Origin of the sequence: Dolomitihabitans soli (genome assembly GCF_022213955.1) — a bacterium.
Lineage (GTDB): Bacteria > Actinomycetota > Actinomycetes > Streptosporangiales > Streptosporangiaceae > Streptosporangium_A > Streptosporangium_A soli.
The window spans coordinates 337,612-452,954 of record NZ_JAKNTW010000008.1 but is presented as its reverse complement, the minus strand read 5'-3'; the positions used below and the strand labels follow the sequence as shown (position 1 = coordinate 452,954).

Here is a 115,343-nt window from a genome sequence, read left to right as displayed (position 1 = left end):
CCACCCGGTACACCGGCGGCCAGGCCTACGTGGACGCGATCACCGCCTACGACTCCGCCTACCGGCCGACCGCCACCAAGCTGACGATCCCCTCCTCTGAGGGACCGCTGGCCGGTGAGTATGACTTCACCGCACGCTACGACCGAGCCGGCAACCAGGTCGAGTACGGCATGCCCGGCAAGGGCGATCTCCTCGCGGAAAAGCTCACCCTCTCCTACACCGACCTGGGGATGGCCCAGGGGCTGACCTCCGACTACGGCAGCGGCGCCACCTACGTCAAGGACACCGCCTACACCGCCACCGCCCGGCTGGCCGAACGCTCCTACGGTGCGACCGCTCAGATCAAGCGCGCCTACACCTGGAACGAGCAGACCGGATGGCTGGACCGGCTGACCACCACCGCCAAAGCCGACACCACCACCCCACAGATCGCTCAAGACGACCGCCTGTCCTACGACAAAGCCGGCAGCATCAGCCGCATTCTGGATGCCGCCTCGGCCGTCCCGGGCACCACACCGGGCCAGTCGGAATGCTTCGGCTACGACGGACTCAGCCGGCTCACCACCGCGTTCACCACCACCGGCTCGACCTGCACGGCCGGCCCCGACACTCAGGGCATCGACCCCTACAACCAGACCTTCGCCTATGACGCGGTCGGCAACATCACCACGCTGACCGACGGCAGCGGCACGTCCACCTACGCCTACCCCCCCGCCGGCCCTTCGGCGGTGCGACCCAACACGGTCACCGCCATCAACCGGCCCGGTCGCAGCGACACCTACGCCTACGACAACGCGGGCCAGCTCAGCGGACGCACCGTGGACGGCAAGCAAGGCACCTTCACCTGGAACGCATTCGGCCAGCTCGACAAGGCCACGATCGACGGCCAGGACACATCCATGGTCTACGACGCCGGCGGTGAGCGGCTGATCCGCCGCAACCCCGATGGCGCCGCCACGCTCTACCTCGGCTCCATGGAAGTGACCGCCTCCGGCGGCCTGGTCAATACCACCCGGTACTACACCGGCCCAGACGGCACGGTCGTGGCCCTGCGCAACAACACCGGCGTCACCTGGCTGGCCTCCGGCCTGCACGGCTCCGCGCAACTGGCCATCGAGGACTCAACCGGCCAGATCCGCCGGGAACGCTACCTGCCTTACGGCCAGCGCCGCGGCGCCGATGACCTGCCCTTCACCGACCGCGGTTTCCTCGGCAAGACCGAGGACGACTCCACCGGCCTGACCTATCTGTCCGCCCGCTACTACGACCCGTCCATCGCCCGCTTCATCTCCACCGACCCGCTGCTCAACACTGACAAGCCGCAGTGGCTCAACCCCTACAGCTACGCCGGCGACGACCCGATCGGCCTGGCCGACCCTGAAGGCCTCAAACCCGACCCTGGATGCAGCGGCGGCGACCGGTTCACCGCCCCATGCATTGAGGCCAGATGCAAGGGATCGAAAACCGACGAATGCAAGCAATGGCGGGCCGAAATAGCCGAAGGAAAAAGACGAGCCCAGATCATCGTGGACAACATGATGTTTCTGGAGCTGTATAAGGCTAATTGCCAGGGCGCTCCGCCCTCGGGTGTGGACATGGACTACCACCTGGGGAACTGTGCAATGTTCGCTCAAAATGCTGGACTTGTTCTCGACGGCCCTGGCTACCAGGGCGATGTTTGGGAAGAGCAACACGGGATTGTCAAATTCTTCCTTGAGGACGCCAAAGCATGCCTCGACGACAGCAATATCGGCTCATGCGCAATGCTGGCATCCGGAGGCGTGGGAAGAGGAGTCAAGTTCGGGCTTAAACAGGGAATAGAAGGTATCAAGGGAGCATTCAAGAAAGCAGGCGACCTATTAAAGAAGTGTAATAGCTTTGTCCCGGGCACCTTGGTCCTCATGGCGGACGGCACGCGCAAACCCATCGAGGAGGTAGAGGTCGGCGACGAAGTACTCGCCACCGATCCAGATACAGGCGAGACTAAACCTCGTCCCGTTATCGATCTCATCGCTGGCGTCGGCACGAAAACCCTCGTTCAGATCACCGTCGATACGGATGGACTCGATGGCGACGCTACCGGCGTCGTGATAGCAACCGATGAACATCCCTTCTGGAGGGTCGACACCCGCACCTGGATTGCCGCCGCCCAACTAAGCGCCGGAGCCTGGCTGCGAACTGATTCGGGTGCTCAGGTTCAGGTTGCCGCCACTAGAAAGTGGACGTTATATCATCAGAAAGTTCATAACTTTACTGTGGCCCAACTCCACACCTATTATGTGGGTGCCGGGGCCGCTGACATCCTGGTTCATAACGCGAGTCTTGATTGGCGATGCATCAAATTCACCGGGGCGGAGCGTCAGGAGTTTAGCAAGTGGGCTAATGTCAGCTTCAATGCTGACGAGGGTGGAAAAACTGCCGCCATTCAATATCATTTGGGGGAGCACGGCAAAGGGCGCAACCTGGTGGAGTACACGAATAGGGCGGTTGATCTCTGGGACGCCTATGGCCATGAGAAGAAGCCAGTAAAACTAAGAAATGGTAAGATGGGCTGGAAGATCAAGATCGGCAAGCGGTTTGGCATCTATACTCAAAATGGGAAGATTGTAACCTATGCCGACTAGCGCAAGTGCGCGTGAACAGCTACGTGAGGCATTCGACAGCTTTTTGCTACTTCCCTTTCCTCAAATACCTACAGTGGAGATTTTGGACGACTACATTATTGAGCTGGCTTCACTTAGCCCGCATATCGCTGCAAAAGTTATGCGAACCTTAAATGGTAATATGTCAAAGGGAGACTTTTCTGTACTAAGGGAAGCAATTGTAGACACTCAGGCGCTAATTGATGGGCTGGCCAATGTGAAACGCTCCGGGTGTAATGAGCTCGACATTGTGGATGGCATGATGGAGTATGCCACTGCTCTCCGTCATTTAGCTGAAAAATCCCTTAGTTTCGAAGTTTGCTAGTCCAACAAATAGGTCAGCGGGTGAGGCGTCGCCAGATGATGGCGGCGCCGAGGGTCATGAAGGCTTCGTGGATGTCGTCGCGGATCTCCCAGCGGATGCGCAGTCGGCAGAACCAGTGGAGCAGGGCGGATGGGTCGGCCGAGCGGCGAGGTGTCAGCCGGGGTTGGTCCTTTACCGCTCGGCCTCCCGCCGAACCGGACTTGATGGTTTCCCGATCATCCGGCTCTCCAGTGACTGCTGCGTTAGCGGTGGAGCAGGTTGCCCGTGGATTGGTCGTGGCAGGCGGTGCAGACCACGAGGGGTGTGACCAGTGGCTGCCTGCCAGGGCGTTCAAGGCATGCCTCGAAGCAGGTGCGCGGCCCATGTGGTGTGGAGATCAACAGAGCGCCTCGCGGCGCACAGGTTCGTTCGATGGCCCATCGGTGGATGCCCAGGCCGGAGCCGTGCGGGGTGCCGCGGCGGGCGATGATGGGTTTGATGCCGGTGCGCCAGACCAGGCGGCGGTACTTGTCGTGGTCATAGCCGCGGTCGGCGTATAGTCGGTCCGGCCTGCTGCGGGGACGCCTGTGCTGGCCGCGTACCGGCGGGATCGCCTTGATGAGGGGGATCAGCTGGGGTGGCGTCTCGGGGGAGAGGTGTCGCATGGCCTGGGCAAGGTTGGTCGCACCATCGGTCACCCGACCATCCTGCCCCGTCATGGCGGCCTGGTCGGCGAGGGTCATCGTCACTGTCTCGATCGTCCCGTCTCGCCCTGCTTCGCATCAAAAGGGCTCACTGGTGCACCATCCTCTTGTCGGTAGTCGTGAGACTGCTGATGCACCCGAGGTGCCGCCGGGTCACCGCCCTGCTCGCTCGATCAAGTGAGGTCCAGCATGAGTTCTGCGAGATCCGGCGGTTACCCGGGGCGTGCTGACCGTCGACAGGGCTGAGCGCCACCGAGCGCCGAACAGTGAGCTGACTGGCTGCCGCGTCCCGGGACCGACAAAAGGGTGCCTCCCCACTGGGCTTAGCAGCGAGGAGGCTGTCATGCAGGATGCCCCCCACACGTCCCTGCCCGCAACCGCACCGGGCGGCGTCACCGCCGGACTCGACTGGGCCAGCGCCGATCACGTCGCATGCGTGGTCGACACGGCCGGGAAGGTGGTCACCCGGTTCACCATCGAGCACACCGGTCCAGGCCTGAACGATCTGGTCCGCCGTCTGAAGAAGGCCGGAGCCGGTGAGGTCGCCATCGAGCGCGGCGACGGCCCGGTCGTCGAGTCCTTGCTGGCCGGCGGGCTGACCGTCGTGGTGATCAGCCCGAACCAGGTCAAGAACCTGCGCTCGCGCTACGGCTCGGCCGGTAACAAGGACGACCGGTTTGACGCGTTCGTACTGGCCGACACCTTGCGCACCGACCGCGCCCGGCTGCGCCCGCTGATCCCCGACAGCCCGGTCACCGCCACCCTGCGCGCCACCGTACGGGCCCGCCGGGACCTGGTGGCCCACCGTGTCGCGTTGTGCAACCAGCTGCGCGCGCACCTGGCCGGTGCCTTCCCCGCCGCGGTCGGTCTGTTCGCCGACTTGGACAGCCAGATCAGCCTGGCCTTCCTGTCCCGCTTCGACTGCCAAGACCGGGCCGACCGGCTGAGCGAGCGGCGCCTGGCCGCCTGGCTCAAGAGCGTGGGCTACTGCGGCCGCCAGAGCGCCGCCGCACTGCTGGTCCGCCTCAAGAGCGCACCACGCGGCGCCGGCGGCGACGACGGTACGGCGCGGGCGCACGCCACCCGGGCGATGCTCGCCGTCCTGACCACACTGGTCGAGCAGATCAAGACGCTGGAGGCGCAGATCGGCGAGCAACTCGCGTTGCATGCCGACGCGCACGTCTTCACCTCGCTGCCCCGCTCGGGCACCGTCCGAGCCGCCCGGCTGCTGGCAGAGATCGGCGACTGCCGCGACCGCTTTCCCGACCCGTCCTCCCTGGCCTGCCTGGCCGGGGTGGCACCCTCGACCCGCCAGTCCGGCAAGCACAAGAGCGTCGGCTTCCGCTGGGCGGTCAACAAACAGCTGCGCGACGCTGTCTGCGACTTCGCCGCCGACTCCCGCCGGGCCAACCCCTGGGCGGCCAAGCTGTATGCCGACGCCATCGCCCGCGGCAAGGACCACCCGCACGCCACCCGCATCCTCGCACGGGCCTGGCTGTATGTGATCTGGCGCTGCTGGCAGGACGGCCATGCCTACGATCCCGCCAAGCACGGAGCCCTCCAGACCCTGCTCAGACAAGATCAACAGGCGGCGGCTTGACACAGGGCTACTCATGCGTCCCATATGTCACAGCGGTCTGACAGAGAGGGAGCTGATAGCCGCCGGCTGTCGCTGAGAGCGCCCGGATGCTGGCCAGGGGGTCATTGGTGCCGGGCTCAGACCTTGGAGGGCGACGGCGAGCTGATCATTGAGGGCCTTGGTGATGCTGAGCTTGAACTCGCAGCGTGCCGCCCACCATCTGGTCTGCCCTTCTCCTGAAGTCGCCTCAGTGCACTCTAGATCACGCCGCTAAGTGGGATGCGAAATCCGTTCGAAACTATGTGAAGATCACCTTTTCCGCGGTATGGTTTTCTCATGTCTGAACAGCGGGAAGAAGCCATTAAGGATCGCACGGCTGTTGAGCTTTTCGCTGGAGGAGGCGGCTTGGCCATGGCGGTCCAGAACGCGGGCTTCCGACCGCTGTTGTTCAACGAGTTCGCCAAGCGAGCCTGTGAGACTCTCGCGGCGAAAGCTGATCGCGTCCCCGAGGGGGGGCGACCCTGGATTCCCGAGCCGGGTCAGCGTCCACCTTTGGTGGGGGGCGACGTCCAGAACCTTGACATGAGCTACTTGGGCGAGGCGGGCGTGGATGTCCTGGCGGGGGGGCCTCCGTGTCAGCCGTTCAGTCTCGGGGGCATCGCTAAGGGTGATGAAGACAAACGGAACATGTTCCCGCAGATGTTCAGAGCCATTCGGCAGATCCAACCCAAGGCCGTTATCTGTGAGAACGTCCGTGGACTGCTGCGTCAGTCCTTCGCCCCGTACTTCGAGTACATCCTGAGGGAATTGGAGCTTCCCTTCGAGGAACGCGAACCCCGGTCGACCTGGCAAGAGCACGACGCGACGCTTCGAGAACGCATCGGACAGGCCGATGCCGATCCTAAGAAGCGCTACGTGGTGAGATCGATTCCAGTGAACGCTGCGGATTACGGTGTGCCCCAGGTCCGCCATCGGGTGATCATTGTGGCTTTCAGGTCCGACCTGGCGGTTGACATCGACGCGTTCGAAGACTCGGTGAAGAGGACGGAATACTCCGAGTCGGCCCTGATCCGCTCCATGCTGGGTCTTGGTGAGGATGACTACTGGGCACGTCACCCAGGCGTTCCTGATCACGTCAAGCAGAGGGTGCTGGCCCGCTTGCCGAAGACGCCGCCGATGGATGACGGTAAGAAGCCATGGCGAACGCTTCGAGACGCCATCGTCGGCGCATGCGCCGGAGGCGAAGCCCTTCCCGCGATCACCGATGACCTTCTGGATCGAACCGAGCACGGACTCGGGGGGTATACCGATCACATTGGCTGGCCCGATGCAAGGATCTATGACGGCCATACTCCGAATGAACTCGATCGTCCTGCCAAGACGGTGAAGGCCGGCGTCCACGGTGTCCCGGGTGGCGAGTCGGTGGTGTTGCTCGATGAGCGCGTGCCCGACAAATCCGCACCTGACGGCTGGACGTACAAGCATCGCTATATGACCGTGCGCGAGACCGCCCGTGTGATGACCTTCCCTGACAACTGGAAACTGAAGGGACCGCGCGGTGAACAGATGCGCCAGCTTGGCAATGCTGTTCCCGTCTTGCTGGGCGAGGTGTTCGCAAGGTCGGTGGCGGCTGCCCTGGACAAGGCGGAGGGCGCTAAGTGACTAGGACGCCACAGAGCTCGCAGGGGTGGAGGGATAGGCATCCTCCCGATAGGGCATGGAGGGGGCGGCCAGGTAGAAGCAAGGCCGCCGTGGCGGCTGAACAGGATCGAGCTGCGGGCGGTCGGCATCGGCGCGTCGTGAGCTTGGTAGATGGTCGGTTCGCTCGCGCGTCGGTGGAACTGAAGGTCCTCCCCAGTACCCGCCGGATCCGGGCTTACCTGCGGTGGTCGGATCAGGGGAAGTCGCCCGCCAGGTACCTCGGCCAAGTTGACCATGACAGCAGAACTGCCAACCTAGCTGAGGCATGGGAGCGAGCGTGGGCGAAGGGCCTCCTATTTGAGGAGCCGCAGGACGGGTCCTGGGCCTCGTCTCGCGCAGTTCGAGCTGTGATGAAGGGCAACCGTAGCAAGGACACCAGACCTGAGATCAGGTTGCGGACCCTGCTCCATAAGGAAGGGCTTCGCTATCGAGTGGCGACGCGGCCGCTGCCGAGCCTTCGGCGGACCGCGGACATCGTCTTCCCCAAGGCGCATGTCGCGGTATTCGTCGATGGGTGCTATTGGCATGGATGTCCGGAACATCACCGATCGGCGACGATCAACGCAAAGTTCTGGCGCGATAAGATCGAGAAGAATCGAGCACGAGACGCAGAGACTGGCAGGCTTCTCGCGGAGGTGGGATGGACCGTGATCCGTGTCTGGGAGCATGAGGATCCGGCAGAGGCGGCCAGGAGGGTCTCGGCTGCAGTGCGGGGAGTCGGCAGCCGCGCGACTTCGGTTACTCCCGTGTGAAAGTGTGGCGAGGCATTCGGATCACCTTTCCCTGATTCCGGCTTCACGCGAGACGTTTGTCCGCGATGATCGTATCTGATGTGACATCGCGGATGCCGAGGAGTGGGTTGTGCTTACGGGTGAGGAGCCCCCTGGCTCCCCTGAGCGCGGGTTGATCGACGGTTTCGAGGGGTACCTCTCACCCTCCGACGAGGACTTCCGTTCTGTGCTCACTTCCGGCCTCGTTGTCCTCGATACGAATGTGCTGATGAACCTCTACCGCTATGACCCTCGGACGCGAGCGGACCTGTTCAAGGTGCTTGAGAGGTTGGCGGAGAGTCTCTGGATTCCACACCAGGTTAAAGACGAATATTGGCGTGGCAGAGAGCTGACGGTCATTAATCGCCGAAACAGCGCGAACGAGGCTATTTCAGCACTGGAGAAGCCAACCCGACAGGCGGAGGAGATCATCGCTACGTGGGCGCGCAGCGTGGGCCTTCCTGAAGAGCGTCACGCCGAACTCCGCCAGCTCATCGCGAGTGCCTTCGATGATCTGAGAGCGGCCATCAGGGGGCCTGGGGGCAGGGACCCTCTCGCTGACGCGAGGGATACCAACAGGGATCTGGTGTTCGCTGCGCTCGAGCCCTTGCTGGCGGGTCGGGTTGGCATGCCGCTGCCCCCGGACGATCTGACGAAGGTTCTGGCCGAAGCTGATCGACGCGCTAGTGAAGAGATCCCCCCTGGCTATAAGGACCGCGACAAAGCGGATCATCGCGGAGCGGGCGATTACCTGGTCTGGGAGCAGACGCTTCGGGAGGCGGAGCGACGCCATGTCGATGTCTTGTTTGTTACCAGCGACGCCAAGGAGGACTGGTGGCGAAAGATGCGGGGACGGCCATGTGGTCCTCGCCTTGAACTCGTCGCGGAGCTGCGGAAACGAGCGGGGACTCGCCTCTTCATGCTTCAACCACAAGACCTGCTGGGGATCGTCGGACGGCTTCTCCAGGTTACCGTGCAGCCAGAGTCTGAGGCGGAGATCGCCCGCACGGCTCAGGGCTCTGTGGGTGAAGGGGACGGTAGCCGGGATCGCATACGCCTCTACCTTGCCACGGCACTCACGGAGGCGCTTGCGGGGGATGTTCTCTCTGGGGATATCAAGGTCTGTCTCGGGGGTTCGGCTGGAGGATCGCCCTGGGACGTGCTCGTGGAAGCCCACGGTGCCGCACAGGCTGGCGTCTGGATCTATGACCCAGTCAAGCCATTCAACGACCTGGCGACAGACTCGGTGCGGTCGACGGCCATGGTGATGGCGCAGAACCTCCGCGGGGACCATCCTGGCCTTCGCGGCCCATGGATGGCCTGTCTCGTTGATCTCACAAGCCTCACTCGCGGGCTGAGCCAGGAATCCGACCACTGGCAGCGTGGTCGACATGTTGAGAGCCGGTTTCCGGCTCTGGCCGAGGCGACCTTCGCTCCATGTGTTGACCAGGTTATAGCAGCTGGGTTCAGTAGCGTAGTGATGCTGCCTGGCGTCGACCACGCGACCGAGACGGACCTTGGATCCTTCTCCCGGATAGATCAGATCGTTGATCTGATTAGGGAGCATTTCACCAACGCTCGAACAAGCGAAAACTGACGGGGCACGGCAGCTGGCCAGCGCTAGTGTGAGTGGTCTCCACGCAGGAGAGGACGGTAGCGGACACGCCGTTCTGGCTCTAGTACAGAAATTGGAGATCGCGCCAGGGTCGTTTCAGTTGAGCGCGGTCAAACATGGGTGGGGTCGCCTGGAGGGAGTTTCTCTAATCCCGCGCCGCGTAGCTTTCCGGGGATATGACGACGTTCCTCATGAGGGAAACGCCACTCGGCCCTGTCGCTCCGGGCCAATTCTGCCCGCGTCCAAACCAGTGCTATAGACGCATATACGGTCGCTGCGGGCCGCTGACCAGCGGCTATCACGTTCTGCATCTAGATTCTCCTGACTCAGTGTATTACAGTGACTACTCCACGCGTTCATCCCTCCTAGAACTGCGAGAGCGAGTCATGTGGCGACGGTGCGCCCTTGCCGGTTCCCTCGGGACCGTGATGATTGTCGGCCTCGCGGCATGCCAGTCGTCCGACGTGAGCCAGGAGTCCCGCGCCAAATCGGTCGAAGCCCCGCGCTCCACCGGCCCGCTCGATCCCCAGTCCTCAACGAGGCAGGCCGTACTTGCCACCTACCACGGCATGTGGCAGGACTTCCGGCATGCAGGCCGTACCGCCGATTGGGATCATCCCGACCTCGACGACCACGCCACCGGCGACGCCGAGGTGGTCCTCCGGCACGGCCTCTACCTGGCCCACACGAAGGACCAGGTGCTCAAGGGGGAACCCAGGCTTCAGCCGAGCGTCAGTGAGCTCAAGGCCAAGAGCGCGACCATAGTCGACTGCGTCGACGACACCGCGTTCCTGATCTATGGCGGGAACGGCAAGCCAGTGAAGGGTGGCGACCCGACGGGCCGTCACCGCACCACAGCTGGCCTCGTCTTCCACGACGACTCCTGGTACGTCACCACCTTCGTCTTCCGGGAGGCGGGCACGTGCTGATTCAGCTCGTCCTCGCCGGCGCGCTCGCCTGTGCGGCTTACGCCGATCCGGAAGGCGGTGACGGGGGCGGGACGCTCATCCGGTGTGGTCCGGGTGGTGGGCCCGGGTGCGTCACGGAAGCCCGGCGCTGGTGGAAGGACCTGCCGCAAAACGAGGGCGGCGCACCGGAGGCCCGTCCCGCCAGTGGGCCACGGTGCACAGTGGTGCCCGCAGCCCCTCCGGGAGGTGCGTTCGACAGCGGGAGATGGTCCATGATCACCTGCCCCGGGCAACCCGGTTTGCTGGTCAGGGACGGCGGCCCGCGAGAGAACGCTGATGATCCACGGATAACACCCGTGATGGTCGCCATGATGGCTCGCGATCGGCTCAGGCTTCCTCGGCCGGGGATCAACACCTCGCCGAAACAGGAGGATCCGCAACTGGTCCGGCTTCCCGTGTGGCTGGCGGTGTCCAACGGAGTCTGGCATTCATACACGTCATCCGCCACGACTGGCGGGATCACCGCCACGGCGACAGCGACGCCCGCCACTGTCACCTGGACCATGGGCGACGGCAGGTCCGTGACCTGCCACGGCCCTGGCACGAGATTCAAGCCAGGCAGACATGACCCTCGCGAAGCCTCGCCGACCTGCGGTCACACCTACCTGGAATCGAGCGCGACCGCCGCAGGCGGTAGATACCGGGTGACCGCGACGATCAGCTGGGGGATCTCGTGGACCGGAGAGGGGCAGAGCGGCACGCTCCCGCCACTGGCCACCACGTCAAGTGCGAGCTTCCGCGTCGCCGAGAGCCAAGCGATCGTCACTACCTGAACGATCTGAATGACCCGGAACGGGGGAACCGGTGGTCAGGACAGAGATCAGACAAGCGCGCCCGAAGACGGTCGTGCCGAACAAGCGGCGTTCTGTTGGGAGGGTGCTGCTCGGTGGGCTCGTCGTCATGGGCTGCTCGTTCGCGACGACCACAATCACCTTACGATCCCAGGTGCCTGATTCCGCACTGGCTGTACAGACCCACCTACCATCCGGGCACACCCTCGCCAAGAAGGATCTACGTGTGGTCAAGGCGGTCGTAGGACCGGACGTGACCTTCATCCCGGCCGATCGCGCAGAGGAGATCGTCGGCCGGCAACTCACGGTCCCGCTGGTATCCGGCGCTGTGCTGACCGAGGCCAACCTGGGGAAGGCAACCTTTCCACAGCCGGGCCAGGCGCTGATCGGCGTGGCCGTCAAGCCCGGCCAGTACCCGCCAGATGTGGCCCCAGGCGATCGGGTGGCCCTTTCCACCATCCCCGGCAGCGCCGTCGCTGCCGACAGCAGGACCAAGCTCGTGTCCACAGTCGCGGTGGTGACCAAGGTCGACCGGCCCGAGCAACCGCAGGATCCGGCCGTCGTCACGCTGCTGCTCCCGCAGACCGACGCGCAGCTCGTCAGCGGTCCGGCCGCGCAAGGTCTCGTGACCCTGATGCAGGTCTCGCCGGTGGCGCCATGACAGCAATAGGTGTCGCCTCGATAAGTGGATCGCCGGGCGTGACTACATTCGCGTTCGCGCTCGCCGCCGCCTGGCCCGACCCGTCCAAGGTGATCCTGGCCGAGTTGGACGCCTCCGGCGGCGACCTGACCGGTCACTTCCGACTTCAACCCGACCCCGGAACTGCCTCCCTGGCGACGGAACTCCGCCGGGAACGCGATCCTGACGTCCTCGCACGGCACGCCCAGATCCTGCCCAGCGGCCTCAAGGTGATCGCCGCGCCGGCCCGACCCGACCGGGCGCAGGCCGCCCTGGCAGTGCTCGCCACCACATTGCCCGAGGTGTTCAAGAACCTCCCCCAGGAGTCCGCGGTCATCGCCGATCTGGGACGACTCACCGGGCCGAGCGAATTCACCACCTCGGTGGACAGGGTTCTCGTTCTGGTTCGTCCCAGGCTGGCGGATCTGGCCCACCTCGAAGGGCTGGCGGACGCCGTGCCGCATGCCGAGCTGGTCCTCATCGGCCGAGGACCGTATCCACCTGGGGAGGTGGAGGGCACGCTCGGCATGCGGGTTCGTGCCCACGTCCGTCACGATCCGGCGGCGCAGGCGTTTCTGGAGGGGCGGCGGCGCCGTACCCGCCTAGCCAGGGCCGCCAGAGAGATCGCCTCGACCATCATGAAGGTGACCGGATGAACGATCTGATCAGAGTGATCCGCACCGAGGTCGCCGACCGGATCGCCGCTCGCAGCCAGGCCGACGAGGAGAGCGGTCGCCCGCCGATGCCGCCACAGGAGCGGCGTTTGTTCGGCCAGGAGCTGATCACCGAGGCGCTCGACACCTATATTCGCCAGGCGCTCGACAGCGGGCGTCCGCTTCTGGATCTCGGGACCGAGGCGCAGGTCGCCAAGACCGTCGACAACGCGCTGTTCGGTCTCGGCGGCTTCCAGCAGTACCTGGACGATCCAGAGATCGAAAATATCAACGCGAACGCGTTCGACGACGTGCACGTGACCTACGCCGATGGCACGGAACGCGAGGTCGGCCCGGTGGCGGAGTCCGACGAGGACTTGGCGGAAATCGTCCGTACGGCTGCCGCCCTGCTCGGCGTCGGCGAACGGCGCTTCGATCCGGGCTCGCCGATGCTGGAGATGGAGTTGCCGGACGGCTCCCGGCTGGTGGCCACGATGGCGGTCTCCCGGCATCCCGCCGTATCCATCCGCCGGCACCGCTTCCCCACGGCGACCCTGGACGAGTTGCGCAGGATCGGGACCTTGGACAGGCCGACGCAGGGTTTCCTGACCGCGGCCATGCTGGCTCGGAAGAACATCGTGATCGTCGGGGCGACGGGTGGCGGGAAGACCACGCTCGCCAGGGCGATGGCGTCCGCATTGCCACGCGATGAGCGCATCGTCACGGTCGAGGAGCAGTTCGAGCTCGGGCTCGACCGGGACAGGGCCGCGCATTCCAACGTGCTCGCCCTGCAGGTACGCAAGGCCAACATCGAGGGCCTGGGCGCGGTCACCCTCTCCGACCTCGTACGCACGGCGCTCGGCATGTCTCCCAGCAGGGTCGTCGTCGGAGAGGTCAAGGGCGATGAGTGCATCCCCATGCTTAACGCGATGACTCAGGGAAACGACGGCTCGCTGTGCACGCTGCACGCCAGCTCCAGCCAGGGCGCGTTCTCCCGGCTGGCCTCCTTCGCCGCGCAGGCTCCCGAGCGCCTGCCAGCCGAAGCGAGTGCCCTGTTGATCTCAGAAGCCCTGCACTTCGTCGTCTACTTGGCCCTCGCCAAGGACGGCACGCGGGTGATCTCCAGCATTCGCGAGGTCGCCGGGTGCGACGGCATCACCGTGATCTCCAACGAGGTTTACGCGCCAGGGCCGGATCGACGTGCCATACGAGCGCACCCCCTCCGCACCGAGACGCTGGACGACCTGGAAGCCGCCGGGTTGGACGTCGAAGGATGGCTCGCATCGTGATGAGCGAGTTCGGGTTACTGTCCGCGCTGACGGGTGCTGGGCTTGGCCTGGGAATCCTGCTGATCGCCAATGGACTCAGAGCGCGCCTGGTGGAGAAATCCCCGACGCGCAGGTTCGACCCGAAGGCCCTCGTCAGGATCGCTGCCTGCATCGGCGTCGCCGTACTCGTTGGAGCGCTCACGCGCTGGCCTGTCGGGGCAGTGCTGGCGGGCGTAGCGGCCTGGTTCCTGCCAAGGGCGCTCGGTCCGGATCGGGACCACACCAGGCGGGTTCAGAAGATCGAGGCAGTGGCGACCTGGGCGGAGATGCTGCGGGACACCCTCGCCGCCTCGGCCGGCCTGCACCAGGCGGTCATCGCCACCGCTCCGATAGTGCCCGAGCCGATCAGGTCCGAGATCGCGGTGGCGGCCGCCCGCGTGGACCGGGGCGAGCGGCTGCCGCACGCTCTCAAGTTGCTGGCCGATGATCTCGCCGACCCGACCGCGGATCTGGTCTGTTCCGCGCTGATCCTGGCGTCCAGCAGGCAGGCCGGGCAGTTGGGCGAACTACTCGGCCGTCTCGCGGAGGTGGCTCGGGCACACGCCGTCATGCGGTTGCGAGTGGCGGCGGCCCGCGCAAGGACCCGCTCGTCGGTCCGGACGGTCATCGCGGTCACCGTGTCCATGGCGGGCGGGCTGATGCTGTTCAACCGCGGCTTCCTCGCGCCGTACGACACCGCGACAGGGCAGGTAGTGCTTCTTCTGGTGGGGCTGCTGTTCGCCGGCTCGTTCCTGCTCATCTACAGGCTCGGCCAGATCGGCGAGCCTTCGCGCATCCTCACCGGCCTGGAGAGCTGATGGCCCTGTCATTACTGCTCGGCGCGGGGATCGGCGTGGGGCTGGCGTTGATCCTCTCCGGGCTCTGGCCCGCGAGGCTCAGCCTGGCGCAGGAGCTCGTACGGCTACGCCACGGCACCCCGGCTGGCGAAGTCTCCGGGTCCGGATGGACCGTGTGGCTTGGCCGCTCGGTGGCCCATCCGCTCGCTCAGCGTGGCCTGCCAGGCGCCGCCGTACGGCTAGACCTGGCCATATGCGACAAGACCGTGGAGCGGTACTTCGGAGAGAAGGCCATGTCCACGCTGGTGTTCGCGCTGCTTGGGCCGTCCGTGTACGCCGTCCTCGTCATGGCCGGCCTGGCGGTGGCCTGGCAGGTTCCCGTCTGGAGCATGCTGCTGCTCGGTGCGCTGGGCTTCTTCGTGCCCGACCTGTCCCTCAGGTCGGAGGCGGGGAGGCGGCGGACCGAGTTCCGGCACGCACTGTCGGCGTTCCTCGATCTCGTCGTGGTCTCCCTGGCAGGAGGCCGTGGCGTCGACGGTGCTCTGGCCGACGCCTGCCAGGGCGGCAGCGGCTGGGCGCTGGTACGCATCCGGAGCACGCTCGTCGCGGCCACTTCTGCCCGCCGCACGCCCTGGTCGGCGCTCGGGCAGATGGGCGAGGAGTACGGCATTCGCGAGCTGTCGGAGCTTGCCGCCTCCATCGCCCTGGCCGGCGCCGAGGGAGCCAGAGTGCGCGCGTCGCTGGTGGCCAAAGCGACCTCAATGCGTGCCCACCAGTTGGCCGAGATCGAGACGGCAGCCCAGTCGGCCACGGAGCGGATGAGCGTCGTCACCGTCGGCCTGCTCGTCGGCTTCCTGATTTTCACGGGTTACCCGGCCATTTCCGCGGTGCTGACCGGGTTCTGAGTTACAAGGGGGAACCGCATGCCAAATCTGATGATCTTTCTCGTAAGGAGGATGCGCCAGTGCTGGGGCATCGCCAGGCAGCGTCCCGATGGTGGTTACACCACCGAAACCGTGATCGTCGTAGCGATCCTGGTTGCCATCGCGGTCGCCGTCGGCGCGATCCTGATGGCGAAGGTGCTGGCAAAGGCCAACTCGCTCGATCTGGGATGAGTGAGCGCGGTTCGGCGACCGCCGAGTTGGTCGTGGCCTTTCCGTTCGTGATGGTGCTGATCCTGCTCGTGGTGCAGTTCGGCGTCTGGCAGCACGCCGTACATGTCGCCGAGGTGGCCGCAGCGGAGTCCCTCGCCGCGGCCCGTGTGCACGGGGGAAGCGCCGGAGCGGGACAGGCCAAGGCATCCTCGCTGCTGTCCCAGCTCGGGCGTTCTGTGCTGCGCTCGCCGCGCGTCTCGGTTTCCCGTACGGCGGAGGCGGCCCGCGTGGAGATCACTGGCGTGGCCCAGAGCGTCGTCCCGTTCCTGAGGCTTCCGGTGAACTCGATCGCCTCCGGGCCGGTGGAGCGGTTCCGAGGCGATCGTTAGTGGGCGGACCTTGGGTGATGCATCGCACCGGTCAGGCAGGTCGCGGTGAAAGGGGATCGGCGACGGCGGAACTGGTGCTGCTTACGCTGCTGCTGATCCTGCTGGCGCTGTTCTCGGTGGCGGTGGGCAGGCTGGTGACGGCGCGGCTGGAGGTCAACAACGCGGCCCACCAGGCGGCGCGGGCGGCGTCGATCGCTCGTACTCCTGCCGCCGCCGGTTCCGCCGCCCGAGTGGCTGCTACTACTGCGCTCGCCGCCAAGCGGGTCACGTGCGCGCGCAGGAGCGTGAACGTCGGGCTCGGGTCCTTCGAACCCGGAGGGAACGTGAGTGTGACGGTCACCTGCCGCGTGATGTTGTCGGACGTCGCGATGGTCCGTATTCCGGGGAGTACGTCGCTGACCGCGACCTTTGCCGTTCCCATCGACTACTGGAGGTCGCGGTGACGGGCTTCGTCGTGGCGATCATTGGAGCACTGTTCCTCGTCTCTGGGCTCGTCGTGGACGGTGGGCTGGCCCTGGGCGCTCGGGTGCGGGCGGTCAACGAGGCTCAGGAGGCGGCCAGGGCCGGGGCCCAGCAACTGGATCTGGCCGTCTACCGGCGGAACGCCACGGTACGGCTGGACGCGCGCCGTGCCCGCGCTGCCGCACTGGCCTACATCGCCGCGACGCCGGACACGGCGACCGTGCAGGTTTCGGACGGCCGGGTGACGGTGATCGTGCACGCCGAACAGCGAACGCAGATCCTCGGGCTGGCGGGCTTGGGTTCCATCGGGGTATCCGGCCGGGCGACCGCAGTGGCGCAGAGGGGTGTAACAGGGGTGATCCGGTGATCAGGATCTTCACCGTGGCCGGCCGGGCGATCCGGGTTCTCGTCGTCTCCGCTGTGCTGGTGGCGGTCGAGGTCGGCATCCCGGTGATGCTCGGCCGCTTCGCCGGGTGGCCGCTTCCTCGCGAGATCCCCACGTTGCCGGTTCTGCAGCGGGTTCTGCTGAGTCCGATCCCGGATGACGTGCTGCTCAAGGTGCTGGCCTGCCCGTTGTGGTTGTTGTGGGCGGCTTTCACCGCCGCGCTGCTTGTCGAGATCACCGCCACGATACGCGGTGTGGAGATCCACGTTCCGCTGCTCGGGCCGTTTCAGAATGTTGCCGCCGGCCTGGTCGGCTTGCTGGCCATCGCCGTACTCCCCATCGATCTGAGAGCGGCCGCAGTGCCGGCCCCGCACCTCATGCCTGTGGCCGCGACGGCTGTTCAGGAGACCAAGAGTGCGACCCCGATCCGTTCTGACCGCCTGACCGTCGGGGGCCGGCCGGATCGGGTTCACGTGGTCAAGAGCGGTGACAGCCTGTGGAAGATCGCAAAGCACAAGCTTGGAAGTGCGCGTCAGTGGCGGAAGATCTGGAAGCTCAACGCGCATCGTTCTCAGCGGGATGGGCAAATCTTCGCCGATCCCGACCTCATCCAGCCGGGATGGCGGCTTCGCTTGCCTGTCGCGTTCTGGCATCGACCGGCCGTAAGCCAGGTGGAGCCGGTGACATCCGCTCCGAAGGCTCGGCCTACCGCCAGTCCGGAGCAGACGGTACAGCCCTCAGAGAGGGTCCAGCAGGACGTTGCCGATACTTCTGTGATCATCTCGATCGACGTGCCGTCCGGCGGTGCGGTGGCGCTGTCGGCCGCCGCGGGACTGTGCGCCGCCTACGCGCTGTCGCGGTTTCAGCGCCGCCGTCGCCGTATCCCGCCTCCCGCGTCCGAGGGAGTCACGATCAGACCCGAGCCGGAGCCGGCGCCGGTCGTGCGCGCGGCACGCCGGGGATATCTCCAGACCTTTCGCGACCGGGGCGAGGAAGTGCCCTCTGACGCCGATCTGATCCGGGCGGCGTCCGCGATCGATGTTCCGGACTCGATCGTGATAGGTAGCCGCGAGGACGGCTCGGTGGCGACGATCCCGTTGGCCGGACTGAGCCTCGGGCTGACCGGTCCTGGAGCCCGCGACGTTGTTCGCGCCCTGGTGCTCGACCTGTTGCAGCGGGCGGGGAACTTCCGGTTGGAGGTCCTTGCCGGTATGGCCGATGCCGCCGAGCTCACCGGCATGGACCACGACGAGTTGCACGCGCTGGCTTCGGCCGTACCAGGGCTGACGATCCTGGAGACGCCCGATGCCGCGCTCGAACGGTTCGAGCAGACCGGATTCACTCGGCGGCGCGTCCTTATCGAGCGGGATGCCTGTGACGTTGATGAGCTACGCGGGCGTGATCCCGGGGAACTGCTGCCGACCGTAATCTTCGTCGCCACAGTCGAGGGCGACATGCTGGCGCGCCTTGGTGCGTCATCGCTGTCGGGGACGGGATGCGGTATCGGCACCCTGGTGCTCGGTGACTGGCCTGCTGGGACAACATGCAAGGTGGGAGCCGACCACAGCGTGTCCACGGCGGACGGTCCGCTTGCGGGGCGGCTCGCGGGAGCGAGCTTCGTCCATCTCGCCGGACCAGACCTCGCTGATGCCCTGCGGCAGTGCGGCGATGCACAGCCTGTGGATAAGGTGCACGACGACACGGCATCTCCCAGTGAGACAGGCAGTACGTGGGAGCATCCGCCGCCTGTTTGGGTGCAGGTCCTCGGCAAGCCCGCCGTACGGGTAAAAGGTCAAGATCGTCCGCTGCGGATCCGCGGGTTGAAGCTGTCGTTGCTCGCCTACCTTGCCTTGCACGAGGACGGTGCGACGAAGGAGGCCATTGGCGAGGCGCTGTGGCCTGGCAAGCTCCTCGGCCACGAGTTCCACAGCCTTCTGCGGCATCTGCGCGACGCACTGGAGGCCGCTACCGGACTGACCGGCGAGCTGTTTATCCAGGCCATGGACGATGAGACGTATCGGATCGACCCCTCGCGTATCGGATTCGACCTGTGGGCCTTCCAAACTGCGGTTAAGGAGGTTCGCGCTGCTCGGGAGCCCTCCACTCGCCTTGTCGCCCTGGCGAGGGCGGCGGCTCTGTGTGGTGGCGAATTCGGGACGGGGATCAGCGATGACTGGGTCTTTGAGGAGCGGTACCCGTTGACGCTTGCCCAGGTTGACGTTCTCACTCAGCTGGCGGAACTGTGCGAGCAGGACGAGCCGGAGCAGGCTCTGGAGGCGCTCGAACAGGCCCGGCACCTCGACCCCGACGCAGAGGAGACATGGTGCCGGACTATCCGGCTGCAACAGCGTCTCGGGCGCCTCGATCAGGCTCGTCACACCGGGCAGCTTCTCCGCGCCCACCTGCGCAGCCTCGAGGTCGAACCGATGCCGGACACCGACGAACTGCTGGCTTCGCTCGCTGACCGGAGCACCTCACGACGAACGCCGAGGTGACTCCGTAGTGCTGCGACACTGCACTGGTTCAACCTGGCCCCAAAATATGATGGCCAGCCCTCCGAGTACCGGAGCTCGCATCAAGGAAACCTTGACATGCATCCGTTCGCGGGTTTCCCTCAACGCATGAGTGATACCCCTCAGGTTTCCCCTCGGCCCAGGAGTCTCGAAGCAGCGGCGAGCGATCGAGTGGGTACCGATCGGCGGCGTACTCTCAGGTCAGCCTCGCGCGCATGGGCATATCGGAGCTGGCCCGCGATCTAGCCGATGCCGCCCGTAGCCTGGTGCCCACCACATCCGATGCCCACGCCGGCGACGGCGAGTTCGTCAAGGATGGCGCTCACCTGGTTGAGACGGCCCGCCGCCTGCTGGAATCCGCGGTGTTCTACGAGCGCATCAAGGGCACCAGTTGGGAACACATCGGTACAGCCTTGGGCAAGGTCAGCCGCCAGGCTGTCCACGAGCGCTATGCCCACGCCAAGAGGGAGTTTCAGCTGCGGATTCTGCACGCCTGGCTGCGGCCGGAGCACGCTGGCGAGCTGTTCACCGCCGCTGACGACCTCGCCAGGTTCGTCGCGGACCTGAGCGCCTGGGTGGCCGCCCACCGGGAACTCGACGAAATCGATCATGGGGACCAGCCGATCACTGCTGGCCTGGCGCCGATGGGCACCGCTGAGCGCTCCGCCCTGATTACCCGGGCCGACTCTCTGCTCCAAGCCACGGCCATCGACGCTCGGCAGCGCCGCGAACTGGAAATCGGCCTATGCCGCCGCACGATCGAGCTGTATGAGGATCTGGCCGCCCAGACTCCCGGCGACGCCGATATGCTCGCCGCCCTGGCGGATGCCCGCGCCCGTCTGGCCGAACTTCAGGCCGATGAGCTGGGCGGGTCATGACGGACCATCGACGGGGCCTGCGCCTTGTGAAGGTGTGGATGTCTCTTCGATGCTCGTAGGTATGCGAACGCGCCAGCGCACGCCCCGTCGCCTGTTGAACGGGAAGGCCCTGTGGGCGTATATCCCCAGGTGGAGGTCCCTTTAGGTCTCCCGTTGGGAACCCCGACTCGTAGGAGGAGGGAGCCTCACTCTTAAAAGTGCGCCAGGACGCTGCGCTCCATCCTGATAGTTACTGATTAACGTCGATCTATTAAATCTCATTGATGGCGTTTCTTTATTCCGTATCACTTAGTCTATTCCGTTCGCTCTATAAGCACTTCATGGGTGCTCCGATAAGCGTTTGCACCCACTCTGGCCTGCATAAACTCTTTAAAATACAGGCGCTTCTGATTGCTTTGATCTCCATTGTGCGATTCAATTGAATTGACGGAAGAAAGGGGCGACGTGCGGGGCGCGTCGCGGGAGATCGGGGCCAGAATGACGAAAGAAGTTCTCGGCAAGTGCGTACCGGCAAACCTTCCGGGTGCGAGCCTGGAGCCGGAGGACATGGCGCGCGTTACGCCGGATGACTGGGCGGAGATTCAGAAGCTGGCACGCGGCTACTGCCGTACGGTCGACGGTACGCGGTCGCGAAAGCGAATGGATGGAAGCGCGACTATCGTCAAGAGCGGATACGCCCCGTACGGCACGGATGACGTGTCGGATGACGTTACGCAGGATGCTGCTCTCATGTTCGCTCAGCGTCTGCGGGACATTCTCGCGAAGTGTCAGACAGCACCCGAGAGTGAACCGGGCGAGCAAGCGTGGATCTACGTACGCCGCGACGGCGGGCAGGTGGTCATCACTCGGACCACGCTCAAGCGGTGGGCGGTCCGGGATGCTGCTGCGCGGAACGGCTACCGGATCGACGTACCGGCGGAAGAGCTCGACCAGGTGCCGGGTGCTCAGCTCATGCGCCGGTTGCCGCATGCCGAGAATGTCACCCACGCGGCCGTCGCCTTCTGCGTGGCCCAGAACAGCGCGGCCATCTTCAGGACGGGATTCGGCGACGGCGGGGAGTTCCCGATCCTCACGCAGACCTACAACCTGGCCTCCCAGGCTGAAGATCTCGGGCGCGCGGGTGTGCTCGCGTCGGTCGCTCAGAGCGTGCACGGAGGCGCGTACGGCTCGCGCCGGAACGTGATCCGGGTTCGTGACGCCGGTAGGGCGGAGTGGCGTGAACTCTCGGCGCGCCTTGACGACGCCAGAGACGCGATGGTCTACGGCGGTGCCGAAACAACCAGCGGCTGATAAGCAGCCACCGAAGGGCCTCAGAGCGGCGCTCTGAGGCCCTTCGGTTTTGCCAGGAAGAATCGTTGACTCGCTTGCTCAAATCTGAATGTAGTGGACGGTCGGGCCGTCGCTCCCACCGTATTTAAGTGAGAGCGAGATTCGCCGAACCGATCGGCGCAGCATGCTCTCATGCGTTGCTCCACGGCTCGCACCGATGCTGTCAACAGGGCAGCGGAATTGCCTATCGACTTACCTCTCAACACGCGAACAAAATAGAGTCGCGCTGGACGGTCGGGCGGCTTCGGACGCCGTATTTAAGTGAGGGCAAGTTACGAAGTGACGCGCCTGAACAATGGCCTGTCTGGCCGAGTAGATCAGCGGATAAAACGTCCAGTTCTTCGTGTACGGATGCGATTCGGGGCGTGAGCGACATATCCGGCGATTGTCGTCCTCGTGCATGCCGGATCGCGCTGACGGGGCTGGCCAGGTGGCGCGCCGTACGGCTCCATCTCCCGGCCGTACGGCGCGCTCCCTGACCAGCTGCCCCTGAAAGGAGACGATCACAAATGCGCTGGTATGGGCTCTGGCACGGCGGTAACGGCTACAGCCCGCCCGACCCTGGTGATCTGGAGGAGTTCTCCTCGCTGGCCGATGCCCGGACCAAACTGCTCGACAGGTACTCGCACGGCTACTGGCATCGCTCGCACTTCGCGTTCGTGGAGCGTGAGCCGGTGACAGTGCTCACGCCGTGCGTGAGTGCCGACTGCGAGATCGTCCTGTACGGCTCCTACGCCGTGCTCGACCAGCCTGCCCGGCGGATCTTCCTCGGCTCGCGTGGCGGAGCCCGAGCCGAGCACTGCTGAAGCCCACCCGCCCTCGGTGACCCGCCGGGGGCTTTCTCATGCCTGGAGGTTGACCATGACCGCTGTTCCTCAGCCCACCGTACGGCTCTCCGACCCGGCGGACTTCATCGCGATCGTGCCCTACATGCTTGGCTTCCACCCGACGCTGAGCATCGTCGCGATGGTGTTCGACATGGAGGCCGGTTCGCTGCACGGTGTGCTCCGCTTCGACCTGCCAGAGCGTTCGGCGGACGTGTCAGAGACCCTAGATCAGTTCACCGGCATCCTGACCCGCGACGGTGCCCGGCACGCCCTCCTGATCGGGTATGGCCCGGGGGACCGCGTCACGCCCGTGGTGGACGCCATGAGCGCGAGCATGTCCACCGCCGGGATCCAGATCACCGACATGCTGCGGTGCGACAATGGCCGGTATTGGTCATACACGTGCGTCGATCCCGCATGCTGTCCGCCGGACGGCACGCCGTACGACCTGCTGGACAGCAGGACCGCCGCTGAGGCCGTGCTCGCCGGGCTGGTCGCCCTGCCCGACCGGGACGCACTCCGCGCCACCCTCGCGCCGGTCGACGGCCCGGTTCGGGAACAGATGCGCGAGGCGACGCGCGTCGCTCGGTGCCGCGCCAAGACACTGATCGGTACGGCGGGCGGCCACCCCTGGTACCAGGAAGGGCGGGACCGGATCGCCACCGCGCTCGACCGGACCCAGGCCGGCGAGGAACTCGCCCCTGACGAGATCGCTTGGCTCGGCGTACTACTCACCGCGATCTTCGTCCGGGACACGGCGATGACCTTCATCGGTGAGTACTCCGATCACGTCCACTTTCGACTGTGGACCGAGATCACCCGCAAGGTGGAGCCCGGCTACGCCGCCGCTCCGGCCGCCCTCCTGGCCTTCGTCGCGCTACGTACCGGAGATGGGCCACTCGCCCGGATCGCGGTCGATCGGGCGCTTGCCGACGATCCCGGGTACCGGCTCGCCGGAATGATCGGCTTCGCGCTGGATCAAGGGCTCCCGCCGTCCGTGGCCGCCGGGATGGACTGCCCGGCCATGGCCGAGGAGGTCGCCGAACGGGCCGAGCAGAACCCACACGGCGCCCGTCCCGTCCTTCCCGAAGGACGGTGATCGTCATGGTCTACGCCGCCACCCGGTCGGCCGCCGTGGTCGGTATCACCGGTCACCTGCTGGACATCGAAGCGGACATCGCGCCCGGTCTGCCCGGGTTCCAACTCATCGGCCTGCCCGAACCATCGATCTGGCCCACACGCGACCGCGTCCGCGCGGCGATTTTGAACAGCCGACTGAATTGGCCCGACTGCCGGATCACGGTGAACGTGCGGCCGGAGGGCATGTATCCGTACGGCGCGGCACTTGATCTCGCCGTGGCCGTGTCCATCCTCGCCGCCGCCGGGCATATCCCGGCCGAGCGCATCGCGCATGTCCTCTTCCTGGGAGAACTCGGGCTGGACGGCAGAATCCGCCCGGTTCGTGGGGTGTTGCCCGCCGTGGCCGCCGCCGCGCGAGCTGGTGTCGAGACCGTAGTGGTCCCGTCCGACTGTGCTGCGGAAGCCGCTCAGACGCCTCGCGCAACGGTGATTCCCGCCGAGAGACTCGCTGATCTGGTCGACTGGTTGCGCGACGGGACCCTGCGTGATCACGCCTACCTGGCCCCGGTGCCGCCCGTACCCGGAGCGCCCGCCTTGGACCTGGCCGACGTCGCTGGTAACCATGCCGCCCGCCACGCCCTGGAGGTGTGCGCGGCGGGAGGGCATCACCTGCTCCTGCTCGGCGAGGGACCGGCCACGATGCTCGCCGAACGGCTGCAGGGGATCCTTCCTCCGCTGGATCTTCAGGCGGCCCGGGAGGTCACCGAGGTCCATTCGGTCGCCGGGCTGCTCGATCAGATCACACCGGGCGTACCGCCGATGTACGCGCCCCATCACACCTCGACTCCTGCGGCGATGTTCGGCGGAGGAACTGGCACGCCCCGTCCCGGCGCGATCTCGCTCGCTCACCGCGGTGTGCTTTACCTGGATGATGCGCCCGAGTTCTCCCGGCAGGTCCTGGACGGGCTACGCGGCCCCATGGAGACGAGCGAGGTGATCATTGCCGGGAGGGGCCGCGCCGTACGGTTCCCCGCTCGGTTCATGCTCGCTATGGCCGCACGCGACTGCCCGTGCCCGGTGAGGCGCGCGTGCGGGTGCACGCCTCTAATCAGGCGCCGGTACCTGGACCGGCTCGTCCCGCTGCTCGACCGAGTGACAGTCCGCGCCCGTCTCCAGCCGATGCCATGGCCCGCCGTACCCGGTGAACCGAGTGCAGTCGTCGCCGCACGGGTACGCGCCGCGAGGGAACGAGCGACGGCCCGGCTGGCCGGGACACCGTGGCGGACCAATGCCGAGGTGCCCGCCCTGGACCTGCGCACGACATTCCGGGCCGAACTCGAAGCGATCGACCTGCTCAGGTCCCGCGTCGACGCGGGCGCGCTCACGCCCGCGACCTTTACCCGCGTGCTGCGCCTGGCCTGGACTCTGGCCGACCTGCGCGGCGCCGGCCGCCCTGCCGCAACGGACGCGGCGACGGCCCTGGACCTGTGGAGCGGCGAGAGCGGCCATGAGGATCGGTGACCAAGTGCGGGTCCGTCCGTTTCTACCGAGAGTTACCCAGGGGGCAGACGTTCCCTGATCCCGTTCAAGTCCTTCCAGAACTGTGGCCCATCAATGATGAGGCCTATTGGCCAAGACCCTTACCCACTTGGTCCCCACTTCGAAAAGGTCGAGCACGAACTTTCGACCCGCCTTCGAGAAGGGCAAACACACGAGTGCTGGAGCCATCAAAAGAATGAACAGTATAAGCGGAATTACGAGTAGAACGCAGATGGCGACACGCTGCCATGCGGCGGATACGACGATCATCCCAGGCCCTTCGTCTCAGCACATAAAACTCCCCAGGGCGCTGCTCTCCAGGTAGTTCAGGAAGCAGCTATCCCAAATTCATGTGCGATGTCCGAAGAACCGGCCGAAGGTATCCGTCCAATCGATCGTCAGGGCCGAAGCGCGGCCCACCTGGTGCGTGGCGGAGCCCCGAGGACTCCTAAAGGGGAGCATACATCGCTTTCACCGCCAGCCTCATCTGCTCCCGACAATCACAGGCTGCGACAGACGTTGGTGGTGTTGATGCGGTCATAAGATGCCGATCCATCGCCATGGTCGAGGGCCGGAACGGACCTGCTCACGGTGCGGACGCCTTCGGCCTTGCCAGCGGATTGGACAAGCCCGTCATGACCTACTGGCCGATTGGGACGGTCTGCCAGAGCTGTTACACCGCTATCGTCCGGTCCCCGGCCGAATGCGCCTGCTGCCACGAACTGCACCCGCTCATCGCCCGTGACGAGGACGGCAGCGGACTCTGCGTTCCTGCGCCGGCACGACGTCGACTACAGCTGCCGCCAGTGCGGCCGTTCCGGCAGCAGTACGCACACGTCTCCCCCAAGGTCACGCTCAATTGCGCAGGCGAAGGCGACACCTCGTGGATGGACGATCTCGCCGTGGAGAAGCTTGAAATGCTGCTCGAGCAGAATGACGACGACCACACCCTCGCGGAGGACGGTGAGCACATCAGCGGCCCGTCCGCGACTGAGTACCGGAGCCGGCTGGGCAGGGTGCGAAGTTCTCCGGACGCGTGGTGCGCACCATCCGCAGTGTCGAGCGGCTGCTGAACCAGGCAGACCCGGACATCCATCACAGCGAGGGCATGACGTGCGTGTACCGTGCGGAGACCGCCGAGTGACGCAAGGAGAAGATCATGCTGGGGCTTCCCGCCAGCAGCGGTCCGGATGAGTCCTTTGCCAGACCTCGTGTATCAATCTGGCCTATACCGACCGCGACATCGTGTACGTTCGCCAGCAGCTCGCGGACTACGAAGCGACGGCATCCGACCTGCTGGTGCCCCGCCCGCGTCGCGACCGCGCAGTCGCCCAGGCCGCAGCGGCACGTAAGGTTATCGACCGGCACGAGGCGACCCGGCCATCCCACATCGAGGAGGCGGAAGCCGTATGACGCGCAGGGCCAGGGACCTGGATGCCGAACGCGCGACAAGCCAGGACGCCGCCGCGCGGCTCTTGGCTGGGACCCGCTGAGGTCACAGACCGGGAAACTCACTGGTACCGAGCTGATCGTCGAATGCGGGCTGCGGCGGGACATCGTCTACGGCGACCACAAGGCCCTGGTGGAGGAGTTCCAGGCCCGCGCCAGGAGCCAGTCCGCCACCGCGTACGCAAGACCGTCGAGCAGAACGCCGTGCTGAAGGAAGAGTTGGCGGCGCTCAAGACGGAACCGGCTACCGAACGCGAGCGAAACAAGGCCCTGGCCCGCGTCGCCGTCGAGCTGTCTCTGGAGCTGCAACAGGTACGCGAGGAACTCGACTCCCTGCAGGAGGTGACCCAACTACCCGGGCTCGTGCCCCGCAGCCCCAGCCCCGCCCCCGAAAGCACCGGTAGCAGTCGCGGCCGTGCCGGTCGCCCGTTGTTCTCACCCAAGAACCCCGGCGGGCGATCAGGTATGCCAAGCTCGGCGCGTGGACACCACGGCCAAGATCCTCAAGACAGTCTGCGGCCAGCTCGGAATCGACTCGCCGGCCCCCGAAGTGATCCGGCAGGGCGAGAACGCGCTCTACCGGCTTCCGGGGGCCGTCGTCGTACGCATCGCCCGAGTCGGCCAACAAGAGGTCGCAGCACGGGAGATCCGCGTCGCACGATGGCTCGCCGCGAACGGAATACCGGCGGTCGAGGCACTCCCCGTCGACCAGCCCTTGCTGCTCGAGAGCCGACCGGTCACCTTCTGGAAAGAGCTGCCGCCACACCGCCCGGGCACCCCCGTCGAGACCGCCACCATCCTGCGCCAGCTCCACCGCCTTCCCGTCCCCGACGACCAAGGCTTCGGGCACCTCGCACCCTTCGTACGACTCCGGAAACGACTTCACACAGCAACAGTTCTGAGGCCCGACGACCGGGAATGGCTGCTGAACCAGCTTGCGAGCCTCGAAGACCAGTGGGAGCAGGGGCTGCCGAACGGTCTGAGCGAAACAGCCGTCCATGGCGATCTATGGAGCGGCAATCTCGCAGTATCCGACGATGGCGTGGTACGCCTACTCGACCTCGAGCGGTTCTCCGTCGGCCGCCCCGAGTGGGACCTAGTCTCCACCGCCATCAAGTACACCTCCTTCAACGTGATCAGCCAGACCGACTACCGCGCCTTCGCCGAGACTTACGGCGTCGACGTCACCGAGTGGCCCGGTTACCCGCTTCTCCGCGACATCCGGGAACTGCGGATGATGTGCTATCTCGCCCAACTCGCCACGGAGCAGCCCCGATACGCATCTGAGGCCCAGCTGCGCGTCGATTGCCTGCGCGGCCGCAGCGGTCCACGACCCTGGACCTGGACCGCGTCCCCGTGACCACTCCGGACCAAGCGGCCGCCGCAGCACAGGCCCTTGAGCGGCCGTCCCGTGGCCAGAAGTGCACGGAACAAGTGCATACCGATGACTGATGATCGAGAGACTTACACCCCGCCAACTCGCTGGGCGCCGACACATCTATAGCGGGTCAGCGAAACCGCCGTTCAGCGGGGCGATTGATGTCTCACCGTCACCGACCGGCGCGACGAGCACCGTCGATTGCGCAACATCCCCCGACACCGCCGCTGCTCGCTGGGCCCGGATTCCGACGTTTCTGCTGGAGCCAGTGCGCACGCAGTCGCGGATCCTACATACAGCGCAGTCTGTGTCACACGGCCACACCGTCTGCGCGCTAGTTGCCGCCGCGTCCAGCGTGACTTGATGCATCCAAGGGTGCCTGTCAATGGCCAAGTGCGTGTCGCCGGAAGTGTGGAGGGCGCCGGAAGACGGCACCGGCCCCCTCCGGGTGATGTGACGCTTGGTAGTCATCGGTTGCCGAAAGCTCATGCCTTTTCGGTGCGGCGTAGACGATGCTCTGGCCAGCATGCTTGGTCGCCGCATGTTCCCTGATACTGGAAGAGTCCAGCTCACGTGTTGAGCCCGGTGATTTGAGGATGTTCCCCCGGAGGGCGGGATCATGGGATTCGAGTCGTTTTCGGCCAAGCGAGAGTTCGAGCAGCTTAAATCGATCATGCGGGACTTCTGCGCCTCTCGCCCGCTGGCCTCGCGACAGATCCTTCACGACCATCCGGAACTGCTGACCGACCGCGTCGACGAGCTGTTTGAGAGCTTGATCAAGTACTTCCGGTCAGAGGGAGGCAGTGACGGGGCGATCGCGATGTTCGAACGTGGTCGCGCCACATTGCGGGTCGCCAGGGAGCAGGGCATCGATGCAGCGTTCGCCCCACTTCTGACAGCGGAGGGTATGGATCACTCCTCAGAGGAGGACATCCACGACCTGTGCACCTACCCGACCTCCCGCGATCTGGCACTCCTACTGGAGGAGCGGCCCTGGATGCTCACAGCAGGCTTCGAGGACCACTTGACTCGCTGGACCGCCGAGTTGCGGGAAGTAGGCGCCGACGAGCAGGCCGTCATCATGGATAACCGCAGGTACCTGGTCCATCGTTGCCGTCTGGCAGGTATCGCGATGGGCTTGGCGCAGGCTCACCTTGTTCAGCTCATCCGCGGTGAACCCAAGTTGCGGGCGCAGTTCCGTCTGAGCGCTGAGGAGCTCGTGGAGCTGATGGACGTCGTGGCCCAGCTGTGCACTGAGGGCCTGCCGCTCAGCGAGCGTCGCGCGCTGATTGCCTTCCGCCCGGAGCTGCTCGGCGAGGAGGCCGAACAACTCATGAAGGCGCTCCTCGGCTACGGCCTGCCGGACACCGCTCATTCAGCTCTCTCCATGGCTATGTATCTGGCCATGCGAGCGCGTCAGGACGGAATCGACGAGGCGTGCCGGATAACCGCTCTGGTCGATGCGTATGGCACCGAAGTCGACGACGAGACAGCGGTCGCATGCTTCGACGAGTATCTCAACCTCGCTGGAGAGGAAGCCTCCGCCGCCATAGCGCCGCATGACGTCGAGGAATTCGAGGTTGACTGGCCCACCATCAGACGCCGGCAAAGCCTGTTGGAGGCGATCAGGGCGACGCGGCCGCAGCGGGCTTGGGTCGCCATCGACCACTTCTGTAGGGCTTACACACCGGACCAGACCAGGCATCTGCTCCAGACAGCTCCCATCCTTCTTTCCGAGGTCGCCGAGCAGGCGCTGATCAGGTACCGCTATGCGGTAGCCGATGATTCTGACGCAGTCACGCTCTTCCTGCTAGACGATCGAATCCGAACGCTGCGGCGCGCCCGGGAGGCCGATATCGATACTGCTCTCGCGGAGAGCATGCACCGGCACGTGGAGCGCGCCTTTGCAGGCGGGGAAGTGACTCAGGAGCATGTCATGCAACTACGCGAGGGGGTTCGGGCGGACGTCGCTAATGGGTCAGCGTCCGTGATGCTCGACGCTGTCGACGCAGCCAGCCCAGCACTGACGTACGCGGCGTTGCTTGGTAAGCAGCCGTGGGCGGTCCTGCACGTCATCGAACAGACGATTTCCCGGACACCCGAAGGTTCACGTGAGCGGGCAGGGCTGCTGCTGTTCAAGGACGGTCTTCTGCAGGACGCGACTGAGCATTCACCCGTTCTCGGCGACATTGACGACGCCATCGAATCGCTCGAGGAAGCTGGCCGGTGTGAGTGCTCGGACAGCGACAGGACCGTGATCACCGGGGAACTCGGAATCATGTGGCGCAAGCGATTCGGCCTGACACGTCGCCCGACCGACCTGGGGCGGGCACTTGCACTGCTGAAGGATGCCGTGCGGAGAACTCCCAGGCCGCCCTCCACCCCTGTGCAGGCCGACTTGCTCGCCAGGAGGCTGACCAACCTGGGCATCGCGCAGTTCTCTTCAAGGAGCCACCCGCTCGGCGGAGGCGACATCAATGCCGCAGTGGTGAACCTGAGGGAGGCCGTCGACGTGACCCCGGACTCGTGCCCGCTGCTTGTACAGGCGAAGCGGCGGTCCGCCCTGGCGTCGGCGCTCACGACCCGCGGCGGTGAAGTGGATTACGAGGACGCCCTTCGACTGTACTACGAAGCACGTGACCTGGCGGAGGCTGCGCCCGGCGGCCATGCACTGTTGCCCGGTTTGCTGTACAACCTCAGCAGTGCCCTGAGGGACTCGGCGCAGAAGAACCACGATCGGGAGAAGTCGGTCGAGGCGCTTGCCTTGTTGGAGCGCGCTTGCCAGCTCGCCTCCGATCGGCAACCAGGGTTCACGCTCCACGCTGGATCGTCCTGGGGCAGTGCAGCCAGCCGCGTAGAAGACTGGGACAGCGCCACCCGGGGATACCGGTACATGCTTGCAGCCCTGCGCCGTCTGACCGCCTCCCAGGTGACACACGTCCACAAGGAAGCGGTCCTGCTTCAAGCGGCAGACGATGCATCGGCGGCCGCCTACGCCATTGGCCGGGCTGGCCATCACACCGAAGCTGTCGAGGCACTCGAGGGTGCACGGGCTGTAGTGGTCTCCGAGCTGCTGGAACGTGATCGGACGGACCTCGACGCTCTCATCGCCGAAGGCCACGCGCGACTCGCCGAGCAGTTCGACGCGGCCGCCTCCCGGCTGCGGGCCATGAGCGGGTTGGCTGGCCCGGATATCGCTCCAATGAGCGGCAGCGGAAGGCTCCAGCAGATGACGGACGAACTCGCGCAGATCACCGCAGAGATTCGCGCCCTGCCGGGCCAAGCCGAGTTCCGCGGGGCGCCCTCAATCCGTGCCATAGCCCAGCAATCACCGATCGCGTACCTGGCCGCTTGCGAATTCGGTGGAGTTGCCTTTGTCGTGCGAGACGAGACGTCGGTGACCCCTCTCTGGCTGGAGGAGTTGAACTTGGGCCGCGTCGCGGAGTGGGCTGACCGCCTGCTGGAGGCTCCGTCCGGTACAAACATCTTCCTCCAGGTACTCGAAGACCTGACCCAGTGGCTGTGGGATGCCGCGATGGCCCCGCTGCTAGCCGAAGTGTACGAACTGAGCGCCCTCACTCTCGTCCCTTGCGGGCTGCTTGGGCTGCTTCCGCTGCACGCCGCGTGGACACCAGACACGTCCGCGCCAACCGGCCGTAGATATGCCCTGGACGAGTTGCTCGTGACGTACACCGTGAACGCCAGGGCATGTGCGGCGGCGCGTATCCTCGCCACGCACGCACGTACGACGGGGGTTCTGGCCGTGGACGACCCTCGCCCAGTCGACGCAGGGCCGCTGCCCTACTCCCGGATTGAGGCGAAGGCAGCTCTCAGATGGGGCGGTCCCAGCGGTACGTGGCTACGCCACGAGCAGGCAACCAGGTCCGCCGTACTCGACGCTCTGAGGGAAAGCGCGGTAGCGCATCTGTCCTGCCACGGCGAGGCCGACCTCGCGGATCCACTTGAGAGTGCGCTGCTGCTGGCCGACGACCGACTCACTCTCCGCGACGTCACGGATCTGAGCGGAACAAGGCTTGCCGTGCTTTCTGCTTGTGAGACGGGACGGATCGGCGGGAGGCTCCCCGATGAGGTCATTGGCTTCCCGGCAGCTCTCCTAGCGTCTGGTGTGCCCGCTGTCGTCGGATCGCTTTGGGCTGTACCGAGTGCGGCCACGGCAGAGGTTATGGCCCGGTTCTACACGTGCTGCCGGGAAGGCAGCGCGAGTCCCTCGGAAGCTCTGCGACGAGCGCAACAAGCCGTTCGTGACAGCACGGTCGCCGAGAAACGCGCATTCTTCGAGGAACACCTTCCCGACGAAAGCGTCCCAACCTCGTACGCACCCGCAGACAGCCGTCCACATGCTCGGCCCTATCACTGGGCCGCCTTTACGTGCTACGGGGTGTGATAGTGCCCAGTTAGCCGACGTCCAATTCTGTCACCTCGGGCTCGGACGGGACAACGCCGTCCCGACAGCGGTACCGGACCACCTGTCCGCCCGACCCTTCCAAGGCACCCCGACGCTGAAGGTCGGCAACTAGTCCTGCCACCGCGGCGTCGTCGAAGCTGCGGTCGGCGGCAAAGGCTCTTCCCAAATCCAGCTCGACTTCGACCAGAAGCGGGTCCTGCGCGTACAACGTGGCAAAGACGATCCGGACACGTCGCGGTTCCTCAGGGAACGATTGGCTTTGGGCCTCAGACGTAGCGAGTCTTTCCCGAACAGATTGCACGAGGCCCTCCACCTCGTGCCGCAACCTTCCCCATACTGCGTCACAGACCTTGCCAACCACCCACGACGCAACTCCCGTACCAACAAATACGCTCGCCGCAATGAGTAGCTCCTGAATCTCAAGGCCCGGAACCTTTCGGCCCTCGACGGAGCCAGCAACGAGGTGGCCAGCGGCACCAAAGGGTTCAAGATCACGATCGAACGGATCAGCGGTTGTCTCGAACCCCGCATCGGCTGCAACCCGATAGAACTCAGCCGCGAAATCCTGGCCGACAGCGTCGAATACAGCGTTGCCAAGGCCGCCTGCCACGCGGACAGCCGACGGGATACCTTCAGTGGACAGCTCTCGCAATTTGGCCTCCGGGCTGTGTGACTGCACTGTAGCCGCCACGGGAGCACACAGACGCATCCAACTCGCCCTCTCGCCCCAAAGGCCGAACCCGGCCCGCCCCCTCTGGCCCGGCGGATCCTAGAGACTGGTGGTCGGGTAGCGGGGCGCAGCATTGCGTCCCCGCTACCCGACCAACTGGAGGCGCATCGGCAGGCTCGACACCTCCTTCTCCGACAACCTGCTTGCCTGGTGAACGGGCCAGGCGTCACCGTGGATCACGCAACTAGACAGGTCCGGGGACATGTCCGCCCAGGCCAGCTCAAGGTCGGAGAGACGTCCGCGTAGCCACTTCCGGTCTTCCGGTGGAAGGAACTCCGCCGCGTCGATGCGCTCGGCGACGCGGACGAAAGGGTCCAGGCGGCCCATAGGGAAGGCCGGAGCCGGGAGGCTGTGGAGCCGCCGGAGAATACGGGCCACGTCCAAGACGGTCCCCTGGGTGTGCGGAGGCAGCTCCTCCCAGAAGGTGACAGGACGCCCGGAGACGTCAACTGGCTGTTCGACGTCATCAAGCGGATGTACGGCGGGGCCTGGTTGTCCGCCAGCCAGCGCGCGACGGCCACCTCTCGGACGGCTGACGTCCATTGGCCCTCCCGGGCGATACGGGCGATCACCGCGTTCGGAAGCCGCCACACCGCGTTCTCCGCCAGCCTCACCGGCTCGGCCCCCTCAACATCGAGGCCGGCGACCGCGCAGGCCCGGACGAGGATCGGAAGCGTGTCGGCCACCGTCAAGCCCCTAGCGTGAACGCGATCCGCTCGCGCAAGGCAACGGCTTCGGGCTTCTGCGACCGGGAGGCGGTTAGCCGGGCCAACTCCCGCACGTCATCGGCCACTCGCCGCGAGTGCAGACGCCCGACCTCGTCAAGGGCGGCGTGGCCCAGGACAAGGGCTTGGTCGGGATCGCCGGTCATCATGGTCAGCGACGCGAGCTTGGTCCGGGAGATCGCCCGGGATCGCATGTACTGGTCGGTGTGGCCGTTGATCGCGGTCAGCAGCCGGTCGCCGGCGGGCGCCGGGTCCTCTCCCAGGGCCGCGAGGTCATAGAGCGCGTGCCCGGTGTCGCCGTGGTGCTGAGCCTCGTCGTAGTAGCCCATCCACGGCGGATCATTCTGAGGGCTGGCCTGCGCAAAGGCATCGTCGGCGTCGCCGATCGCCGAAAGCGTCCGTTGGACGTCGCCCATCTTGGCCAGGGCGCGTGCTCGTGCGGTGTGCAACATGGCGCGTTCGGTGGCGGTGAGCCGGTCCGCGCGGGCAAGTCCAAGCTCGGCGTAGGTCAGCCCGGAGTCGGAGTTACCCACCCAGATCTCCTGACGAGCGCGGAAAGAATAGATCTTGGCGCGGAGATGCCACTCTCCTGCCTCCTCGGCGCACACCGCGGCGAAGGCGAACGCCTGCCGCGCGTCCGTGTGCCCGCACGCGTCGAAAGCCGTCGCGCCGACGACCATTCCGAGCCGCGCCGCCGCCGCGAACAGCTGGGGACGCAGCCTCTCCGAGCAGTGCACCTGGAGTAGGCCGGTGGTCCACTGCAGCTGCGCCATGGCGGTCTCGCGAACGATCCCGGCGCCTCCGTAGTGGTTGTCCCATCGGGACAGGAGACTCGCGGCGTCCATTATCTGCTGGATCTCGTCCGGGCTGACGGTTCGGGGCAGTGACGCGCGATCGAGAGGTCTGACGAGACCGGGCAACGCCGCTGGCAGCAGGGCGGCGAAGCCACTGACGGCGAGGAAGGATCGACGGTCCACAGGATCGGGACTCCCGTCCGGTTGTGAGGAATCATCCACTGCCAGCATGCGGCCGCCTGCGGGGTGATCCGAACCTGGAGGGGCGCCCAGCTGGTGTTTGTCCGCTTCAGATGGCGATCTGTCCGCTTCGGCGTCCACGAGGAGCAACGCGCGGGAGAAGAGGCCGCCGGTACCCAGGGCGGTGTCCAGCCGTCGCGCGAGATCCTCGGTGCACCTGCGGTCGGCGGTCTCGATCTTCCTGATCAGATCAGCGCTGACGTGAACCAACGCGGCCAGCTCGCGCTGCTTCCAGGCGCGTCCGATGCGTCGGCTCCTCAGCTCGGCGCCGAACCAGTGACGTGCGGATCTCCCCGGTTCCAGACGCTTCGGGGGCTGTGGCATCCCGCCTCCATGGGCGGCCAAGCGGACAGGGGAGCTGTCCGCATCCAGTCGTAGGCACGCGCTCTTCTCGCGCTCTTAATAGTGACTGACTGTTAGCAGTCAGTACACACCATACGAGGAATCGCTTCCGAGGTGATCACAGCCGCGACCGCTCAACACGGTGTGGTGGCCATCCGGTGAAAGGAATTCTCCGTGAATTGCATGACGTACCCCCCGGAGAGCCACCTCACGATGCAGCTGCATGTGGCACCGGAACAGATGGAGCACATCCGCCGCATCGTACGTTCGCAGCTGGCCGTGTGGAAACGAAGCCATCTGGCCGACGATGCCGCGCTCGGCGTCAACGAGCTGCTGGCGAACGTTCACAAACACGCCTCATCGAACGACTGCACGCTTCTCCTGCGGCCCTACCTGGACGGGGTCCACATCCGGGTGAGCGACACCGACCGGCGAAAGCCGGAGATGAGACAGCCCAGCTGGGACAGCCAGGACGGTCACGGCCTCCATTTGGTGGCCGCCATGTCCCGCAACTGGGGCTGCGAGGTCACGAATAGCGGGAAGGACGTCTGGTTCTCGCTCATGGCGGAGGGCGGAGCGTCATGAACGGTCGGATCCCGCTCACTGAGCCAACCCTGTCGCCCGCGTTCTTCGACAACCTTCTCAACCGGCTTCCGTACGTGAGCGGCCAGGCGATCTCCATCGTGGTCGCCCACATGCTCCCCGGCCAGCCGGCCTTCGTCGAAGCGCTGGGCAGGGTCTCCGCTGTCGCCGCCGTGCTGCCCAAACCGAAGTCGATCGACAGCCAGGCCCTGGTGCAGGTCCAAAGCGTCAGCCGGTGCGACCAACTGCACCGTCAGCGATTCGCCGATCCCCACTTCCTCCTTGGGTACCTGGAAGCGCGGGCAGCGGGCCAGCCACTCACGCTGATCGACGTGGGCGGCTACTTCGCCCCTGCCCTGGCCGAAGTGTGCGACGGGTTCTCCGGCCAGATTCTCGGCGTCGTGGAGGACACAGAGAACGGGCTGCGCCGCTATCTGAAGCATGAGAAGCTGCCCTGCCCGGTCTACAGCGTTGCCCGCAGCCCGCTCAAGGAGCCGGAGGACTCGCTCGTCGGCGAAGCGATCGTGTTCTCGGCCGAGGCGCTCATCCGCAGCAGGAGCGATGTCCTCCACGGGCGTGCGGCGTGCGTCCTCGGCTTCGGCAAGATCGGCGCGGGCATCGCCAGGGCACTGCAGGCCCGGCACGTCGAGGTGACGGTCGTGGACACCGACCCGGTACGGCTGGCGCAGGCACTCGCGCTCGGCCACCGGGGATCCGCATACCCAAAGGACTGGCTGCCGGGGGCTGACCTGGTCTTCTGCGCCACGGGCAACCGGGCGCTACGCGGTATGGACTTCACCCATCTGCGTGATGGCGCTTACGTCGCCAGCGCGACGTCACACGACGACGAGCTGGACCTGGAGACGGCCGACACACTGTTCGACCGCATCCCGGTCGCACCCCACGTCACTCGCTACTCGCACGCGGGGAGGTCCTTCTACCTGCTCAACGGCGGGAACGCGGTGAACTTCCTGCACGGTTCCGCAGTCGGTCCGTCTATCCACCTCGTTCAGGCGGAGATCCTCGCAGCTCTCGGTCAGCTGACCCTTGTTCCTCACGACCCCGGCCTCTACGAGGTGGCGCCTGCGACGCGCGCCCTCGTCGCCGCCATCTGGATCGATTCCTTCTACCGCAGGGGTGCCCCCCATGAACACGGATGATGCCAGCCGTACCTTCGCCGGGCGGAAGGTCGTGGTGACCGGAGCCGCAGGGTTCATCGGATCCCATCTCTGCGAGCGCCTGGTGCAGGCGGGTGCTCACGTCGTCGGCATCGACAATCTGAGTTCCGGCTGCCTGGACAACGTCTCCTGCCTGAAGGACGTCGCGGCGTTCGAGCTGATCGAGCACGACATCACCACGCCGATCGAGCTATCAGGATCCGTGGATCACGTTCTGCATCTGGCCTCTCCGGCGTCGCCCCTGGACTACGCGCTGCATCCGCTGGCCACGCTCAAGTCGGGAGCGATCGGGACCCTCAACGCGCTGGAGCTGGCCAGCGCCAAGCGGGCCCGCTTTCTCCTCGCGTCGACCTCCGAGGTCTACGGCGACCCTCTAGAACACCCGCAGGCTGAGCCGTACCGGGGCAATGTCAATCCGGTCGGCCCACGCAGCGTGTACGACGAGGCGAAACGCTACGCGGAGGCCCTCACCGCTTCATTCCGCCGGGAGTGCCTGGCAGACACGGCCATCGTACGGATCTTCAACACGTACGGCCCGCGGATGCGCCCGGACGACGGGCGGGCGGTTCCCGCCTTCCTCCAGCAGGCGAGGACCGGGCGACCGCTCACCGTCGCCGGTGACGGGAGCCAGACCCGCTCGCTGTGCTACATCTCCGACACGGTCTCAGGGCTCCTGGCCATGGCGGCGAGCGGGCATCAGGGGCCGGTGAATATCGGTAACCCCGAGGAGATCACCATTCTCCAGCTGGCCGAGGAGATCAGGCGGTTGTGCGGCTCCTCGTCTGCTGTGGAGTTCGTGCCCCTGCCCGTCGACGACCCCCGGCGTCGGTGTCCGGATATCGCTTTGGCGCGGGCGGTATTGGGATGGGCGCCGAGAGTGGGCTTACTGGACGGGCTGGCGCTGACTCTCGCCGAGATGGACGGGGGTGCCCGATGACCCGGTTGCCGCCGATCGTGTGCGGTGTGGACGACGGCTACGTGCTGCCGCTTCGCGTGATGATGGAGTCGCTGGCAGTCGCCCACGATGACTGCCTCGACGAGTTGCGTCTGTTCGTGCTCCACAGCGGGCTCGACGACGGGTTGGCCCGGCTGATTCGGGCTGATGCCCGCCGCCTGGGCCTGTGGCTTGAGCTCCGTACCGTGCTGGCTGGGCGGATCCGGCACCCTGTGTCCGGCTGGGTAAGCGAAGCGGTCTATCTACGGCTCGCCATCGGCGAAGCTCTCAGAGAAGAGACCGCTGTGCTGTACCTGGACGCCGACGTCTTGGTGCTCGGGGACCTTTGTCCCCTGCTGGCCCGCGAGCTTGGCGGCGTGCCGGTGGCGGCGGTCCGCGACCCGCAGAACCCGATCATCGGCCAGGGCATCGCGTTGCCGGGTTGGCGAGAACTTGGGCTACCTGCCGGTCGCGAGTACTTCAACAGCGGCGTGATGCTGCTCGACCTGGCGCAGTGCGAGCGGCTGCGTCTCTTCGAACAGGCTCGGCACTTCCTCACCGAGCACCCCGAAAGCGTCACGTTCTGGGATCAGGATGCGCTGAACTGGGCTGTCGATGACGACTGGATACGACTGGAACGGCGATGGAACACCTTTGCCCTGTCCTCGCTGTCCAAGCGGGAAGGGTTCGTGCACTACGCCGAGCCGGTGTCTCCGCTGGAGACGTTGCTCGCGGACGAGGGCAACGCGGCGGTGCTGCACTTCGCCGGCCCGGCCAAGCCGTGGCTCCCCGGCTATCCGGCAGGTGTCGTACATGACCTCTACCTGGGGTTCCTTCATGCGGTGAAGGAGGCCGGGACTGATGGCCTCACGCGCTGAGACGTCGCTGTGTCGCAGGCTCGACTGGTGGATAGTGGTGGCGGTCGCGGCGCGGCACGCCGTTGGCCTCTGGCAGCTCAGGCGCGCCCTGGCGACGATCGACCGTCCCAACTGCCCGGAGCCTTCCGCCGACGATCTCGTGCTGCACATCGTGATCCCGGTGCTGCGTGAGCAGCAGCACATCCGCGCAGCCGTCGAATGGTTCGCTGACCTGCTCCGTCATCTGCCACGCTCGACGGTCACCTTTGTCACGACCGAGCGCGAGAGACGCGAACGCGAAGCGCACCGGCCGCGGACTCACCCCTTCCACCTCTCGAACGAGGAAGTGAGCGTAGGAAGGGTGTCGCGCGGGGGGCCTCCGCTGACCGGGCAGGTGCTGGCCCGGGAACTCGATCAACCCGCCGTCCGTGATCTGCCTATTCGGCACATCCACTACTCAGGCGATGGTCGCAAGGCAGCCCAGGTCAACCACGCCGTCGAGCACCTGCCCCGAGACGGTGGTACGGCCTACGTCGCCGTCTACGACATCGACTCCCGGCCGGACCTGGCTCTGCTCCGCCGTACCGCGGCGTTCATCCGGCAGCGGGCTCAGGCCGACGGCGAGCCTCCTGCAGTGATCCAGCAATCGGCCCGTTTCGCCGCCCCCGACACCGATTCGCGAGCGTGGGAACCGGCCCTGTGCCAGGGAGCCGCTCGCCTCCAGACTCTGTGGACGCTGCGCAGGGAGGTCCCGTCGTTTCACCGTTACGCCAGGGCGGTTCGGAGACCGAGCGGCTTCGAGTGGGCGGACGCACTGGCGCGAGGGCTGGCGCAGACAGTGGGGCACGGGCTTCTGGTACGGCTCGACGTCTTCCGCCGCGTCGGCGGGCTGCCGACCTTCACCGCCCTGGACGATCTCCCCTTCGGATACCGGCTGACGGTGGAACAGATTCCGGTGGATTCGCTCCCATTCACCACCCAGGCCGATGCGCCCGGCACCCTTCGCGAGCTGCTCTCTCAGGGAGAGCGGTGGTTCCACAACTACCTCGACTATCCCCGCTGCGCCGCCCAATCCCGCGCAGCCGATCACGGCTCCGCTGCCGGACGGGCCCTCGCGCTCGGCACCGGCGCCTACCGGGGTGCGAGCTGGTTGCTGCGCAGCCCGTCCACACTGGCCTGTCTCGTGATCGCGGCTCGTCGAGCGTCGCCCTGGCCGGTACGGCTGGCCGCGCTCGGCGGGCTGTGGCTGGGTCAGATCGCCCCGGTGAGCGCCCTCGCCAAGGCCGAAGACAGGCGGCTCACGATGAGGCAGCACGGACGCGAGTCCCTGGAACTACTCGCGGCCTACCTGATCAGCAGCATCGGCCCGGCTGCCGCCATCGCGCGCAGGGCCGCAGGCGCGGGCGGCCCTATCGCGCCGAAGAGCAACCGGCCTGCGACGGCGGAGGAGGAGCACTGATGATCATTGGAATCGAAGGCGTCAGCTGCACGGGCAAGACGACGCTCGCGAACGCGATCGCGTCCCAGCTAGCCAACCCGCTCGTAGTGCCCTGTTACTACCACGTCGCCCCGGATCCGAAGACTCTGCCTCGCCCGGTGGCCGAGAGCGCGGCCGAGCAGTTGGAGAGCCTCGCCATACTCCTGCGCTTGGAGGAGATGCGCAGAGCCAGCGCGCTCGAAGCCTGCGCGGATGGCCGGGACGTCATCCTGGACAGGACTGCCGACACCCTCCTCGCCCACGCTCATGCGATCGGCAAGCTGAGGTCGTTCGACTGCGACAGTGCCGCTCGGGTGCTGGTCCGGGATGGGCCGGTGGTCATGCCGGATCTGACACTCCTGCTCCAAGCGCCCGCCGAGGTACTGGCGGAGCGTGCCGTACATCGTCCGGGGATGCCGCGGATCTTCTACGATCCTGGCTTCGCGATCCACTTCAACACCTACTTCCGTTTGCCGCTGGTCTCCGCCTGTGTCGTCCTCGACGCGGCGGTTTCGCCAGAGGAGACGCTCACCATGGCCATGGAAGCGATGCGCCAAGCCGGCCATCTTGGGCACCGGAGGGTCGCATGAAGATCGCGATCGTCGGGTGCGGCGGCATCTCCTCACGTTGGGTACGCGTGCTCGCCGCCGACCCGCGCATCGAGATCGCGGTGCTCGTCGACCCCGACGCTGTAGCGGTTGCCCGGCTACGCGACCGCTACAAGCTCCACGTCGGCCAGGCGGTCTCGCTCGACGAGGCCCTGAGGACCCGTGACCTCGATGCCGTCGTCAACCTGACCCCCGTCGTGGCCCACGTTCCGGTCATCCGCACCGCTCTGGACGCCGGGCTGCACGTTCTGTCAGAGAAGCCCTTGGCGACCAGGCTTGGGGATGCGGCCGCGCTGGTCGATCTCGCTGAGCGCGCGGACCGGCGGCTGATGGTGATGCGCAATCGCGTGTCCGATCCGCTCTTCCACATCTTCCGCGATCTCGTTCGCGATCGCGGTGCCTCGCCGTACGCGGTGACCGTGGAGACGATCGTGGCCCTGCACGACGCTGGCTTCCGCTCCGGGCAGCCGCTGCCGGTGATCAGCGATCTCGCGATCCACGCGTTCGACCAGATCCGGGAACTGATCGTCGCCCGGCCGACAGACGTGAGCTGCACAGAGATCCCGCTGAACTTCCTCGACACCCATTGCGCGTTGGCCAACATCATGATCAATTTTGCCGACGGTTCGGCGTTCTCCTTCCAAGGCGGCTACCTGCCGCAGGCAGGCTTCCGCACCAGCGCCAACGGGCGATGGCACGTCGTGGGCGAGGGCTTCGCCGCGTTCTGGGACGGCAAGGACGACATGGCTTGCCATACCGCAGGAGAGGACAGGGAGGCTGTCCTCCTCCCACAGGCTCTCCCCGGCTACCAGGTCTGCATCACCGCCATGGTCGACACCCTCTGCGGCATGCCACGCCAAGGGTGCCTCGGTGCCGACAGCCTCGGCTCGGTCGCGCTCCTGGACGCCGCTCTGACCTCCGCTGCCAGCGGACGGCCCGTGCTCGTCCCGGTAGTCCAGGAGCGCGACCATGTCCCCGTCTGACTTCCACACGAGGCGCCTGGTCGCCGCAGGAATCATCAGCCGGGACGCGATCCTGACGGAACTCGCGGGCGGAATCGACAACCGGATCTACGCCGTGGACAGCGGGAACCTCATCGTGCGGATCCGACGCGGCGACCGCCCGGCACGCTTCGCCAGCGCGGCGTGGGCCGCTGGTGAGATGGCCGCGATCGGCATGCCGGTACCCACCGTCATCTGGTACGACGAGGATCTCTGCATCGAGACCCGATGTCCGGGATCTCCCTTGTGGTGTGCGGGCGTCTCTCCGGATGGACTCGCGGCGGCGGTCGAAGCCGGAAAGCTGCTCCGGCGCGTGCACACCATCACGGTCCGGGGCTTCGGTCGCCTGGACCGTACGGGAACAGGACCGCATCCGTCTGCGCGTGCATGGCTCGTCGCACTCCCGCCCGATCCGGTTGCCGACCTCTCGCGGCTGCTCGCTCGTGCGCGCCAGGCACTCGCGGCCGGAGCCGTACTGCTTCCCGATGGACCTTCCCGGCTGCTGCACGGTGACCTGACCGCCAGGCACGTCATCGTCGATGGCGGGGAGGTGACCGGGCTCGTCGACCTGGAAAGCGTGCGAGGCGGGGACCCGCTCGCCGAGATCGCCGGCTGGTCCCTGCAGGAACCACCACCGCTGACCGACGCGCTGCTCAGCGGGTACTTCACGACGTCTCCCGACCAAGCCGCCGTGACCACGCTGGCTCTCTACCGGATCCGGATCGCCGGCTCCCTGCTGTGCCACCACATCACGCGCGGCGACAACGCTTCCGCGCTTCTTCGCACCGCCCAGATCGAGGCCGACCTGGCGGATCTCGGCCGGGGCGACCCGCAGCTCGTCCCCAGGATCCAGCCATCCCTTCCAAATCTGAGGAGAACATCGTGACGATCATCCATGGTGCGGTCAGAGAGCGCCTTACCCCGGAGAACAGTCCCCCTGACTGCCCTGCCTCGTCGGCCGGCATGTTCGTCATTCGCGCCGACGGTACGGCCCGCTTCGATCGGCACCACCACGACATCGGCGAATTCTGGTTCGTCGCCAGGGGCATCGGTACCGTTCACGTCGGCGGCACCGATCACCTGGTCGGCCCAGGCGACATCGTCTACACCCCAGCGGGCGCCGAGCACGATGTCGTCGATGTTGCCGAGGAACTCCACGTCTTCTGGCTCTCCGCGCCGCTCACCCCCGGCACGTACGGCGCGCACCTGCACCGTGACCCGGCCGCCGCCAGGCACCTGGTACCTGTCGTTGCGAGGCGGCCGTGACCTCCGTCACTCTGCCGTTCCCTCGCACCGCGAAGTACGGCCAGCCGGAACGGGACGCGGTGCTGAGGCTGCTGGACAGCGGTCACCTGTCGGAGACCGGGCGAGGGCCCACCACCGCATCCCTTGAGAACGCCTTCGCCGAGCTGACCGAGTCGCGCCACGCGCTGTCGTTCAACTCCGGCACCGCCTCCATCCACGCCGCCCTGCACGCCGTCGGAATTCGTGACGGCGAAACGGTGGCACTGTCCCCGATGACCTGGATCTCCGCCGTCACGGCCGTTTTCCAGGCGGGCGGCGTCCCGCACTTCTGCGACATCGAACCGGACACGCCTAACCTGGACCCGGCGGCTCTCGTCGGCCTAGACAACAGCTGCTCCGCCGTACTGGTGACGCACGCCTGGGGCGTCCCCGCCCGCATGGATTTGATCGTCGAAGCGACCGGCATGCCGGTTGTGGAGGACTGCTCTCACGCGCACGGAGCGCGATACCGCGGGCGTCCTGTCGGTTCCTGGGGTACGGCCGGCTGTTTCAGCCTTCAGGAGTCCAAGGCCGTCTCGGGTGGGGAAGGCGGAGTGCTGGTCACCTCCGATCGCCGCGTCTACGAGAGCGCGCTGACTCTCGGCCACCATCCCAGCCGCCTCGCCGCCGAACTGACCCACGCTGATCTGCTGCCCCTGGTGCAGACGGGAGCCGCCTACAAGTTCCGCATGCCTGCCCTGTCCGCGGGCATCGCTCGCGAGCAGCTGCGAGGGCTGGCCGCACGTTCGGAGGCGGCTGAACAGAACCTCGCCATCCTGGCCCAGGTCCTGCGCCACCATGACGCACCTGTCTCGTTCCCGGCTCTGGATGAGTGCTCGTCACGGGGCTGGTACGGCACGCCACTGATCATCGTCGGACCTGTCGGCGATTCGGCTGCGTTGTTCGACCTCGCCGTCGCCCGGGGGCTGCCTCTGCGGCGGATGTATCCCGACTGGCTGCGCACCCCACTTCTCCAGGAACGTGACCTGCTCCAGCGCTTCTGGCCCCATGCCCGCGCGTACAGCCCGCCTTCGCCCAGCGAGTTCCCGAACTACTACCAGGCCCGGCGGCAGACGTTCCTGTTGAAGGTTCCCCATGTCCCTGCCGCCGACTACATGGAGCAGGTCGGGACCGTGATGGCGCGTCTCCTGGACGAAGTCACCCATCTCTCCTGAAGGAGTCACTCCCATGCAGCGTCGTTGCCGCGCCGCCGTACTTCACCGTGCCAAGGAGCCCCTGCGTGTCCAAGAGATCGAACTCGCCGATCCGCTGCCCGGAGAGGTGCTGGTCCGCACCGCCAGCGCGGGCATCTGCGGGACTGACCTGCACTTCGCCGCTGGGCTCTTTCCGTACCCCGTGCCCACGGTCCTGGGACACGAGGCGAGCGGTGTCGTCGAGATGGTGGGGGAAGGGGTTGACGACTTCGCGCCGGGCGACCGTGTGATCGTCTGCGACCAGACCTTCTGCGGACGCTGCGCTGCCTGCCTGAGCGGCAGCATGGTCTACTGCACCGACTCCTCGGCGAAGGAGCGACAGCGGCGACGGCTTTCCATCGGTGGCCAACCGATTCGTCAGTACCTTGGTGTCTCGGCCTTCAGCGAGCTCATGCTGGTCGCCGCGCACAGCTTGGTTCCGATGCCGCCCGAGCTGTCCTTCGAGGCCGGCGCGCTCCTGTCCTGCTGCCTCACCACCGGGCTGGCCTCGGTGTTCAACGTCGCCAAGCCCGCGCCGGGGGCCCAAGTCGCGATCTTTGGGTGTGGTGGTGTCGGCCTCGGCGCGGTGCAGGCGGCCCGGATCGCCGGCTGCGGTCAGATCATCGCGATCGATCTGGAGCGGCATCGGCTGGAGCTGGCCTTGGAGCTTGGTGCTACCGAGGTTGTGGATGCCACGTGCGGGGACGTGGTCGAGGAGGTGACCAGATGCGCTGGAGGGGGTGTGGAGCACGCGGTTGAGGCGGTGGGCCTGATCGAGACGGCCGTCCAGGCCTTCTCTGTTCTGCGCCCGGAAGGGCAGGCCACGGTCCTCGGCATGCTCCCCGTTGGCACCGATGTTCCGGTGCCAGCGAGATTGCTCCGGCAGGGGCGCAGCCTTGTCGGGTCGGTCATGGGCTCCGTACGAACCCGGATGGACATTCCTCGATACGCGGATCTCGCCGTGCGGGGCCTTTTGCGCACCGATCCCCTGGTCACCTCCAGCCGTGGGCTGGATCAGGTGAACTGTGCTCTTGAGGACGCTCGTGGGCGGAAGGGCGTCCGGCAGATGGTGAGGTTCTAGCCAGCGGTGAAGGCGGCTTTCACCTCGTCACGTCGGCTGGTCCACCATTCGAGGCACCGCGAGGAGGAGAGGAACAGGTGGTCACAGGAGTGGTCGCCGCGGTCGTAGTGGAACTCCAGCTGCCAGTAGTCGCACATCCGCTTCCACCAAAGCCGGTGCACCGCGTCCTCCAGATCTTCCCGGCTGAGGGGGATCACACTGCGGTACCCGTTGACGAAGGCGGAGACACGGTCCAGATCCAGGTCGCCCTCGTCACTGCCGAAGAGCAAGGTGGCCGACCGCGCCACCTCCTCACCGAACGGGCGGACGCGGATCCGGTCCCAGTCGACGACCCCTGCGATCGCTTCTTCACGCCAGATCACGTTCAGGTGCTGGAAGTCTCCGTGTGTCCAGCCGAACGGTCCCCGAGGCTCATCCCCTTTGGGCTGCAGGTGGGAGTACTTCTCCAGCAGCACCTCGCGCCGCTCAAGGTAGTTCGTGACCTGGGCATCGAACGCGGTGGGCGCGTCGAGCGAGGAGACGGTCTTCATGAACCGGTCGGCCTCTTCCAGCGCGGTGATGGGGTTCGGAACCGGGGCACGAACGCTCGCGGGCTTGTCTGGGAGGTCTGTCTGGGGACGGTTCAGGCTTCGATGAATCCGTCCCAGCATGGCCCCCAGAATGCCCACCTGAGCGAGGGTGAGATCGTAGCCCCGAGGATGATCGCCCTCTACCCACGGGCACAGGCAGTAGCCACGCTCCTCGACCTTGACGACCGGCTCACCGCTGGTCGTTGTCACGGGCGGGCATGCCGGCACTCCATCGTTCGCCAGAGCTGTCAGGACGGAGAGGTTGCGTCGGGCGAGGGGCAGCGGCACGTCGATGATCCGCTTCAGCACGAACGTGCCGTGCTCGGTGATGACCTTCCAATTGCGGTTCATCAGCCCTTCGGTGAGATACCGCATCTCGTGGACGTTCCCCAACCCGAAGGCCTCGAGGATGATGGGAAGGTCGCTGGAGAGCTCGCCTAGGGCAACGGACTCAGGAAGCTGCTTGGCCACCGCCGGAGGGTATCGGACCATGGGGTGCCGACATGCGGAATCGGGCGCCGCCATGTTGCCTGGTACAAGAGGAAATCCGAAGACCAGGACTACGAGAGCGGTGGCAGATGAACCAGGAGACGGCTGACCTGCTCTTCGACGTGGTCGAGCGGTTGGAGAAGAGCATCGTGGCCCGCGACTGCCCGGTGATCGTCGCGGTCGACGGGAGGCGCAAGCTCGTGCTGAGCGACTACGACTACCTCCGCGACACCGAGACGGCCGCAGCGTTCGAGCTGAAGGCCGCCGCGAAGGCACGCGAGGTCGGCGCTGCCCGCTGGGTACTGGCCGTACCTCAGGTCTGGGCCTTCACCCCGCCCAGCACGGTGTCGACCCGAGCCGCCTCGAACCATCCCTTGCGCGAGGGCGAGCAGGAAGCCATCACCTGGATGAGCTTCGACCAGGAGGCGGGCGTGGACTACGGGCGCGTCGCATACGCGCGCCGACCGAGCGGGGAACCGATCTTCGAGGAGCCGGAAATCTTCCAGATCGGTATCCGACCAACCGAAGCCTCGCCCGGATACACCCTGCTCCAAGCATTTCTGCACGAGGATATAGAGTCGGCCCCCGGAGAAGCCGACTCCTGACCTAAGCTTGTGATCGCCGAGAGATAGATGAGTGATTATCCAGGCCGTGGCATGTTGATCCCCTGCCGCTGTTCCAATAGCGACACCACTCGACCGGCGCGCCGCTGGCTGTTTTCGGCGTCTCGCAGGATGAATTCTGGCTGCGTGTTGGCCGGGGCGCGGGTCGTTACTGCCCGCGACGAAAGCTGGTCGGTGTGCGGCGCCGAAGGCTCTTTCTTCGTCGGTGAGACCCGCGACGACGAGTTATCCCGATCCAGAGGAGTACATGCATGGCCGGATCTTGTGCCTTTTGTGGGTTCATCGGCACGCTGACCGGCGAGCACGTCTTCGGAGACTGGCTTACGCGGATCGGGCTTGACCTGGAGCCGGTGCTGCACGGTGCCGGTCCGCTGAATCGGATCGGGCGGGAGTTGGGTGTGCGCCCGCCGTTCCGGCAGACGGTGCGTGACGTATGTGGGATGTGTAACCACGGCTGGATGAGCCGCCTCGAGGTTGTTGCGCAGCGGGTACTGACGCCGTTCATCCTGGGGGAGGCTGGCACGATCGAGCTGGAGGATCAGGGCCTGGTCGCGGCATGGGTGCAGAAGACGGCGCTGGTGGCCATGCTCGTCTCTCCGGAGGCAGACCGAAGAAGCGGCTACGGACTCCCGGCTTCCGAGTACTCCGAGTTCTTCGCCCAGCGGGATGAGGCGCAACCCCTACCGGCGAGTCAGTTCTGGATTGGACGGTACGACGGGATACGACGTTGGTCGGTGCGGGTCACGCCGCTCGCGGTGACCATCGAGGGGCTATCAGAACCCGACCGGCCACAGGGCTACGCCATGACTATCGTGCTCGGGCAGTTGGTGCTCCATGGGGTGCGGTTCACAACGCCAAGCCTCCAGGTCAAGGTGTCTACTCGGAAGAAGTTGCCGCAGCTGTGGCCAGTGACCAACCCCGTGCAGTGGCCGTCCGGCATCACGGTGGACGACACAACCTTCCTCAGTTTTACCGCCGGAAAGGAACTTCGCTCAATGGAGCAGCACATCGGACTCCGGCCGTGGAAGCCGGCCACCGACCTTCCGGACAGCCGGGCTCTCGGCGGCATGGTCGAGCTGCCGACGATCTGCGGTGAGCACGTGGCGTACTACCCAGCTGGCTTGGTCCATGAGGCGATGCGCGGCCGGTTCTACGCGTTCAAGATCTCATGCGAATGCGGCACCGCCTACCTTGTTCACACTGAAGTTGACGGGGCGCACTGCAAGGCTGCGGACCAGGCGGAAGTCATCGATGGGCTGTACGAAGTCCTGCCTGGTGAGGAGTATCTGATCGAGTACGAGCAAGGCAACTTCTCGTGTAAGCGGTTGCCGGAGCCACCAGGATCAGTTCGACTGGGGTGATGTAGGTGCGTCGCAACCGTCCGCCAAGGTTGCGAGCATCGGGGTGACCCAGCCCCAGCTTGCCATCGAGGAAAGCTCGACTCGATCTTCCGCGAACAGTGCTTCTGGGTGCCTGAAGCCCCCACGTAGCGGATGAGAGTGCCCTGGCTGCCCTTCGAGAAGCTGCCGAGGGCGGCCCAGACGTGCTGCGCATCCGCGAGCTGCAACTGGTGTCGCACTGGTTGGAGTTGGACAAAGTCACTTAGATGGGCGCACCGCACCGGTGTATGTCGACCTTTGGATCGGTTCGAGGCGGACGACGGCCCCTGTGTGCGGGGCGTTTACCATATGCGTGCTGGAGGCGACGATTCCGACGTGGTCAGGCCCAGGGCGAGATGGGTCGGTCTCGTAGAAAACCAGGTCGCCTGGCTGGACCTGGGTTCTGGGAACAGAAGGTCCCGCGCGCCACTGCTCGTATGTTGTCGTACCGATGTGGGATCCGGCGCGAAACCAGGCGTACTCGGCTAGGCCGGAGCAGTCGAAGCCTTTGGTGCCTGCTCCGCGGCCGATGCCGTAGGTGGGGCCGGTTGGGCCGCCGCCGCCCCAGGAGTAAGGGGTGCCGAGCATGGTGAAGGCTGCTCGTACGGCTTCCGCCCCGCGCTGGGATGCTGAGGAGAGGTCCAACGCAACGTTGCCGGGCAGCTCGCCAAGGTAAGAGAGATCGTGGCACAGCTCCGTTGTGAGTATGGCCACGATCTGTTCCGCCTGCTGACGACTGCCGCCGGAGGAGCCCTTCCTCCCGGTGGAAAGGGATGCGACCAGGTCAGTGATCATTGCCTGACGAGAGATTCCGAGTGATGCGCCGATTTTGATGCTTGTCATCATCTCGCCGCGTTTGTCGTCGGTCAGTCCGAGCGTCTCGCGGTGCGGAGTTTTGCGCGGGCTCGCCGTACTCGCTGGTCTCGGCGAATTGAGTACGTGCACGATCTTTTGGGCTCGATCGGTGTGGCGGGTGTAGGCGTTCGGATGGGCGGAGCGTTGCACAGCTTGTGCTGCAGTGGTTAGGGGCTTGCGGTCCCAGCCCTTCACCTTGGTCAGGCGGGAGAAGAACTGGCGGGCGGCGAAGCGGGGATTGGTGACTTGCGTGCGGGTGCCCCAGCCGTGTTCGGGGTGCTGCTGGAAGAGCCCGAAGGCGGTTCCGTGGTCGCCGATGGCTTTCTCGTCGAGGTTGGATTCCTGGAGTGCGGTGGCGACGCCGATCACGGCTGCTTGCTCAGGAAGCCCGAATGACCTCGCGACGTCGATGATGGTTTTGGCGTTGGTGGCCTGAGCCCGGGAGAGATCGAGGCGCGGCGCGTTGCGCCGTACGGTGTCCGGTACGTAGGAGCAGACCGCTGCGGCCAGCCGGCTGGGATCGGATGAGACTGCCGCGTGCTGGGCGCCGCCGGTCATCCCTGCCAGCAGTGCCACACCTGAGATGAGTGCGGCTCCCGCCGCGATGACCTTGGCAAGCCCGATTTCCGCGATCAACCTGCGTCCTCTTCTGCAGGGGTGCGCTGGCCGAGGTGGGGCCAGTGTTGCGCGAGCCTGGCGAGGCGGAGTCGAGGGCTGGTTGTACCGAGGGGCAGCCAGCGTTCTCCGGCGGGGCCGTCGGCGGTGTATGCCACGAGGTCGGAGCGGGAGGTGGTGGCGATAGGGATGATGTCTGTTGTTGCGCAGGCCTGTAGGCGGGTTCGGAGGTTGGCTTCGCGGCGGTCGCTGTGGACGGAGAACAGCAGCGGGGTGATGATCGTGCTGGCCTGGGCGAGGAGGGTGTAGCCGTCGAGTTTGGCGGCCACCCGGTCGAGGGGTTCGGTGCCGGTGTCGTATTCGAGGAAGAAGTCCAGGCTGTGGCCGTCTTCGGTCCAGCGGCCGTAGCCGTCGGGGCGGGTGGTCTCACCCCACAGGGCGGCGCAGCGTTGCTCGGTCCACCAGGTGGTGAGCACGGCGTTGTCCCGGCGGCGGGCGAAGGCGGATAGGGAGGTGTAGAAACCGTTAACGCCGATGGTGTGGGTGAGGCGTTGGTTGTGGGCGATGCCGAGGGCGCGGTCGCGGCGGTAGCCGAGGGCGGCGAACTCGATGCCGTCCTCGGAGGCGAGTACGGCGGCGCCGGCCGCGCCGAGGACGTAGTGGTACGGCGCTGCTCCGGTGCCGATGGGCTGGTTGGGTCGGAAGCGTTCCAGTACGCCCATGTGGTGCAGGATCAATAGCCGCTTGCGGGTTGCGGTGTCGGTGTCGAAGAACAGCTGGGTGATCTGTGGCGAGGTGAGCACGCGGTGTTCCCACACGGCGCGCAGGATGGCGCGGTCGCGGGGCGTGAGCCGTACAGCCAGCGAGGCGAGGACGGCTGGGGTGAAACGGGGCTGAGTCATGACGGGTTCTCCTAGTCAGAGTGGAGCCGGGGGTCTCCCGGCTTTGGGGCGCTGGCGGCGGCCGGGCGGCCGTGGGCCTTGGCGGCGGCATCGCGGATGTGCAGGGCGGCGTCACGGGAGGGTTCGCGCAGTGGGCGGGTGCGCAGAGTGAAGGGCGGGGCTTCGGCGGAGCGGACGACCAGGCGCGCGGCGGCTTGGAAGGCGTCGAGGTTGGCGAGGTCGTGGGCTTTGAGGTACGGGGTGAAGTGGTGTTCGACCTCGCGGGCATCCTCGGGCGACAGGGAGAAGTAGATCTTGTTGCGGGCATCGGAGGAGACCGCCTGGCGCAGGTCGCGCGGGAACTGGGCGAGGTGCTGGTGGGCCAGGACCAGCGACATTCGGTAGGCGCGGGCCTCGGCGAGCATGTCGCTCAGGGCGTGCGGCAGGGTGAGGAAGTTGTGCGCCTCGTCGCAGTAGAGCGCGGCGTGGTTGCGGGCGTGACCGAGCTTGGCGCGTCTGGCGGCGGCCTGCCAGACCTGGGCGAGGATCACGGAGCCGAGTAGCCGGGCGGTGTCGTCGCCGAGCACTCCTTTGGGAAGCCGCACGAGCAGGATCCCGCCGTCCAGGACGTCGTTCAGGTCGAATGTGGAGGTCGCCGACCCGAGCACGTCCCGGACGAAGGGGCGGAGCAGGAACGCGCGCAGCTTGTTCATAATCGGCGCGGTGACGTTGGCCTGAGCCTGTTCGGAGAGACTGTCGTACCAGGACCAGAAGCCGCGCAAGATCGGGTCTTTCAAGGTTGCGGTGAGGCGTTGCCGCCGGATCGAGTCGGTGAGCAGCGCGGGGATGTCGGTGAGGGTGCCGCCGGTTCTAGCGAGGGTGAGGGCGCAGCCGCGCAGGATGTCGTCGGTGCGTGGGCCCCAGTAGTCGGCGTAAATCTTGTGGAAGATTCCGACGAGGTTGTCCACGGCCATGTCCACATCGGTCCCTCCGAGCGCGTTGAGCGATGGGGAGGGGTGGTGGTCGTCCGGGTCGATGAGTACGACCTTGCTCGCCACCTCCGGTGGCATGAGTCCGAGGATGTCGAGGACAAGGTCGCCTTTGGCCTCGATGACGACGACTCCGCGTCCCGCTTCGATGTCGGAGAGGATCATCTGGGCCAGGAGGGTGGACTTGCCGGTGCCGTTGGGGCCCAGGACGTGGACGTGGTGGCAGGAGTCTGCGACGCGCAGGGCGACGGGGCGTTGGTGGCCGGTGTCGGAGAAGCCCAGTGTCTTGCCGGTCCGGGAGATCGCCGGCGAGGGCGGTACGGAGGTGGCTCCGGCGCGGGTGAGTCCCGGCACCGCGGTGTCGAGCGGAAGGTGGGCGAGTGTAGCCAGCTCGGGGACGGAGAGGAGGAAGCCCTTGTCGAGCCGGCGTCCGGCGAGGCACATGGCGGGCTTGAGAAGCCGATGGCGTTCCAGCCGGTTGTGTCCGGAGTAGACGGCGAAGGCGGAGGCGAGCGCGTGGGCGCGTCCCTTGTCGGCGTTCCGGCGGATGGCCCTGATCTTCTTATCCGTGGACGCCGGTTCGTCGGCTTGTACGGCATAGCGGATGGCGACGACGTATCGAGGGTGTTGGGCCTTGTCGCGGATCGCCCGAGCTTCGGCCGACTCCTCCAGCTTGGCGACGCGATCGTGGTTCCTGAAGTGGGTGGGATGCAGCGGCCCTGGAGTGAGGAGATCCAGTACGGCTCGCGCCAGCCGTACCGTACCGGTCGTGGTGGAGAGCCTGTGGCCGGTGACCGGCCGGGCGAGGATCTGAACTGCGGCGTGCTGCCAGTGCGGCATGCCGACGGCGGCTCCGATGAGTGCCCGCAGCGGGTCGGCGCGGTGGTCGTGCTTGATCGGTAGCCGTTCGCTGCGGGCCGGTGCGAACTGGCCCCCGATGGCCTGACCCGTCAGGGGGACAAGTGGTACGGCGTCCGTCGCCACGGTCCGGGCGGATGGCCAGGCGGCCTCGATCGCGTGCTCCACCAGGTGTTGGGGGATCACACCTGGTACCCACAGGCGGATGTGGACGCCGTCGACACCGAAGATGTACTCGAAGGCGAGGTGGGGCTGGCCGAGCATGAGCCGCTTCCATGCGGGGTGCAGCAGCCCGATCAGGTTGGCCCACAGAGCTTCGGCACCCGGCATGTCTGCTGCGGGTGGGGCGAGGATGTCGATGCACCGGGCGCCGCGCGTCCATCGCCGGTGACGTAGCCGCAGGAGCCCGAAGTAGATCAGGGCGATTCCGAGTTCAGCGATCACCACCACGGCGGCTACTTGCCACCGATGGTCCAGGAGCCATCCCAGGGCCCGGTCGAGGATCGCGTTGGGGTCAATGAGCAGGTCGTGGATCACGTGAGGTCCTTCGCTGCGGGCGATTCCGAATCCGACATGTCATGAGCCGCGGACGCCGAGGGTGATGTACCAGTCGCCCGCGACGCTGGCTTTGGTGCGGGTTGTGGTGGGAGGGATGGTGGCCAGGAACCAGCTGGCGGCGGTGATGACAGCGCGGCGGGTGAAGATGCGGCCGCGGCTCAGCAGGGCGGTGCTCGGCTTGCTGAAGTTGATCGGTGCCGCCGATCGGATGGCACGGGTGTAGGTCTGGGTCTGGCGCACGCCGTACCAGGTGAGCGCGCCACCGTCTTGAGTGCGGAGGGTGTAGAGCGTCGGCAGGTCACGGGCGCTGATTCGCAGGGCCCACCGGCCTTGTGCCGCCGCGTACTCCGATCGCATGGACTGAGCTGCCTCGCTGGTGTAGGTGCCAGGGGCCAACAGGGCGAGTGCCTGAGGATGGGAGTTCAGGGTGGACAGGGAGATGGCGTGGGCGTGCGCGACCTGACGTGGCGAGCCGATCAACCCGCCGGTGTGTTCGTCCAGCGCGGTGGCCAGCCCGTCACGGTCGAGGGCGGGTTGCGGAAGTCTCTGTGTGGCGGGGGTGGAGGAGCCGGCGGCGAGTCGCCAGCCGTTGGCTGCTTCGGCGAAGATCAGCTGAACGCGGGTGGTGTATCCGGCGCGGGTGAAGGACACCAGGAACCAGTGGGGCTGCCCCGGTAGAGGGCGCGGGATGGTGAATCGGGCATCGGTGATGGCGGCTGGCTTGGTCGGCTGTTGCCTTCTCAAGGTGGCCAGGTGGGATTCGCCCTTGCTGATCTTTAGTGCCAGGCCGGTCGCGGCTCGGTGCAGGCTGTCGTCTTTGGTGTGTGCGGCCTTTGTGGCCAGTCGCTGGTAGCGGGCGTGGATCCGGCGGGCCTTGTCCTGGGTCAACGGCAGTGGCTGCTTCGACAGTGTCGAGGGCGCGGTCGCCGAGACGGGAGCGCTATGCCGGGGTGCGGGTGCAGGCATCGTCCCGCAGGACAGGGTCAGTTGGGTGGCGATGACGGCGGTGTAGAGGGCGTGCGTGATCAAAGGTCCTCCTCGGAGTCGAGTTCGTTGAGTTCTTGGGGGTTGCTGGTGACGGTGGCGTGTTCCCAGGGGCTGCTGATCACTTGGAAGGCGACCCGTTGGCGGCCGGCGGCGAGCAGCCCCATCCCGCGTTCGGCTGAGAGCAGGAGCTGGCGTTCGCCGTCGGATAGGCGGAAGGCGTCGGTGACCTTGTCGATGGCCTGGGGTGCCTGGCGGAGCAGGATCTGGGTGGTGGAGTTGGCGATCACTGCCTGGCCTGCGTCGGAGCCGAGCAGGTCCGCGGTGTCCTGGGTGATCACGGATAGCCCGGCCCAGTGCTTGCGGGAGGCTTTGGACATCCGCAGCAGGAACTTGGCGCCTTCGGGGTCACGCATGAGCAGCCACGCCTCGTCCACCACGACGAGGCGGGGACGTCGGTTGCCGGGATCGGAGACGCGCCGCCATACGGCGTCCAGGGTGAGCAGAGTGCCAACCGCCTTGAGTTCCTCCGGAAGGTCTCGGAGCGAGAAGACGATCAGGTGGGAGTCAGGGCGGGTGGTGGTCGGCCCGTCGAATAGCCGCCTGTGACTGCCGGTGACGTACCGCGCGAGCCCGGCGGCCAGTTCCGCGGCGGTGGGATCGGAATCCTTGGTCAGGGCGGTGGCCAGGTCGTGCATGAGCGGCGGGCGGCGCTTCCAGGTCTGGGGTTCGGTGGTGATCCCGGTGCTTCGATAGGCGGCGAGGATGGCGCGATCGAGTGCTGCTTTGCTCGCGCTGGAGAGTGTTTCGCCGAGCATCACCGCGATCAGCGTGTGCAGGAACAGGGCGCGGCGGGTGAGCGGATCGTGGCCGGGTTTGCTTTGGGGCGGAAGGTCAAAGGGGTTGAGCCTGACCTTCGGCGCCCCCAGGTGGAGGTATGCGCCGCCGACTGCGCTTGCCAGTCGCGCGTACTCGTCCTCGGGGTCGATGACGGCGACCTCGACTCCGGCGTACAGGGAGCGGAGGGCGTCCAGTTTGGCCAGGTAGCTCTTCCCGCTGCCTGAGGTGGCCAGGGTCACGGAGTTGTGGTTGTCCTGGGCGAAGCGGTCCCAGGCGACCAGTGAGGCGCTGGAGAGGTTCGCGCCGTACAGGACGGCGGTGGGACCGAGGTCGGCGGTCAGGTCGGGGCTGGTGAAGGGGAAGGCGGCGGCGAGTGCGGGGGTGTCGAAGGTGCGGCGGAGGGCGAGGTTGTCGTACGCCAGGGGGAGGGAGGAGATCCATCCTTGGAGTTGGCGGAAGGTGACTTGGCGGGCGTCCAGCAGCAGTGAGGCCGCGAGGGCGCGGACCTGGGCGCAGGCGTCGTCCAGTTCGTCGGGGGTGGTGGCGTGGATGGTGAGGTAGATCGAGGCGCGGAACAGTTTGGCTTGGCCGCGGGCGATTCGGGAGGACAGGTCGTGGGCGTCCTGTGCGGCGGCTTCGGTGCCGGGATCGAGCAGTCGGCCGTGTTCGTGGTCGGTGCGGAGCCCGGATTCGAGGCGGGCGAGTTGTTTGCGGAGCCGGTCGGAGGCGACGAGCGAGGGCACCGGTTCGATGTGGAGCGACACGTCGAGGCGGCCGGGGTAGGTGAGCAGGGGCTCCAGCCAGCCGGGTGTCACCTCGCGCGGGTAGCCGCTGATCGTGAGCGTGGCGCAATACCCCTCCCCGACGCGCATGCGGCGGGGCTGGATCTCCACCGCGTCAGGGCCGAAGCCGCCCGGCGGGGTGGGTGTGCGGCGGAATGGGAGTTTCACCAGCGGCCTCCGATCACGTCGCCGGGCAGGGCGAGGTCGGCGTCCGGCGGGGGTGGGGTCGTCGGGTCGAAGCAGGCGAGCAGCAGGCCGGTGGTGGCGGCGGGGTCCAGGAGCTTGAGGGTCAGGCCGCACGCGCCCAGCACCCGGGATGCCTCCTCCAACCGGCGCGCCGCTCGGGAGGCGGCGGCCGTATGGCCGCGTGAGCCGGTGGCTGGCTCGCGGATGATCAGCAGGACCTGGCGGCGGAGCAGGTCGTGCCGGGCGGATAGGTCGGCGAGGAATGCGGCGTGTTCGCGGGCGGCGTGGGCGAGCGCGGGGTGCGGGAGGTGCGGCACGTTGTGGTGCAGGTCGGCGATGGTGTCCGACAGGTTGACCCGTTCGGCGCGTACCAGGATCTGGATGGGGCCGGACAGTGAGTTGAGCCAGCGGCCGAACACCGCGACTAGGGCGTCCTGTTCGTCGGGGGTGCGCAGGGCGAAGCTGACGGTGGAGACCTCGGCGACGGCCGCGACTCCGTCGGGGCCGAGGTCGATCAGGCCGTCGTGGCCGATTCCCTGTGCGGGCAGCCGGAGCGGGGCGGGTAGCCGGCCGGGGTCGGCAGCGATCCACGCCGGTGCGGCCGGGATGCCTTCGGGGGCCGTGACCAGCTGTTTGGGGTTGTGCTGGTGGTGGAGGGCGGCCAGCAGGTACCGGTCCAGGCTGACGCCGTCGTGCCGCACGACCGCCAGGAGGATCCCGGCGACCGCGACGGGCAGGGCGACGGCTGCGAAGGCCAGGAGCGGGATCCGTTCCCCGAAGGCCAGGTAGGCGCCGTAGATGAGGGCGCCGGTACCGCCGAGGATGATGACCTGGCGTGCGGTGAACGAACCGATGATCTTGTCGGGGGCTTCGACGTCGGCGGGGATACGAACCGTGTCGGTCCAGGTCATCGCTGCTCACCCCCTCGCGAGCCGCGGGTAGGGCGGGGCGGGGTTGGTGGTGGGGTGCGGCGGGGCGTGCCCGGGTTCTCCGGCCATTCGGGAGTGCCGGGGATGGGCGCGTTCGGCGCGATGAGCGGCCGTACCGGGCGGTTGGAGATCGGCGGCGGTTCGATGGCCCCGCGCGGCGCCCGGGGCGAGGTCATGTCCTGGCCACGCAGCCACTGCATCTGGCCCAGCCCGGCCGGACCGGCGGCATAGAAGATCTCGCGCGGGTAGCCGTACACCGGGGTGGAGGGCGGGATCGGCTGCTGCGGCCGTGGCGTGGACCGGTAGCGGGCCTGGAGCGCCGGACCGGAGGGCGCGTGCACGACCGGCGCCGGTCCCCAGCCCGCCGAGTGGGCCGGGCGGCGCGCGAAGGTCGGAGCGTGAATCGTCGGCCCAGTACCGCTACGCGCTGCCGTAGCGGCAGTGGCGACACCCGACCGAGCTGCCGTTGCCGCGGTGGCAACACCTGCGGCAGCCGTACCGGCAGGTCCTGCCGCCAGCGCCAGCGCCCTGCTTGCCGCAGCTCTGGTGGCGGCAGACCCCCTGCCACCGCCGCGCCCGAGGTGAAGGGCGTTCAGGCCCGGGGCGGTGAGCTTGTAGACGACGGCGTACTTGACGATCCTGCCGATCGCCGAGCCGCGACCTCGCTGCATGAAGATGGCGCGGGAGACCCAGCCCGGGATGCGCACCAGGATGATCAGCAAGCAGAGGGCGAGCAGCAGGTTGTAGAGCTGGCCCGTGCCGAACAGCCCGGCGGCCTCACGCCCGTCTTGGTTGAAGAAGATCCGCACGGCCGTGACCAGAGTCAGGGACTGGGCGACCTGGATCAGCAGCAGGCCGGAGAAGGCCCGCCACCACAGCATCGCCAGGCCGTTGGTCTGCGGCAGCGCGAGACAGGCGAGGGCGAGCGGCGCGGCGATCACGAGCAGAGCGGTCATGGCGACCCGGAACACGAACGTGATCAGCAGAAGCACCAGCAGGATGACCGCGACGAGCGCGAGCAGGATGTAGAAGATCTCGGAGTTGGCCGGCGGGACGATCAGGAACCGGATCGCGTTCGCGGCCCGTCTGGCGTCGAATCCCTGGCCGAGCAGCGCCCTGGAAATGGCGTTGCTCAGGTCGATCGCCTGCGAGACGAGGAAGAAGCTGAAGTTGGCGGCCATGAACGCCACCACCAGACGCGGCGCGACCTCCTTGAACGCGTACCGGGTCTGGACGGTCTCGTACCCCATCACCAGTACCCCGGCGGCGACCACCAGGATGGCGAAGGCGCCGTTGGCCAGGGCGGCGGTGACCTGCCACAGGTCCTGGATCCGGGCCTGGCCGGCCACGCTGGGGGTGGCCAGCAGGGTGGCGGCGACCACGTCCAGCAACGGCTTGATCGCCCGTGCGACCAGCTCGGCGAACCAGCTGTTGATCTGGTCCGTGATCCACCCGCCCAGGCCGATATCGAAACCGCTGTCGGGCGGTGACAGCTCTTCCGCCGGAGAAGGACTGGGTGTCGGCACGGGTTCTGCGGCAGCGGCAGGGGCGGTCCCGGTTGCCGCAGCGGCAACGATGAGCGTGCCGGTTGCTGTAACTGAGAGGCGTCTCATCGCCGTCACCCGCCGACCACACGCTTGAGCACGTTGACGAACAGCGGGGCCAGCACCGCGAGCGCGTAGCCGAACGCGGCCGCCTTGAGCGCGGACTTGGCCTTCTGGACCTCACCCGGATCGCCACCGGCGACCAGGTACCGCACGCCACCGATGGTGAGCATCAGCGTCGCCAGCGTGGCAAGCAGCCCGATGAGCCAATTCCGGAGGTTGTCGAAGACCTTGCCGAGCTGGTCCGCGTCTGTAGGCGGTGCCGCCCACGCTCCGCTCTCGCCGAACGCGCCGGTTGCCACAGCGGCAGTGACAGCCACGACGAATGCCGCGACCCCCACGATGACCGACACACGCACTGCCGCACGGCAGGGCAAGACCGGTAGCAGCCGCTGCCGTTGAACGCCACTTGCCATACGGCACGGCGTAGTCGGCAGTGGCGCGTCACGCGTCAGCCCTTCGACCGCCGGTGCGTCCTGCGGTCGTCGCGATGGCGTTGCCCTACTGGTTGCCGTTGAGATCCGCGCGGAGCCAGGGGTAGTGCCCCGGCCTCCCTTCGGCTGGTGGAGCTCGGATGGGATATCTGAGGAATCCCGGCTCCGCGCGGAAGCTTCCGCCCCTGCATCTCCGACACAGGGCGAGGTGATCGTTTGGGACAGGCAGTCGGGGACGCCCCCGGTCTCCGGATGGCTCGATGGGTGTGCCGGTGGCACCGACACATTGATCGGCAGCCGGTGGCAGGTGCCGGACTCGGCGAGTCTGCGGAGCCGTTCCCCGGCGAGGCGGGCCTCGTCGTACAACCGGGGACGGATGCTGGGCTGGTCCACCTCGATGCTGCGGACCGCCTTGATAAAGCTGCTCAGCACCTCATGGTCGATGTCAGCCGCGTCCCCCGCGACGTACCCGGAGGTGATCCGCCCGGCGATGGCACGCAACCCGGGCAACGCCACCCCGACAGCGCCGACCACCCACATCGCCCCCAGCACCCGAGCGCGAGTGACCAGCTCCCGCCACACCAGATCACGCGTGGCGTTGCTCATCAGCGGGTGGGTCAGCAGCCGGCGCAGCTCCTCCAGTGCGACGCGGCGCTGGGGCAGATCAGGTGCCAGGGTGCCGTTGACGGCCAGGCCGTACGGCTCGCACGCCACGAGTTGGAACAGGTGCTCAGCGGCATCCATGGGCGAACGGTCGTGCATTTCGGATTCCATCGGGTCACTCCACGGCGCGAGGAAATTCGCTTCTCGCAACTTGGTTTAGAGACCCGTTTAGGCAAACCTCTGGCAGAACCTGTGGCGCCTTCCGGAAATTAATTCCGACTATTTCTTACCCGACCTGCTGATGGTGTTGCCAGTTGAGTTACCGCAGGTCACAGCGAGGTGCCAGCGGTCTGCCAGTGCCGGGCGCTGAACTGACGACCATCTGAGGAAACGCCCCAACGAACCATGACAGCGCTGTTCAGCGTCCAACCATCACTCCACGCCCAGAATGCCGACAAAAAATACGCAAGGAAGATCGATCAACGGGAATTGGTCATCGCACCGATCACCCTGAGGACCGCCCGGGCATTCGTCGCCTGGTCCCACCGGTACCTGCTCTCACCCCAGGGTGGCAACTACGCCATCGGCGTCAACACCACCGACGGCACCCTCGTCGGCGTTGTCATCGCCGACCGCCCCATCATCCGAGCCTTCGACGACGGCCACACGATCGAGATCACCCGCCTGTCCACCGACGGCACCCCGAACGCCTGCTCCGCCCTCCTATCCGCAGCCTGGCGCGCCGCCAAGGCCATGGGCTACCGGCGACTGATCACCTACGCCCTCGCCAGCGAACCAGGTACCAGCCTCCGCGCCGCCGGCCTCCGCCGCGTGGCCATTCGCCCCACCCACACCGAGCGGGACGCCCTTGCCCGGCGCAGGCAGTCGCACGGCACTGACGGGGTGACACGTGTCCTCTGGGAGATCACCAGGACGTCACGGACGGGTGAGCGGCAATCATGAATGACTCGCTCAGCGCGTTCGCTGCCCGCCTACGACGTCAGCAGAAGTTCGATGGCGTCTGTCACCTCGGAGATGATGTGGTCGGGCTGCTGGAGTTCGCCAGGCCAAGGACGACCACGGTCGATCCACACGGTTCGCAGGCCGATGATCTGCCCGCCCCCGATGTCGGCCGAGGCGCTGTCCCCGATCATCCATCCGCCGTCGGACAAGGTCATCCCACAGCGCCGCGCGGCGATCGCGAACAGCCTGGCATCGGGCTTACGAACTCTCTCCGCACCGGAGATTGCCCAACCGTCCACGACATCGCCCACACCGCTACAGACGAGCGTGGACATTTGGACATCCGCGAAACCGTTGGTGACCACTCCTGTCCTCCAGCCGGCATCCCTCAGTCGGCCAAGTCCGTCGAGGGCACCGGGGAAGGGCGGGATCAGCCGTGGATGGCGGGAACGATACCGCGCCCACAGGTCCTCCACCGAGTCCTGGAGCTCGAACCGCTCCCGAACACGGGTGAAGAAGGCCTCCTTCGGGACAAACCCGTCCCCGTCCGCCTCGATCATCCACTCAACGTCACCGATATCCAGACGCCGCTCGGCGACGAACTCCTCCGCCCACCGTCGAAGCCCTTCCGCGCGGTCGACGAGCGTGTTGTCAAGGTCGAAGAGCGCGAGCCGTTGCACGGACAGTCACTCTATCGAGCGCCGATCTCAAGCCCGTGGATCGGCTCTATGTGCACAGGTTACGGAGGGCTCGACCTGGCGGTCATGGAGTCCTACGGTGCCCGCCTGGCCTGGTGCGCTGACAACGACTCGCACGTGGCCAAGATCCTTGAGACCCGTTTCCCCGTCGCGCCCAACTTCGGCGATCTCACCGCCGTCGACTGGGCTGCGGTCCCGCGCGTGGACATCGTCACCGCTGGATTCCCCTGCCAGGACATCAGCTACGCCGGCCGTGGTGCCGGAATGACCAAGGAGACACGTAGTGGACTCTGGTTCGCCATCGCCAAGGCCCTTCGCGTTCTACGACCCGGCCTCGTCATCCTGGAGAACGTCGCCGCCCTCCGCAGCCGAGGACTCGACCGTGTTCTCGGGGACTTGGCCGCGCTCGGGTACGACACGGCGTGGACATGCGTACGAGCCTCCGACGTCGGCGCCCCCCACCGCAGGGAAAGGCTCTTCCTCCTTGCTACCCACCCCGACAGCTCGCGACCACTGCGGCGCGGCGGACGCTGTGGCACGGAGAGCCGACGGCCATGCTCTGAACCTTCCAGACGTGGCGTGCGCGTATCTTCTGCCGACTCCGGCCGCCTGCAACCCGAACGATGGGGAAACGGCGGAGTCCTGGCTCAACCGCCGAAACCGTCAGCAACCTCGCCGAGCACTCCCGTTGGCCATCGCGATCAAGCTCATCCCTTCAGCGGCATCGGAAGCGGCGAAGGTTCAAAGGCCGATGGACTGCGTTGGCGGCACTGGACCACCGACACCTACCGCCGCGCCGCCGAACTCGGCCCCGCCGGCCGCCAACCCGACTGGGGCCCCTACGGCGCTGCCGTCCGCCGATGGGAAGCAGCCTCCGACAGGCCCGCGCCCGACCCCACCGAACTTGGAACCAGAGGCCAGCCTCGGCTCTCCGCCCGCTTCGTCGAATGGATGATGGGGTTGTCCGACGGCTGGGTCACCAACATAGACCTGCCCCGCACAGCCCACATGCACGCTCTCGGCAACGGCGTCGTCCCCCAGCAGGCGACCCACGCGCTCGCGTTGCTTGATGCGATATCCGGCGGCCGTTCGAGAGCAGGGAATGGATGAGCATGGCCACAGAGGCTCAGAGAGCCCGTGCCGCAGAGCCACCCAGGCGTGACAGGCTTCGAGTGGTATTGCCCGAGGTGACGCCTTATGTCACTCCTGGTGCGGCACGCGTTCTCCTGCGGATACTGCTCGATGCCTACGGGCGCTGCGATGTGGGCACAGACGAAGCCAGTACTTGCGAACGATGATCGATATGCGTGCTGTCGCCTCAAGGCTGTGTGCTGTCTGCTGATCAGATCCGCCACACCGGCTGGGCGACTCGGCTTCGGGTAGCACGGCCTGAGCGGCGATCAGGCAAGTCGGCACGTGCAACGGTGGGTGCAGGGTGATGAGGGCGCGGTGATGGCACCCACTCTGCTCAGGGGCCTAAGTCGGCGGGGAATGGCGTCAAGGCATGCCTCCGGTAAGCCCCTCTGCGGCAGGGCCCGCTTGTTTCGTGTAGCACCGCGGGCAGGTCACGACCGTTACGGCGCCCGGCACCGTCCAGGAATAGCGGCACAAGAACCTACGACGGCACTGCACGGTGGTGTCGTTGGTCAGCAACTCTCCTACCTCCAAGGGACCTGCCCGGCCACAGGCCGGGCAGGTCCACTCCGGGGGAGTTCGATAGCCGTCGACGGGTTTCCCCCGTGTCAGCGTGAAAGTAGCGGAGGTCAGCAGCGGGGCTTCCAGGTTGGAGGCGGTGGTACCGCAGCGGGCGCATCTGACGTACTCCAGATCACCCATCAGATTTCGGTTGAGCAGGATGGACAGCAACATCGAGATCACGGCCGTGCCCTCCTCCGCAGTTGGCGTCTCCTCACGGGTGTCTCACAGGTTGCGGTGCTCGTCGAGTGATGGATGTGGCCAGGTTGACCTCCTCTGCGGTGACAGTTTCCCTCCTGGGGCCTCCCATACAGGTCCGGCCTCCATATCGTCGCAGGTCATGGCAGTCCAGAAGAGGAGTAGAGGTGATCTCGTTCGCTTTCTGGGGTCGGGTGTCCACGGAGGACAACCAGGACCCTGCTTCGTCCCGGAACTGGCAGTTGGCGCGATCCAGGGCCTTGATCGAGTCGAGGGGCGGGGTCGTGGTCGCCGAGTTCTTCGACGTCGACAAGTCGCGCTCGATCCCGCCCCAGCGGCGGCCTGAGGCCGCCGTCCTCCTGGCCGAACTGCGTAATCCGAACCGGGGGTTCGAGGCGGTGGTGGTCGGTGAACCTCAGCGGGCCTTCTACGGCAACCAGTTCGGCAACACTTTCGAGCTTTTCAACCACTACGGCGTGGGGTTGTGGGTTCCGGAGATCGGCGGGCCGATCGACCCGACCAACGAGGCTCACGAGCTGATCATGTTGATGTTCGGCGGGATCAGTAAGGGTGAGCGCAACCGCATCAGGATGCGAGTCCGCACGACCATGGAGGCCCAGGCGAAGATCGAAGGACGCTTCCTGGGCGGACGCCCGCCGTACGGCTACCGCCTCATGGACGTCGGCCCCCACCCCAATCCGAGCAAGGCGGCCGACGGTAAGCGAGTCCATCGCCTGGAGCCCGATCCGCTCACCGCCCCCATAGTGGCGAGAATCTTTGTGGAGTTCGTCCACGGCCAGGGCCTCTATCTGATCGCCGAAGGGCTGACCCGGGAGAACATCCCCTGCCCTTCGGCCTATGACAAGGCCCGCAACAGGCATCGAAGCGGCGTCGCCTGGTCCAAGTCAGCCGTCCGTGCAATCCTGCTCAACCCCCGCTACACCGGCCGACAGGTGTGGAACCGACAGCATAAGCAGGAAGAACTCCTGGACGTCAACGACGTCACCCAGGGGCACGTGACCAAGCTGAAGTGGAATCCCGAGGACAAGTGGGTTTGGTCGGATGCGGTCGTCCACGAGCCCATCATCGACGTCGAGTCCTTCGAGCGGGTACAGACGCTGCTGTCGGCCAACGGTCGCCCGGCGACCGAGCGGAAGCCGCGCAGCACTCCACGCCCCTATGCCCTACGTGGCCTGCTGTACTGCGGTGCGTGCACCCGCCGAATGGAAGGCTCCTGGAACAACGGTCGGTCTCACTATCGATGCAAGTTCCCCGCCGAGTATGCCCTCGCCAACAAGATCGAACACCCCCGCACGGTCTACGTCCGGGAGGACTACATCGTCGCCGAGCTGGATCCCTGGATCTGTCAGATCTTCACTCCCGCCAATCTCGGGCGGACCATCGAGGCCCTTCTGGACGCCCAGAACAGCGAGACCGACCGCGTTGTCACCGAGGCGGCCAGGAAGACGATCGAGGACTGCGACCGGCGGATGAGCCGTTACCGCTCGACCTTGGACGCTGGCGGCGATCCGCAGGAGGTCGGCAGGTGGATGGCCGAAACCCGGGCTGAGCGGCTGCAGGCCGAGGGGCGGATGCGGGCGATCACCAGGAAGCGTGAGATCACAGAGAAGGAGATGAAGGAAATGATCCCGAAGATGACTGAGGTGACCAGAATTCTCGAGAAAGCCGACACAGCCGACAAGAACGAGCTGTACATGCAAATGGGCCTAAACCTTGTCTACGACCCCTCGGAGAGGGTTGTCGTAGTCGAGGCTAGGCCCAGCATGTACCAGAGTGCGTGTCCGAGGGGGGACTTGAACCCCCATGTCCATCACTGGACACTAGCACCTCAAGCTAGCGCGTCTGCCTATTCCGCCACCCGGACAGTGGTGCCTGGCACGCGAGAGGCTCTCCCGCGTCGGCGGACTTAGGTTAGCAAACTCTGGGGTGTGCGTCATACCGCGAGTGGACAGGAGCCTCGGTGTGCCTCATGGAGGAGGGCGAGGGCAGGATGGGCTGTAAGACATAACAGAGGTGGAGGAGCCGGTATGACGGGACTCAACGGTGAGGATGACGTCGTCGAGCTGTGCCGCGACCTGATCCGGATCGACTCGACCAACGCCGGTGACAACGCCGGGCCCGGTGAGCGGGTGGCGGCGGAGTATGTGGCGGAGAAGCTGGCCGAGGTCGGGCTGGAGTCGCGGATTCTGGAGAGCGACACCCGGCGGGCGAACGTGATCGCCCGGATCGAGGGCGCCGACCCGACCAGGGAGGCGTTGCTGTTGCACGGCCATCTGGACGTCGTGCCGTTCAACGCGGACGACTGGCAGCACCATCCGATGAGCGGTGAGATCGCCGACGGATGCGTCTGGGGCCGGGGCGCCGTGGACATGAAGAACATGGACGCGATGATCCTGGCCGTCGTACGGCAGCGCCTGAGGGAGGGGCGCAAGCCCCCGCGCGACGTCGTGCTGGCGTTCACGGCCGACGAGGAGGCCGGCGGCGAGTACGGCGCGCAGTGGCTGGCACAGAAGCACCCCGGCCTGTTCGAGGGGTGCACCGAGGCGATCGGCGAGGTCGGCGGGTTCAGCGTGTCGATCGACGAGGCGCGCAGGCTCTACCTGATCGAGGCGGCGGAGAAGGGTGTCGCCTGGATGCGGCTCACCACCAAGGGCCGGGCCGGTCACGGGTCGATGCTGAACTCCGACAACGCCGTCACCGAGCTCGCGGAGGCGGTGGCGCGGGTGGGGCGCCACGAGTGGCCGGTACGGCTGACGCCGACCGTGCGGATGTTCCTGGAGCAGACGTCGGCCGCGCTGGACATCGAGTTCGATCCCGACAACGCCGAGGCGAACGTGGCCAAGCTGGGCCCGCTGGCCCGGATGATCGGCGCGGTGCTCCGCAACACGGCCAACCCGACCATGCTGAGCAGCGGCTACAAGGCCAACGTCATCCCGCAGACGGCGACCGCGCACGTGGACGGGCGGTTCCTGCCGGGGTACGAGGAGGAGTTCTTCGAAACGCTCGACGAACTGCTCGGGCCCAATGTGACGAGGGAGTTCGTCTACCACGACATCGCCATGGAGACGGCGTTCGAGGGGCCGCTGGTGCGGGCGATGGCCGACGCGCTGGTGGCCGAGGACCCGGGTGCCCTGGCTGTGCCGTACACGTTGTCGGGGGGGACGGACCTCAAGGCGTTCAGCAGTCTGGGGATGCGCGGGTTCGGGTTCGCGCCGCTCAGGTTGCCGGCTGACCTGGACTTCTCCGGGATGTTCCATGGGGTGGACGAGAGGGTCCCCGTCGATTCGCTCAAGTTCGGGGTGCGGGTGCTTGACCGCTTCCTGGACCACTCCTGAGGGGATCGTTGAAAAAGCATTGCACTGACTCCCAGTAGTGCTAACGTAACCCTCCGTTGGAGGGGTTGAGCCGTCTTGCAGGGGCGGCTCGACGAAACTCGGGAGGTCACGTGGCACGCATGCCTGTTCGGTGGCGCAGGGCGCATGCCCCCGCCGCCGCGCGGCACGTGCCCGTGACTCCTTCCGGTGAAGGCGGGATGACCTCTCGGGCTGCCCGGATGGCGCGGTTCGCGGCCGGCGCCCGGCAGGCCATCGTGCGCGCGCTGACGGTCGGCGGCCTGATCGCCGCCGGTTGGTTGCTCGCGGTCCTTTTCGGACTTCTCTGGGCTTCCCCGGCGGCTGCGGATTCCACTGCGGCGACAGGGGCGTCCCAATCGCAGGAGACCGGCGATCTCGCCACGGCGACGGACAATGCCGAGGCGATGGCCGGACGCGGTGTCGATGGGCTGACCAGCCAGTCGAAGCCGACCCTTCCCGCAGACTCCACCGCTGATCACAGCTCGGGTGCCCATGGTGTCGTGCCCCAGAGTGGCGGTGGCTCCGGCCAGTTCGGGCCGGGTGTGGGGGATGTCTCAAGGTCGGTGTTCGACCCGCGACTTCTGCTGCTGCCCGCGCCGCTGGCGCTGGTGCTTCCTCCGGCCGTCCGCACAGCGGCGGACGAGCCCTCCTTCTCCCCTGACTAGTCCCGCTTCCTGAGCCGGCCGCGCAGCGGACCGGCGGCGGAGTGTGGCGTGCCGACGGCCGCCGTCCCCGCATGCGGGCAACTCGTCATTTCCAACTCGTGGCACTCCGTTGAGCGGGGGCGACCCCGTATGTCACGAGCTGCACGTCATCCCCCCGAGAACGACAACAGGAGTCTCATCATGCGTACGTGGGCTAAGAGTTCTGCCCCGGCTGCACTTCTCGCCGTCGCCGTCATGACTCTGGGCAGCGGCACCGCCTTCGCGGACACCGACGGGGATCACTCCGTCGGTGGCGGCAACCAGCTCAACCTGCCCGTCTCCGTGCCGATCGACATCAGTGGCAACGCCCCGAGTGTGGGCGGCAACTCCACCGCCTCCTCGCAGGGCGGTACCTCGGTGGACAACTCCACCGCCCGTGGTTCCGGCAACCAGACCTCGGGCCGCCACAGTGTGCTCGGCGGCAACCAGATCGACGCGCCGGTCAGCGCACCGATCAACGCTTGCGGAAACGCGATCTCCGTGGTCGGCAACTCCGACGCGGGCTGCAAGGGCGGCGCCTCGGTCAAGAACACCGGCCGGGGCGGCAACCGCACCGACGGCCTCGGTAGCGTGCTCGGCGGCAACCAGGTCACCGCGCCCATCTCGGCGCCGATCAACGCCTGCGGCAACGCGGCCTCGGTCTTCGGCAACTCCAACGCCGGCTGCGTGGGCGGCACCACGGTCAGGAACAGCGGCGCGGGAACCGGCGGGAACCGTACCGAGGGCCGGCACAGCGTCCTCGGTGGCAACCAGGTGATCGCCCCGATCTCGGCGCCGATCAACATCTGCGGCAACTCCGCGGCCGTCTGGGGCAACGCCTTCTCCAACTGCAAGGGCGGCGCGAGCGTCGACGACGGCCGCAACGGCCGCCGTTACCAGCAGGCCGCCACGCCCGGATCGCGGGGCAACGACACCAACGGCCGGTTCGGCGTGGCCAGCGGCAACCAGGTGATCGCCCCGATCTCGGCGCCGGCCAACGTCTGCGGCAACGCGGTCGCGGCCGTGGGCAACGCGTTCGGGTCCTGCCGCGGCGGCGCCACCGTGTCGAACGACGGCCGTGGCACCAGCGGTAACAGGACCTCGGGCGTCGGCAGCGTGCTCGGCGGCAACCAGGTCACCGCGCCGGTCTCGGCGCCGATCACCGTCTGCGGCAACTCGGTCGCCGCCCTGGGCGACGCCGCCGCCGGGTGCCTCGGCGGTTCCCGCGTCGGCGGTGCGGACGCCAACCGTGGCCCGCAGCGCCAGTCCGGCCAGGTCAAGAAGCCGGTCGCCGCCAAGGGGCTGATGCCCGAGCTGCCCCCGGTGCCCGCGGTCGGCGGCATCGGTGACGTCTCCAACGTGACCCACCAGGTGGAGGGCGCCGGCCTGCCGCTCGTCGGCGACGCGGGTCTGTCCGCGGTGCCGGACGCGCCGGGTCTGCCCGCCACCCCGGTCACGCCCGCGAAGACCGCGAAGGCTCCCAAGGCTCCCAAGGCTCCCAAGGCTCCGAAGTCCGCCAAGACCCCCAAGTGGACCAAGGGCGAGGCCGGCAAGGCCGCGGAGAAGGCTCCCAACCCGATCAACGAGCTGACCAGGGGCACCCCCCTGGGCGGGGCGACCGCCAGCCTGCCCGCGGGTCTTCCTGTCGGGCTGATGAGCGCCGAGCAGCCGGCAGGTGTCAAGGGGATGAACTCCGGCGCGCTGGTGGCGCTGATGCTGGGTGCGATCTTCGCCGCCTCGGCGACGCTCTTCGCCACCACCCGCCGGCTCCGTTTCGGCCGTAAGTAACGGATAACGCTCCGCCTCCTGACGAGGTTTCGGCGGCGCGAAACTGCTTTGCCCGTTCCGGGTGCGCGACTCGGGACGGGCAAAGCCATGTCCGGAAGGTAGGGGAGACGAGTCGGAAAAGTGGCGTAACTCATACCGATAGGTCACATCGTGCGAGCCACACGTATGATCTTGCGGCGCAGTCGTACATGGCGGGTACCGTCGGGATACAGTCGCAGTCGGTCGAGTTCCCAGTCTCCGTGCTCGGCGTGTTCGGTCAGGATTTGCCGGGCGGCCTCCCTTGAGGTGTCGCGCGGGATGTACATATCCAAGTAGGAGTAGTCGAGCACAGCGATTAGTCTCCGAGGGTGGGCTAGGCGACGGCGGCACTCACTGACCCTTATTCTGCGTCCTTGTGGGTGGACCGGGAAGGGATCGGGTAGCCCGTGGGGATGGGAAGCCTGTGCGACGGGTTACCGTCAGGGGGACCGTAGAGAACAGCGAGGTAGGAAGCAGCGTGCCAGCAAACAACGGCAACGCCGGCGGAACCCGCCTGGTGATCGTCGAATCGCCCGCGAAGGCGAAGACCATCGCTGGGTACCTGGGGCGCGGCTACATCGTGGAGTCCAGCATCGGCCATATCCGGGATCTTCCGGAGCGGGCCGACGACATCCCCGAGAAGTTCAAAGGCCAGCCCTGGGCGAGGCTCGGCGTCAACGTCGACCACGAGTTCGAGCCGCTTTATGTCGTCAACCAGGACAAGAAGTCCCAGGTCTCAAAGCTCAAGCAACTGCTCAAGGACGCCGACGAGCTCTTTCTCGCGACGGACGAGGACCGCGAGGGCGAGGCGATCGCCTGGCACCTGCAGGAGGTGCTGAAGCCCAAGGTGCCGGTGCACCGCATGGTGTTCCACGAGATCACCGCGCAGGCGATCAGAGACGCGGTGTCCAACCCGCGTGAGCTGAACCTCCGTCTCGTCGACGCGCAGGAGACCCGGCGCATCCTCGACCGGCTCTACGGCTACGAGGTCAGCCCGGTGCTGTGGCGCAAGGTCAAGCCGCGCCTGTCGGCCGGCCGCGTGCAGTCGGTGGCGACCCGCCTGGTGGTGGAGCGCGAGCGTGACCGGATGGCGTTCACGGTCGCCAACTACTGGGACCTGTCGGCCCTGTTCGACACGGGCAAGCGTGACGAGGACCAGCGCAAATTCACCGCGACGCTGACCGGCGTGAACGGCAGGCGGGTGGCCCAGGGCCGCGACTTCGCCGCCACGGGACAGCTCAAGAACGCCGACGTCCTGCACCTCGACCAGGCGGCGGCCGGGGCTCTGGCGACCCGTCTCGGGAAGTCGTCCTACCAGGTCAAGTCCGTCGAGCGGAAGCCGTACACCCGCAAGCCGTACGCGCCCTTCCGGACCACGACCCTGCAGCAGGAGGCCAGCCGGAAGCTGGGCTTCTCCGCGAAGTCCACCATGCAGGTCGCGCAGCGGCTGTATGAGAACGGCTTCATCACCTACATGCGTACCGACAGCACCACGCTGTCGGAGACCGCGGTGGCCGCCGCGCGCAGCCAGGCGATCAAGCTGTACGGCGCGGCGTACGTGCCGGACAAGCCGCGCGTCTACACCAGCAAGGTGAAGAACGCCCAGGAGGCGCACGAGGCCATCAGGCCGTCGGGCGAGGAGTTCCGCACGCCGGGCGAGACCGGGCTGAGCGGCGACATGTTCCGGCTGTACGAGCTGATCTGGCAGCGGACCGTCGCCTCGCAGATGAAGGACGCCGTCGGCGAGTCGGTCACGGTGAAGGTCGAGGGCGCCTCCAGCGAGGGCGAGCGGGTCGAGTTCAGCGCGTCGGGCCGGACGATCACCTTCCACGGGTTCCTCAAGGCGTACGTCGAAGGCGCCGACGACCCGTCCACCGATCGTGACGACTCGGAGAAGCGGCTGCCCAACCTGGCCGAGGGCGACCCGCTGACCGCGAGCGAGCTCAACGTGCTGGCGCACGCGACCAAGCCGCCCGCCCGGTACACCGAGGCTTCGCTGATCAAGGAGTTGGAAGACCGGGAGATCGGCCGTCCGTCGACCTACTCCAGCATCATCGGCACCATCCTCGACCGGGGATACGTGTTCAAGAAGGGCACCGCGCTGGTGCCGTCCTTCCTGGCGTTCGCCGTGGTCAACCTGCTGGAGCAGCACTTCGGCAACCTGGTCGACTACGACTTCACCGCCGACATGGAGAAGGTCCTCGACGACATCGCCAACGACCGGGCGGAGCGGGTGCCCGAGCTGCGCCGGTTCTACTTCGGTGAAGAGGGCGACGAGGGTCTGAAGGAGATGGTGGCCGACCTCGACGAGATCGACGCCAAGGAGATCAGCTCCTTCGCGATCAGGGGCACCGACATCATGATCAGGGTCGGCCGGTACGGGCCCTACCTCGATCGCGACGGCGCCAAGGTCAACGTGCCCGAGGACCTGCCGCCCGACGAGCTGACCGCCGAACGGGCGGAGGAGCTGTTCTCGCAGCCGAGCGGCGACCGGGAACTGGGCAAGGACCCGAACTCCGGAAACCTGATCGTGGCCAAGTCCGGGCGGTTCGGGCCCTATGTGACGGAGATCCTGCCGGAGGAGCCGGCCGAGGGCGCGAAGAAGACGAAGAAGAAGGACGCGGTCAAGCCGCGCACCGGTTCGCTCTTCAAGACCATGGACCTCGACACGGTCACCCTGGAAGACGCGCTCAACCTGCTGTCGCTGCCTCGGGTCCTCGGTGAGCTCGACGGCCAGGAGGTCACCGCGCAGAACGGCCGTTTCGGTCCCTACGTGAAGAAGGGCACCGACTCGCGGTCGCTGGGCGCGGAGGAGGATCTCTTCACGGTCACGCTGGAGCAGGCCAAGGAGCTGTTCGCGCAGCCCAAGCAGCGGGGCAGGGGCCGCGCCGCGGCCGCGCCGCCGCTGCGCGAGCTGGGCGACGATCCCGTCTCCAAGAAGCCGGTGGTGGTGAAGGAGGGCAGGTTCGGGCCCTACGTCACCGACGGTGAGACGAACGCCTCGCTGCGCAAGGACGACTCGGTCGAGGAGATCACGATCGAGCGGGCAGGCGAACTGCTGGCCGAGCGCCGCGCCCGTGGCCCGGCGACGAAGAAGCCCCGTGCGAAGGCGGGCGCCAGCAAGAGCTGAGAGCGGTCTCAGCTCGGCGTGCGCGCTCGCCGGGCCCGGCTCGTAGCATGACGACGCAGCCGGGGAGAGAGGTTCGTGGTGAACATCGGGTTCGTCGTGGTTCTCGTCGTTCTGATGACCGGCGTTCACTACTACCTGTGGCGTCGGCTCGTCCGTGACGTGACCAGGCGGGGCCGTACCCGCCAGGTGCTGACCGGGCTGGTGGTCGTGCTGGGGCTGCTGACGCCGGTGGCGGTGCTGGGCTCGCGCATCCCCTGGGCGCACACGCTGGCCTGGCCGGGGTTCTTCTGGATCGCGCTCATGTTCTACCTCGTGATCTTCCTGGCCGTGCTGGAGATCCCGAGGGCGGTGGCCGCGCGGATGATCAGAAGCTCGCCGCGTCCCGCGGTGGCGGCCAGCGACAAACCGCCCGCGCCTGTGCCCGTGCCGGTGGCGGCGAGCGACAAACCGCCCGCACCTGTGCCCGTGCCGCTCCCGTCGGGCCCGCCGCCACCCGCTCCCGTCGGGCCCGCCTCGGATCTGACGGCAGCCGGACCGGGGCCCGACCTGATCGGGCGACGACTGTTCCTCGGGCGTACGGCTGCCGCGGTCGCGGGGGTCGGCGCGCTCGGCACCGTCGGGCTGGGGATCCGCACCGCGCTCGGCGATCCGGTGATCGAACGGGTCTCGATCGCCGTCCCGAAGCTCGATCCCCGGATGAACGGCCTGCGGTTCGCGGTGGTGAGCGACATCCACCTCGGGCCGCTGACCGGGCGGGCGCACACCGAGCGCATCGTCCGCATGATCAACTCGCTGGAGGCCGACGTCGTGGCGATCGTCGGCGACCTGGTGGACGGTACGGTGGCCCAGCTCGGATCGCTTGCCAAGCCGCTCAGGTCGCTCGAATCCCGCTACGGCTCCTATTTCGTCACCGGCAACCACGAGTACTACGCGCCGAACGGGCCGCAGGAGTGGGTCGAGGAGCTGCGTGATCTCGGTGTCCGCCCGCTGCGGAACGAGCGGGTGGAGATCTCCCACGGGGGAGGGGTGCTCGATCTCGCCGGGGTGAACGACCTGACGGGGGTCGCCGACGGCGATGGCCCCGACTTGGGCAAGGCGTTCGCCGGCCGGGATGCCTCGCGCGCGGCCGTACTGCTCGCGCACCAGCCCGAGCAGGTTCACGAGGCCGCGCGCAATGGCGTTGACCTGCAGCTGTCCGGCCACACGCACGGCGGTCAGATGGCGCCGTTCAACATGATCGTCAAGGTTCAGCAGCCGGTGGTGGCGGGGCTGGCGACCGTCGACGGCACCCAGGTCTACGTGACGCGGGGGGCCGGGTTCTGGGGGCCGCCGGTCCGGGTCGGGGCTCCGCCCGAAATCTCACTCTTGCGATTGCATGCCTGATCGGTTACGAGGGGGCCTATTCGGTGAATCAGCCCTGCGGGGGACACCAAGGTCGTATTACCCTCATGCGACGAGCGGACCGGCTGTTCCGGCCTGCTCGATGTTCATGCCCAGCCCAGCGAGCACCCTGGATACGCTGACACTATGACCACCCCTGGCCGGTCCACACCACGGCGCAAACCCCCCCACGTGCTGGCCAATGCCTCGTTCCGCAGGCTGTGGACTGCCATGTCGCTGTGCAGCCTCGGCGACTGGCTGAACATCATCGCCCTGACCGCGCTCGCCGGAAACCTCACCGCGGGCAGCGGCTACCAGGCGCAGAGCCTGGCCATCGGCGGTGTCTTCGTCGCCAAGATGCTGCCCGCCATCCTGCTCGGGCCGCTGGCCGGGGCGGTGGCCGACCGGTTCGACCGCCGGTTGACGATGTTCTTCGCCGACCTGTCGCGGTTCGCGCTGGTGCTGTCGATCCCGATTTTCGCCAACTACCAGTGGATCATCGTCGCGACGTTCCTCGTCGAGTGCGTGAACCTCTTCTGGGTCCCCGCCAAGGACGCCACGGTGCCCAACCTGGTGCCCAAGGAGCGCCTGGAGGAGGCCAACCAGCTCAACCTCCTGGTCACGTACGGCACGGCCCCGATCGCCGCGGTCCTGTTCGCGGTCCTCGCACTGCCGGCCGACCTGCTCGGCAACCTGCTGCCGATCGTGGACGGCGAGCCGACCCGCCTGGCGCTGTTCATCAACGCGCTGGTCTACCTGGTCTCCGCGTTCCTGATCTTCACGCTGCGCGACATCCCGAAGAACCACACCGAGATCTCCACCCCGTCGGTGCTCCGGCAGATCGGCGAGGGCTGGCGCTTCGTCGGCGGCAACCGGCTGATCCGCGGCCTGGTCATCGGCATGCTGGGCGCCTTCGCCGCGGGCGGTGCGGTGGTCGGCGTCGCCAAGATCTACGTCGAGGCGCTGCAGGGCGGTGACGCCGCGTACGGCACGGTCTTCGGCGCCGTCTTCGTCGGCATGGCCTTCGGCATGTTCTTCGGTCCCCGGCTGCTTCGCGAGCTGTCCCGCCCCCGGCTGTTCGGCCTGTCGATCCTGGCGGCCGGCATCGTGCTCGCCGCCATCGCGCTGATCCACAATCTGGTGATCGTCGTCATGCTCACCGTGGTGCTCGGCGCCTGCGCGGGCATCGCCTGGATCATCGGCTACACCCTGATCGGCCTGGAGGTGGAGGACGCGCTGCGCGGCCGTACGTTCTCGTTCCTGCAGTCCACGGCGCGCGTGACGCTACTGCTGGTCGTCGCGGTGGCCCCGACCCTCGCCGGCCTGTACGGCAGGCATCCGATCAGGTTCGGCCCGGAGATCGTCTACAGCTTCGACGGCACCAACCTGGTGATGCTCGTCGGCGCGGTGCTCGCGATGACCGTCGGGGTGCTCGCGCTGCGGCACATGGACGACCGCAAGGGGATCCCGATCCTGGTCGACCTCATCGCGGCGGTGCGCGGGCAGCGGTTCGTGCCGGGAGGGCCGGAGCAGGAGCAGGCGCGCGGGCTGTTCATCGCCTTCGAGGGCGGCGAGGGCTCGGGCAAGACCACCCAGTCGCGGTTGCTCGCCATCTGGCTGCGCGACCAGGGCTTCGACGTCGTCCAGACCCGGGAGCCGGGCTCGACCAAGGTCGGCATGCGGCTGCGCGCGATCCTGCTCGACGCCGCGCACCAGGGGCTGTCCGCGCGCTCCGAGGCGCTGCTCTACGCCGCCGACCGCGCCGAGCACGTGGAGAAGGTCATCCGGCCGGGGCTGTACCGCGGCGCCATGGTGGTCACCGACCGCTACGTCGACTCCTCCCTGGCGTACCAGGGCGCGGGCCGCTCCCTCGAGGCGGACGACGTGGCCAAGGTGAACGCCTGGGCCACCGGCGGGCTCGTCCCCGACCTCACCGTGCTCATCGACGTGCCGCCGTCGATCGGCCTGGCCCGCTTCGCCTCGCCGGCCGACCGGATCGAGGCGGAGCCGCTGGAGTTCCACGAGCGGGTCCGCCGGGAGTTCCGCGCACTGGCCGCCGCCGATCCCGACCGTTACGTGGTCATCGACGGCACCAAGCCGCAGGACGAGATCTCCCGTCTCATCCAGGACCGGGTCCGCGATGTCCTGCCCGACCCCGTTCCGCAGGAGTCGGAGGACGCGACCGGCACGATGCCCGCGATCCGCGACTAACCTTGCACCGTGGGAGTCTTCGACGATCTCGTCGGGCAGGAACCGGCCGCCGCCCTGCTCGCACGTGCGGCCGCGGCCGGCGCCGATTTCCTGGCGGGCGGGCGCGGTGCAGGGATGACGCACGCCTGGCTGTTCACCGGCCCGCCCGGATCCGGGCGCGGAGCCGCCGCCAAGGCCTTCGCCGCCGCGCTGCTCTGCCCGGACGGGGGCTGCGGTCACTGTGACGTGTGCCACCAGGTGGCCATCGGCTCGCATCCCGACCTGGAGGCCGTGCGCCCCCAGGGCCTGTCCTACGGTGTCAAGCAGACCCGCGAGCTGATCCTGCGGGCGGCCGGCGCGCCCACCCTCGGCCGCTGGCACGTCGTCCTCTTCGAAGACGCCGACCGCGCCACGGAGGCCGCCGCCAACGCGCTGCTCAAGGCCATCGAGGAGCCCCCGCCGAAGACGGTCTGGCTGCTGTGCTCGCCCTCGCCCGACGACATGGTCACCACCATCCGCTCCCGCTGCCGTCTCATCACCCTGCGCACCCCCCCGACCGCCGCCGTCGCCCACGAACTGGCCACCCGCGACGCCGTACCACCCGACGTCGCCGAGTTCGCCGCGCGGGCCGCTCAGGGCCACCTCGGCCGGGCCCGCAGGCTGGCGCTCGACGAGGAGGTACGGCGCCGCCGCGACGCCGTCCTGTCGATCCCCATGTCACTGTCGGGGGTTGGCGAGTGCATCACCGCCGCCGAACGGCTGGTGAAGACGGCGGAGGAGGAGGCCGCCTCGGCGACCGCCGCGTTGAACGAGACGGAGACCACCGAGCTGCGCAAGGCGTACGGCGAGGGCTCCTCGGGCAAAGGGCTCAACAAGGGGCTGGTCCGTGGCGGCGCGGGCGCGCTGAAGGAGCTGGAGGATCGGCAGAAGTCCAGGGCGACCCGGGTCAAGCGCGACTCGCTCGACGGCGCCCTCCTCGACCTGGCCGCCTTCTACCGTGACGTGCTCGCCGTACAGTTCGGGGCGGGGGTCGAGCTCGCCAACGAGGACCGTCGCGCCGACCTCGACCGGCTGGCGGGAGCCACCAGCACGGAGGCGACGCTCGTCAGGATCAACGCGATCATGAAGTGCCGTGAGCGGCTCGCCGCCAACGTCAACCCCCAGATCGCCGTGGAGGCCATGACCCTGGCCCTGAGGGCGGGTTGAATCCAGGCGTAAGGTGGCGTGAAGCGGGGGCCTACGCGAGGGAGGCGAGCACGACTCCATGGGCATGATCATGGCCGTGAGCTTCACCCGATACGGACGTCTCTACTACCTGGATCCGGGCGGCCACACTCCGAAGGTCGGCGACAAGGTGCTGGTGCCGACGGAGTCGGCGTTCGAGGTCGCCGAGTGCGTCTGGGCGCCGCAGTGGGTCAGCGAGGAGATCGACGGCCTGCCTGTCTGCGGGGGAGTCGCCGGCGAGGAGCACCTCACCCGGGACGACTCCAACCGGCGTCACCGAGCCGAGGCCCGCAGCGTCTCCAAACGGCTGATCAAACGGCATGACCTGCCGATGAAGGTCGTCGGCGTCGACTATCTCGACGGTGACAACGTCTACACCGTCTACTTCTCCGCCCCGCACCGCGTCGACTTCCGCGCCCTCGTCCGCGACCTAGCGCGCAACCTCCGGGCACGCGTCGAACTGCGCCAGATCGGCCCGCGCGACGAGGCCCGCCTCCAGGGCGGCATCGGCCCCTGCGGGCGCGACCTGTGCTGCGCCACCTTCCTGAAGGACTTCGAGCCGGTATCAGTCCGGATGGCCAAGGACCAGGACCTTCCGGTCAACCCGCTGCGCATCGCGGGCGCCTGCGGCCGTCTCATGTGCTGCCTGAAGTACGAGCACCCGCTGTACGTCAAGGCGCACGACAAGATGCCCTCTCTCGGTGCGAAGGTGGGCACACCCGACGGCGACGGCACGGTCGTGTCCCGCAACGTCCCCTCCGACTCGGTCGTGGTCCGGCTCGACGACGGCGGCCGCCGTTGCGCCTGTCCCTCGGCCTCCGTGTGCTCCCCGCGCAAACAGCACGACGCGATGTACACGGGTGGCGGGGACTAGACGCCTGCTCTTCGCGAGGCGGAGTGATATGGAGGATCCGACAATCACCCAGATGAGGACACCGGGCTCACCCGCACGCCCCGGCACCGACGCTCCGCCGTACCGCCGGTTCTTGCGGGCCGGCGGGGGAGCGACGTATGAGGGTGCGCGCCACCCGCTCAGGCGGCTCGCGGTGGCGGTCCTGACGGTCGCCCTGACCGGTACGGCGTGCGTCGCGCAGGACGGCAAAGCTCCCCAGACCCCATCGAAGCCATCGGCGGTCGCGCCAGACGTCACCCGCCCGCCCACCCCCGGCCTGGCCGCCTACTACTCGCAGAAACCGGCCTGGACCGACTGCAAAGACGGCTTCCAGTGCGCCAAAATCGACGTCCCCCTCGACTACGCCAAGCCCGAGGGCGAACGCATCCAGATCAGCACGATCCGCCTCCCCGCCTCCGGCGACCGTGCCGGCTCCATCCTGATCAACCCCGGCGGCCCCGGCGGCTCAGGCATCGCGTACGGCAGAGCCGCCAGATCGGTGCTCACCGCCGGCGTACGCGCCCGCTACGACGTGGTCGGGTTCGACCCACGCGGAGTCGGCGAGTCCTCCCCCGTCCGCTGCCTGTCCACCAGCAGGCTCGACGCCTACCTCTCCCTGGACTCCACTCCCGACTCCCAGGCCGAGATCACCGCCCTGGAGGAGGGCTCCCGCCGGTTCGCCTCGGGCTGCCAGGGTCAGTCGGCCAGGCTCCTCCCGCACGTCGGCACCGAGAACGCCGCCCGCGACGTCGACATCCTGCGCGCCGCCCTCGGCGACCCCGGCCTCACCTACCTCGGCAAGTCGTACGGCACCTTCCTCGGCGCCGTCTACGCGCAGCTGTTCCCCGACCGGGTCCGCGCCCTCGTCCTGGACGGAGCGGTAGACCCCTCCCTCTCGCCCGTCGAGCTCAACCAGACCCAGGCGGAAGGCTTCGAGGTCGCCATGCGCGCCTTCCTCGAAGACTGCTTCACCGACGAGACCTGCCCCTTCCAGAGCCGCGACGTCGACTCCGCCCTCGCCGAGCTGACCGCCCTGCTCGACCGTACCGACCAGGAACCCCTGCGCAACTCCTCCGGCGACGGCCGGGCCGTCACCGAGTCGTGGGCCGCCCTCGGCGTCATCACCCCGCTCTACGACAAACGCTCCTGGCCGGCGCTCCGCGAGGCCCTGACCGCTGCCTTCAAGGGCGACGGCTCCACCCTCCTGCTCCTCGCCGACCTGCTGCTCGACCGCCGCCGCGACGGTACCTACTCCAACCAGACCGAAGTCAACATGGCCATCAACTGCATCGACAACCATTTCCCCCGTACCGTCGCCGCCTACGCCACCGCCGCGGAACGCGCCGCCATTGCCTCCCCCCGCTTCGGAGCCAGCGTCATGTGGAGCTCCCTCCCCTGCGCCTTCTGGCCCACCGACGCCACCCCGCCGCCCGACCGCCTCACCGCCAAGGGCGCCCCGCCCATCCTCGTCGTCGGCACCGAACGCGACCCCGCCACGCCGTACGAGTGGTCCGAGGCCCTGGCCGGAGAACTGTCCTCCGGGGTGCTGCTCGGATTCGACGGCGACGGCCACACCGCCTACCTGACCGGCTCCGGGTGCGTGGACAAGATCGTGGACGCGTACCTGCTGGAGTTGAAGGTGCCGGAGGACGGGAAGCGGTGCCCGAGGATCGCTTGAGCCGCGGGGGCGCGGGGACGGTCCGGATACCTGTAGACTTTGCAAGCCATGTGCCACCGGCATGGCCCGCCGCCTTAGCTCAGTCGGCCAGAGCGACGCACTCGTAATGCGTAGGTCAAGGGTTCGATTCCCTTAGGCGGCTCCATCAATGAACAGGGCGTACTCCATTCGGAGCACGCCCTGTGATCGTTTGCCGTTGCATTTCCCGTTGCAGTTATCCCCAAAGGGCGCGGCCCATCTGTTTGGCGGCGTCGCGGGCCATCGGGGTGGCCACGTGGGTGTACCGCTGAGTCACCCGGATGTCGGAGTGACCGAGGACCTCCATCACCGTGCGGACGTGAACGCCCATGTCGACGAGCAGTGTCCCCGCGGTGTGGCGTCCGTCGTGGACCCGTACGTCACGGACGCCCGCGTCCTGTAGGAGCTGCTTCCACTCCTCCCAGTCGTGGCGGGGGTCGATGGGCCGACCGTCAGGACGAGGGAACACGAGGTCGTGATCCTGCCAGCCCTCGTCGCCGGCCTCTTGCTCGACGACTTCCCGTTGTGCCTTGAGGAGGGGGATCAACTCGGCGGGCAGCGGGATCGATCGCTTGGACTTGCTCTTGGGCCGCCGGAAGCCCAGGCCGCCGCCCTTCCGCTCCGGACAGGTGCTCGCGTGGCGGACGCAGTTCTTCGGGCACGGGTTCTTGATCTCGCGGCAGACATGGCCCCGCTTGGCGCAGCCCGGTAGGCACTTGTCGCGGTGGTGATGCTTCTCGCAGTTCTTCGGGCACGGGTGAATGTGCTTGTCCTTCGTGCACGCCACCGGATCCCCGCAGCCGTGTTCCCACTTCGTCCGTTGGATCTGCCACCAGATCTTGACTTCTTGCTCGTCGAGGTCGACATACTTCCAGCGGAGCCCGAGCGCTTCCCCTTGGCGGAGCCCGAGGGTCAGGCCGATGATCCAGCGCACCCCGTTCCGCCGCCCTTCAACGGCTTTGAGAATCTTGTGAACGTCGGTACGGCTCAGCGGCTCGATCTCGACGTCTCCACTGCCGGGCGAGTCGACCAGCTTCGCGACGTTCCGGCCGATCTGATCGCGACGCATGGCGATCTCAAGAGCTCTGGAGACGATCCGGTGAACCTTGAGGATGTGCGATTCCGCTTTGCCAGCGCTGGCCATGGCGCTATACAGCTTGTCGAGGTGCTCAGGCAGCAGCCGGTCAAGGCGGTGCTTGCCGAGGTGCGGAATGATCCAGTTCCGGCTCTTGCTCCGGTAGTCGTCGAGCGTCCGGGGAGCCATCTTGCCGGTGGACACCAGGCGGGCACAGATCGTGTCCAGGTAGGTCGTCATCCACTGTTCGACCGTGGGTCGGCGCCCTGGCTTGCTCGTCTTCCCGGCATCCCGGAGCTTCTCCAGCTCGCGGACCTTTCGTGTGACCTCCGTTTCGGTCGCGGCTTCACGGTGGCGACGGTCGGGAGCGCCGTTGTCCTTGACGCCCATGACGACCCAGCCGTGCCAGTTGCCGTTCTTGCCGAGGTAGATGGACGACCGCCCGTTTGGCTTTCGTGATCGGGATGCCATGTCAGTTCTCCAGCTCGGATACGAAGGCCAGCAGGGCGGCGAGGCTGACGCGGTGGCATCCGTCGATGTGGACGGAGCGCACGCGACCGGAGTTGATCAGCTCATAGAGCTTGGTCTTGCCGAGCCCGAGCTTGCGAGCGGCATCGCGCACGGTGAAGAGGAGTGGGTCCTCGGCGTCCAGGAGAGGAGTCACAAGGAACCTCCTGGCGGTGCGACTGCCATGGGAGTTCCGGTCAACGCGGCGGCGAGGAGGGCGTCACCGGCGGACCAGCCTTTGCCTGCGTACTGCCAGGTGGCGATCTCGACGGCGGTGTCCTCGTCGAAGAGGGGTAGTCGACCCGTGGTGATCTCTTCGGTGCGGGTGAATGCGCGTCGGGCGGCGCGGAGGAGGCCGATGGTGGTGGCGTAGTGGCGCGATCGGGTGGAGAAGTGGCCGCCGAAGCCGAGCATGTGGGCCCAGTGTGCGAGGCGGAGGTGGGCCAGGTCGGCGAGTGCGCCGAGGCGGAGGCATTCGGTGATGAGCCGCCGGGGGTGGTCTCGGAGGTTGAAGGCGGTCAGGTCGTCGAGGGGGTTGATTCGGCGGTCGAGGGTGCCGACGCATTCGGCCGCTTTGGTGGCGTACTTGGCGACGTAGCCGGCTACGGCTACGTCGGAGAGGTCGCCGTCTGTGGTGATCTCGCGGATGTCGAGCTGTGTCCCCCAGCGCATGAGCCGTGACGGCTCGTCGGCAGCGGCGGGGACGATCACGGTTACGGCTTTGACAGCGTGCCGGATGGCTTCGGTGAGGAGCTCGGCGGTGGCCCAGGCCGGAGGTGGCGAGGTCGGCCCGGTGGGGCCGTCGAGGCGGATGACGGCGTGCAGGTGGACGACGCCGCGGCGTTGGTATTCGGCGACTTTGGCGAAGGAGATGGTCAGGTGTTGGCGGAGTTCGCGCAGGGTGTGGCCGGTGAGTTTGGCGACGCGGCGGCGTAGGGCGTCGGTGAAGCGTTGCCAGAGTTTCGGGGTGGTGGCGTTGAACAGGACCGAGCCGGTGTAGTCGTAGCAGTCGGGGCACAGGGGTTCGCCGAGGCATTTCTCATTGGCGTCGTGCCGGGCCGTACAGGACATGACCTGTCCGTGTGGGCAGGTGGGCGCGTTGCGGCGGGGGTGGCAGGGCAGGACCTTGCCGTTCTTCTCCCGTCGCGTGTGGACGGTTCCGAAGGACGGGGCGGTGAGGGTGGCGAACACGCAGGGGTGGGCGGTGACGGTGGGCGGGACGCCCTTTCCGCCGATCAGGCCGGCGCGGATGAGCTGGTAGGTGTCGGCGCGGTAGACCTCGGCGCAGGCGGGGCAGCGGGTGGCGCGGCGGGTCTTGCATGGAAGACGGAGGACGCCGTCAGGTTCGGTGGCGGTGGAGTAGCTGTGCAGGAGCTGACCGGTGGCGGGGTCGATGTGCTGGACGCGGCCGCGGAGGTGGATTGGCTGGCGGCATCCTCCGGTGGCGCGGAGTTGGGCGGTCCAGCGGGTGTACTTGGCATCGTTGAGTCGGGTGATCATGCCCGCGATGGCGTGCGGATTGGTGTGTGTTGTGGGCAAGATAGGGGCCTCCTTTCACTCGTTGGGTGGAGGGATGGCCCCCGACCTGGCAGGCGTCTTGGCGGATGTACGGCCAGGCCGGGGGCGCCGGTCTCAGCAGAAGCCGAGGCCGTGGCAGTGCGGGCAGGTGTCGCCGTAGCTGTCGACTCCGGTGCCGCCGCAGTGGCAGCACTGCCAGCGCTTGGGCTCGATCTGTGCCGGAGTCACCTGTTCGTCGTCGTCGGTGTTCATCTGGGCGTCTCGGTTGTGAGACCGCGGGTGGTGGTGAGGACCGCGGTGGCCTCGAAGTGGATCGGGCCGAAGCGCTGGACGGTGGTGTAGTGCCCGAGTGGCAGCAGGCGCGGGTCGATCGTTGTGCCGCACAGCGTGGCGATCCGGTCGATCTCGGCGCGGAAGCCGCTGTCGGTCTTCTGGCTGGGGAAATAGGTGATGATCGTGGGGTCGGCCGGGGCGGGGACCTCGGGGTTGGCCTCCATGAAGGCGGCCAGTTCGCGCAGGCCGGAGATGAAGGCGGTACGGCGTTCGGTGTGGATGGACATGGGTGGTTCTCCTTATCTCTGGGCTTCCGGGGCTGTGCTCAGGTGGCACAGCAGGTCGGAGGCCAGTTGGGTGGATACGCCCAGACGGGCGCGCAGGGTGTCGCGGCTGATCGGCCTGCTCTGCGCGGTCTGGTATTCCTCGGCGACGCGTCGGGCGTAGTCGAGGAGTTCGGTGGACGGCCCGTCCTCTCGGTCTGGGATGGGCTGTACGGGGAGCGGGGCCGGGACGGTCTCCGGGGCGAAGGACGGTTCGGGACGGGGTGCCGAGGCGCGGCGTTCGAGCATGGAGATCGCGATCAGGAACGCGCCCGCGGGTGTTGCGGCGGTGATCCAGCCCCAGGCGGACGGGTCGGCTTGGTTGAGGTTGGCGGCCAGAGACAGGACGACCCCGGCGGCCAGAACAAGGGTCGGCCAGGAGACTGGACCGTTCCAAGAACGGGCGGTCTTCCTGTCGCGCTGACGCTCGCGGGCGGCCATGACACAGGTGAGATCGACGCAGACCGCGATGGCCCAGGCCATCCAGCCGGTCTGGCCGTGTTCGGCGGCGGTGTCGCGGATGTGGGTGAACGATCCGGCACCCGCGATGGCGGCCAGGACCAAGACCGGTCCCGAATCGAGCAGCCAGCAGGCGAGGCGTCGCATCGTGTCCCCCTTTCAGGCGTTGAGTAGTTCGTTCAGGTCGGCGGTGTTCATCTCGGTTGTGCAGGCGGTCTCGGTGATCTGCGCCCAGGACGGGGTGCGGTCCGCGTACATCCGGGCCACGTGTTCGGCGGTCTGCTCGGCGACGTAGTAGGAGCGGGCCCGGTACCACTGGCCGTCTTGGCCGGCGACGATGGCCACGCCGGGTGTCTCGGCGGCGATGGCGCGGGCGGAGACCAGGGCGGCCGGGTCGAGGTCGCCGAGGGTCATGGTCGCGGTCTCCGGATCGTTGACCCGGTGGCAGATCCGCCCCGAGCACTGGGCGCGCAGGGCGGTGACGCCGGGTCCGAGATCGGCGCCGATCCGCTGGCCGCAGCAGAACAGGTAGATCCCGAACGCTCTCCCGAGTTGGGCCACGCGTAGGAGGGCGGTGGAGGTTTTGGCGATCTCGTCTTTTTCGCTCTTGTCTGCCATCAGGTACAGCTCGGCCAGCTCGTCGACCAGGACCACGACCGGGACGGGCCGGATCGCCGGTGCGAGTTGCCAGATGTTGCGTGCGCCTGCCGTACGGCATAGGCCCATCCGGTCGACCATGAGCGCGACCAGGTCATCGAGCAGGCCGACCGACTCGGCGCGGCTGGTGGCCAGGGCCGACAGCCGTGGGCCGTACGGGGTGAGTTCGACGCCGCCCTTGAGGTCGAAGCCGACCAGGGCGACCGGTTGCGGGGCGAGCCCGACGAGCAGGGCGTTGGCGAGGTTGGACTTGCCGGACTGGGTCGCTCCGGCGTTGAGCCAGTGCGGGACGGTTCGGAAGTCGATCACCCAGGGTTTGCCGGTCTCCAGGCGACCGACGGTGACCTTGAGGAGTTCCCCGGATGGTGGGAGCTGATCGATCCGGACGAGGGGGTCGTGCATGGTCGCGGCCAGGACGACCCGTCCGGGACGAGGGGAGGCGACGCGGACGGCGTGCACGCGCCAGGAGTGCGCGAGGCGTTCGGCGACGTCGGAGTAGTCGGCGGGCACCTGTCCTTCGAGCAGGTGGACGGTGACCCGCCAGCCGTGCCGGGTCGGGACCGGGAGCCACATCCAGGGTTTGGTGTCGACGGCGACCCGGCGGAAGCGTCGCCGTACCTTCACGGTGCCGGTGGAGACGATGGAGCCGGGGGTGAGGGTGAACCACCAGCGCGCCCGCTTCTTGGTCAGGCCGCAGCCGAGGGCGACTTTGCGCCAGGCCGCGCGGACGGCGAGCGCGGTGAGTGGGTAGCCGGCGACGAGCCAGAAGGAGGGGTAGTGGATGCGTCGCCAGGTGTAGAGGCCGGTGGCTATGCAGCTCAGGGTGATGAGGAGCAGGCCGAGGGAGTTGGCGTCAGGCACTCTTGCCTCCGGCCGGGTTGCCGGAGACGGGAACGATGGAGGCGGCCTTGTAGGAGATGCCCCATCGGTTGGAGCCGTTGCTGGGGATCTCCCAGACGTAGCCGACCATGGCGGTCGGGATGACGTCCTGACCGGGTGCGATGGGTGGTTCTCCGGAGGTTCCGACCTTGACCAGTTCGATCCGGCCGAACTCGTCCTCGGCGAGCAGGACGGTCTCGAAGACCTTGTTGCCGTCCTTGTCAGTCTTGATCTTCCCGGTGTCCTGGTCGATGACGCGGGGACGGGCGGCCTTGACGCAGGTGAATCGCAGACGGTGGGCGTCGACGGGGATGGGGATGGTGCGCATGAGTGGTCCTCCTTCTGTCGTCCTGTGCAACATAGTTAACCTAGTTGGCTTGGTTGTCAATGTTCTCGTGGTTGGCTTGGTCGTGTCTTTGTGTTGAACTAGAGGCCACTCGCGAGGGAGAGGGGCGGATGGTCAAGAACACGGGGCGACCCGGCTACTTGCAGATCGCCGATGACCTGCGCGAGAAGATCCGGGGCGGGTCTCTCGCGCCTGGTGATCCGTTGCCCTCCACGGCCCGGCTGGCGGAGGAGTACGACGCCTCGCTGAGCGTGGTGAAACTGGCGGTCGGAGTCCTGCGGACCGAAGGCTTGGTCATCGGGCAGCAGGGCAAGGGCGTCTTCGTGCGGGACGCCGGCGAGCCGGCCTCTCCCGATGAGCTCACCGAGATCCGTGCCACACTGCGTGATCTGTCCGAGCGGCTCGCGCGGGTGGAGTCGACGCTGTCTGAGCGCGGGTAGAGCCGCCGCCCCGCACGTGGCAGCCGGTGACCCGGCGGGCCAGGCCCGCCGCGTGACTGGGGGGCGGCTCGGCCAGGCACATCCGCCGGTCGTCCTGGCGCATCCCGATCATGACGATCACGTAGCCGATGAGTACGGCGGTGGCCAGGATGAGGCCGATGATCAGCGGGATCGTGGTCATGTCCAGGTCACCCCCGCCTGGGCGAGGCCGTTCGAGCGGGTGCCGGGGCGACGGGTCTCTGCGCTGCGTCTGCCGTTCCTGCGCCCGGCGGTGCGACGCCTCATCCAGCGGTCACGGGCGCGGCACTTGCGGCAGAGGCCCTGTCCCTCCTCCAGCGCCGCACCGCATCCACAGGCAGGGGTTTCGTCGATCGCCGGGATTCGGATGATCATGTGAGTTCTCCTCTCGGTCGCTGTACGTGTTGCCTTGCGATACCGAGAGTGCGCCGAAGAGGCAGGACGAGATCACTACAGGACGGGACATGTTCAAGACGTCCGGTCTACGATTGCCAGGTCCTCAGACGTCCCCGGCAACAGGGCAGGTGGAATGGCCAACGAGCGGCTACGGGTGGCCCTTCTCGAACACGGCACCACCGTCGACGCGCTGGCCGAGGCCGTCCAGGTCGACGCCAAGACGGTGGAACGGTGGATCACCCAGGGCCGCATACCGTACCGAAAGCATCGATTCGCGGTCGCCCGGCTGCTCGGCGTGGACGAGGCGTACCTGTGGCCCGACGCGCTGACCCCGCAGCAGACGGCGGCGGTGTCGGAGAGTGAGATCGTCACCGTCTACCCGCACCGCTGGGCCGTACCCCGGGACGCATGGGGACGACTCTTCTCCCAGGCTCAGCAGGAGATCGGCGTGCTGGTCTACAGCGGCGTCTTCGTCGCCCAGGACACCGGCTTGCTCCGCCTGTTCGCCGAGAAGGCCGGGACGGGTACGCGGGTACGCATCCTGCTCGGCGATCCGGACTGCCGCGAGGTCGCCCAGCGAGGCGAGGACGAAGGCGTCGGCGACGGGCTGGCCGCACAGATCAGGACCGCGCTGCGGTACTACCAGGCGCTCCGGCAGGTGGACGGGGTGGAGATCCGGTTGCATGACACGATCCTGTACAACTCCATCTACCGCGGCGACGATCACCTTCTGGTCAACACCCACATCTACGGCAAGTTCGCCGCGGACGCCCCGGTCATGCACCTGCGCAGGGTCACCGGAGGCGGCATGGTCTCCGCCTACACCGACAGCTTCGATTCCGTGTGGGACCGGGCCGTCCCGGTAGGGCCGTGACCGTGGGCCGCCGGCTGGACTTCTACGACGACCCCGAGGCTCCCACCCCCAACAGCCTCGTCCCCTCGGTGAACGTGGCGGTGACCAACGACGCGGGAGATCTGCTGATGATCCACCGCACCGACAACGACAACTGGGCGCTCCCCGGCGGGGCGGTCGACCTGGGAGAGTCGCTGCCCCAGGCGGCGGTGCGGGAGACGGTGGAGGAGACCGGGATCAGGTGTGAGATCACCGGCATCGTCGGCACCTACACCGACCCCCGGCACGTCATCCTCTACACCTCCAACGGCGAGGCCCGCCAGGAGTTCTCCATCGTGCTGAGCGGCCGTCCCGTCGGCGGCGAGCCGACGCCGAGCGAGGAGTCCCGCGAGGTGCGGTGGGTGCCCCGCGATCGGGTCGGCACGCTGCCGATGGACCGGTCGATGCGGCTGCGAATCGAGCACGTCCTAGCCGGCGGCGGGCCGTACATCGGGTAGACGCCCCTCCTGCCGCTATGAGAGGAGTCGGCCGAGTTTGACGGCGATCTCGTCCATTTGATCGGCCGGGACGCTGTCGGTAGCGGTACGTCCCATGAGCCCGAACACATCAGGTCCACGAAGTTCACGCGGCAGGTCCGGCATGCGCGGCACGATGTGAAAGTGCACGTGGCTGAAGCCTTCCAACTCGGCGAACTGCACCACGTACGTCTTCACGCAGCCGGTCACCTTGTGGAGCGCCCGCGACAGCCGGACCTGCCAGAGACCGAGCGCGGACGCCTCGGCATAGGTCAGGTCCGCGACGGTCGTGACATGGCGCCGGGGGAGCAGCACCAGCCATCCTGGCAACGCCGTGTTGATCGCATGGGCCACCCGCCAGCAATCGTCCGCCGCGATCCTCTCCCGTGGCGGGAGTGCGTCGAACTGCGCTTCCTGATCACAGGTGTAGCAACCTGGGGAGGCCGTCATGCCGTCCGATGCTACGAGCTCGGCGCCTGCCCTGACCAGGTCTCAGCGTCGCCCCAATGCGGACTGTACGGCGTGCACGGCCGAGGTGATGCACGGGGTGGCGTTGCTGATCGACCGGCTGACCAGGTGCTCGGGGCCGTACCGGGAATGGATCTCCGCCAGCCGGTCACCGACCTCCAGGGGCAGGCCGTCCGGGCTGGTGGTCATGTCGGCGTAGGTCAGCGCCGTGACCAGTTCCGGGCGCTCCTGGTCGAACTCGGCGTTCAACGCGTCGATCAGGCCGCGCTCGGTCGCCTCATAAACCGCGCACGAGTGATGGGCGACGAGCCGGGTCAGCTTGTCGTCGGCCTGGTGGACGTCACGCAGATAGCGGGCACCATCGAGTGAGTGAAGGCCGGTGACGACGAGCGCGGGCGAGTAGCCGATGTCGTGCAACCACGCCGAGGCGGTCAGCAGATCAGCCTCCTCGCCGAGAATCGGCGCCAGCGACTCGGCGCGCGCCGCTACTCCTTGCGTGTGCGCCCAGCGGCGCGGCAACGGGCCTTCCAGCAGGTTCCGGGCCAGGTCACGAGCCCATTCAGCTTGTCCCATGCGGGTCACGATAGACGCCGCCCCTGGGGCGGAATCCAGGTCTGGGGGTGAGACGTCTCAGGACGTCTCACCCGGTAGCGGGGCAAACGAACCGGCCCTTCCCCTGCTCGCTAACGATCAGTCCTTCCCGCTCCAGCGCGCTGAGCGCGTGGCGGACCGTGGTGCGGGAGGCCGAGTGCCGCTGTCGCAGGCTGGCCTCACTGGGCAGCATGGCTCCGGCGGTCAGCTCACCGCGGTGGATCTGCGCTCGCAGGTCATCCGCGATCACCTCATGTCGGTACGCCAAGGTCTCGATACCGCCCTTCACCACGTGGCCCTTGGACCGGATCGTCACGATCAGCCCTTCGTCCCGCAGAACCGCCAGCGCCCGCCGCACCGTAGTCCGGGCGACCCGGAACTGCCCGGACAGCGCCAACTCCGACGGCAGAGCACCACCCGCCGGAAAGTGCCCCGAGGCGATCTGTTCGCGAAGGACGTCGGCGATTTGGGCGTAGACGCGCCATCCGGTCAGCGGTCTACCGTTCTGCGGCTCCATCAGGAGGAGCGATACGTCTGGATGATCTTGCTGATGTCGATGCCGAGTTCTCCCTGCTCGCCCTCACGCCAGCCCAGCCGGGCGGCCTCGGCGACCGCCTCGACCGCGGCGAACGGCCGCAAGCACGAGACCCGCTCATCGAGCTGGTCACCCCAGTAGAACCACTGGAACGAGGTGTGGACGTAGACCCGGCGGCTACGGGACGCGACGTCGGTGACGTCCAGGCAGGGCCGCTCTTTGTGGTCCACTAGCAGGACCGCGACGATCTCCTTGGGCCGGAGTCCCTCTCTGAGCGTGGTCAGCAGATGGTTCTGATAGGCCAGCTGGTTCTCTCGCACGGCGCCCATACGGCACGGCTCCCATCGGTGTGGAGGTCGGAGCGGCTTGTGCTCGCTCCGTGCCGTTGAGCCTCCTCCCGGGGCGGGAATCTCTACACCGCGACTTGGGACGTCTGGGGACGTCTCGTGTTAACGTCGCAGGCAACGACGGTGCCGCGAGAGGTAGAGCCGTGAACGACAACCTTCGCCACGCCCTGACCAGAGCACGCCTTCACCCCGTCGACATCGCCGCCCAACTGGCCGTCGACCCCAAGACCGTGAACCGCTGGATCAACGGCCGCATCCCCTACCCCCGCCACCGCTGGGCCATCGCCGACCTCCTCGGAGTCGACGAGGCGGAACTGTGGCCCGACGTCGCCCCGCACCAGCCGGCCATGCCCGCCGAGATCCGTACTGTTCACCCGCATCGCTGGGCCGTACCGCCTGACACCTGGCGACGGCTCTTCCAGTCCGCGACCCGCGACATCGGCATCCTGACCTACAGCGGACTGTTCATCACCGAGGATGCAGGGCTTCTGCATGTACTGACTGACCGAGCCCAAACTGGAGTCCACGTCCGCATCCTGCTCGGCGACCCCGACAGCTCAGCCGTGGCGACCCGCGGCGAGGAGGAGACCATAGGCGGCGCGGTGATGGCGGCCAGGACCAGGAACGCCATCGCCCTATGCCAGCCTCTCCATGAAGTCGAGGGCATCGAAATTCGCCTACACGACACCGTGCTCTACAACTCCATCTACCGTGCCGACGACGAACTCCTCATCAACACCCACGTCTACGGCATGCGCGCCGCCGAGGCCCCCGTCATCCACCTCCATGACACCGCAGGCGCCGGCACCGCGGCAACCTACCTGGACAGCTTCGAACGCGTCTGGAACGGCGCCCGACCAGCTCCCCAGATGCCCTGACACCGAGCTGCTACCAAGATCGAAAGAAACTTATCTGTACGCTTTCAAGGCGCGTGCCGCCTGCGGCGTCCCGCGCGTGTGGGCGGTCGCTGGCCGCGCTGCGGCTCTTCGGCCGGTCGCGGCCAGCGCCACCCACACGACCGAATTCAGGCGTACGCCGGAGGCTCCCAGAAGGGTGTACTGACATCCAGCCTTGCGCGCCCATGGCAGAAGGTCTCGACAGAACGGCCATAAAGCGCACTAGTTAATAATATGGACAAGTACCATATTGTCATACGTGGCAACATATGCCTCTCACGCCATACCCGCAACACGACTGAAGCCTCCGCGCCTATATGAAAATCCCCATCCAGATTGTACACTAACGCATCCTGTATTAACCTTCTCAGGGGTGCGGTTTGGGTACAACAGACGGTGGGCGTATAGCCGCTCGCGGCTTTCAATTTCAGTACATTCGAACGCTAGAGGCTTTGCTCTCAAGTATTAACAGGCTCGATATACACGCGTGCCGCATTGAAGGACCTGCGGGTATCGCGTCCTTAGACAATGTCGATTCCGTTGATTTCGATCTAATCGATCGTTCCGAAAATGTCATATTAGCTGCGCAGGTGAAGAGCGCCCAATACAATCGGAAGGTATCTGCGCCAGAAGCTTTTGCAGTACTTGTTAAACTAGTCACGGCATGTGACGCTGAGAGCTACGAGCTGATTACGGGTGCGGTTCCTGACAATAATTGCGACCGACTTGCACGCATCCTTATGAATCGTGATCTCTCTTCGAGTAACCGCGTTGACCTACTTCGAGCGCTGTTCAAGAACTCACCTAAGAGTCGGACGCTGCTAGATTCTCTTTCAGATCCAAAGTTAGAGCAGTTAGGACGTGCACGTATAGCGTTTGACCGTAGGTCTTCAGAGGAGATCCGCCAACGACTCCGAGATGAATTGCTTGCAGTTCGCAGCCACCGACATCCACGACTCGGCGAACGGTCGTCAGGATTGGTCTTAGGCTACCTGCTATCAGAAGTGCTTCGTAGGGCTGCGGACCCTGATAGCGCTGAATGGGAACTGTCCAATTTTCGTGAGCAGGTGCTTGTGGATGATGAGCATCTAACTCGGTCTCTGGGATACCAAGAGTGGAGTGTGATCTATGGGCCGGTATCGCCAGTTCCTGAAATCCAGCGCAACGATATCCTTCAGGAAATATTGGACTCACTCTCAAAGACTGACATCTCGCCGACCAAGCCGAAATACTGCATCTTGGCGGGGCTATCCGGTATAGGAAAATCAAGCATCGCCTCTTCGTTCGTAGCTAAGTATGCGGACCAATATCAGGTTGTCTTCTGGATCGACGCCTCGAGCGTGGATACAATTTATACGGGATACCTGCATATCCGCAATAGACTCTCCGGTTCCACGAGAGCTGCCGGAGTCGACGACGGCGTCGATTCAATCCGGCAGCAGGTTCACGACGCCCTCCGACAAATACCTGATTCCTGGCTGATCGTTTTCGACGATGCAACGTTAAGTACTGCGCGCGAGTGGCTGCCCCGGGCAGGCAAGGGCCAAGTGCTTGTCACCTCTACAGACAGCGCTGGCTGGCGCCCGATAGGCAACACAGTATCGGTACCTTTGATGACGGAAGGAGAAGCAGTCGAATTGGCATTTCGACGGCTTTCCGTGGATGAGACGCAGCAGCCGTTTTATGCGAATGACATCAAAGACCTTGTCAAGACTCTCGAAAACTGGCCTCTAGCAATTGAGTTGGCCTGTGGCTATATCGAAAGCTGCGAAATTAGCCTCACCCAGATAAGTGATTATCTAGCTCTTGTGAAGGAGCGGGCTCTTGACGATACCGTTTCTATCCCACTCGGATACCCTCGAACGCTTGTTGCAGCAATAATGCTCGGACTTCAGCGGATTCATGAGCTATTAGCACATAACCAACCGTTCTATAGCATTACTATTGAAATGCTGCGCGCCGCATGCTATTTTTCTCCTAACCAAATCCCTCTGCATCTGCTTGCAGTCTCAGCCTTTGCTCCAGTCCAGTCCATTGCAGATAATGGTCGCGGGGCAGTAGTGGTCGATGAGGCGGAAATTCCAATAAGGGAGATCGTACGAGTATGCACCTACGTGTCATTTGTTCGCTACTCAAAGCCGCTATCTCAGGCGATAGATAAGACCCTTTCAGGCGCGACGCTAACCATAACGATGAACACAGTGCTCCAGGATGTTCTAAGATCACGATTTGAGCCCATCACTGAGATTGAGCGGACGCTTCCTCAAGCTTGCTATCACGTTGAGCGGTGGCTTACCGTTGCGATGGAGACTGGGAGAAGTGATCTTTCCTGGGAAATTGCCCAACATGCATCCACGCTTATCAGCCATGCGCAACGGCTGGAAGTTAAGGTAAATGAAACAGCGCATCTGATTGGAAACCTGGGCGGGTTTCACCATTCCCATGGACAGCACGATATGGCCCGTACTCTGCTGGAACTAGAAATTGCATGGCTTGAAGAAATAGCTGAGCCAAATGAGTTTCTAGCAGTACAGGCTAGGATTCTACTCGCCTCGACTCTTAGATCCATCGGGGCGGCCTCAGATGAACAGATTATCCAGCACTTGGAACGGGTTCTGGACTTTGTTGAAGAGCTCCCTCACAGCGCCGATAATGGGGCGTCTGCAGCAACATACCTCGGAACACAGGTTGTCATCTTCCTGGAACATCTAGAACCGGCTACTAGTGTGCAGGGGCAGGTTCTCAGGCTTCTCAATTCATTCCGTGCGATTATTTCTAGCCTACCGACCACTCCAGCTTCTGAATTCTTGGTAGGAATGTCTGAGGTGGGTCGCCTAATATCTTCAGATGCGTGCGCGCAGGCCGAATCTCGATCGCGAGAGCTTCTTGCAATGGGTGTCGCGCCGCTTTCCCAAGAAGTGGAGCTGCGACGTCTGTTAATTGAGTCTTTGTGTCGTCAATCCAAATGGCAACTGGCCTCTGCGGAACTTGAGGAGATTCGCCCATACGTTGGTGGACGGTCTCTGTTTAGGTTCTCTGTCGAAGTCCTCACACATAATGTTGGTCTTAATGCTGCTATCGCATGGCTGGTCGCCGATGACGAAGAGGCATCGGACCTGCTTCTTAAATTGGTTGAACTCGTCGATATTGCTGAGCTCATGAGAACTGTCTCGCCTCATGACCACGCGCGCTTTGCCCTGCTTGATGCCGTTGCCGCAGCCAAACGCATGGATGCCCCGTCCTTCTCGTCCGCGCTCAAGCGAATCGACTACTCAGAACTCAAGAGGAATCGCTCACAATCGAATGCAGTCTGGATTAGTCTACTGGATGGAATTCAGAATAAGCTTTCACGAGATTTTATGTTACAAGAATCGAACCTTCAACGCGAATCCTCGCTCTTGGAAAGGCCAACATTCGGCGTTCCTCTCGAATCAGCGGACAGCCTACTCAGATCACAGCCTTCACCTGAAGAAATTCGGGAAATGTATGAACAGACGGATGTGGCTGCCGCGTTCTTTCTTACGTCAGATCCTGAATTCTCGAGAACTAGTTTCTCGCGCATCGGTGATGGTGCCGCTAGACTTAAGATGGAGCGTCCTTCAACGTATCCCGTAGCCTTCCTCGAGCCTAGGTACTTTATCGGTCTTACGCGTACAACCGATGGCGGTTCTATTGAAGGGCAAATAGAAGCCATTGGTCGCACGGGATTCTTTATCCTTTCTTCCGAATTCCTGTTCATTCGCATGGCGCACGAATGGGGACTGGGAGAAGAGTCTGGGAAACTGGTACTCCGTGATTCAGGTGGCGGTATTTGGGCGGAGACCGATGCGTTGCCTTCGGCGCAGTGGCGGAGGATGGCAAGAACGAGGGGGCGCGTAATCGTCCTTTATGGTTTCGGGTTCGAGTTGCACAATAGGCCAGAGAGCAGTCGTCGCTTTTCGCCTGAGGACTTCTCCCACCGATTTGCCGATGCCGCAAGCAAGGGCTTCATTGCAGCAGCAAGTATCGAGTGGCGTGAGGCTCCGCCTCACTCTTTTCCTAGATTGTCAATGGACATAAAGCCTCAAGCCCATCGGAGCCGGAAGAAGCGCCGCCGCAAGCGTTGAACTCGTCATCGGTCAAGGCCGTGACGATCACCTACTTCGGGGGCTATCGGGCTGGGCGCTCAGTTCATTGGCTGGGCTCCGCGGTCTTGCTATGCGGATGCTAACAACGTCCTCAACAACCGAGGACGAGGGCGGACGTGTATGCTGCGGGGCACTCGATCGGCACTGGAAGACCCCATGCTGACCCTGTTGGGATACCCGTTATGAAGTGCTGCCGCACCGCGTCCGGTGCTCGGGCCGGAAGTTCCGCGCTCCGGGTCGGCTTGCCATCGGATGACATGTGACCTTGGTCAGCAGCTCCTGCGGGACATGCGTGGGATGCTAGCCGTACGAGATCATCACCGTGTTTCGGCAGGGCAGGCTATAGGATGAGCCTTTCTCCGCCCGCTCTCTCCTAATGCGGGTGTCTCCGGGCGGATGGCTCTCGTAGGGTGGGCAACGTGCGCCTTGCACGTTTCGATCTTGATAATACGGTTGTGAATCTTGATGAGGCTTTCCGCGGGTGGGTAGGCGAGTTCGTTGAGGCGCACGTTTTGGACGACCACGCGGCGGGTTGGTTGCTTGCTCTCGACGCTGCCGGCTACCCGCACCGTGAGGTGTTCTTTGACATGGTGCGGGAGCGGTTCGGGTTGCGGGAGCCGGTAGAGGAACTGTGGCAGGCGTACCGGCGGCGTATGTCGGATCTTGTTCGGTGTCGCCCTGAGGCGATGGCTGGGCTGGCTAGGTTGTGGTCGGCAGGGTGGAGGGTCGGGATCGTCACCAACGGAACGGCGGACAACCAGCTCGGGACGACCAGCGGACAGCCATGGCGATCCTGCACGCCGAGGGATGACGGGGAAGCATGCTGTCCGAGGCCGGGGGAGTTTTACCCTCTGCCGCGCGGCTTCCGTTTCTCGGGCCTGGCGGCCCTGCGATACGGGTCCACTTGCCCTCGAATGATTCTGGTGACGGCTCCTGCCCCGTTGCAGTTCCCGTTGCATTCCGCCTGCGATCACTCGTGTCCGCGGCTGTCCATGACGGTGTCTGACCTGGACTTACGGGCACCTGCGAACGCATGCGGACGCCTCGGAGTAGGCGGTTCGAGGACTCGTAATGCGTAGGTCAAGGGTTCGATTCCCTTAGGCGGCTCCCAGCTCAAAGGCCCCTCGCGATAATCGCAGAGGGGCCTTTTGCTAACACCCGTGCTAACGGCTGTCGTCGTCGATCGCCTGGGCGAAGATATCGGCGACGGCCGACTCTGCGGAGCGGATCACGTGGGCGTAGACGCGGAGGGTGATCGCGGGGTCGGCATGGCCCAGGCGCGCGGCTACGACGTGGACCGAGACGCCGGCGAGGAGAAGCGTGGTCGCGTGGATGTGGCGGAGATCGTGCAGGCGCGCGAGGGGTAGTGGCTCGTCTGGTGGGTCGCCTTGCTTCGGGTTGTTGCGGGCGTTGATGAAGTCCCGCATCAGGCCGGTCACTGTGTCCGGGTAGATCGGCTCGCCCCAACCGGTGACGAAGACGTAATCGTCGTTGCCGCGCCAATCGTCGCCGAGGAGCGCACGTTCCGCTTCCTGGCGCTTCTTGTGGTCGCGGAGGATGTCGACCGTGTTGGGGTCGATGGGAACGATGCGGGATCGACCGCTCTTGGTTGTTCCTTCCACCCGTTCGCCGTCGATCACCGCCGTTGATCCTGCTATGTGGACGTGGGCGTTGTCGAGGTCGATATGGGTCCACCGAAGGTTGAGCAGTTCGCCGCGCCGCGCCCCGGAGTAGGCGGCCAGGCGGAAGAAGGCGAAGAGGCGATGTCCCTCAGCGGCCTTGAGGAAGGTCCGGAGTTGAGCTGTGGTCCAGATGGTTCCCGGTTCGCCGTGCTCGGTACGGGGGCGCTTGGCGCGTTCGACGGGGTTGGAGTCGAGGATTTGATCGGTCTCCACGGCATCGCGGAAGGCTTTGCGGAGAATGGCGTGTAAGTGGGTCACGGTCTTGGGAGCCAAGCCCCTTGCCGGTTCGCCCGCCGGTGGTCAGGAGATCACGGTAGAGCTTTGTGATCATGCTTGGCCGTACAGCCTGGAGGCGCACGGAGCCGAGCCGGGGCTTGACGTAGAGGCGGATGCAACTGCGGTAGTCGCTCAGGGTGCGCGGCTTGATCTCCATGGCGTGACCCTCGATCCAGTCATCCAGGTATTCGCCCACGGTGATCGTGTTCCGGTCGACGTACTCCCCGCGGCGAGCTTTCACGCGAGCCTCGTCGCACGCCGCTTTGGCGTCGTCCTCGGTGGCGAAGCCGCCCACCCATCTGGGCTTGCTCTCGCCGGTCTCGGTGTCCTTGACGCGGATTACGTAGGACCAGGTCTTACCGCGCTTCACGACGCCGTCACGGACTTTGGGGGTCTTGCGCGCCTTCTTGCCGTCGTCCGCCGGGCCGGGGGAGGCGACGAGGGTCCTGGTCACGCTGCCTCCTTCGCGGCTAGGTGGGTGATGTGGTCGGTGAGGGCGGAGACGGGGATGCGGCGGGAGCCGTCGATGCGGATGGAGACGACCGAGCCGGAGGCGATCAGTTGGTAGAGCTTGCTCCGGGAGATCGCCAGGGCGTCGGCGGCTTCAGGCACAGTGAGCAGGAGACGGGACATGCGCCACCTCCCTTCGGTCCAGGGATGTACCGGTGAGGGCGGCGGCGAGGAGTGCGTCGCCGGCGGACCAGCCCTTGCCTGCGTACTGCCAGGTGGCGATCTCGACGGCGGTGTCTTCGTCGAAGAGGGGTAGTCGGCCGGTGGTGATCTCTTCGGTGCGGGTGAAGGCGCGTCGGGCGGCGCGGAGGAGGGTCAAGGTGGTGGAGTAGTGGCGGGAGCGGGCGGAGAAGTGGCCACCGTGATCACAATGGGTGGCGGCACGCAGCGCGGGTGAGGCGCTCATCACCCGGCCTGCTGTATCGGCCAGGATCTGGACCCGTCGCCATCAGCTGCGTCGTTCGACAGGTTGGAAGTGGATAACGTCGTCCAGGCATGCTACTGCGCGTTTTCGTGTCTGCTGACGACAACCCTGACGGCAATGTCGCCATTCGATTTTTAGCGGTCCACCGCCTAAGATCCGAGCGTGTCTGAGTACACGTGGCCTGACGAGGGGCCTGCATTCGGGAAACGGGTGCGCGATGCCTGGGCCGCGACGTGCCGAGCCGTTCCGATCGGGACGAGGGTGACCGGGACAGTCATTGGCCGGCAGCCCTTCGGCATCCTTCTACGCATCGCTGGTGTTCCCAACGCGATAGGACTCGCAGAGATCATCGGGATGCCCCTTGACTGCAAGCTCCCCGAACTCGGTGCCGTGGTTGCAGGAGAAGTCATTTCGCATGCCGAGCACAACCATCAAGTGAGGATCAGAATGGTCGCGCGAAGACGTTCCGGAGTGATGACCCGGGACGTCAGGACGACACGTGTGCGCTACCTCAGGGCATCACCGATGCTTGCCGAGAATCATCCAGAGAGGTGTTGAGGGTCACGGTGATTCCGGACAGCCGTTTTATGGGCGTTGCGCTTATGCAGCTGTTTTGGGCGAGAGGGACTAACATTACAGATCACAAAGCCTGGCTGTAGTACGTAGTGCATACGAGGACGGTCAAGGCGTGTTTGTCGAGTCGACTCGTAGGGGCTTATCTTGATGATCACGACGCGTTTGGCGATCACGGTGCTTGTGGCCATATACGTAGGAGTAGGCGCTGTTCTAGTCACTCCAATCGCTTTCCTGTTGCTGACCTATGGTTGTACCGCCGAGGATGACCAGTTCGCCGCTGCTCTGGCCACGCTCAGCATCCTCGAGTCTCATCCGGCGGATGCGACGCCTCAAAGGGATCGCGGCTCCACTTGCGACAACGACGATCGGATAGTGAGTGTCTGGCAGTCCTATCGATCTTCAGGATCGAGGGCTGATGCGCTGTCCTTCTACCGGGACGCCGCGATCATGGATGGCTGGAAGCCCGTGCTGGAGGAGGGTGGCGAAGAGACGGGGTGCTTTATTAAGTCCTTCGGCAGGAGCGAGGTTCACCTCTCAGTGTCGATGGGCGAGGCGGTGTACGGCGATGGCTACGACGTGAAGGTGAGCTCTTCATTAGATGGTGGAGGCTGGTGTTGACGCCGTAGGTTCTCAAACGCTGACGCGCGGCTTTCCGGGTCTCGGGCCTGGCGGACCTGCGATACGGTCCGCCTGCCACCGGTGCAGCCGTGGTGACCGTGGATCTTGCTAACGCAATTGCTAACAATGCTCCTGGACGACCATGGACTGCGGGGGGGCGGAGAGTTCGCCATGGTGGTCCTGACCAGGGGCGCAAGGAAGCTGTGGACGTCCGTGGCCATCCCCGTTACTCCCCGTAATGCGTAGGTCAAGGGTTCGATTCCCTTAGGCGGCTCCACTAATGACCAGGGCGTTCTCTACTCGGAGAGCGCCCTGTGTGCTTGTCCTTCGTGCACGTGGCCGGGGCACCGCAGCCGTGTTCCCACTTCGTCCGCGAGCGCAGGCGCCCTAAGCGGCCTGGCCGAGGTTCGCTTCGGTACGGCCGTGCCCGATAGAGGCGCCGGGATCAGCGGCGCACTTCGCCGCGCCCGCTTGGCGCCGTAACCCGAAAAAGCAGTGGCCGCGCGGGCTCGGGGCCACATACGTTCGCCTCCATGGTTGACGCAGCTTTCGGGCATCCGCGCCTCGCCGCCATCTACGACCCACTCGATCCGGACCGCAGCGATCTCGACGCGTATCTCGCGATGGCGGAGGAGTTCGGCGCGCGGTCCGTGCTGGACATCGGGTGCGGCACGGGCGTGTTCGCGCTGCTGCTCGCCGAGCGCGGGATTACGGTCACCGGGATCGATCCCGCGCGGGCGTCCGTCGACGTCGCGCGTGGCAAGCCGGGCGCGGAGCGGGTGCGCTGGCTCGACGGCGACGCGGGGGACCTGCCGCCCATGCAGATCGACCTGGTGACGATGACCGGGAACGTCGCCCAGGCGATCGCCGATCCGCAGGCATGGCGTACGACGCTGCGCGGCGCGTACGAGGTGCTGCGGCCCGGCGGGCGGCTTGTCTTCGAGACGCGCGATCCGGCGCAGCGCGTGTGGCAGGAGTGGGCGGAGTGGACGCGCGAGACCACATACCGCATGACGGACATCCCGGGCGTCGGCCACATCGAGACCTGGGCCGAGCTGACGGACGTGAGCCTGCCGCTGGTGAGCTTCCGGGGTACGCACGTGTTCGCTGCGGACGGGGACGTACTGACCTCGGAATCGACACTTCGCTTCCGCGAACGTACGGAGATCGAGCGGGACTTGCACGAGCACGGCTTCGTCGTCGAGGACGTACGCGACGCACCCGACCGGCCGGGCAGGGAGTTCGTGTTCGTGGCGCGGCGCGATACCGCGGAGCCCGTCCCTCCCGGAATGCCCTAGGGAGCGTGCGCACCACACAGCGCCGGGCAGACGGGACTTTGAAGACACTCCCTGGCACTACAGCGTGCTGAATCCGGCGGCGCCCCAGGAGAACGCGGTCACAGCCATGCTGGACCAGGTGGTCGCCTGGGGCGAGGCCCTGCAGCTACTTCGTCGGTAGTCGTTGTCGTGTGCCGCACCGGCACCGCCCGTGGGCAGGCCGTGCCGACCACCCGTGTGCCGCCCGTCAGGGCAGAGCCGGCACCGTCGGCTGGGAATTGGTCCAGCCGACCTCGATCAGCGTCTTGTTGTAGGTCTCGGGACGGGGCGTCTTGCCGCCGAAGGCGCTCGGCCGTTGTGTGATCGTCTGGTCCTGTGACAGCAGCACCATCCTGGCGGTGTCGACGATCAGCCGCTGCTTGACCGAGTTCACGTTCTTCCCTGTCCCGATCGAGTAGTGGATCACGACGGCGGCGCCGGGTCTGCCCAGGTTGTCCTTTGCGTTGCCGTCGGCGCGGACGCCCGGGAGTGCCAGCAGGGCCTGGTAGGCGGCGGTGCGGACCTCCTGCGGAGCGGGAATGCTGTGCAGCAGCCCAGACAGGGTGCCCGTGAGCCAGCTGGCCATGGAGCTTTCCGGAGTTCGGCTGACCTGGGCCGCCTTCGTGAGCCAGTCCTTCAGACGGCTCGGGTCGGCGGGCAGGCGCTGGACCTCGTCGTAGGTCAGCCACTGCTCGTCGAGCTGGAACTCGTTCCGTTCCGGCAGTGCAGGGGCCAGATGGCCGTTGGCGGGCTTGGCGGACAGCTTCACCGTCTTGCCGTCGATCGATTGGCTCCACTTGGCAGGGGAGCCGTCGCGCTGCCAGGCCTTCTTGTCCGCCGCGCTCTTCGGCAGCGTCCCCAGTTCTCGCATGCCGGTCCAGGTCCGGCCGTTGGCGAGACTCCACGATTCCAGGATCTCTCGCTGGACCAGCGAGTAGGGGTCCGACGTGGTGCCGAACCGCCAGGGATGAGTTGATGTCCCCAGCACCCTGGTGTGCCAGTAGGCACCCTGCGGGGGAGCGGCCGCGGTGGCCGTAGGCGCGCCCAGGACGGTGGCGCCCATGGCCAGGCCGACGCCGAGAGCGATCAGTGGCCGAGCCGGTGCGCTCGCGAACTTCATAGGTTTCCTCCATGGATGCGAAGCCAGAGTGTCGCAGGACGCGAAGTCACGACTGTCTATACGCCTGAGCTCCCTGGAACGGTTGCCCGCGACATGTTTGGCGCGAGTGGGCAACGGTTTGCGCGGCGCCGAGCGTATTAGGAGGCGTGAAACTGGACAGACAGCTGTGAGCGGCGGTGAACATGACTTCGGCGCTTTCGTGGCCGCGCGGGGCACCAGCCTGCTGCGCATGGCCTATCTCGCCTGTGGCGACCAGGCGGAGGCCGAGGACGTGCTGCAGACAGCGCTGGAGCGTACCTACCGGAACCTGCACCGGGTCCGCCACGACGACGGCCTTGAGCCCTACGTGCGCCGCGTCATCATCAACACTGCCATCAGCCGCGCCCGCCGCCGGGCGATCATCCGCATCGTCCCGATGCACAGTCCACCGGAGACGTCGGCCCGCACGAGCGACGCCGACCTGCGGCATGTGCTCATGGAGGCGCTGCGTACCCTGCCGTCCCGGCAGCGGGCGGTGATCGTCCTGCGGTACTGGGAGGACCTCAGCGAGACGCAGACCGCCGAGGTGCTCGGATGCGCGGTCGGCACAGTCAAGAGCCAGGCGTCGAAGGCCACGGCCAAACTCCGCTCGGTGCTCGGCCGGGACACAGTGGAAGGAGTGATCAGGAATGCCCACATTTGATGAGGAGATCCGCCGGCTCATGGCGGACGAGACCGCGAGGCTGCAGGCCGCGCCCGACCTGCTGGAGCGGGTGATGCGCTCCTCCAGAAGCAATCGGAGAAGGGCTTGGACCGCGGCGGTGGCCGCGTCCGTGGCCGTCATCGTCGCCGCCCCGGTCGCCTACCTGAGCATCGGTTCGGTGACCACGAACGGCGAGCAGGCCACCCTGTCCACGCAGCCCACACTCTCCGCGGCGGTGCCGGAGCCACCTCCCATCGACGACATCTCGCCCTTGCCATCCGACCCGCCGAACCTCGGGGACCTGGGCGATGGGAAAGAGTTTGGGCACGTCAAGGCGGGATACCTACCCGAGGGGCTGCGGTGGTCCCACCGGTCAGAGGACTCTGGTGAGAGCTACTCGACCTCATACAACTACCAGGGCGACAAGAACGGCTTCTACTGCGTCCAGATCCGTGTGTACGAGGATACGGCCGTCCAGCAGGTCGACGACTGGATACAGGAGTACCGTGAGAAGGCGGACGGCGAGCAGGTGGACATCGGCGACCGGACCGGCTACCTGGTCGTGCAGAACGTCGGCGAGGACGGCATGGACGGCGACCCGACGCTCTTCCTCAAAATGGGCGACAGGCAATGGGCCGAGATCAAGTTCAGCCCGATCTACGCCAAAGAGTTCCCCGCCGCCGAGGCCGTCAACTCCGAACTGAAGAAGATCGGGCAAGGCCTCACCTCCACCATCTGACCCTGGCGGCCGTGGTGAACGAGGCGCTCACCGCCCAGGCCGCCACCGGCTACCTGCTCAGCCTGGGCGTCGGGGTGCGATGCTTGAAGCGCGCCGACGAATCGCACTCCAGGAGCCCTCGGGCATCGCAAACCCTGGCTAACAGCAGTTCTGGACACCTGTGGACGACGGCGGAGCGGTCAGCATCCGGAAGACGTCTTGACCAGCTCATAGAGACTGTTACGGACGGGTGTGGACGACCTAGTTCTCAATCGTAATGAAGGGTATCGCAACTCCACAGGCACCGGATTGCGGTGAAGGCTTGCGATGATCGGGATTTTTGTGTGAACCTGTTGAGCGGATCTAGCAGAAATTTCGGCCATAGGGTGGGAAATGCCCGATTCTCCAGATGGGGCGGAACAACCGGAATCGTCAAAACGCCCTTGGTGGCGCAGACCGGCTGTCATCACTGCGGTCTCGACGGGACTGGTCGCGGTTCTGGCGGGCTGGATTCAGGCGGGCGGACTCAGTCTTTTCGCCGAACTGGGCGAAAGTCGCGAACCGCAGGTGGTGGTTGATATTAAGAAGCAGTCGTTGGATGGTGGTTGCTCGCCGTACTATCTTGCAGATGTGTCGCCTGAGGACGCGCTTGATGTGGTTCGGAAAAAGCTCCAGAAGCTGCCGTCCGACACATCGATTGCCAAGAGATACGCCTCTGCGGAGCAGGCGTTGATCGAGTCCGGTGCCAAGTTGGAGACTGACCGCGAGGGCATCGGGTTGACCGTCACAGGTAAGGATGCAAATGCCGTAGTGCTGCATGAACTCAAACCCATTGTCAAGATGAATAAGTCTGATCTTGGCGGCGGGTCCGTCATTGAGTTACGTGACGAGGATCCCGAGGGCTGTGGTGCGGAAATTCCGCAGCGGTACTTTCAATTCAATCCGGATAATCCGGTGGCGACGCCAGTGCCGGACGCGTCCGGCAAGGTCACTCCGTTTCCCTACAAGGTGAACAACGAAGAGCTGGAAGTGATCGTTCTGCACGGCGACAGTTCGGACGGCTCGATGGTAATAGCCTGGGAAGCGATGCTCCGCTGGACCGGAGGTGACGAGTCGGGAGATATCAAGATTGACAATAAAGGCGAACCTTTCTATGCCATCGGAGCCACGGTGCCGACCTACTACATTGATGTCCAAACGCTGAAGTTGACCCCGGCCAACTTCTGAGTGCTGGACGATGCGGGGCAGTCCGCCGTATGGAGGAGAAGTTCAACCTCTGTCTCGCGTTTAGGGGTCCACCTCATAGCGGTGCCAACGCCGCGGATCCCCGTCTTCGTGCAGCCACAGCGTCCCGTCTCTGCCGATCTTCCCGCGTGCCCAGCCGGTCGGGTGTCGGTCGTCTGGTAGCAGTAGGTGCTCGCGGTCCGTCTCGGTGACCGCTCCGCCCTGTCGGCGGGCCCTGCGGATCTCCCAGCGGAAGCCGCCGCCTGCTCGGTGTTGATCGAGGAAGGCGAGCTCAGAACCGGAGACGGCCAAGCCCTTGCACCGTGTGACGGGGTTCGGTGTGACGCCTCGGACGCCGTCAGCGTCGATCTCGATCAGCGGAAAGTCGGTGTAGGGGCAGGCGTGGACCACGTCACGGCCGACATTCAGCGCGTAGCAGTCGCACCAGACGACGCCTGGAGTATGGGATGGCGCCATCCAGGGCGGGCCGCCGTCGCTGTCCCAGCGCGCCAGGCCGATCATGAAACCGTAGGAACGGGTGCCGTCCGGGTTGGTGGACCAGTAGCTCGACTCGTCGAAGTAGCTGGTCCAGATGTGGCCCTGGGCATCCGTCATGAGCTGCTTGATGCCGTCACCAGCGTAGAAGGCGGACCGCGTCTGCCCGTCTCCGTCGATCACCCGGACGTTGTCGGTGAGGTGCAGCTCCCCCTCGGGAACCGGCTCCCGGTAGCGCTCGACGTCGATGCCCACGGGCTCACAGCGAGCAGCGGCCAGCACGATGCCATCGCCGAGGGTGTCGATGCGGGTGAACCATAGGCCGAGATCTGTCAGCGGGATCTCGCGGATCTCGCCTCCGTCGCAGATGACGGCGGTCGCGTCGTAGCGCGGGGGCGGCCGGAGCTCGGAGAAGTGGGGGATGGGGGTGAAGCCCTGGGCGGGGTCGGCAACCAAGGCGGCGAGCCGGCCGCGGTGGTCGATGGTCGAGGCCAGGACCTCATGACGGGCGTAGCGGTCGGGAAGCGTCGCGTGCAGCGCGAGCCGGCGGTCAGCGACCATGGCCCTTTCTCGTTGTCATCCATCGATGGTGGCAGACGGGGTAGCGCCGAGTCGACGAGCTGTGGGGAGGCGGTCCGATTATCAGAATGTGATGGGCAATTCTCGTGCGGTTGCTCGGCGTCCGCTCAGCTATTGGTGGAAGGCGTGGTTCTTGTTTTCTGGTCGAGGTCGAGCGGGAGATCTCGGATTAACGAGCTTCCTCAGAGGCGGCGCCTGTCACGGCGCTGACGGCGGTCACGGAGCTTGCGGATCACGTCGAGTCCGTCGCCGTCGAGCAGGCCCGGGTCGACGAGGACAACATCGGATCGGGCGGCACGCGCGGCCTTCGCGGCGGTGGCGGTGCGGTGTGGACGACGAAGCGCGCAGGACGCTGTCAAACCAGGGGAGCAGCCGCGCCGGGCCGGGGCGCCAGGGCCAGGACGGTGATCACACCTTGCGCCGCGCCATCGTCATCCTTGATGATGGTGATCCGCATACCGGCCCGGATCAACGCTCGTGTTAGCCCTTCAGCTCTTGGGATTCCTCTGACATCCGGCGCATTCCTGTGGGATTCCCCCGACACCATTCGCGTCCTTGCCAGCCGAGACTGAGGCCGCGCACTCCCGACGAAATGCGCATGCGCTGACGAGGAGGCCGCTATATGAAAACGACCAGCAGGTACCGGTCCGCCGCGCGGATGATCGCCGCGATCGGCGTCGTTTCGCTCGTCGCCGCCTGTTCCGGCAACGGAGGCGCCACTGGAGGCGCCACCGGCGGAGACGCTTCCGGTGGCTACCCGGACCAGAACATCACGTTCGTCGTGCCGTTCAGCGCGGGCGGCCCGACGGACACCGTCACCCGCATGATCGCCGAGCCGATGGCCGCCAAGCTCGGCGCCAAGGTCGTCGTCCAGAACGTCGAGGGCGCGGGCGGCACGGTCGGCGCCGGCGAGGTCGCGCGGGCCGAGCCCGACGGCTACACCGTGCTCATGCACCACATCGGCATGTCAACGGCGCCCGCCCTGTACCAGAATCTGGGCTACAAGCCGCTCGAGAACTTCGAGATGGTCGGGCTCGTCACCGAGGTGCCGATGACGGTCGTCGCCCGCAAGGACTTCGCGCCCGCGACCCTCCAGGACCTCGTGACCTACGTGAAGGCGAACGCCGACAAGGTCACGCTGGCCAACGCCGGCATCGGCGCCGCATCCCACCTGTGCGGCCTGCTGTTCCAGACCGCCACCGGTGTCAAGCTCCAGGAGGTTCCGTACGAAGGCACCGGCCCGGCACTGACCGACCTCGTCGGCGGCCAGGTCGACTTCATGTGCGACCAGACGACCAACACCAGCGGCCAGATCTCCGCGAACGAGGTGAAGGCGTACGCGGTCACCACGCCGGAGCGGGTGAAGAGCCTGCCCAACCTGCCCACCACGACCGAGGCCGGGTTGCCCCAGCTCCAGGTCAGCGTGTGGCACGGTCTCTATGTCCCGAAGGGCACGCCGCAGCCGGTCGTCCAGAAGCTGTCCGAGGCGCTGAAGGTGGCACTGGCCGACCAAAAGGTCATCGACCAGATGGCCAAGCTCGGCACCGCGCCGGTCCCGGCCGAGGACGCGACCCCGCAGGTGCACCGGGCCAAGCTCGAAGAGCAGCTCGGCACCTGGGCGAAGGTCATCGCCGACGCCGGGCTCAAGGCCTCCTGAGGTGGAGCGCCGCCGGTCCTTCCCGGACGTCCTCGCCGGGGGAGTCTTCGTCCTGATCGGTGGCGCATTCGCGGTGGGGTCGCTCGGCTACGAGCTGGGCAGCCCACTGCGGATGGGTCCCGGCGCCTTCCCGCTGCTGGTCGGCGCGATCGTGGCCGCCCTGGGCCTGGCGATCGTCATCAAGGGACTCATCGCCGGCGAGGTGATCTCGTTCGGGCCGATCCCCTGGCGTGCGGTCGCCGCCATCGTGCTCGCGGTCCTGTTCTTCGGATTCACCGTCCGGGGCCTCGGATTCGTCCCGACGTCGGCGGTGACCGCCCTGCTCACCACACTGGCCAGCTCGCGCGTACGGCCGCTCATGGCCGTGGCCGTGGCCGCCGGGCTGACCGTGGCCGGCACGCTCATCTTCGTCGTCGGACTTCAGCTGCGGATCCCGCTATGGGGCCCGTGGCTGGGGTTCTGACGCGGCATCCGGATTGAGGCATGGAACTTCTCGACAACCTCGCGCTGGGTTTCTCGACCGCCCTACTGGTCCAGAACGTCCTCTACTGCTTCGTGGGAGTGCTGCTGGGGACGGCGGTCGGCGTGCTGCCCGGCATCGGGCCGACGGCGACGGTGGCGATGCTGCTGCCGATCACGTTCAGCTTCGAGCCGGTGACGGCGCTGATCATGCTGGCCGGCATCTATTACGGCGCGCAGTACGGCGGCTCGACGACCGCCATCCTGATCAACCTGCCCGGTGAGTCGTCGGCGGCGGTCACCGCGCTGGACGGACACGAGATGGCCCGGCAGGGCAGGGCCGGCCCGGCGCTGGCCGCCGCTGCGATCGGGTCCTTCATCGCGGGTACGGTGGCCACCGTCGCGCTGGCCGTCGCGGCCCCACCGCTGGCCCGCGTCGCGTTGCAGTTCGGCCCGGCCGAGTACTTCTCGCTGGTGCTGCTCGGCCTGATCGTGTCGATCGCGCTGGCGCGTGGCTCGACGCTCAAGGCACTGGCGATGATCGCGCTCGGCGTCCTGCTCGGCACGGTCGGCCAGGACATCTACACCGGCACGCCCCGGTTCGTGTTCGACCAGCGCGAGCTGTACGGCGGCATCGACTTCGTGTCGGTCGCCGTCGGCATGTTCGGGGTGGCCGAGATTCTGCGCAACCTGGAGAACGAGCAGACCCGCACGGCGGTCATCACCAAGGTGAAGAACCTCTGGCCGACCCGCGAGGACCGGCGCCGGATCATCGGCCCGATCCTGCGGGGTACCGGTCTCGGCGCCGCGCTCGGCGTCCTGCCCGGCGGTGGCCACGTGCTGGCCTCGTTCACCTCGTACGCCGTCGAGAAGCGGATCTCGAAGCGGCGGCAGGAGTTCGGGCGCGGCGCGATCGAGGGCGTCGCCGGCCCCGAGTCGGCGAACAACGCCGCCGCACAGACGTCGTTCATCCCGCTGCTCACCCTGGGTCTGCCCGCCCACCCGGTGATGGCACTGATGGTCGGCGCGTTCATCGTCCACGGCATAACCCCCGGCCCGAACGTCATCACCGAGGAGCCGGAGCTGTTCTGGGGCCTGATCGCGTCGATGTGGATCGGCAACGTGCTGCTCGTACTGCTGAACCTGCCGCTGATCGGCTTGTGGGTGCGCATGCTGCGCATCCCGTACCAGGTGCTGTTCCCGATGATCATCCTGTTCGCCGCGATCGGCACGTACTCCCTGGGGTTCAACGCGTACGACGTCTACGCGATCGTGTTCTTCGGCGTCCTGGGCTACATCCTGATCAAGTGCGGCTGCGAGCCGGCGCCCCTGCTGCTCGGTTTCGTCCTCGGACCCTTGGTCGAGGAGAACCTGCGGCGGGCGCTCATCATCTCCCGCGGCGACGCGTCGGTCTTCGTGACCCGACCGATCTCCGCGGTGCTCCTGGCCCTGGCCGTGGCAGCGCTCGCCGTCGCCGTCCTCCCGGCGATTCGCAGGCGCCGCGAGGTCGTGTTCACCGAGGAGGAGTAGGAAGTGATGCGTAGATCAAGGGTTCCTTGAGCGGCGGTCAGCCGAAGTCATACTGACACTTGGGCAGACCATACTTGCTCGGGTTGGCGTCGAAGCCGTTCGAGGTGAAGACGTAGCCGGCGGCCACCCAACCCCAGCGCCCGTTGCGGTCGCCCTGGGTCTTGTACCACGTGGTGTTGTCGCCCTTGTGGTACTGGCCCTCAGACCAGCACGTGAACCAGCTGTACGTGGTCCACAGATTGTCGACGACCTTGCTCGGCGGGAGGGTCGTGGACGGCTTGCTGCGGAGTTCGGCGTTGCCCTCGTTGCCGCACCGCAGCACGCCGTTGCTGACTCCGCACCCGGCCTGGGCCTGCGCCGCGCTCGCGGGTGTGAGCACGCCGGCCACCACTGCCGCCCCTGCCATCAGGACTTTCCATCGAGTATCCATACTCGTATTCCAGCGGGAGACCGTCGAACCGGCTACCTCTAAGGTTCCAGTGCACGGAAGCGCCGGCCCTTCCTGGGAAGAGCTCCGCGTCCCGTTCAAACGACCCGCTGACGGCACTAGCGGCGATGGCTGGTTTCCAGCGTTGGAATAGAGCCTTGGGGAGATTTTCCAACTGCCCCCCTTGTGTCCGAGGATTGAAGACTCGGACACAAGGCGGGTCCCATTTGTCGCTATATGGATAGTTTGTCGAGGATGGCGGCAACCTCTGCCGCTCTGAACAGGAACCCCACATGGGTGGTGTCGAGGGTGTGAACGTCGTACGGATTGTCAGGGGTCAGGGCGTCCGCTTCGGCGATCAGCCTGTCCTGCATGGCCACCGGGAGGGACCGGTCGCCGGTGAGACGAATGTAGGAGCGGGCGATCGTGCCCCAGGTGTCGGCGTGGACACGGGCGTCGGACATCATCACCGCGATCGACTCGTCCGGCTGCAGGATGTTGAGGAAGGCCCGGAACTGTTCGTCGGTGACATCGGCCATGAGCGCCGCCTTGAGGCCGGCGAGCAACGTGGGGTCGGCGGTGCGGTAGTTGGCCCGGCCGACGCCGAGTTGAGCAGGGTCTCCGACGTTCAGTACGGCCAGCGGGGCCAGCAGGTTGGCGCCGAACTCGGGCTCCGGCATGTATTCGATGGGGTTCGCCCGTTCCACGCATGACCACGCGGAGATGTAGACGAGCCGATCCACCAGTTCGGGGATCGTGTTGCCGACCCCGGTGATCGTCGCCCCACCGAGGCTGGCGCCCACGAGCACCACCGGCCCGTGCGCCGCCACGCGACGGACGACGTCGACGACCATGTCGACGTTGTCCTGCAGAGTGACGCCGGCCAGCGACGACGGCTCGGTCGCCCAGGCATCGAGATCCTGCGGGGCCTGGTAGGCGACCGGGTATTGCGCGTCGAGGCCATGCCCCGGCAGATCGACGGCGAAGCTACGGTGGCCGAGCAACGCGAGTTCGCGCTGGATGGGGGCCCACATGAACGAACTGGAGCCGGAACCGTGGACCAGCACGAAGGTAGGAGCAGCGTTCGACGGGTTATTTTGAGGTCGATGACATGTAAATCTGTCCGATCGGATTAAGGCCCGGAAAACACGCCTGATGCCGAAAGTCGGCGTGTTAAGCCGCGGATGATGAGAATGGCGAAGCATGCCACCAGTCGAGTAACGCACAGGTTCGGCGATTACACAGACAATCGGCGACCCGATGGCGGCGCTGTCCAGCCCAAGGCGGCTATCAAGGACAGAGCCAACGATGGCGGTGAGAGAGTGACGGGTCGGGGTCGAGCGAAACCCCGTGCGGTGTTCTGGACCGCAGGACCTACTGGCGGGATTTCCTCAACTGCCGCTGGTCGCCGAGCAACCAGCGGAGCACACCGTCTCAGACAGTCCGAAGCCGGACGAACATGTAGACCATGCTGGAAACCTATCAGGTCATCGGCAGCATGCCGGAAGGACTCGGGTTCACCTGTGCGGACATTCAACGCCACCAGCCGTACTCGCGTGGGCCGTGGTGGAGCGGAAGGCATCGGCGGCGGACTTGTCGATAATCGTCAGCTGGGTGTGGATCTGGTCGGCGGTAGAGGGGTCGAGGTCGCCGAGGTGGGAGTATGCGTGCCGCCAGTGCTCGTGGGCGGCCGCTTGGTCGCCGGCCAGGTGGTGGCAGGCGCCGAGGTGGGCGAGGGTGCTGGCCTCGGCGTACGGGTCGCCGAGTTCCTGGAACAGGTCGAGGGCCCGGCGGTAGCAGGAGACGGCACCGGCGGGGTCGTCCAGCTGGAGGTAGATGTCGGCGAGGCAGGACCACGTGTGGGCCTCGTGCGGGCGGTTGCCGAGCTTCTTGTGCAGGATCAGGGCCTGCTCGCACAGGTCGATGGCCTGGCCGTGGTTTCCCCCGCGGCCGAGGTACCAGCCGAGGTCGGTGAGTGCGATGGCCCGGCCGACCTGGTCGCCCAGCTGGTCGAAGAGGTCGTGGGCGCGGCGGGCGGCGTCGAGCGCGTCGGCCTCCCGGCCCTGGAGGCCGTATACGAGGTTCCGGTAGTAGTGCGTCCACGCCTGACCGGCGGGGGAGTCAGGTGATGCTTCCAGGGCGGTGTCGAGGTTCCGGTGGGCGTCGTCGAAGCGGCCCAGGTCGGCCAGTGCCCAGGCCAGGTTGCGATGCGCGCGGTTCTCTTCCGCCGGGTCGCCCAGCCGCCGGGCGGCGGCCACGGCGGCCTGCTGGGTCTCGGCCCGGTCGTGCCAGCGGCCCTGTCGGTGCAGGAAGACGAACAACGTCTGCGCCAGATGGCAGACGTGCCGGTCAAGGCCCAGGTCGGCGGCGAGTTTCAGGGCGGCGAGCAGAGCGGGGCGCTCGGCCGTGAACCAGGCCATCGCCTCGTCGGGTTCGGCGAAGTCGGTTACGGACACGCCCGGGCGGGGCGCGGCGGGGGCGGTGGTCTCGAAGTGCCCGTGGAGATGCAGCGCGGCGGCGTACGCGGTATGGAGATAGTGGTCCACGATGCGTTGTCGCGCGGCGTCCCGGTCCGCGTCGCGGGATTCGCAGAGTTCGGAGGCGTAGGCGCGCAGCAGGTCGTGGCATGAGTAGCGGCCCGGAACGTGCTCGGTGAGCAGGTTGGCGCTGGTCAGCTCGGCCATCGGCGCACGTACCCGCGAGACCGGGACGCCCGCCAGGCTGGCGGCGGCGATCGTGCTGACGGGACCGGGGCACAGACCGGCGACCAGCCGGAACAGCCGCGCCGCCGCCTCGTCGCCGAGCGTCTCGTACGACCACGAGAAGATCGCCCGTACGTCGACGGCACGGTTCAGCGCGCTGAGGGCGTCCCGGAGATCGCCGGCGAGCGCACCGAGCGGATGCGTGGGATGGATCGCGGCGCGGGCGGCGACGATCGCCAGCGCCAGCGGCAGCCCGGCGCAGCGCCGGATGATCTCTTCGGCGGCGACGGGCTCGGCGGCGATCCGGTCCCGGCCGAGCCGGCGGGCCAGCAACCGCCTGGCCTCGTCCGGCGGCAGGATGTCGAGGGTGACCGGATGCGCGCCGTACGTCATGACCAGCCCGGCGAGGTGATCCCGGCTGGTGACCACCACCAGGCAACCGGGGGCCCCGGGCAGCAGCGGGGCGACCTGGTCGGTGTCGCGGGCGTTGTCCAGCAGCACCAGCATCCGCCGCCCGGCCAGCAGGCTGCGGTAGAGCCCGGCCTGCGCGGCCGGGCCGTCCGGAATCCGGTGCGGCGGCACCCGCAGCGCGTCGAGGAACTCGCGGATGGCGGTCGCCGGCCGTACTGCCTCCCCTGACGGATCGTATCCGCGCAGGTTGACGTAGAGCTGGCCGTCCGGGAAGCGTTCGGCGACCCGGTGCGCCCAGTGCGCGGCGAGCGTGGTCTTCCCGACGCCGGCCGTGCCGGCGATCACCGCGATCAACGACGACCGGGACCTCGTCTCGCCCGGCGGGCCGAGCAGCGCGTCCAGCGCCGCCAACTCGGCCTCCCGCCCGGCGAATCCGTCGACCGCGGCGGGCAACTGCCTGGGCGCCGCGTGCCCGCCGGGCGAAGCGCCGCCGGCGAGCAGGTCGGCGTGAACCTTCCGCAGCTCAAGGCTGGGATCGGCGCCGAGCTCCGCGGCGAGCCGGCGCCGGATCATCTCGTACCGCTCCAGCGCCTCGGCGGGACGGCCGGCCGATTCCAGGGCCCGGAGCAGCCGAACCCAGAGCGATTCCCGCAGTGGATGCCGCTCGGCCGGCTCGGCCAGCTCGGCCGGGTCGGGATTCGATCCTCTCGCGAGGTCCAGGTCGACCCGCCGCTCCAGCGCGGTCAGGTACCGCTCCTGCAGCGCCGAGGTCACGGTCTGCTCCAGCCAGTCCGATCGGATCCCGTCGAACGGGGTGCCGCGCCACAGCGACAGCGCGGCGGCCAGCCGGGACCGCTCGGCCGGCAGGTCCGGTGCCGCCGCGGCCTCATCGAGCAGGCGACCGAAGCGGAGCGCGTCCACGTGGTCCGGCTCGGTCGCGAGCAGGTAGCCGCCTGGCCGGGCCGCGATCAGCTCCCCCTCGGCGGTCTCCAGGGTGCGGCGCAGTCGCTTGACGTTCGTACGGACGTTGGCTCGCTGGTCGCCACGCTGATCCGCACCCCACACCGCGGTCGCCAGCCTGTCCGCCGAGACGGTACGGCCCGCCGACATCGCCAGCACGGCCAGCAACGCGCGCAGCCGCCCGGCCGGCAGCTCGACCGGCCGCCCGGCCACCGAAACGCGCAGTGGGCCGAGCAGCTCGACGGTCAGCACGCAGATCGCCTTCCTTCCCTGGCCGGCGGTGAGTTTCGCCGGATTGCCACAACTCTGCACCCATGGTCCGCCAAGCTGGTGATCATCCCGCACGAGTGTGGCGTTGAGGTCGGCTATGCGTACGTGGCTGCGGCGCTCCAGGCCGTTCGACTTAATTCGTAGGCAGGGTTTCACGAGGACGGCGGGCCGCGGCGTGTTCGGCGGGGGCCTCAGGGGAAGCGGATGAACCCCGGCGGGACGTGTTCCGCCAGCCATACGTCGTTGGCGCTGACGTGGAAGACGTGACCGGCTTCGTGCATGCCGGCCGCGTTCACGGCCAGCACCACCGCTCGCCCGCGCCGCATGCCGACCCGGGTGGCGGTCTCGCGGTCGGGCGAGAGGTGGACATGGTGGCGGTTCATCGGGCGCAGCCCTTCGGCGCGGATCGCGGCCAGGTTCCGGTCCACCGTCCCGTGATAGAGGTGGGCGGGCGGTGTCACCACGGGCAGATCGAGGTCGACGACCACGGAATGCCCCTGGCTGGCGCGGATGCGGCCGTCGGCGATCACGTATCGCCGCTTGTCGTTGGCCGTGACGACCAGGTCCAGCTCGTCACGGCCGATCGGGAAGCCGTGCGCGGCGGAGGCGGCGAGCAGCGTCTCCACGTCCACCCAGCCGTGCTCGTCGAGGTCGATTCCGATCCGCCCAGGCTCGTGGCGCAGGTGTTTGGCGAGATATTTCGAGATCCGGACCAGCCGTCGATCGTCCATCATGTTCCTTCGAGTCGGGTTTCCTGAGGGCCGACGCGTGAATAGGTCGGCCAGATGTTCCAGTTGGCCGGGGACTCGTCGTTGGTGACCAGGACGCGGCCCAGGGTGCCGTCGGTTCCGACGATCCTTACCTGGCCGACGCCTTGTCGATCCCTTTCCCAGTGGTAGCCGATGATGTGGGAGGCGTCGTACCAGCCCATGAACCAGAGTTCGGTCGGCAGGTCTCGGACGAACGCGCGCGTCCCGGCGTCGAAGACCGTCACCTGGTCCTTGCCCTTGTCCCCCTCCGAGCCTGCGAATCTGGTCTGGGTGGCGATCAGCTTGCCGTCCGGAGAGAACGGGTAGCCCACATTCTGGCCGAGACCCGGGTACGACTTGATCAGCTTCCCGTCGGGGGCGTAGACCCACAGGGTGCTGTCGGCCCAGGACCCTTCGAGTGAGGCGGCCACCAGGGTGGTGCCGTCGTGGCTCCACGCGAAGGTCCCGGGGTGGAGCGGCCAGCCCAGAGCCCCCAGGTGGATCCGATCCATCTTGACGATCTTGGGAGTGTAGTCGTCGGGGGACACGATGGCGTAACCCACGCCCTTCGCCGTTTCGGCGCCGTCCAGGAGGGTGACGACCAGCTGGTTTCGCGTCGGCGACCAGCGGGGTGCCATGAACGGCTGGTTCAGCTTGACGGGATGCTTCTGGCCGGTGGACCGGTCCTCGATGGTGAGCTGCCTGGCGGCTCCCAGATCTTTGATCGGTTCCGAGACCCCGGCCACATAGCGCCGGTCGAAGGAGACCCCGGCGCCGCGGTACGCGGTCGCGTCGAACTGGCCGGTCTCGCTGTTGAGGACGTACGCGTTGGCGAGCTTGCCGCTGACGATCGCCGTGTACGAGGTCATGATCACCGATGCCGACGCGTCAGGCTGGAGCGACCCGCGCAGGCCGGGCAACGCCCCTGGGGTGGGCCGCGCCAGTGTGGTCGGCTCGGCGGCCAGCGTGCCGCGCAGGGCGACAGCCGTACCGGCCAGTAGTGCCGCGGCGCCGGTCAGCGCGGCCAGGACCCGGCGGCGGCTCAGCCGTGGTGTTTCGGTCACCGCGAGAGGTGGCGGCACGATGGTCTGCTCGCCCACTGGTCCGCGCGCGGCGAGGTCGGCCCCGGTCGGGAGCACCTGGGCTTCCGGGGAGGAGGAGTCCAGCAGTTCGAGGAGCACCTCCCGGGCGCTGGGCCGGTTGGCGGGGAGTTTCTCCAGGCAGGCTTCGATCATGGGGCGCAGCGGGCCGTCGAGGGTGCCCAGCTCGGGGGGCGCGTGCAGAATCCTGTTCATGATCAAAGGCAGTGCGTCATGGCCGAACGGGCTCTGCCCGGTCGCCGC

General features: G+C 66.6%; 102 protein-coding genes, 2 tRNA genes and 3 pseudogenes (2 of these 107 only partly in view). 65 read left to right on the top strand and 42 right to left on the bottom strand.

Annotation, left to right across the window (positions count from 1 at the left end; all coding sequences use genetic code 11):
• Both MBA17_RS50490 and MBA17_RS19820 read left to right on the top strand, forming a co-directional pair.
• Nucleotides 1-2,624 carry the end of an RHS repeat-associated core domain-containing protein gene (locus MBA17_RS50490; protein WP_455432797.1) on the top strand. It extends 4,528 nt beyond the left edge of the window, so 2,624 of the gene's 7,152 nt are visible here — the last part of the coding sequence; its start codon lies off the left edge, out of view; its stop codon occupies nt 2,622-2,624.
• Between the two features lie 82 nt (nt 2,625-2,706).
• Nucleotides 2,707-2,967 (top strand): hypothetical protein, encoded by a 261-nt coding sequence (locus tag MBA17_RS19820; RefSeq protein WP_238497983.1) that lies wholly within the window; start codon nt 2,707-2,709, stop codon nt 2,965-2,967.
• A gap of 395 nt (nt 2,968-3,362) precedes the next feature.
• On the opposite strand, the pseudogene MBA17_RS19815 reads toward MBA17_RS19820, so the two are convergent.
• Nucleotides 3,363-3,581 (bottom strand): annotated as a pseudogene (locus MBA17_RS19815) (IS5/IS1182 family transposase); the annotation flags it as partial.
• Nucleotides 3,582-3,993: 412 nt separating this feature from the next.
• Between MBA17_RS19815 and MBA17_RS19810 the strand changes: the two are divergent.
• The 5 genes from MBA17_RS19810 (at nt 3,994) to MBA17_RS19790 (ending at nt 10,244) form a co-directional block, all read left to right on the top strand.
• Nucleotides 3,994-5,250, top strand: coding sequence for an IS110 family RNA-guided transposase (locus MBA17_RS19810; protein ID WP_238497982.1), 1,257 nt, complete (start codon nt 3,994-3,996; stop codon nt 5,248-5,250).
• A gap of 315 nt (nt 5,251-5,565) precedes the next feature.
• A complete protein-coding gene (locus tag MBA17_RS19805) occupies nt 5,566-6,891 on the top strand; it encodes a DNA cytosine methyltransferase (RefSeq protein ID WP_238497981.1) in 1,326 nt (441 codons plus the stop codon).
• Nucleotides 6,892-7,280: 389 nt separating this feature from the next.
• On the top strand, nt 7,281-7,682 hold the full coding sequence (locus MBA17_RS19800) for a very short patch repair endonuclease (RefSeq protein WP_238498012.1): 402 nt from the start codon (nt 7,281-7,283) through the stop codon (nt 7,680-7,682).
• Nucleotides 7,683-7,791: 109 nt separating this feature from the next.
• Nucleotides 7,792-9,297, top strand: a complete 1,506-nt coding sequence (locus tag MBA17_RS19795; RefSeq protein WP_238497980.1) for a PIN-like domain-containing protein — start codon at nt 7,792-7,794, stop codon at nt 9,295-9,297.
• A gap of 443 nt (nt 9,298-9,740) precedes the next feature.
• A complete protein-coding gene (locus MBA17_RS19790) occupies nt 9,741-10,244 on the top strand; it encodes a hypothetical protein (protein ID WP_238497979.1) in 504 nt (167 codons plus the stop codon).
• A 640-nt stretch (nt 10,245-10,884) separates the two neighbouring features.
• On the opposite strand, the gene MBA17_RS19785 is transcribed toward MBA17_RS19790, so the two are convergent.
• The gene (locus MBA17_RS19785; protein WP_238497978.1) at nt 10,885-11,049 is read right to left on the bottom strand and encodes a hypothetical protein; all 165 of its coding nucleotides are present in this window, start codon (nt 11,047-11,049) and stop codon (nt 10,885-10,887) included.
• Between the two features lie 110 nt (nt 11,050-11,159).
• On the opposite strand from MBA17_RS19785, the gene MBA17_RS19780 reads away from it, so the two are divergent.
• From MBA17_RS19780 to MBA17_RS19705, 16 genes are all read left to right on the top strand, one after another.
• Entirely contained in the window at nt 11,160-11,735 is a 576-nt protein-coding gene (locus MBA17_RS19780; protein WP_238497977.1) for an SAF domain-containing protein, read from the top strand.
• A 38-nt stretch (nt 11,736-11,773) separates the two neighbouring features.
• A complete protein-coding gene (locus tag MBA17_RS19775; protein ID WP_238497976.1) occupies nt 11,774-12,409 on the top strand; it encodes a CpaE/TadZ family protein in 636 nt (211 codons plus the stop codon).
• On the top strand, nt 12,406-13,695 hold the full coding sequence (locus tag MBA17_RS19770) for a TadA family conjugal transfer-associated ATPase (protein ID WP_238497975.1): 1,290 nt from the start codon (nt 12,406-12,408) through the stop codon (nt 13,693-13,695). The genes MBA17_RS19775 and MBA17_RS19770 overlap by 4 nt, the downstream gene beginning before the upstream one ends.
• Nucleotides 13,680-14,531: a type II secretion system F family protein gene (locus MBA17_RS19765; RefSeq protein ID WP_238497974.1), complete on the top strand. Its 852-nt coding sequence runs from the start codon at nt 13,680-13,682 to the stop codon at nt 14,529-14,531. The genes MBA17_RS19770 and MBA17_RS19765 overlap by 16 nt, the downstream gene beginning before the upstream one ends.
• Complete coding sequence (locus MBA17_RS19760; protein WP_238497973.1) at nt 14,531-15,415, top strand: type II secretion system F family protein; 885 nt, start codon at nt 14,531-14,533, stop codon at nt 15,413-15,415. Before MBA17_RS19765 ends, MBA17_RS19760 begins: the two co-directional genes overlap by 1 nt.
• An 18-nt stretch (nt 15,416-15,433) precedes the next feature.
• Nucleotides 15,434-15,625, top strand: coding sequence for a hypothetical protein (locus MBA17_RS19755; protein ID WP_238497972.1), 192 nt, complete (start codon nt 15,434-15,436; stop codon nt 15,623-15,625).
• On the top strand, nt 15,622-15,993 hold the full coding sequence (locus MBA17_RS19750) for a TadE/TadG family type IV pilus assembly protein (protein ID WP_238497971.1): 372 nt from the start codon (nt 15,622-15,624) through the stop codon (nt 15,991-15,993). Before MBA17_RS19755 ends, MBA17_RS19750 begins: the two co-directional genes overlap by 4 nt.
• Before the next feature lie 17 nt (nt 15,994-16,010).
• Nucleotides 16,011-16,436 (top strand): TadE/TadG family type IV pilus assembly protein, encoded by a 426-nt coding sequence (locus tag MBA17_RS19745; RefSeq protein ID WP_274385616.1) that lies wholly within the window; start codon nt 16,011-16,013, stop codon nt 16,434-16,436.
• Nucleotides 16,433-16,822: a pilus assembly protein TadG-related protein gene (locus MBA17_RS19740; protein ID WP_238497969.1), complete on the top strand. Its 390-nt coding sequence runs from the start codon at nt 16,433-16,435 to the stop codon at nt 16,820-16,822. Before MBA17_RS19745 ends, MBA17_RS19740 begins: the two co-directional genes overlap by 4 nt.
• Entirely contained in the window at nt 16,819-19,335 is a 2,517-nt protein-coding gene (locus tag MBA17_RS19735) for a BTAD domain-containing putative transcriptional regulator (protein WP_238497968.1), read from the top strand. Before MBA17_RS19740 ends, MBA17_RS19735 begins: the two co-directional genes overlap by 4 nt.
• A gap of 233 nt (nt 19,336-19,568) precedes the next feature.
• The gene (locus MBA17_RS19730; protein WP_238497967.1) at nt 19,569-20,231 is read left to right on the top strand and encodes a hypothetical protein; all 663 of its coding nucleotides are present in this window, start codon (nt 19,569-19,571) and stop codon (nt 20,229-20,231) included.
• A 477-nt stretch (nt 20,232-20,708) separates the two neighbouring features.
• Nucleotides 20,709-21,521 carry a hypothetical protein gene (locus MBA17_RS19725; RefSeq protein ID WP_238497966.1) on the top strand — a complete coding sequence of 271 codons (813 nt, stop codon included), beginning with the start codon at nt 20,709-20,711 and terminating at the stop codon, nt 21,519-21,521.
• 548 nt (nt 21,522-22,069) lie between these two features.
• A complete protein-coding gene (locus MBA17_RS19720) occupies nt 22,070-22,366 on the top strand; it encodes a hypothetical protein (protein WP_238497965.1) in 297 nt (98 codons plus the stop codon).
• Between the two features lie 55 nt (nt 22,367-22,421).
• Entirely contained in the window at nt 22,422-23,486 is a 1,065-nt protein-coding gene (locus MBA17_RS19715; protein ID WP_238497964.1) for a DUF4192 domain-containing protein, read from the top strand.
• A 5-nt stretch (nt 23,487-23,491) separates the two neighbouring features.
• Nucleotides 23,492-24,988, top strand: a complete 1,497-nt coding sequence (locus MBA17_RS19710) for a YifB family Mg chelatase-like AAA ATPase (protein WP_238497963.1) — start codon at nt 23,492-23,494, stop codon at nt 24,986-24,988.
• A 653-nt stretch (nt 24,989-25,641) separates the two neighbouring features.
• Nucleotides 25,642-26,079 carry a hypothetical protein gene (locus MBA17_RS19705; protein ID WP_238497962.1) on the top strand — a complete coding sequence of 146 codons (438 nt, stop codon included), beginning with the start codon at nt 25,642-25,644 and terminating at the stop codon, nt 26,077-26,079.
• Nucleotides 26,080-26,566: 487 nt separating this feature from the next.
• Here the strand turns inward: MBA17_RS19705 and MBA17_RS19700 are convergent, their stop codons facing one another.
• Entirely contained in the window at nt 26,567-26,806 is a 240-nt protein-coding gene (locus tag MBA17_RS19700; protein ID WP_238497961.1) for a hypothetical protein, read from the bottom strand.
• A gap of 130 nt (nt 26,807-26,936) precedes the next feature.
• Here MBA17_RS19700 and MBA17_RS19695 point away from each other — a divergent pair, with 130 nt between their 5' ends.
• Nucleotides 26,937-27,815 carry a phosphotransferase family protein gene (locus MBA17_RS19695; protein ID WP_238497960.1) on the top strand — a complete coding sequence of 293 codons (879 nt, stop codon included), beginning with the start codon at nt 26,937-26,939 and terminating at the stop codon, nt 27,813-27,815.
• 637 nt (nt 27,816-28,452) lie between these two features.
• Entirely contained in the window at nt 28,453-32,238 is a 3,786-nt protein-coding gene (locus tag MBA17_RS19690; protein WP_238497959.1) for a CHAT domain-containing protein, read from the top strand.
• 10 nt (nt 32,239-32,248) lie between these two features.
• On the opposite strand, the gene MBA17_RS19685 is transcribed toward MBA17_RS19690, so the two are convergent.
• The 3 genes from MBA17_RS19685 to MBA17_RS19675 form a co-directional block, all read right to left on the bottom strand.
• Nucleotides 32,249-32,911: a hypothetical protein gene (locus MBA17_RS19685; RefSeq protein WP_238497958.1), complete on the bottom strand. Its 663-nt coding sequence runs from the start codon at nt 32,909-32,911 to the stop codon at nt 32,249-32,251.
• A gap of 162 nt (nt 32,912-33,073) precedes the next feature.
• Nucleotides 33,074-33,532, bottom strand: a complete 459-nt coding sequence (locus MBA17_RS50485; RefSeq protein ID WP_455432796.1) for a phosphotransferase — start codon at nt 33,530-33,532, stop codon at nt 33,074-33,076.
• 145 nt (nt 33,533-33,677) lie between these two features.
• The gene (locus MBA17_RS19675) at nt 33,678-35,072 is read right to left on the bottom strand and encodes a helix-turn-helix domain-containing protein (protein ID WP_238497956.1); all 1,395 of its coding nucleotides are present in this window, start codon (nt 35,070-35,072) and stop codon (nt 33,678-33,680) included.
• Between the two features lie 231 nt (nt 35,073-35,303).
• Here MBA17_RS19675 and MBA17_RS19670 point away from each other — a divergent pair, with 231 nt between their 5' ends.
• The 11 genes from MBA17_RS19670 to MBA17_RS19620 are packed head-to-tail and all read left to right on the top strand — an operon-like array spanning nt 35,304 to nt 45,285.
• On the top strand, nt 35,304-35,675 hold the full coding sequence (locus MBA17_RS19670) for an ATP-binding protein (protein WP_238497955.1): 372 nt from the start codon (nt 35,304-35,306) through the stop codon (nt 35,673-35,675).
• Nucleotides 35,672-36,832: an NAD(P)-dependent oxidoreductase gene (locus MBA17_RS19665; RefSeq protein WP_238497954.1), complete on the top strand. Its 1,161-nt coding sequence runs from the start codon at nt 35,672-35,674 to the stop codon at nt 36,830-36,832. Before MBA17_RS19670 ends, MBA17_RS19665 begins: the two co-directional genes overlap by 4 nt.
• Nucleotides 36,819-37,787 (top strand): NAD-dependent epimerase/dehydratase family protein, encoded by a 969-nt coding sequence (locus MBA17_RS19660; RefSeq protein WP_238497953.1) that lies wholly within the window; start codon nt 36,819-36,821, stop codon nt 37,785-37,787. The genes MBA17_RS19665 and MBA17_RS19660 overlap by 14 nt, the downstream gene beginning before the upstream one ends.
• The gene (locus MBA17_RS19655) at nt 37,784-38,662 is read left to right on the top strand and encodes a glycosyltransferase family 8 protein (RefSeq protein WP_238497952.1); all 879 of its coding nucleotides are present in this window, start codon (nt 37,784-37,786) and stop codon (nt 38,660-38,662) included. Before MBA17_RS19660 ends, MBA17_RS19655 begins: the two co-directional genes overlap by 4 nt.
• Complete coding sequence (locus MBA17_RS19650) at nt 38,646-40,100, top strand: glycosyltransferase family protein (protein ID WP_238497951.1); 1,455 nt, start codon at nt 38,646-38,648, stop codon at nt 40,098-40,100. Before MBA17_RS19655 ends, MBA17_RS19650 begins: the two co-directional genes overlap by 17 nt.
• A complete protein-coding gene (locus MBA17_RS19645) occupies nt 40,100-40,708 on the top strand; it encodes a nucleoside/nucleotide kinase family protein (protein WP_238497950.1) in 609 nt (202 codons plus the stop codon). Before MBA17_RS19650 ends, MBA17_RS19645 begins: the two co-directional genes overlap by 1 nt.
• On the top strand, nt 40,705-41,709 hold the full coding sequence (locus MBA17_RS19640) for a Gfo/Idh/MocA family protein (RefSeq protein WP_238497949.1): 1,005 nt from the start codon (nt 40,705-40,707) through the stop codon (nt 41,707-41,709). The genes MBA17_RS19645 and MBA17_RS19640 overlap by 4 nt, the downstream gene beginning before the upstream one ends.
• Complete coding sequence (locus MBA17_RS19635; protein WP_238497948.1) at nt 41,696-42,613, top strand: phosphotransferase family protein; 918 nt, start codon at nt 41,696-41,698, stop codon at nt 42,611-42,613. The genes MBA17_RS19640 and MBA17_RS19635 overlap by 14 nt, the downstream gene beginning before the upstream one ends.
• A complete protein-coding gene (locus tag MBA17_RS19630; RefSeq protein WP_238497947.1) occupies nt 42,610-42,993 on the top strand; it encodes a cupin domain-containing protein in 384 nt (127 codons plus the stop codon). Before MBA17_RS19635 ends, MBA17_RS19630 begins: the two co-directional genes overlap by 4 nt.
• Entirely contained in the window at nt 42,990-44,186 is a 1,197-nt protein-coding gene (locus MBA17_RS19625) for a DegT/DnrJ/EryC1/StrS family aminotransferase (protein ID WP_238497946.1), read from the top strand. Before MBA17_RS19630 ends, MBA17_RS19625 begins: the two co-directional genes overlap by 4 nt.
• Nucleotides 44,187-44,199: 13 nt before the next feature.
• A complete protein-coding gene (locus MBA17_RS19620; protein ID WP_238497945.1) occupies nt 44,200-45,285 on the top strand; it encodes a zinc-binding dehydrogenase in 1,086 nt (361 codons plus the stop codon).
• Here MBA17_RS19620 and MBA17_RS19615 read toward each other — a convergent pair.
• On the bottom strand, nt 45,282-46,325 hold the full coding sequence (locus tag MBA17_RS19615) for a phosphotransferase (RefSeq protein WP_238497944.1): 1,044 nt from the start codon (nt 46,323-46,325) through the stop codon (nt 45,282-45,284). The genes MBA17_RS19620 and MBA17_RS19615 overlap by 4 nt on opposite strands.
• 107 nt (nt 46,326-46,432) lie before the next feature.
• On the opposite strand from MBA17_RS19615, the gene MBA17_RS19610 reads away from it, so the two are divergent.
• Nucleotides 46,433-46,948, top strand: coding sequence for a hypothetical protein (locus MBA17_RS19610; RefSeq protein ID WP_238497943.1), 516 nt, complete (start codon nt 46,433-46,435; stop codon nt 46,946-46,948).
• Nucleotides 46,949-47,217: 269 nt separating this feature from the next.
• Complete coding sequence (locus tag MBA17_RS19605) at nt 47,218-48,327, top strand: hypothetical protein (RefSeq protein WP_238497942.1); 1,110 nt, start codon at nt 47,218-47,220, stop codon at nt 48,325-48,327.
• Nucleotides 48,328-48,564: 237 nt separating this feature from the next.
• On the opposite strand, the gene MBA17_RS19600 is transcribed toward MBA17_RS19605, so the two are convergent.
• From MBA17_RS19600 to MBA17_RS19565, 8 genes are all read right to left on the bottom strand, one after another.
• On the bottom strand, nt 48,565-49,836 hold the full coding sequence (locus MBA17_RS19600; RefSeq protein ID WP_238497941.1) for a C40 family peptidase: 1,272 nt from the start codon (nt 49,834-49,836) through the stop codon (nt 48,565-48,567).
• Nucleotides 49,833-50,717, bottom strand: a complete 885-nt coding sequence (locus tag MBA17_RS19595) for a replication-relaxation family protein (protein WP_238497940.1) — start codon at nt 50,715-50,717, stop codon at nt 49,833-49,835. Before MBA17_RS19595 ends, MBA17_RS19600 begins: the two co-directional genes overlap by 4 nt.
• Before the next feature lie 11 nt (nt 50,718-50,728).
• Nucleotides 50,729-53,080 carry a type IV secretory system conjugative DNA transfer family protein gene (locus tag MBA17_RS50480; RefSeq protein ID WP_238497939.1) on the bottom strand — a complete coding sequence of 784 codons (2,352 nt, stop codon included), beginning with the start codon at nt 53,078-53,080 and terminating at the stop codon, nt 50,729-50,731.
• Nucleotides 53,081-53,119: 39 nt separating this feature from the next.
• Entirely contained in the window at nt 53,120-54,130 is a 1,011-nt protein-coding gene (locus tag MBA17_RS19585) for a DUF8094 domain-containing protein (protein WP_238497938.1), read from the bottom strand.
• Entirely contained in the window at nt 54,127-55,875 is a 1,749-nt protein-coding gene (locus MBA17_RS50475) for a VirB4 family type IV secretion system protein (RefSeq protein WP_238497937.1), read from the bottom strand. The genes MBA17_RS19585 and MBA17_RS50475 overlap by 4 nt, the downstream gene beginning before the upstream one ends.
• Nucleotides 55,872-56,804 (bottom strand): PrgI family protein, encoded by a 933-nt coding sequence (locus tag MBA17_RS19575; protein ID WP_238497936.1) that lies wholly within the window; start codon nt 56,802-56,804, stop codon nt 55,872-55,874. Before MBA17_RS19575 ends, MBA17_RS50475 begins: the two co-directional genes overlap by 4 nt.
• The gene (locus MBA17_RS19570; protein ID WP_238497935.1) at nt 56,801-58,348 is read right to left on the bottom strand and encodes a TrbL/VirB6 family protein; all 1,548 of its coding nucleotides are present in this window, start codon (nt 58,346-58,348) and stop codon (nt 56,801-56,803) included. Before MBA17_RS19570 ends, MBA17_RS19575 begins: the two co-directional genes overlap by 4 nt.
• A 92-nt stretch (nt 58,349-58,440) precedes the next feature.
• Nucleotides 58,441-59,604 (bottom strand): hypothetical protein, encoded by a 1,164-nt coding sequence (locus MBA17_RS19565; protein ID WP_238497934.1) that lies wholly within the window; start codon nt 59,602-59,604, stop codon nt 58,441-58,443.
• Between the two features lie 348 nt (nt 59,605-59,952).
• On the opposite strand from MBA17_RS19565, the gene MBA17_RS19560 reads away from it, so the two are divergent.
• On the top strand, nt 59,953-60,426 hold the full coding sequence (locus tag MBA17_RS19560; RefSeq protein WP_238497933.1) for an XF1762 family protein: 474 nt from the start codon (nt 59,953-59,955) through the stop codon (nt 60,424-60,426).
• A gap of 29 nt (nt 60,427-60,455) precedes the next feature.
• Here MBA17_RS19560 and MBA17_RS19555 read toward each other — a convergent pair whose 3' ends face one another.
• Nucleotides 60,456-61,106 (bottom strand): HAD family hydrolase, encoded by a 651-nt coding sequence (locus MBA17_RS19555; protein ID WP_238497932.1) that lies wholly within the window; start codon nt 61,104-61,106, stop codon nt 60,456-60,458.
• On the opposite strand from MBA17_RS19555, the gene MBA17_RS19550 reads away from it, so the two are divergent.
• A complete protein-coding gene (locus MBA17_RS19550; RefSeq protein WP_274385615.1) occupies nt 61,101-62,234 on the top strand; it encodes a DNA cytosine methyltransferase in 1,134 nt (377 codons plus the stop codon). The genes MBA17_RS19555 and MBA17_RS19550 overlap by 6 nt on opposite strands.
• Before the next feature lie 836 nt (nt 62,235-63,070).
• Nucleotides 63,071-64,345 (top strand): annotated as a pseudogene (locus tag MBA17_RS50470) (recombinase family protein); the annotation flags it as partial.
• A 471-nt stretch (nt 64,346-64,816) separates the two neighbouring features.
• On the opposite strand, the gene MBA17_RS19545 reads toward MBA17_RS50470, so the two are convergent.
• Nucleotides 64,817-64,902: transfer RNA gene (locus MBA17_RS19545), tRNA-Leu, on the bottom strand.
• Between the two features lie 163 nt (nt 64,903-65,065).
• Between MBA17_RS19545 and MBA17_RS19540 the strand changes: the two genes are divergently transcribed.
• From MBA17_RS19540 to MBA17_RS19530, 3 genes are all read left to right on the top strand, one after another.
• On the top strand, nt 65,066-66,373 hold the full coding sequence (locus MBA17_RS19540; RefSeq protein ID WP_238497930.1) for a M20/M25/M40 family metallo-hydrolase: 1,308 nt from the start codon (nt 65,066-65,068) through the stop codon (nt 66,371-66,373).
• Between the two features lie 218 nt (nt 66,374-66,591).
• Nucleotides 66,592-67,056: a hypothetical protein gene (locus tag MBA17_RS19535; protein WP_238497929.1), complete on the top strand. Its 465-nt coding sequence runs from the start codon at nt 66,592-66,594 to the stop codon at nt 67,054-67,056.
• A gap of 234 nt (nt 67,057-67,290) precedes the next feature.
• Nucleotides 67,291-68,862 (top strand): chaplin family protein, encoded by a 1,572-nt coding sequence (locus tag MBA17_RS19530; protein ID WP_238497928.1) that lies wholly within the window; start codon nt 67,291-67,293, stop codon nt 68,860-68,862.
• Between the two features lie 143 nt (nt 68,863-69,005).
• Here MBA17_RS19530 and MBA17_RS19525 read toward each other — a convergent pair whose 3' ends face one another.
• Nucleotides 69,006-69,191 (bottom strand): DUF5703 family protein, encoded by a 186-nt coding sequence (locus MBA17_RS19525; RefSeq protein WP_238497927.1) that lies wholly within the window; start codon nt 69,189-69,191, stop codon nt 69,006-69,008.
• A gap of 167 nt (nt 69,192-69,358) precedes the next feature.
• Between MBA17_RS19525 and topA the strand changes: the two genes are divergently transcribed.
• The 7 genes from topA to MBA17_RS19490 all read left to right on the top strand — a co-directional run bounded on the left by topA (nt 69,359) and on the right by MBA17_RS19490 (nt 79,519).
• Nucleotides 69,359-72,010 (top strand): type I DNA topoisomerase, encoded by a 2,652-nt coding sequence (topA, locus tag MBA17_RS19520; RefSeq protein WP_238497926.1) that lies wholly within the window; start codon nt 69,359-69,361, stop codon nt 72,008-72,010.
• A 75-nt stretch (nt 72,011-72,085) separates the two neighbouring features.
• Complete coding sequence (locus MBA17_RS19515) at nt 72,086-73,393, top strand: metallophosphoesterase (protein ID WP_238497925.1); 1,308 nt, start codon at nt 72,086-72,088, stop codon at nt 73,391-73,393.
• A gap of 144 nt (nt 73,394-73,537) precedes the next feature.
• Nucleotides 73,538-75,601 carry a dTMP kinase gene (gene tmk / locus MBA17_RS19510; protein WP_238497924.1) on the top strand — a complete coding sequence of 688 codons (2,064 nt, stop codon included), beginning with the start codon at nt 73,538-73,540 and terminating at the stop codon, nt 75,599-75,601.
• Between the two features lie 9 nt (nt 75,602-75,610).
• The gene (locus MBA17_RS19505) at nt 75,611-76,786 is read left to right on the top strand and encodes a DNA polymerase III subunit delta' (RefSeq protein WP_238497923.1); all 1,176 of its coding nucleotides are present in this window, start codon (nt 75,611-75,613) and stop codon (nt 76,784-76,786) included.
• A 70-nt stretch (nt 76,787-76,856) separates the two neighbouring features.
• Nucleotides 76,857-77,678, top strand: a complete 822-nt coding sequence (locus MBA17_RS19500; protein ID WP_455432799.1) for a PSP1 domain-containing protein — start codon at nt 76,857-76,859, stop codon at nt 77,676-77,678.
• Nucleotides 77,679-77,730: 52 nt separating this feature from the next.
• A complete protein-coding gene (locus tag MBA17_RS19495) occupies nt 77,731-79,374 on the top strand; it encodes an alpha/beta hydrolase (protein ID WP_238497922.1) in 1,644 nt (547 codons plus the stop codon).
• A gap of 68 nt (nt 79,375-79,442) precedes the next feature.
• A tRNA-Thr gene (locus tag MBA17_RS19490) sits at nt 79,443-79,519 on the top strand.
• A gap of 69 nt (nt 79,520-79,588) precedes the next feature.
• Here the strand turns inward: MBA17_RS19490 and MBA17_RS19485 are convergent.
• The 8 genes from MBA17_RS19485 to MBA17_RS19450 all read right to left on the bottom strand — a co-directional run bounded on the left by MBA17_RS19485 (nt 79,589) and on the right by MBA17_RS19450 (nt 85,411).
• Nucleotides 79,589-80,938, bottom strand: a complete 1,350-nt coding sequence (locus tag MBA17_RS19485; protein ID WP_238497921.1) for a tyrosine-type recombinase/integrase — start codon at nt 80,936-80,938, stop codon at nt 79,589-79,591.
• Between the two features lies 1 nt (nt 80,939).
• Nucleotides 80,940-81,131 (bottom strand): helix-turn-helix domain-containing protein, encoded by a 192-nt coding sequence (locus MBA17_RS19480; protein WP_238497920.1) that lies wholly within the window; start codon nt 81,129-81,131, stop codon nt 80,940-80,942.
• Nucleotides 81,128-82,513 carry a replication initiator gene (locus tag MBA17_RS19475; RefSeq protein ID WP_238497919.1) on the bottom strand — a complete coding sequence of 462 codons (1,386 nt, stop codon included), beginning with the start codon at nt 82,511-82,513 and terminating at the stop codon, nt 81,128-81,130. The genes MBA17_RS19480 and MBA17_RS19475 overlap by 4 nt, the downstream gene beginning before the upstream one ends.
• 93 nt (nt 82,514-82,606) lie before the next feature.
• The gene (locus tag MBA17_RS19470) at nt 82,607-82,744 is read right to left on the bottom strand and encodes a hypothetical protein (RefSeq protein ID WP_238497918.1); all 138 of its coding nucleotides are present in this window, start codon (nt 82,742-82,744) and stop codon (nt 82,607-82,609) included.
• A complete protein-coding gene (locus tag MBA17_RS19465) occupies nt 82,741-83,052 on the bottom strand; it encodes a hypothetical protein (protein WP_238497917.1) in 312 nt (103 codons plus the stop codon). Before MBA17_RS19465 ends, MBA17_RS19470 begins: the two co-directional genes overlap by 4 nt.
• A gap of 12 nt (nt 83,053-83,064) precedes the next feature.
• Nucleotides 83,065-83,694 carry a DUF2637 domain-containing protein gene (locus MBA17_RS19460; RefSeq protein ID WP_238497916.1) on the bottom strand — a complete coding sequence of 210 codons (630 nt, stop codon included), beginning with the start codon at nt 83,692-83,694 and terminating at the stop codon, nt 83,065-83,067.
• Between the two features lie 12 nt (nt 83,695-83,706).
• Nucleotides 83,707-85,065 (bottom strand): FtsK/SpoIIIE domain-containing protein, encoded by a 1,359-nt coding sequence (locus tag MBA17_RS19455; protein ID WP_238497915.1) that lies wholly within the window; start codon nt 85,063-85,065, stop codon nt 83,707-83,709.
• Nucleotides 85,058-85,411 carry an SCO3933 family regulatory protein gene (locus MBA17_RS19450; protein ID WP_238497914.1) on the bottom strand — a complete coding sequence of 118 codons (354 nt, stop codon included), beginning with the start codon at nt 85,409-85,411 and terminating at the stop codon, nt 85,058-85,060. The genes MBA17_RS19455 and MBA17_RS19450 overlap by 8 nt, the downstream gene beginning before the upstream one ends.
• A 128-nt stretch (nt 85,412-85,539) precedes the next feature.
• Here MBA17_RS19450 and MBA17_RS19445 point away from each other — a divergent pair, with 128 nt between their 5' ends.
• Nucleotides 85,540-85,869, top strand: coding sequence for a GntR family transcriptional regulator (locus MBA17_RS19445; protein ID WP_238497913.1), 330 nt, complete (start codon nt 85,540-85,542; stop codon nt 85,867-85,869).
• A 177-nt stretch (nt 85,870-86,046) separates the two neighbouring features.
• On the opposite strand, the gene MBA17_RS19440 is transcribed toward MBA17_RS19445, so the two are convergent.
• A complete protein-coding gene (locus tag MBA17_RS19440) occupies nt 86,047-86,262 on the bottom strand; it encodes a hypothetical protein (protein WP_238497912.1) in 216 nt (71 codons plus the stop codon).
• A 154-nt stretch (nt 86,263-86,416) separates the two neighbouring features.
• Between MBA17_RS19440 and MBA17_RS19435 the strand changes: the two genes are divergently transcribed.
• Nucleotides 86,417-87,157: a helix-turn-helix domain-containing protein gene (locus MBA17_RS19435; RefSeq protein ID WP_238497911.1), complete on the top strand. Its 741-nt coding sequence runs from the start codon at nt 86,417-86,419 to the stop codon at nt 87,155-87,157.
• A 2-nt stretch (nt 87,158-87,159) separates the two neighbouring features.
• A complete protein-coding gene (locus MBA17_RS19430) occupies nt 87,160-87,633 on the top strand; it encodes an NUDIX hydrolase (protein WP_238498010.1) in 474 nt (157 codons plus the stop codon).
• A gap of 15 nt (nt 87,634-87,648) precedes the next feature.
• On the opposite strand, the gene MBA17_RS19425 is transcribed toward MBA17_RS19430, so the two are convergent.
• From MBA17_RS19425 to MBA17_RS19410, 4 genes are all read right to left on the bottom strand, one after another.
• On the bottom strand, nt 87,649-88,101 hold the full coding sequence (locus MBA17_RS19425; protein ID WP_238497910.1) for an HIT family protein: 453 nt from the start codon (nt 88,099-88,101) through the stop codon (nt 87,649-87,651).
• Nucleotides 88,102-88,143: 42 nt separating this feature from the next.
• Nucleotides 88,144-88,692, bottom strand: a complete 549-nt coding sequence (locus tag MBA17_RS19420; RefSeq protein ID WP_274385614.1) for an HD domain-containing protein — start codon at nt 88,690-88,692, stop codon at nt 88,144-88,146.
• Nucleotides 88,693-88,759: 67 nt separating this feature from the next.
• Nucleotides 88,760-89,227: a GntR family transcriptional regulator gene (locus MBA17_RS19415; protein ID WP_238497909.1), complete on the bottom strand. Its 468-nt coding sequence runs from the start codon at nt 89,225-89,227 to the stop codon at nt 88,760-88,762.
• Nucleotides 89,227-89,574 carry a hypothetical protein gene (locus MBA17_RS19410; protein ID WP_238497908.1) on the bottom strand — a complete coding sequence of 116 codons (348 nt, stop codon included), beginning with the start codon at nt 89,572-89,574 and terminating at the stop codon, nt 89,227-89,229. Before MBA17_RS19410 ends, MBA17_RS19415 begins: the two co-directional genes overlap by 1 nt.
• A gap of 161 nt (nt 89,575-89,735) precedes the next feature.
• Here MBA17_RS19410 and MBA17_RS19405 point away from each other — a divergent pair, with 161 nt between their 5' ends.
• Together MBA17_RS19405 and MBA17_RS19400 are read left to right on the top strand one after the other, a co-directional pair.
• Nucleotides 89,736-90,470 (top strand): helix-turn-helix domain-containing protein, encoded by a 735-nt coding sequence (locus tag MBA17_RS19405; protein ID WP_238497907.1) that lies wholly within the window; start codon nt 89,736-89,738, stop codon nt 90,468-90,470.
• 1,091 nt (nt 90,471-91,561) lie between these two features.
• A complete protein-coding gene (locus MBA17_RS19400) occupies nt 91,562-94,594 on the top strand; it encodes a tetratricopeptide repeat protein (RefSeq protein WP_238497906.1) in 3,033 nt (1,010 codons plus the stop codon).
• Between the two features lie 1,184 nt (nt 94,595-95,778).
• Here the strand turns inward: MBA17_RS19400 and MBA17_RS19395 are convergent.
• The 4 genes and pseudogenes from MBA17_RS19395 to MBA17_RS19380 form a co-directional block, all read right to left on the bottom strand.
• Nucleotides 95,779-96,510 carry a tyrosine-type recombinase/integrase gene (locus MBA17_RS19395; RefSeq protein WP_238497905.1) on the bottom strand — a complete coding sequence of 244 codons (732 nt, stop codon included), beginning with the start codon at nt 96,508-96,510 and terminating at the stop codon, nt 95,779-95,781.
• Between the two features lie 151 nt (nt 96,511-96,661).
• A pseudogene (locus tag MBA17_RS19390) lies at nt 96,662-96,943 on the bottom strand (Arm DNA-binding domain-containing protein); the annotation flags it as partial.
• 80 nt (nt 96,944-97,023) lie between these two features.
• On the bottom strand, nt 97,024-97,185 hold the full coding sequence (locus tag MBA17_RS19385; RefSeq protein ID WP_238497904.1) for a helix-turn-helix domain-containing protein: 162 nt from the start codon (nt 97,183-97,185) through the stop codon (nt 97,024-97,026).
• Nucleotides 97,178-97,489, bottom strand: coding sequence for a replication initiator (locus MBA17_RS19380; RefSeq protein WP_238497903.1), 312 nt, complete (start codon nt 97,487-97,489; stop codon nt 97,178-97,180). Before MBA17_RS19380 ends, MBA17_RS19385 begins: the two co-directional genes overlap by 8 nt.
• Before the next feature lie 180 nt (nt 97,490-97,669).
• On the opposite strand from MBA17_RS19380, the gene MBA17_RS19375 reads away from it, so the two are divergent.
• From MBA17_RS19375 to MBA17_RS19365, 3 genes are all read left to right on the top strand, one after another.
• Entirely contained in the window at nt 97,670-98,065 is a 396-nt protein-coding gene (locus MBA17_RS19375) for a hypothetical protein (protein WP_238497902.1), read from the top strand.
• Nucleotides 98,066-98,227: 162 nt separating this feature from the next.
• Entirely contained in the window at nt 98,228-98,701 is a 474-nt protein-coding gene (locus MBA17_RS19370) for a hypothetical protein (protein ID WP_238497901.1), read from the top strand.
• A gap of 533 nt (nt 98,702-99,234) precedes the next feature.
• Nucleotides 99,235-99,999 carry a class I SAM-dependent methyltransferase gene (locus tag MBA17_RS19365; protein WP_238497900.1) on the top strand — a complete coding sequence of 255 codons (765 nt, stop codon included), beginning with the start codon at nt 99,235-99,237 and terminating at the stop codon, nt 99,997-99,999.
• Nucleotides 100,000-100,225: 226 nt separating this feature from the next.
• On the opposite strand, the gene MBA17_RS19360 is transcribed toward MBA17_RS19365, so the two are convergent.
• Nucleotides 100,226-101,137 (bottom strand): hypothetical protein, encoded by a 912-nt coding sequence (locus MBA17_RS19360; protein ID WP_238497899.1) that lies wholly within the window; start codon nt 101,135-101,137, stop codon nt 100,226-100,228.
• A gap of 166 nt (nt 101,138-101,303) precedes the next feature.
• On the opposite strand from MBA17_RS19360, the gene MBA17_RS19355 reads away from it, so the two are divergent.
• From MBA17_RS19355 to MBA17_RS19345, 3 genes are all read left to right on the top strand, one after another.
• Nucleotides 101,304-101,819, top strand: coding sequence for a SigE family RNA polymerase sigma factor (locus tag MBA17_RS19355; RefSeq protein WP_238497898.1), 516 nt, complete (start codon nt 101,304-101,306; stop codon nt 101,817-101,819).
• Nucleotides 101,806-102,558, top strand: a complete 753-nt coding sequence (locus MBA17_RS19350) for a hypothetical protein (RefSeq protein WP_238497897.1) — start codon at nt 101,806-101,808, stop codon at nt 102,556-102,558. Before MBA17_RS19355 ends, MBA17_RS19350 begins: the two co-directional genes overlap by 14 nt.
• 372 nt (nt 102,559-102,930) lie before the next feature.
• Nucleotides 102,931-103,764 (top strand): hypothetical protein, encoded by an 834-nt coding sequence (locus tag MBA17_RS19345; protein WP_238497896.1) that lies wholly within the window; start codon nt 102,931-102,933, stop codon nt 103,762-103,764.
• 60 nt (nt 103,765-103,824) lie between these two features.
• Here MBA17_RS19345 and MBA17_RS19340 read toward each other — a convergent pair whose 3' ends face one another.
• A complete protein-coding gene (locus tag MBA17_RS19340; RefSeq protein WP_238497895.1) occupies nt 103,825-104,817 on the bottom strand; it encodes a hypothetical protein in 993 nt (330 codons plus the stop codon).
• A 640-nt stretch (nt 104,818-105,457) separates the two neighbouring features.
• Here MBA17_RS19340 and MBA17_RS19335 point away from each other — a divergent pair.
• From MBA17_RS19335 to MBA17_RS19325, 3 genes are read left to right on the top strand one after another with little or no spacing between them, the layout of a single operon-like run.
• A complete protein-coding gene (locus MBA17_RS19335; protein ID WP_238497894.1) occupies nt 105,458-106,492 on the top strand; it encodes a tripartite tricarboxylate transporter substrate-binding protein in 1,035 nt (344 codons plus the stop codon).
• A gap of 1 nt (nt 106,493) precedes the next feature.
• The gene (locus MBA17_RS19330; protein WP_238497893.1) at nt 106,494-106,955 is read left to right on the top strand and encodes a tripartite tricarboxylate transporter TctB family protein; all 462 of its coding nucleotides are present in this window, start codon (nt 106,494-106,496) and stop codon (nt 106,953-106,955) included.
• A gap of 20 nt (nt 106,956-106,975) precedes the next feature.
• Entirely contained in the window at nt 106,976-108,481 is a 1,506-nt protein-coding gene (locus tag MBA17_RS19325) for a tripartite tricarboxylate transporter permease (RefSeq protein ID WP_238497892.1), read from the top strand.
• Between the two features lie 37 nt (nt 108,482-108,518).
• Here MBA17_RS19325 and MBA17_RS19320 read toward each other — a convergent pair whose 3' ends face one another.
• The 5 genes from MBA17_RS19320 to MBA17_RS19300 form a co-directional block, all read right to left on the bottom strand.
• On the bottom strand, nt 108,519-108,887 hold the full coding sequence (locus MBA17_RS19320) for a hypothetical protein (protein WP_238497891.1): 369 nt from the start codon (nt 108,885-108,887) through the stop codon (nt 108,519-108,521).
• Between the two features lie 254 nt (nt 108,888-109,141).
• Nucleotides 109,142-109,975, bottom strand: coding sequence for an alpha/beta fold hydrolase (locus MBA17_RS19315; RefSeq protein WP_455432795.1), 834 nt, complete (start codon nt 109,973-109,975; stop codon nt 109,142-109,144).
• Nucleotides 109,976-110,425: 450 nt separating this feature from the next.
• Nucleotides 110,426-113,233, bottom strand: a complete 2,808-nt coding sequence (locus tag MBA17_RS19310; protein WP_238497889.1) for an AfsR/SARP family transcriptional regulator — start codon at nt 113,231-113,233, stop codon at nt 110,426-110,428.
• A gap of 209 nt (nt 113,234-113,442) precedes the next feature.
• A complete protein-coding gene (locus tag MBA17_RS19305) occupies nt 113,443-113,982 on the bottom strand; it encodes an RNA 2'-phosphotransferase (protein ID WP_238497888.1) in 540 nt (179 codons plus the stop codon).
• Nucleotides 113,982-115,343, bottom strand: partial view of a protein kinase domain-containing protein gene (locus MBA17_RS19300; protein ID WP_238497887.1) — the 3' portion only. Its footprint extends 618 nt past the window's final position; the window shows 1,362 of its 1,980 coding nt (coding positions 619-1,980); its start codon lies beyond the right edge, outside the window; it ends in the stop codon at nt 113,982-113,984. Before MBA17_RS19300 ends, MBA17_RS19305 begins: the two co-directional genes overlap by 1 nt.

Coding starts and splice junctions, on each gene's coding strand:
- MBA17_RS19410 (WP_238497908.1), bottom strand. CDS start 89,574: ATGGGCGCCGTGCGAGAGAACCAGCTGGCCTATCAGAACCATCTGCTG.
- MBA17_RS19770 (WP_238497975.1), top strand. CDS start 12,406: ATGAACGATCTGATCAGAGTGATCCGCACCGAGGTCGCCGACCGGATC.
- MBA17_RS19745 (WP_274385616.1), top strand. CDS start 16,011: ATGCATCGCACCGGTCAGGCAGGTCGCGGTGAAAGGGGATCGGCGACG.
- MBA17_RS19465 (WP_238497917.1), bottom strand. CDS start 83,052: ATGTCCATCCACACCGAACGCCGTACCGCCTTCATCTCCGGCCTGCGC.
- MBA17_RS19565 (WP_238497934.1), bottom strand. CDS start 59,604: ATGGATGCCGCTGAGCACCTGTTCCAACTCGTGGCGTGCGAGCCGTAC.
- MBA17_RS19325 (WP_238497892.1), top strand. CDS start 106,976: ATGGAACTTCTCGACAACCTCGCGCTGGGTTTCTCGACCGCCCTACTG.
- MBA17_RS19650 (WP_238497951.1), top strand. CDS start 38,646: ATGGCCTCACGCGCTGAGACGTCGCTGTGTCGCAGGCTCGACTGGTGG.
- MBA17_RS19805 (WP_238497981.1), top strand. CDS start 5,566: ATGTCTGAACAGCGGGAAGAAGCCATTAAGGATCGCACGGCTGTTGAG.
- MBA17_RS19665 (WP_238497954.1), top strand. CDS start 35,672: ATGAACGGTCGGATCCCGCTCACTGAGCCAACCCTGTCGCCCGCGTTC.
- MBA17_RS19670 (WP_238497955.1), top strand. CDS start 35,304: ATGCAGCTGCATGTGGCACCGGAACAGATGGAGCACATCCGCCGCATC.
- MBA17_RS19340 (WP_238497895.1), bottom strand. CDS start 104,817: ATGGTCGCTGACCGCCGGCTCGCGCTGCACGCGACGCTTCCCGACCGC.
- MBA17_RS19810 (WP_238497982.1), top strand. CDS start 3,994: ATGCAGGATGCCCCCCACACGTCCCTGCCCGCAACCGCACCGGGCGGC.
- MBA17_RS19380 (WP_238497903.1), bottom strand. CDS start 97,489: ATGAGCGCCTCACCCGCGCTGCGTGCCGCCACCCATTGTGATCACGGT.
- MBA17_RS50485 (WP_455432796.1), bottom strand. CDS start 33,532: ATGGACGTCAGCCGTCCGAGAGGTGGCCGTCGCGCGCTGGCTGGCGGA.
- MBA17_RS19710 (WP_238497963.1), top strand. CDS start 23,492: ATGGTCTACGCCGCCACCCGGTCGGCCGCCGTGGTCGGTATCACCGGT.
- MBA17_RS19320 (WP_238497891.1), bottom strand. CDS start 108,887: ATGGCAGGGGCGGCAGTGGTGGCCGGCGTGCTCACACCCGCGAGCGCG.
- tmk (WP_238497924.1), top strand. CDS start 73,538: ATGACCACCCCTGGCCGGTCCACACCACGGCGCAAACCCCCCCACGTG.
- MBA17_RS19610 (WP_238497943.1), top strand. CDS start 46,433: ATGAACCAGGAGACGGCTGACCTGCTCTTCGACGTGGTCGAGCGGTTG.
- MBA17_RS19535 (WP_238497929.1), top strand. CDS start 66,592: ATGGCGCGGTTCGCGGCCGGCGCCCGGCAGGCCATCGTGCGCGCGCTG.
- MBA17_RS19450 (WP_238497914.1), bottom strand. CDS start 85,411: ATGCGCACCATCCCCATCCCCGTCGACGCCCACCGTCTGCGATTCACC.
- MBA17_RS19605 (WP_238497942.1), top strand. CDS start 47,218: ATGGCCGGATCTTGTGCCTTTTGTGGGTTCATCGGCACGCTGACCGGC.
- MBA17_RS19420 (WP_274385614.1), bottom strand. CDS start 88,692: ATGGGACAAGCTGAATGGGCTCGTGACCTGGCCCGGAACCTGCTGGAA.
- MBA17_RS19705 (WP_238497962.1), top strand. CDS start 25,642: ATGACCTACTGGCCGATTGGGACGGTCTGCCAGAGCTGTTACACCGCT.
- MBA17_RS19530 (WP_238497928.1), top strand. CDS start 67,291: ATGACTCTGGGCAGCGGCACCGCCTTCGCGGACACCGACGGGGATCAC.
- MBA17_RS19540 (WP_238497930.1), top strand. CDS start 65,066: ATGACGGGACTCAACGGTGAGGATGACGTCGTCGAGCTGTGCCGCGAC.
- MBA17_RS19640 (WP_238497949.1), top strand. CDS start 40,705: ATGAAGATCGCGATCGTCGGGTGCGGCGGCATCTCCTCACGTTGGGTA.
- MBA17_RS19440 (WP_238497912.1), bottom strand. CDS start 86,262: ATGATCATCCGAATCCCGGCGATCGACGAAACCCCTGCCTGTGGATGC.
- MBA17_RS19345 (WP_238497896.1), top strand. CDS start 102,931: ATGCCCGATTCTCCAGATGGGGCGGAACAACCGGAATCGTCAAAACGC.
- MBA17_RS19620 (WP_238497945.1), top strand. CDS start 44,200: ATGCAGCGTCGTTGCCGCGCCGCCGTACTTCACCGTGCCAAGGAGCCC.
- MBA17_RS19725 (WP_238497966.1), top strand. CDS start 20,709: ATGACGAAAGAAGTTCTCGGCAAGTGCGTACCGGCAAACCTTCCGGGT.
- MBA17_RS19750 (WP_238497971.1), top strand. CDS start 15,622: ATGAGTGAGCGCGGTTCGGCGACCGCCGAGTTGGTCGTGGCCTTTCCG.
- MBA17_RS19575 (WP_238497936.1), bottom strand. CDS start 56,804: ATGACCTGGACCGACACGGTTCGTATCCCCGCCGACGTCGAAGCCCCC.
- MBA17_RS19435 (WP_238497911.1), top strand. CDS start 86,417: ATGGCCAACGAGCGGCTACGGGTGGCCCTTCTCGAACACGGCACCACC.
- MBA17_RS19765 (WP_238497974.1), top strand. CDS start 13,680: ATGGCTCGCATCGTGATGAGCGAGTTCGGGTTACTGTCCGCGCTGACG.
- MBA17_RS19800 (WP_238498012.1), top strand. CDS start 7,281: ATGAAGGGCAACCGTAGCAAGGACACCAGACCTGAGATCAGGTTGCGG.
- MBA17_RS19335 (WP_238497894.1), top strand. CDS start 105,458: ATGAAAACGACCAGCAGGTACCGGTCCGCCGCGCGGATGATCGCCGCG.
- MBA17_RS19350 (WP_238497897.1), top strand. CDS start 101,806: ATGCCCACATTTGATGAGGAGATCCGCCGGCTCATGGCGGACGAGACC.
- MBA17_RS19365 (WP_238497900.1), top strand. CDS start 99,235: ATGGTTGACGCAGCTTTCGGGCATCCGCGCCTCGCCGCCATCTACGAC.
- MBA17_RS19360 (WP_238497899.1), bottom strand. CDS start 101,137: ATGAAGTTCGCGAGCGCACCGGCTCGGCCACTGATCGCTCTCGGCGTC.
- MBA17_RS19655 (WP_238497952.1), top strand. CDS start 37,784: ATGACCCGGTTGCCGCCGATCGTGTGCGGTGTGGACGACGGCTACGTG.
- MBA17_RS19715 (WP_238497964.1), top strand. CDS start 22,422: ATGACCGCTGTTCCTCAGCCCACCGTACGGCTCTCCGACCCGGCGGAC.
- MBA17_RS19445 (WP_238497913.1), top strand. CDS start 85,540: ATGGTCAAGAACACGGGGCGACCCGGCTACTTGCAGATCGCCGATGAC.
- MBA17_RS19460 (WP_238497916.1), bottom strand. CDS start 83,694: ATGCGACGCCTCGCCTGCTGGCTGCTCGATTCGGGACCGGTCTTGGTC.
- MBA17_RS19470 (WP_238497918.1), bottom strand. CDS start 82,744: ATGAACACCGACGACGACGAACAGGTGACTCCGGCACAGATCGAGCCC.
- MBA17_RS19720 (WP_238497965.1), top strand. CDS start 22,070: ATGCGCTGGTATGGGCTCTGGCACGGCGGTAACGGCTACAGCCCGCCC.
- MBA17_RS19425 (WP_238497910.1), bottom strand. CDS start 88,101: ATGACGGCCTCCCCAGGTTGCTACACCTGTGATCAGGAAGCGCAGTTC.
- MBA17_RS19730 (WP_238497967.1), top strand. CDS start 19,569: ATGGGCATATCGGAGCTGGCCCGCGATCTAGCCGATGCCGCCCGTAGC.
- MBA17_RS19675 (WP_238497956.1), bottom strand. CDS start 35,072: ATGCCACAGCCCCCGAAGCGTCTGGAACCGGGGAGATCCGCACGTCAC.
- MBA17_RS19485 (WP_238497921.1), bottom strand. CDS start 80,938: ATGGCATCCCGATCACGAAAGCCAAACGGGCGGTCGTCCATCTACCTC.
- MBA17_RS19305 (WP_238497888.1), bottom strand. CDS start 113,982: ATGGACGATCGACGGCTGGTCCGGATCTCGAAATATCTCGCCAAACAC.
- MBA17_RS19660 (WP_238497953.1), top strand. CDS start 36,819: ATGAACACGGATGATGCCAGCCGTACCTTCGCCGGGCGGAAGGTCGTG.
- MBA17_RS19690 (WP_238497959.1), top strand. CDS start 28,453: ATGGGATTCGAGTCGTTTTCGGCCAAGCGAGAGTTCGAGCAGCTTAAA.
- MBA17_RS19495 (WP_238497922.1), top strand. CDS start 77,731: ATGAGGACACCGGGCTCACCCGCACGCCCCGGCACCGACGCTCCGCCG.
- MBA17_RS19415 (WP_238497909.1), bottom strand. CDS start 89,227: ATGGAGCCGCAGAACGGTAGACCGCTGACCGGATGGCGCGTCTACGCC.
- MBA17_RS19645 (WP_238497950.1), top strand. CDS start 40,100: ATGATCATTGGAATCGAAGGCGTCAGCTGCACGGGCAAGACGACGCTC.
- MBA17_RS19635 (WP_238497948.1), top strand. CDS start 41,696: ATGTCCCCGTCTGACTTCCACACGAGGCGCCTGGTCGCCGCAGGAATC.
- MBA17_RS19755 (WP_238497972.1), top strand. CDS start 15,434: ATGCCAAATCTGATGATCTTTCTCGTAAGGAGGATGCGCCAGTGCTGG.
- MBA17_RS19500 (WP_455432799.1), top strand. CDS start 76,857: ATGGCCGTGAGCTTCACCCGATACGGACGTCTCTACTACCTGGATCCG.
- MBA17_RS19595 (WP_238497940.1), bottom strand. CDS start 50,717: ATGACTCAGCCCCGTTTCACCCCAGCCGTCCTCGCCTCGCTGGCTGTA.
- MBA17_RS19760 (WP_238497973.1), top strand. CDS start 14,531: ATGGCCCTGTCATTACTGCTCGGCGCGGGGATCGGCGTGGGGCTGGCG.